The organism is Cryptosporangium minutisporangium, from assembly GCF_039536245.1.
Lineage (GTDB): Bacteria > Actinomycetota > Actinomycetes > Mycobacteriales > Cryptosporangiaceae > Cryptosporangium > Cryptosporangium minutisporangium.
Window position 1 is genome coordinate 1 of record NZ_BAAAYN010000040.1, and the last position, 113,149, is coordinate 113,149.

106 protein-coding genes and 2 pseudogenes (1 of these 108 cut by a window edge) are annotated in these 113,149 nt (G+C 72.7%); 56 read left to right on the forward strand and 52 right to left on the reverse strand.

What is annotated here, in order from left to right; genetic code table 11:
- Window positions 1–13: 13 nt before the first annotated feature.
- The 10 genes from ABEB28_RS28030 to ABEB28_RS28075 form a co-directional block, all read right to left on the reverse strand.
- The gene (locus tag ABEB28_RS28030) at window positions 14–1,000 is read right to left on the reverse strand and encodes an AraC-like ligand-binding domain-containing protein (RefSeq protein WP_345731229.1); all 987 of its coding nucleotides are present in this window, start codon (window positions 998–1,000) and stop codon (window positions 14–16) included.
- Window positions 997–2,187, reverse strand: coding sequence for a fumarylacetoacetase (fahA, locus tag ABEB28_RS28035; protein WP_345731230.1), 1,191 nt, complete (start codon window positions 2,185–2,187; stop codon window positions 997–999). Before fahA ends, ABEB28_RS28030 begins: the two co-directional genes overlap by 4 nt.
- The gene (locus ABEB28_RS28040; protein ID WP_345731231.1) at window positions 2,184–3,035 is read right to left on the reverse strand and encodes a hypothetical protein; all 852 of its coding nucleotides are present in this window, start codon (window positions 3,033–3,035) and stop codon (window positions 2,184–2,186) included. Before ABEB28_RS28040 ends, fahA begins: the two co-directional genes overlap by 4 nt.
- Entirely contained in the window at window positions 3,032–4,219 is a 1,188-nt protein-coding gene (locus tag ABEB28_RS28045) for a homogentisate 1,2-dioxygenase (RefSeq protein ID WP_345731232.1), read from the reverse strand. The genes ABEB28_RS28040 and ABEB28_RS28045 overlap by 4 nt, the downstream gene beginning before the upstream one ends.
- Window positions 4,216–5,784, reverse strand: coding sequence for an FAD-dependent monooxygenase (locus ABEB28_RS28050; protein ID WP_345731233.1), 1,569 nt, complete (start codon window positions 5,782–5,784; stop codon window positions 4,216–4,218). The genes ABEB28_RS28045 and ABEB28_RS28050 overlap by 4 nt, the downstream gene beginning before the upstream one ends.
- Window positions 5,781–6,743: an MBL fold metallo-hydrolase gene (locus ABEB28_RS28055; protein ID WP_345731234.1), complete on the reverse strand. Its 963-nt coding sequence runs from the start codon at window positions 6,741–6,743 to the stop codon at window positions 5,781–5,783. Before ABEB28_RS28055 ends, ABEB28_RS28050 begins: the two co-directional genes overlap by 4 nt.
- A gap of 132 nt (window positions 6,744–6,875) precedes the next feature.
- Window positions 6,876–7,412 (reverse strand): hypothetical protein, encoded by a 537-nt coding sequence (locus ABEB28_RS28060; protein WP_345731235.1) that lies wholly within the window; start codon window positions 7,410–7,412, stop codon window positions 6,876–6,878.
- 48 nt (window positions 7,413–7,460) lie between these two features.
- Window positions 7,461–9,026, reverse strand: coding sequence for a serine hydrolase domain-containing protein (locus tag ABEB28_RS28065; protein WP_345731236.1), 1,566 nt, complete (start codon window positions 9,024–9,026; stop codon window positions 7,461–7,463).
- Between the two features lie 26 nt (window positions 9,027–9,052).
- A complete protein-coding gene (locus ABEB28_RS28070; RefSeq protein WP_345731237.1) occupies window positions 9,053–9,343 on the reverse strand; it encodes a hypothetical protein in 291 nt (96 codons plus the stop codon).
- Entirely contained in the window at window positions 9,340–9,684 is a 345-nt protein-coding gene (locus ABEB28_RS28075) for an ArsR/SmtB family transcription factor (protein ID WP_345731238.1), read from the reverse strand. The genes ABEB28_RS28070 and ABEB28_RS28075 overlap by 4 nt, the downstream gene beginning before the upstream one ends.
- A gap of 93 nt (window positions 9,685–9,777) precedes the next feature.
- Here ABEB28_RS28075 and ABEB28_RS28080 point away from each other — a divergent pair, with 93 nt between their 5' ends.
- Window positions 9,778–9,933 (forward strand): hypothetical protein, encoded by a 156-nt coding sequence (locus tag ABEB28_RS28080; protein ID WP_345731358.1) that lies wholly within the window; start codon window positions 9,778–9,780, stop codon window positions 9,931–9,933.
- A 774-nt stretch (window positions 9,934–10,707) separates the two neighbouring features.
- On the opposite strand, the gene ABEB28_RS28085 is transcribed toward ABEB28_RS28080, so the two are convergent.
- The gene (locus ABEB28_RS28085) at window positions 10,708–11,841 is read right to left on the reverse strand and encodes an acyl-CoA dehydrogenase family protein (RefSeq protein ID WP_345731239.1); all 1,134 of its coding nucleotides are present in this window, start codon (window positions 11,839–11,841) and stop codon (window positions 10,708–10,710) included.
- Window positions 11,842–11,922: 81 nt separating this feature from the next.
- Between ABEB28_RS28085 and ABEB28_RS28090 the strand changes: the two genes are divergently transcribed.
- A complete protein-coding gene (locus ABEB28_RS28090) occupies window positions 11,923–13,461 on the forward strand; it encodes an aldehyde dehydrogenase family protein (protein WP_345731240.1) in 1,539 nt (512 codons plus the stop codon).
- Window position 13,462: 1 nt separating this feature from the next.
- Here the strand turns inward: ABEB28_RS28090 and ABEB28_RS28095 are convergent, their stop codons facing one another.
- Window positions 13,463–14,164, reverse strand: coding sequence for a GntR family transcriptional regulator (locus ABEB28_RS28095; RefSeq protein ID WP_345731241.1), 702 nt, complete (start codon window positions 14,162–14,164; stop codon window positions 13,463–13,465).
- A gap of 76 nt (window positions 14,165–14,240) precedes the next feature.
- Between ABEB28_RS28095 and ABEB28_RS28100 the strand changes: the two genes are divergently transcribed.
- Entirely contained in the window at window positions 14,241–15,155 is a 915-nt protein-coding gene (locus ABEB28_RS28100; RefSeq protein ID WP_345731351.1) for an oxygenase MpaB family protein, read from the forward strand.
- A 115-nt stretch (window positions 15,156–15,270) separates the two neighbouring features.
- Here ABEB28_RS28100 and ABEB28_RS28105 read toward each other — a convergent pair whose 3' ends face one another.
- From ABEB28_RS28105 to ABEB28_RS28115, 3 genes are all read right to left on the reverse strand, one after another.
- Entirely contained in the window at window positions 15,271–17,097 is a 1,827-nt protein-coding gene (locus ABEB28_RS28105) for an AMP-dependent synthetase/ligase (protein ID WP_345731242.1), read from the reverse strand.
- Window positions 17,098–17,281: 184 nt separating this feature from the next.
- Complete coding sequence (locus tag ABEB28_RS28110; RefSeq protein WP_345731243.1) at window positions 17,282–18,646, reverse strand: TetR/AcrR family transcriptional regulator; 1,365 nt, start codon at window positions 18,644–18,646, stop codon at window positions 17,282–17,284.
- Window positions 18,647–18,704: 58 nt separating this feature from the next.
- Window positions 18,705–19,538, reverse strand: a complete 834-nt coding sequence (locus ABEB28_RS28115; RefSeq protein ID WP_376981726.1) for an oxygenase MpaB family protein — start codon at window positions 19,536–19,538, stop codon at window positions 18,705–18,707.
- A gap of 54 nt (window positions 19,539–19,592) precedes the next feature.
- Here ABEB28_RS28115 and ABEB28_RS28120 point away from each other — a divergent pair, with 54 nt between their 5' ends.
- A complete protein-coding gene (locus ABEB28_RS28120) occupies window positions 19,593–20,240 on the forward strand; it encodes a TetR/AcrR family transcriptional regulator (protein ID WP_345731245.1) in 648 nt (215 codons plus the stop codon).
- A gap of 49 nt (window positions 20,241–20,289) precedes the next feature.
- On the opposite strand, the gene ABEB28_RS28125 is transcribed toward ABEB28_RS28120, so the two are convergent.
- A complete protein-coding gene (locus tag ABEB28_RS28125) occupies window positions 20,290–22,776 on the reverse strand; it encodes an ATP-binding protein (RefSeq protein ID WP_345731246.1) in 2,487 nt (828 codons plus the stop codon).
- Between the two features lie 173 nt (window positions 22,777–22,949).
- Between ABEB28_RS28125 and ABEB28_RS28130 the strand changes: the two genes are divergently transcribed.
- Both ABEB28_RS28130 and ABEB28_RS28135 read left to right on the forward strand, forming a co-directional pair.
- Window positions 22,950–23,603: a hypothetical protein gene (locus tag ABEB28_RS28130; protein ID WP_345731247.1), complete on the forward strand. Its 654-nt coding sequence runs from the start codon at window positions 22,950–22,952 to the stop codon at window positions 23,601–23,603.
- The gene (locus ABEB28_RS28135; protein ID WP_345731248.1) at window positions 23,600–24,538 is read left to right on the forward strand and encodes an endonuclease/exonuclease/phosphatase family protein; all 939 of its coding nucleotides are present in this window, start codon (window positions 23,600–23,602) and stop codon (window positions 24,536–24,538) included. Before ABEB28_RS28130 ends, ABEB28_RS28135 begins: the two co-directional genes overlap by 4 nt.
- Here ABEB28_RS28135 and ABEB28_RS28140 read toward each other — a convergent pair.
- The 3 genes from ABEB28_RS28140 to ABEB28_RS28150 are packed head-to-tail and all read right to left on the reverse strand — an operon-like array spanning window position 24,516 to window position 29,450.
- A complete protein-coding gene (locus ABEB28_RS28140) occupies window positions 24,516–25,373 on the reverse strand; it encodes an alpha/beta fold hydrolase (protein ID WP_345731249.1) in 858 nt (285 codons plus the stop codon). The genes ABEB28_RS28135 and ABEB28_RS28140 overlap by 23 nt on opposite strands.
- Window positions 25,374–25,392: 19 nt before the next feature.
- Window positions 25,393–26,349 carry a hypothetical protein gene (locus ABEB28_RS28145; RefSeq protein ID WP_345731250.1) on the reverse strand — a complete coding sequence of 319 codons (957 nt, stop codon included), beginning with the start codon at window positions 26,347–26,349 and terminating at the stop codon, window positions 25,393–25,395.
- A gap of 53 nt (window positions 26,350–26,402) precedes the next feature.
- Entirely contained in the window at window positions 26,403–29,450 is a 3,048-nt protein-coding gene (locus ABEB28_RS28150; RefSeq protein ID WP_345731251.1) for an AfsR/SARP family transcriptional regulator, read from the reverse strand.
- A gap of 168 nt (window positions 29,451–29,618) precedes the next feature.
- Between ABEB28_RS28150 and ABEB28_RS28155 the strand changes: the two genes are divergently transcribed.
- Window positions 29,619–29,828 (forward strand): hypothetical protein, encoded by a 210-nt coding sequence (locus tag ABEB28_RS28155; protein ID WP_345731252.1) that lies wholly within the window; start codon window positions 29,619–29,621, stop codon window positions 29,826–29,828.
- Window position 29,829: 1 nt separating this feature from the next.
- Here the strand turns inward: ABEB28_RS28155 and bla are convergent, their stop codons facing one another.
- Both bla and ABEB28_RS28165 read right to left on the reverse strand, forming a co-directional pair.
- Complete coding sequence (bla, locus tag ABEB28_RS28160; RefSeq protein WP_376981730.1) at window positions 29,830–30,678, reverse strand: class A beta-lactamase; 849 nt, start codon at window positions 30,676–30,678, stop codon at window positions 29,830–29,832.
- 360 nt (window positions 30,679–31,038) lie between these two features.
- Entirely contained in the window at window positions 31,039–31,587 is a 549-nt protein-coding gene (locus ABEB28_RS28165; protein WP_345731254.1) for a hypothetical protein, read from the reverse strand.
- Between the two features lie 270 nt (window positions 31,588–31,857).
- On the opposite strand from ABEB28_RS28165, the gene ABEB28_RS28170 reads away from it, so the two are divergent.
- On the forward strand, window positions 31,858–32,238 hold the full coding sequence (locus tag ABEB28_RS28170; RefSeq protein ID WP_345731255.1) for a DUF2255 family protein: 381 nt from the start codon (window positions 31,858–31,860) through the stop codon (window positions 32,236–32,238).
- 19 nt (window positions 32,239–32,257) lie between these two features.
- Here the strand turns inward: ABEB28_RS28170 and ABEB28_RS28175 are convergent, their stop codons facing one another.
- Complete coding sequence (locus ABEB28_RS28175; protein WP_345731352.1) at window positions 32,258–32,821, reverse strand: carboxymuconolactone decarboxylase family protein; 564 nt, start codon at window positions 32,819–32,821, stop codon at window positions 32,258–32,260.
- Between the two features lie 128 nt (window positions 32,822–32,949).
- On the opposite strand from ABEB28_RS28175, the gene ABEB28_RS28180 reads away from it, so the two are divergent.
- From ABEB28_RS28180 to ABEB28_RS28190, 3 genes are all read left to right on the forward strand, one after another.
- Complete coding sequence (locus ABEB28_RS28180; RefSeq protein ID WP_345731256.1) at window positions 32,950–34,476, forward strand: flavin-containing monooxygenase; 1,527 nt, start codon at window positions 32,950–32,952, stop codon at window positions 34,474–34,476.
- Window positions 34,473–35,324 carry an SDR family NAD(P)-dependent oxidoreductase gene (locus ABEB28_RS28185; RefSeq protein WP_345731257.1) on the forward strand — a complete coding sequence of 284 codons (852 nt, stop codon included), beginning with the start codon at window positions 34,473–34,475 and terminating at the stop codon, window positions 35,322–35,324. Before ABEB28_RS28180 ends, ABEB28_RS28185 begins: the two co-directional genes overlap by 4 nt.
- Window positions 35,325–35,392: 68 nt before the next feature.
- A complete protein-coding gene (locus ABEB28_RS28190; RefSeq protein ID WP_345731258.1) occupies window positions 35,393–36,622 on the forward strand; it encodes a PucR family transcriptional regulator in 1,230 nt (409 codons plus the stop codon).
- Window positions 36,623–36,644: 22 nt separating this feature from the next.
- On the opposite strand, the gene ABEB28_RS28195 is transcribed toward ABEB28_RS28190, so the two are convergent.
- The 3 genes from ABEB28_RS28195 to ABEB28_RS28205 all read right to left on the reverse strand — a co-directional run bounded on the left by ABEB28_RS28195 (window position 36,645) and on the right by ABEB28_RS28205 (window position 40,405).
- Window positions 36,645–37,286, reverse strand: a complete 642-nt coding sequence (locus ABEB28_RS28195) for a DUF3455 domain-containing protein (RefSeq protein ID WP_345731259.1) — start codon at window positions 37,284–37,286, stop codon at window positions 36,645–36,647.
- A gap of 98 nt (window positions 37,287–37,384) precedes the next feature.
- Complete coding sequence (locus ABEB28_RS28200; protein ID WP_345731260.1) at window positions 37,385–38,683, reverse strand: cation:proton antiporter; 1,299 nt, start codon at window positions 38,681–38,683, stop codon at window positions 37,385–37,387.
- Between the two features lie 828 nt (window positions 38,684–39,511).
- Window positions 39,512–40,405: an acyl-CoA thioesterase gene (locus ABEB28_RS28205; protein ID WP_345731261.1), complete on the reverse strand. Its 894-nt coding sequence runs from the start codon at window positions 40,403–40,405 to the stop codon at window positions 39,512–39,514.
- A gap of 90 nt (window positions 40,406–40,495) precedes the next feature.
- On the opposite strand from ABEB28_RS28205, the gene ABEB28_RS28210 reads away from it, so the two are divergent.
- Window positions 40,496–41,548, forward strand: a complete 1,053-nt coding sequence (locus ABEB28_RS28210) for a DUF2293 domain-containing protein (RefSeq protein ID WP_345731353.1) — start codon at window positions 40,496–40,498, stop codon at window positions 41,546–41,548.
- Between the two features lie 97 nt (window positions 41,549–41,645).
- Here the strand turns inward: ABEB28_RS28210 and ABEB28_RS28215 are convergent, their stop codons facing one another.
- On the reverse strand, window positions 41,646–43,865 hold the full coding sequence (locus tag ABEB28_RS28215) for an NADP-dependent isocitrate dehydrogenase (RefSeq protein WP_345731262.1): 2,220 nt from the start codon (window positions 43,863–43,865) through the stop codon (window positions 41,646–41,648).
- Between the two features lie 190 nt (window positions 43,866–44,055).
- On the opposite strand from ABEB28_RS28215, the gene ABEB28_RS28220 reads away from it, so the two are divergent.
- From ABEB28_RS28220 to ABEB28_RS28230, 3 genes are read left to right on the forward strand one after another with little or no spacing between them, the layout of a single operon-like run.
- Window positions 44,056–45,060, forward strand: coding sequence for a lactonase family protein (locus ABEB28_RS28220; protein ID WP_345731263.1), 1,005 nt, complete (start codon window positions 44,056–44,058; stop codon window positions 45,058–45,060).
- 5 nt (window positions 45,061–45,065) lie between these two features.
- On the forward strand, window positions 45,066–46,028 hold the full coding sequence (gene pip, locus ABEB28_RS28225) for a prolyl aminopeptidase (protein ID WP_345731264.1): 963 nt from the start codon (window positions 45,066–45,068) through the stop codon (window positions 46,026–46,028).
- On the forward strand, window positions 46,025–46,975 hold the full coding sequence (locus tag ABEB28_RS28230; protein WP_345731265.1) for a zinc-binding dehydrogenase: 951 nt from the start codon (window positions 46,025–46,027) through the stop codon (window positions 46,973–46,975). Before pip ends, ABEB28_RS28230 begins: the two co-directional genes overlap by 4 nt.
- Here ABEB28_RS28230 and ABEB28_RS28235 read toward each other — a convergent pair.
- On the reverse strand, window positions 46,965–49,346 hold the full coding sequence (locus ABEB28_RS28235) for a HelD family protein (protein WP_345731266.1): 2,382 nt from the start codon (window positions 49,344–49,346) through the stop codon (window positions 46,965–46,967). The genes ABEB28_RS28230 and ABEB28_RS28235 overlap by 11 nt on opposite strands.
- Before the next feature lie 253 nt (window positions 49,347–49,599).
- Here ABEB28_RS28235 and ABEB28_RS28240 point away from each other — a divergent pair, with 253 nt between their 5' ends.
- Together ABEB28_RS28240 and ABEB28_RS28245 are read left to right on the forward strand one after the other, a co-directional pair.
- Window positions 49,600–50,211, forward strand: a complete 612-nt coding sequence (locus ABEB28_RS28240; protein WP_345731267.1) for a hypothetical protein — start codon at window positions 49,600–49,602, stop codon at window positions 50,209–50,211.
- 170 nt (window positions 50,212–50,381) lie between these two features.
- The gene (locus tag ABEB28_RS28245; protein ID WP_345731268.1) at window positions 50,382–51,542 is read left to right on the forward strand and encodes a response regulator; all 1,161 of its coding nucleotides are present in this window, start codon (window positions 50,382–50,384) and stop codon (window positions 51,540–51,542) included.
- A gap of 117 nt (window positions 51,543–51,659) precedes the next feature.
- Here the strand turns inward: ABEB28_RS28245 and ABEB28_RS28250 are convergent, their stop codons facing one another.
- Complete coding sequence (locus ABEB28_RS28250; RefSeq protein ID WP_345731269.1) at window positions 51,660–52,580, reverse strand: pentapeptide repeat-containing protein; 921 nt, start codon at window positions 52,578–52,580, stop codon at window positions 51,660–51,662.
- Window positions 52,581–52,808: 228 nt separating this feature from the next.
- Between ABEB28_RS28250 and ABEB28_RS28255 the strand changes: the two genes are divergently transcribed.
- Together ABEB28_RS28255 and ABEB28_RS28260 are read left to right on the forward strand one after the other, a co-directional pair.
- Window positions 52,809–53,183: an ankyrin repeat domain-containing protein gene (locus tag ABEB28_RS28255; protein ID WP_345731354.1), complete on the forward strand. Its 375-nt coding sequence runs from the start codon at window positions 52,809–52,811 to the stop codon at window positions 53,181–53,183.
- A gap of 128 nt (window positions 53,184–53,311) precedes the next feature.
- Complete coding sequence (locus tag ABEB28_RS28260; protein ID WP_345731270.1) at window positions 53,312–54,298, forward strand: malate dehydrogenase; 987 nt, start codon at window positions 53,312–53,314, stop codon at window positions 54,296–54,298.
- 58 nt (window positions 54,299–54,356) lie between these two features.
- Here ABEB28_RS28260 and ABEB28_RS28265 read toward each other — a convergent pair whose 3' ends face one another.
- Window positions 54,357–55,487, reverse strand: coding sequence for an HD domain-containing phosphohydrolase (locus tag ABEB28_RS28265; RefSeq protein ID WP_345731271.1), 1,131 nt, complete (start codon window positions 55,485–55,487; stop codon window positions 54,357–54,359).
- 132 nt (window positions 55,488–55,619) lie between these two features.
- Here ABEB28_RS28265 and ABEB28_RS28270 point away from each other — a divergent pair, with 132 nt between their 5' ends.
- Together ABEB28_RS28270 and ABEB28_RS28275 are read left to right on the forward strand one after the other, a co-directional pair.
- Window positions 55,620–57,350, forward strand: coding sequence for a PAS domain-containing sensor histidine kinase (locus ABEB28_RS28270; RefSeq protein WP_345731272.1), 1,731 nt, complete (start codon window positions 55,620–55,622; stop codon window positions 57,348–57,350).
- A complete protein-coding gene (locus ABEB28_RS28275) occupies window positions 57,347–58,558 on the forward strand; it encodes an HDOD domain-containing protein (RefSeq protein ID WP_345731273.1) in 1,212 nt (403 codons plus the stop codon). Before ABEB28_RS28270 ends, ABEB28_RS28275 begins: the two co-directional genes overlap by 4 nt.
- 62 nt (window positions 58,559–58,620) lie before the next feature.
- Here ABEB28_RS28275 and ABEB28_RS28280 read toward each other — a convergent pair whose 3' ends face one another.
- From ABEB28_RS28280 to ABEB28_RS28300, 5 genes are all read right to left on the reverse strand, one after another.
- A complete protein-coding gene (locus ABEB28_RS28280) occupies window positions 58,621–59,271 on the reverse strand; it encodes a LysE family translocator (RefSeq protein ID WP_345731274.1) in 651 nt (216 codons plus the stop codon).
- Between the two features lie 121 nt (window positions 59,272–59,392).
- Window positions 59,393–59,974 carry a dihydrofolate reductase family protein gene (locus tag ABEB28_RS28285; protein WP_345731275.1) on the reverse strand — a complete coding sequence of 194 codons (582 nt, stop codon included), beginning with the start codon at window positions 59,972–59,974 and terminating at the stop codon, window positions 59,393–59,395.
- Window positions 59,975–60,040: 66 nt separating this feature from the next.
- Window positions 60,041–60,901 (reverse strand): helix-turn-helix domain-containing protein, encoded by an 861-nt coding sequence (locus ABEB28_RS28290; protein WP_345731276.1) that lies wholly within the window; start codon window positions 60,899–60,901, stop codon window positions 60,041–60,043.
- A gap of 23 nt (window positions 60,902–60,924) precedes the next feature.
- Window positions 60,925–62,157, reverse strand: a complete 1,233-nt coding sequence (locus tag ABEB28_RS28295) for a GNAT family N-acetyltransferase (RefSeq protein WP_345731277.1) — start codon at window positions 62,155–62,157, stop codon at window positions 60,925–60,927.
- Between the two features lie 141 nt (window positions 62,158–62,298).
- On the reverse strand, window positions 62,299–62,676 hold the full coding sequence (locus ABEB28_RS28300; RefSeq protein ID WP_345731278.1) for a hypothetical protein: 378 nt from the start codon (window positions 62,674–62,676) through the stop codon (window positions 62,299–62,301).
- Window positions 62,677–62,961: 285 nt separating this feature from the next.
- Here ABEB28_RS28300 and ABEB28_RS28305 point away from each other — a divergent pair, with 285 nt between their 5' ends.
- The gene (locus ABEB28_RS28305) at window positions 62,962–63,576 is read left to right on the forward strand and encodes a TetR/AcrR family transcriptional regulator (RefSeq protein WP_345731279.1); all 615 of its coding nucleotides are present in this window, start codon (window positions 62,962–62,964) and stop codon (window positions 63,574–63,576) included.
- 19 nt (window positions 63,577–63,595) lie between these two features.
- On the opposite strand, the gene ABEB28_RS28310 is transcribed toward ABEB28_RS28305, so the two are convergent.
- A complete protein-coding gene (locus tag ABEB28_RS28310) occupies window positions 63,596–64,432 on the reverse strand; it encodes an SRPBCC family protein (protein ID WP_345731280.1) in 837 nt (278 codons plus the stop codon).
- Between the two features lie 131 nt (window positions 64,433–64,563).
- On the opposite strand from ABEB28_RS28310, the gene ABEB28_RS28315 reads away from it, so the two are divergent.
- Complete coding sequence (locus ABEB28_RS28315; RefSeq protein WP_345731281.1) at window positions 64,564–65,160, forward strand: pyridoxamine 5'-phosphate oxidase family protein; 597 nt, start codon at window positions 64,564–64,566, stop codon at window positions 65,158–65,160.
- 113 nt (window positions 65,161–65,273) lie between these two features.
- Here ABEB28_RS28315 and ABEB28_RS28320 read toward each other — a convergent pair whose 3' ends face one another.
- Window positions 65,274–66,446 carry an MFS transporter gene (locus ABEB28_RS28320; protein ID WP_345731282.1) on the reverse strand — a complete coding sequence of 391 codons (1,173 nt, stop codon included), beginning with the start codon at window positions 66,444–66,446 and terminating at the stop codon, window positions 65,274–65,276.
- A 234-nt stretch (window positions 66,447–66,680) separates the two neighbouring features.
- On the opposite strand from ABEB28_RS28320, the gene rsgA reads away from it, so the two are divergent.
- A complete protein-coding gene (rsgA, locus tag ABEB28_RS28325; protein ID WP_345731283.1) occupies window positions 66,681–67,727 on the forward strand; it encodes a ribosome small subunit-dependent GTPase A in 1,047 nt (348 codons plus the stop codon).
- A gap of 310 nt (window positions 67,728–68,037) precedes the next feature.
- On the forward strand, window positions 68,038–69,981 hold the full coding sequence (locus ABEB28_RS28330) for an ABC transporter ATP-binding protein (RefSeq protein ID WP_345731284.1): 1,944 nt from the start codon (window positions 68,038–68,040) through the stop codon (window positions 69,979–69,981).
- Between the two features lie 52 nt (window positions 69,982–70,033).
- Here ABEB28_RS28330 and ABEB28_RS28335 read toward each other — a convergent pair whose 3' ends face one another.
- Entirely contained in the window at window positions 70,034–70,546 is a 513-nt protein-coding gene (locus ABEB28_RS28335) for a DUF6624 domain-containing protein (RefSeq protein ID WP_376981076.1), read from the reverse strand.
- Window positions 70,547–70,845: 299 nt separating this feature from the next.
- Between ABEB28_RS28335 and ABEB28_RS28340 the strand changes: the two genes are divergently transcribed.
- Window positions 70,846–71,340 carry a hypothetical protein gene (locus tag ABEB28_RS28340; protein WP_345731285.1) on the forward strand — a complete coding sequence of 165 codons (495 nt, stop codon included), beginning with the start codon at window positions 70,846–70,848 and terminating at the stop codon, window positions 71,338–71,340.
- A gap of 24 nt (window positions 71,341–71,364) precedes the next feature.
- On the opposite strand, the gene ABEB28_RS28345 is transcribed toward ABEB28_RS28340, so the two are convergent.
- Entirely contained in the window at window positions 71,365–72,405 is a 1,041-nt protein-coding gene (locus ABEB28_RS28345) for a GlxA family transcriptional regulator (protein WP_345731286.1), read from the reverse strand.
- A gap of 98 nt (window positions 72,406–72,503) precedes the next feature.
- Between ABEB28_RS28345 and ABEB28_RS28350 the strand changes: the two genes are divergently transcribed.
- The 3 genes from ABEB28_RS28350 (at window position 72,504) to ABEB28_RS28360 (ending at window position 73,720) form a co-directional block, all read left to right on the forward strand.
- Window positions 72,504–73,076 carry a dihydrofolate reductase family protein gene (locus ABEB28_RS28350; protein WP_345731287.1) on the forward strand — a complete coding sequence of 191 codons (573 nt, stop codon included), beginning with the start codon at window positions 72,504–72,506 and terminating at the stop codon, window positions 73,074–73,076.
- 78 nt (window positions 73,077–73,154) lie between these two features.
- A complete protein-coding gene (locus ABEB28_RS28355) occupies window positions 73,155–73,433 on the forward strand; it encodes a hypothetical protein (RefSeq protein WP_345731288.1) in 279 nt (92 codons plus the stop codon).
- On the forward strand, window positions 73,430–73,720 hold the full coding sequence (locus tag ABEB28_RS28360; protein WP_345731289.1) for a ribbon-helix-helix domain-containing protein: 291 nt from the start codon (window positions 73,430–73,432) through the stop codon (window positions 73,718–73,720). The genes ABEB28_RS28355 and ABEB28_RS28360 overlap by 4 nt, the downstream gene beginning before the upstream one ends.
- 13 nt (window positions 73,721–73,733) lie before the next feature.
- On the opposite strand, the gene ABEB28_RS28365 is transcribed toward ABEB28_RS28360, so the two are convergent.
- Window positions 73,734–74,228 (reverse strand): FBP domain-containing protein, encoded by a 495-nt coding sequence (locus ABEB28_RS28365; protein ID WP_345731290.1) that lies wholly within the window; start codon window positions 74,226–74,228, stop codon window positions 73,734–73,736.
- Window positions 74,229–74,291: 63 nt separating this feature from the next.
- Here ABEB28_RS28365 and ABEB28_RS28370 point away from each other — a divergent pair, with 63 nt between their 5' ends.
- From ABEB28_RS28370 to ABEB28_RS28390, 5 genes are all read left to right on the forward strand, one after another.
- Window positions 74,292–74,867, forward strand: a complete 576-nt coding sequence (locus ABEB28_RS28370) for a TetR-like C-terminal domain-containing protein (protein WP_345731291.1) — start codon at window positions 74,292–74,294, stop codon at window positions 74,865–74,867.
- A gap of 55 nt (window positions 74,868–74,922) precedes the next feature.
- Entirely contained in the window at window positions 74,923–76,056 is a 1,134-nt protein-coding gene (locus ABEB28_RS28375; RefSeq protein ID WP_345731292.1) for an FAD-dependent oxidoreductase, read from the forward strand.
- Between the two features lie 10 nt (window positions 76,057–76,066).
- Window positions 76,067–77,200, forward strand: coding sequence for an epoxide hydrolase family protein (locus ABEB28_RS28380; protein WP_345731293.1), 1,134 nt, complete (start codon window positions 76,067–76,069; stop codon window positions 77,198–77,200).
- Between the two features lie 158 nt (window positions 77,201–77,358).
- Window positions 77,359–78,333, forward strand: a complete 975-nt coding sequence (trpS, locus tag ABEB28_RS28385) for a tryptophan--tRNA ligase (RefSeq protein ID WP_345731294.1) — start codon at window positions 77,359–77,361, stop codon at window positions 78,331–78,333.
- Window positions 78,334–78,350: 17 nt separating this feature from the next.
- A complete protein-coding gene (locus tag ABEB28_RS28390) occupies window positions 78,351–79,133 on the forward strand; it encodes a thioesterase family protein (RefSeq protein WP_345731295.1) in 783 nt (260 codons plus the stop codon).
- Window positions 79,134–79,146: 13 nt separating this feature from the next.
- Here ABEB28_RS28390 and ABEB28_RS28395 read toward each other — a convergent pair whose 3' ends face one another.
- A complete protein-coding gene (locus ABEB28_RS28395) occupies window positions 79,147–79,986 on the reverse strand; it encodes an SDR family oxidoreductase (RefSeq protein WP_345731296.1) in 840 nt (279 codons plus the stop codon).
- Between the two features lie 78 nt (window positions 79,987–80,064).
- On the opposite strand from ABEB28_RS28395, the gene ABEB28_RS28400 reads away from it, so the two are divergent.
- A complete protein-coding gene (locus tag ABEB28_RS28400) occupies window positions 80,065–80,433 on the forward strand; it encodes a winged helix-turn-helix transcriptional regulator (protein WP_345731297.1) in 369 nt (122 codons plus the stop codon).
- Here the strand turns inward: ABEB28_RS28400 and ABEB28_RS28405 are convergent.
- Entirely contained in the window at window positions 80,430–81,026 is a 597-nt protein-coding gene (locus ABEB28_RS28405) for a helix-turn-helix domain-containing protein (protein ID WP_345731298.1), read from the reverse strand. The two genes, ABEB28_RS28400 and ABEB28_RS28405, sit on opposite strands and share 4 nt — an antisense overlap.
- 67 nt (window positions 81,027–81,093) lie before the next feature.
- Between ABEB28_RS28405 and ABEB28_RS28410 the strand changes: the two genes are divergently transcribed.
- Window positions 81,094–82,818, forward strand: coding sequence for an FAD-dependent oxidoreductase (locus tag ABEB28_RS28410; RefSeq protein WP_345731299.1), 1,725 nt, complete (start codon window positions 81,094–81,096; stop codon window positions 82,816–82,818).
- 1 nt (window position 82,819) lies between these two features.
- Here the strand turns inward: ABEB28_RS28410 and ABEB28_RS28415 are convergent, their stop codons facing one another.
- From ABEB28_RS28415 to ABEB28_RS28425, 3 genes are all read right to left on the reverse strand, one after another.
- Window positions 82,820–83,641, reverse strand: a complete 822-nt coding sequence (locus ABEB28_RS28415; RefSeq protein ID WP_345731300.1) for an alpha/beta hydrolase family protein — start codon at window positions 83,639–83,641, stop codon at window positions 82,820–82,822.
- A 113-nt stretch (window positions 83,642–83,754) separates the two neighbouring features.
- Window positions 83,755–86,127, reverse strand: a complete 2,373-nt coding sequence (locus tag ABEB28_RS28420; protein WP_345731301.1) for an ABC transporter permease — start codon at window positions 86,125–86,127, stop codon at window positions 83,755–83,757.
- On the reverse strand, window positions 86,124–86,816 hold the full coding sequence (locus ABEB28_RS28425; protein WP_345731302.1) for an ABC transporter ATP-binding protein: 693 nt from the start codon (window positions 86,814–86,816) through the stop codon (window positions 86,124–86,126). The genes ABEB28_RS28420 and ABEB28_RS28425 overlap by 4 nt, the downstream gene beginning before the upstream one ends.
- Window positions 86,817–87,022: 206 nt before the next feature.
- On the opposite strand from ABEB28_RS28425, the gene ABEB28_RS28430 reads away from it, so the two are divergent.
- Together ABEB28_RS28430 and ABEB28_RS28435 are read left to right on the forward strand one after the other, a co-directional pair.
- Window positions 87,023–88,384 carry a sensor histidine kinase gene (locus ABEB28_RS28430; RefSeq protein ID WP_345731303.1) on the forward strand — a complete coding sequence of 454 codons (1,362 nt, stop codon included), beginning with the start codon at window positions 87,023–87,025 and terminating at the stop codon, window positions 88,382–88,384.
- Complete coding sequence (locus ABEB28_RS28435; protein WP_345731304.1) at window positions 88,381–89,082, forward strand: response regulator; 702 nt, start codon at window positions 88,381–88,383, stop codon at window positions 89,080–89,082. The genes ABEB28_RS28430 and ABEB28_RS28435 overlap by 4 nt, the downstream gene beginning before the upstream one ends.
- A 121-nt stretch (window positions 89,083–89,203) precedes the next feature.
- On the opposite strand, the gene ABEB28_RS28440 is transcribed toward ABEB28_RS28435, so the two are convergent.
- The gene (locus ABEB28_RS28440; RefSeq protein ID WP_345731356.1) at window positions 89,204–90,367 is read right to left on the reverse strand and encodes an MFS transporter; all 1,164 of its coding nucleotides are present in this window, start codon (window positions 90,365–90,367) and stop codon (window positions 89,204–89,206) included.
- A 79-nt stretch (window positions 90,368–90,446) separates the two neighbouring features.
- On the opposite strand from ABEB28_RS28440, the gene ABEB28_RS28445 reads away from it, so the two are divergent.
- The 11 genes and pseudogenes from ABEB28_RS28445 (at window position 90,447) to ABEB28_RS28495 (ending at window position 101,521) form a co-directional block, all read left to right on the forward strand.
- Complete coding sequence (locus ABEB28_RS28445; protein ID WP_345731305.1) at window positions 90,447–91,118, forward strand: FadR/GntR family transcriptional regulator; 672 nt, start codon at window positions 90,447–90,449, stop codon at window positions 91,116–91,118.
- Window positions 91,119–91,311: 193 nt separating this feature from the next.
- Window positions 91,312–91,854, forward strand: a pseudogene (locus ABEB28_RS43355) (MCP four helix bundle domain-containing protein); the annotation flags it as partial.
- A 156-nt stretch (window positions 91,855–92,010) separates the two neighbouring features.
- Window positions 92,011–92,975: pseudogene (locus ABEB28_RS43360) on the forward strand (methyl-accepting chemotaxis protein); the annotation flags it as partial.
- Between the two features lie 171 nt (window positions 92,976–93,146).
- A complete protein-coding gene (locus tag ABEB28_RS28460; RefSeq protein WP_345731308.1) occupies window positions 93,147–94,229 on the forward strand; it encodes a site-specific integrase in 1,083 nt (360 codons plus the stop codon).
- Between the two features lie 89 nt (window positions 94,230–94,318).
- Entirely contained in the window at window positions 94,319–95,350 is a 1,032-nt protein-coding gene (locus ABEB28_RS28465) for a hypothetical protein (RefSeq protein ID WP_345731309.1), read from the forward strand.
- 61 nt (window positions 95,351–95,411) lie between these two features.
- On the forward strand, window positions 95,412–95,915 hold the full coding sequence (locus tag ABEB28_RS28470; protein ID WP_345731310.1) for an RNA polymerase sigma factor: 504 nt from the start codon (window positions 95,412–95,414) through the stop codon (window positions 95,913–95,915).
- Window positions 95,912–96,640, forward strand: coding sequence for a hypothetical protein (locus tag ABEB28_RS28475; protein WP_345731311.1), 729 nt, complete (start codon window positions 95,912–95,914; stop codon window positions 96,638–96,640). Before ABEB28_RS28470 ends, ABEB28_RS28475 begins: the two co-directional genes overlap by 4 nt.
- Window positions 96,641–96,743: 103 nt before the next feature.
- Window positions 96,744–97,826 (forward strand): homogentisate 1,2-dioxygenase, encoded by a 1,083-nt coding sequence (locus ABEB28_RS28480; protein ID WP_345731312.1) that lies wholly within the window; start codon window positions 96,744–96,746, stop codon window positions 97,824–97,826.
- Entirely contained in the window at window positions 97,823–98,977 is a 1,155-nt protein-coding gene (locus ABEB28_RS28485) for an alpha/beta hydrolase (protein ID WP_345731313.1), read from the forward strand. The genes ABEB28_RS28480 and ABEB28_RS28485 overlap by 4 nt, the downstream gene beginning before the upstream one ends.
- Entirely contained in the window at window positions 98,974–100,143 is a 1,170-nt protein-coding gene (locus tag ABEB28_RS28490; RefSeq protein WP_345731314.1) for an acyl-CoA dehydrogenase family protein, read from the forward strand. The genes ABEB28_RS28485 and ABEB28_RS28490 overlap by 4 nt, the downstream gene beginning before the upstream one ends.
- Window positions 100,136–101,521: a phosphotransferase family protein gene (locus ABEB28_RS28495; protein WP_345731315.1), complete on the forward strand. Its 1,386-nt coding sequence runs from the start codon at window positions 100,136–100,138 to the stop codon at window positions 101,519–101,521. The genes ABEB28_RS28490 and ABEB28_RS28495 overlap by 8 nt, the downstream gene beginning before the upstream one ends.
- A gap of 39 nt (window positions 101,522–101,560) precedes the next feature.
- On the opposite strand, the gene ABEB28_RS28500 is transcribed toward ABEB28_RS28495, so the two are convergent.
- Window positions 101,561–102,361, reverse strand: a complete 801-nt coding sequence (locus tag ABEB28_RS28500; RefSeq protein WP_345731316.1) for a TetR/AcrR family transcriptional regulator — start codon at window positions 102,359–102,361, stop codon at window positions 101,561–101,563.
- A 92-nt stretch (window positions 102,362–102,453) separates the two neighbouring features.
- Between ABEB28_RS28500 and ABEB28_RS28505 the strand changes: the two genes are divergently transcribed.
- Window positions 102,454–103,674, forward strand: coding sequence for a DUF418 domain-containing protein (locus ABEB28_RS28505; RefSeq protein ID WP_345731317.1), 1,221 nt, complete (start codon window positions 102,454–102,456; stop codon window positions 103,672–103,674).
- Between the two features lie 28 nt (window positions 103,675–103,702).
- Here the strand turns inward: ABEB28_RS28505 and add are convergent, their stop codons facing one another.
- The 3 genes from add to ABEB28_RS28520 are packed head-to-tail and all read right to left on the reverse strand — an operon-like array spanning window position 103,703 to window position 105,517.
- A complete protein-coding gene (gene add / locus ABEB28_RS28510; RefSeq protein WP_345731318.1) occupies window positions 103,703–104,671 on the reverse strand; it encodes an adenosine deaminase in 969 nt (322 codons plus the stop codon).
- 50 nt (window positions 104,672–104,721) lie between these two features.
- Window positions 104,722–105,093 carry a DUF4180 domain-containing protein gene (locus ABEB28_RS28515; RefSeq protein WP_345731319.1) on the reverse strand — a complete coding sequence of 124 codons (372 nt, stop codon included), beginning with the start codon at window positions 105,091–105,093 and terminating at the stop codon, window positions 104,722–104,724.
- Entirely contained in the window at window positions 105,086–105,517 is a 432-nt protein-coding gene (locus ABEB28_RS28520; RefSeq protein ID WP_345731320.1) for a helix-turn-helix domain-containing protein, read from the reverse strand. Before ABEB28_RS28520 ends, ABEB28_RS28515 begins: the two co-directional genes overlap by 8 nt.
- Before the next feature lie 122 nt (window positions 105,518–105,639).
- Here ABEB28_RS28520 and ABEB28_RS28525 point away from each other — a divergent pair, with 122 nt between their 5' ends.
- The 5 genes from ABEB28_RS28525 to ABEB28_RS28545 all read left to right on the forward strand — a co-directional run bounded on the left by ABEB28_RS28525 (window position 105,640) and on the right by ABEB28_RS28545 (window position 108,971).
- Window positions 105,640–105,900, forward strand: a complete 261-nt coding sequence (locus tag ABEB28_RS28525; RefSeq protein WP_345731321.1) for a hypothetical protein — start codon at window positions 105,640–105,642, stop codon at window positions 105,898–105,900.
- Window positions 105,897–106,337: a hypothetical protein gene (locus tag ABEB28_RS28530; protein WP_345731322.1), complete on the forward strand. Its 441-nt coding sequence runs from the start codon at window positions 105,897–105,899 to the stop codon at window positions 106,335–106,337. Before ABEB28_RS28525 ends, ABEB28_RS28530 begins: the two co-directional genes overlap by 4 nt.
- A 112-nt stretch (window positions 106,338–106,449) precedes the next feature.
- Entirely contained in the window at window positions 106,450–107,361 is a 912-nt protein-coding gene (locus ABEB28_RS28535; RefSeq protein WP_376981088.1) for a DMT family transporter, read from the forward strand.
- Between the two features lie 147 nt (window positions 107,362–107,508).
- Window positions 107,509–108,039 carry a SigE family RNA polymerase sigma factor gene (locus ABEB28_RS28540; protein WP_345731323.1) on the forward strand — a complete coding sequence of 177 codons (531 nt, stop codon included), beginning with the start codon at window positions 107,509–107,511 and terminating at the stop codon, window positions 108,037–108,039.
- Window positions 108,036–108,971, forward strand: a complete 936-nt coding sequence (locus tag ABEB28_RS28545) for a hypothetical protein (protein ID WP_345731324.1) — start codon at window positions 108,036–108,038, stop codon at window positions 108,969–108,971. Before ABEB28_RS28540 ends, ABEB28_RS28545 begins: the two co-directional genes overlap by 4 nt.
- 17 nt (window positions 108,972–108,988) lie before the next feature.
- On the opposite strand, the gene ABEB28_RS28550 is transcribed toward ABEB28_RS28545, so the two are convergent.
- On the reverse strand, window positions 108,989–110,032 hold the full coding sequence (locus tag ABEB28_RS28550) for an LCP family protein (protein WP_345731325.1): 1,044 nt from the start codon (window positions 110,030–110,032) through the stop codon (window positions 108,989–108,991).
- Window positions 110,033–110,828: 796 nt separating this feature from the next.
- On the opposite strand from ABEB28_RS28550, the gene ABEB28_RS28555 reads away from it, so the two are divergent.
- The gene (locus ABEB28_RS28555) at window positions 110,829–111,233 is read left to right on the forward strand and encodes a VOC family protein (protein ID WP_345731326.1); all 405 of its coding nucleotides are present in this window, start codon (window positions 110,829–110,831) and stop codon (window positions 111,231–111,233) included.
- 216 nt (window positions 111,234–111,449) lie between these two features.
- Here ABEB28_RS28555 and ABEB28_RS28560 read toward each other — a convergent pair whose 3' ends face one another.
- Together ABEB28_RS28560 and ABEB28_RS28565 are read right to left on the reverse strand one after the other, a co-directional pair.
- Window positions 111,450–112,274 (reverse strand): alpha/beta fold hydrolase, encoded by an 825-nt coding sequence (locus ABEB28_RS28560; protein ID WP_345731327.1) that lies wholly within the window; start codon window positions 112,272–112,274, stop codon window positions 111,450–111,452.
- Between the two features lie 52 nt (window positions 112,275–112,326).
- Window positions 112,327–113,149: the 3' end of a cytochrome c oxidase assembly protein gene (locus ABEB28_RS28565; protein ID WP_345731328.1), read on the reverse strand. It continues 1,163 nt past the right edge of the window; the window shows 823 of its 1,986 coding nt (coding positions 1,164–1,986); its start codon lies beyond the right edge, outside the window; it ends in the stop codon at window positions 112,327–112,329.

Genomic DNA, 113,149 nt, shown 5'->3' on the forward strand with positions numbered 1-113,149 from the left:
GCGACCCGCGTGCTCAGCCCGCGGCGCGGCGTAGCTCGGCCGGTGACTCGCCGAACGCGGCCCGGAACTGGCGGGCCAGGTGCGTGACGTCGAGCAACCCCCAGCGGGCCGCGATCGCCGCCGTGCTGCGCCCGGCCAGCGCCGAGTCGAGCAGGTCCCGGCGGATGCGCTCGAGACGCTGGCGGCGGATCCACGCCGCCGCGGTGAACCCCTCCTGCGCGCACGCCTTGTGGACCTGCCGCACCGAGACCGCGAGCGATGCCGCGATCGACTCCACGCAGAGCCCCGGGTCGCCGAGGTTCGCCAGCGCGTGCGCGCGGATGCGGTCGGCGAGCGTGACGCGGTGCGGACCGGCGGCGGGGGAGAGCCCGGCGTAGACCGCGAGCATCATCGACGTCAGGGCGTCGGCCAGGTGCAGCGCGGCCAGCTGCGTGGTGCCGGGGTCGGCGTCGGAGCAGCGGGTGAGCTCCTCGACCAGCAGTGCCAGCGCCCGTCCCGGTCCGGACTCCGCGGGAACCGGGATCGCGGTCCGCTCGCTGATCGGACGGGCGTGCGGCCAGAGGCGGTCCCGCGGCACGGCGACGATCACCGCGTCCCAGGCTCCGTCGGACGCGCTCTCACTGAACAGCTGATACGGACGGGTGGTCTCGTACGCGACGAGATGCCCCGCCGGGACGACGCACCGCCGCCCGTCCTGCTCCAGGCGGCTGGTGCCGCGCCGCTGCCAGGCCAGCTTCACGAACTCCGGATCGGTGGAGGTGAGGAGCCGGCCGGTGCGGGTGACCGCGGTCGGCGTCGTGCGCAACTGCGCGACGAGCAGGCCGTCGGCGCGGACGCTGCGCAGCGCGCCGGAGAACCGGGCTCCGCCGGTCGGGCGGATCTGCACCGGAGCGCAGGTGAGCGAGATCGCCTCCTCGAAGCGCGCCAGCGAGGTCTTCTCGACCGGCGGCCGATGACCCCGCTCGACCTCGGAGAAGGCCGGAGAGCGAAAGGAGTTCATCGCACCGGCTCGATTCTTCCGGTCACCTCGCCGAGGCTCAGCCGGGTGCCGTCCGGGCCGGGAGCGGTGGCGCTGATCGTCACGACGTCTCCGTCCTCGAGGAACGTGCGGGTAGTGCCGTCCGGGAGAGCCAAGGGCTCGGCGCCGTTCTCCGACAGCTCGATCAGCGAGCCCCGCTGATTCCGCTCGGGACCGCTGACCGTCCCGGAGGCGAACAGGTCACCGGTTCGCAGGCTCGCGCCGTTCACGGTGAGGTGGGCGAGCTGCTGGGCGGGCGTCCAGTAGAGCGGAGCGAACGGAGGGTTACTCACGATCGCGCCGTTCAGTCTCACCTCCAACTGGAGGTTGAGGCTCCACCGCTCCTTCCGGTCGTCCAGGTACGGCAGTAGCTCCTCGTCGCGCAGCGGCGGGTCCGTTCGAGCGGCCTCCAGCGCGGCGAGCGGCACCACCCACGGCGACACCGATGTGAGGAACGACTTGCCGAGGAACGGCCCGAGCGGCACGTACTCCCAGGCCTGCAGGTCGCGCGCGGACCAGTCGTTGACCAGGCAGACGCCGAAGACGTGCTCGGTGAAGGCGCCGACCGGCACCGGCTCGCCGAGGCGCGACGGGACGCCGACCACGAAGCCCACCTCGGCCTCGATGTCCAGCCGCCGGGACGGGCCGAACGTCGGCACCTCGTCCGCCGGTGCCTTGCGCTGGCCGGACGGCCGGACCACCGGGGTACCGGACAGCTGCACGGTGCCCGCCCGGCCGTGGTACCCGATCGGGAGGTGCTTCCAGTTCGGCGTCAGCGGCGGCGAGCCGGGGCGGAACATCCGGCCGAGGTTCTCCGCGTGGTGCTGGGAACTGTAGAAGTCGACGTAGTCCGCGACGTCGATCGGCAGGTGCAGCGTTACGGCGTCCCGGGGTACCAGGTGGGGTTCGACGGTCGCCCGGTGCCAGGCGTCGGTGAACCACTCGGTCAGCCGAGCGCGTACGGCCGCCCAGGCGGCCGGGCCCTGCGCCAGGAACGCGTTGAGGGTTCCGGTCGCGTGGACCGGGTCGCCGGTGACCGCGGCCAGGTCCAGCACCGCGTCCCCGATCGCGACGCCGGTCCGCGGCGCAGCGCCCGGCGTCGAGAACACCCCGTAGGGCAGGTTGGAGACGCCGAACCCGGTGTCGGCCGACAGGTCCAGCCACGTCATGAGGGAATCCGATCGGAGAGGGACAGCAACCCGAGGGCGACCAGGTCGTCGACCGGCTCCTGCACGCTGCAGGTACCGAACGCGGTGAAGACGCCGCGGGCGCGGGCAGCGCGCTCCGGCGTCCAGGCCCGCACCGCCGCCGCGACACCGTGGCCGTCGCTCTCCCCGAGCAGCGCGGCGACGTCGTCGGCGGACGCACCGTCGACGAGCGCGGACACCGCCAGCAGCACGTTGAGGAAGCCGTGGTGCCGGAAGCCGGTCACCGGATCGGTGTGCCGGACGGCGTGGTGCAGGCCCGCCGTGCACTTCACCGCGACGCCCCGGGTGACACAGGCGCGCAGGGCCCCGGCGAGCTCCGCCGGCGAGGGGAACGCGTCGGCGCGGAGGCCGCCGGTGCGGAGCTTGGCGCGGTAGCGGGAGACGGCGAGCACGTCGAGGACGGCGCCGCGCCCCGCGCCCCGGGGGACCCCGACGCCCGCCGGGACGGCGTCCGGAAGCAGGTCGTCGAGGGCGGTGACCGCGCGCCGGACGTCGGCCGCAATCGGAACCTCGACGGCGGCGAGGGTGAAAGCCGGGTGCGCGAGCACCCGACCGACCGCGGACGGCAGGTCGCCCGGCGCCGCGATGACCGAGACGGCGAACGGCGCGTCGCCGGACACGTGCGCGGACAGCTCATCCAGCCGGGCCGCGGGCACGACGAACGGCCCGACCAGCGCCCCGAGGCGCGCGCGCAGTTCCCGGTGCGCGGGAACTGCGCGCGCCATCGGTGCGTCGCCGGGCGGGAAGAGGGCCGCGTCGTCGAAGAAGCCGTCGAACGGGCCGCGGCGGCTCGCGGTCGGTGCGGTCATGAGGCGGGACCTCGGCCCGACCAGGTCCAGGCGTAGCGTCCGTCGTCGGCGGCGAGGCCGGCTTCGCCGAGGTCGAGCGGGCGGAACGTGTCGACCATGACGGCGGTCTCGTCGAAGAAGTCGACGCCGAGCGAGCGTTCGACGGCGCCGGGCTGCGGGCCGTGCGCGTGCCCACCCGGATGCAACGAGATCGACCCGACGCCGATCCCCGAGCCCTTACGGGCCTCGTAGTCGCCGTCGACGTAGAACATGACCTCGTCGGAGTCGACGTTGGAGTGGTAGTAGGGCACCGGCACCGCGAGCGGGTGGTAGTCGACCTTGCGGGGCACGAAGTTGCAGATGACGAAGTTCGAGCCTTCGAAGACCTGATGGACCGGCGGTGGCTGGTGGATCCGTCCGGTGATCGGCTCGAAGTCGGCGAGGTTGAACGCGTACGGGTAGAGGCACCCGTCCCAGCCGACGACGTCGAACGGGTGCTCGGGCAGCACGTGGACCGTGCCGCCGCCGCGGTGCTTGACGTACACCTCGACGTCGGTGCCCTCGGCCAGCAGCGGTTCGGTCGGCCCACGCAGGTCGCGTTCGCAGTACGGGGCGTGCTCGAGGAACTGCCCGTACCGGGACAGGTAGCGCTTCGGTGGTGCGATGTGCGAGGACGCCTCGATCGCGTAGGTGCGGAGCGGTTCGTCGCCGGTCGGGAGCCAGCGATGGGTGGTGGTGCGGGGGAGGACGACGTAGTCGCCGGTGCCGACGGTCAGCGCTCCGAAGACCGTCTCGACGGTGGCCGAGCCCCGTTCGACGTAGACGCACTCGTCGCCGATCGCGTTGCGGTAGTAGGGCGAGGGCAGCCCGGAGACCGCGTAGGAGATCCGCACGTCGGCGTTCCCGAGCACGAGGCGCCGGCCGGTGACCGCGTCGACGTTCTTGTACTCCTCGCCCGGGAACAGGTCGTGCAGCCGCAGGTGCCGGGGCACCAGCGGGGCGTTCGGCGTCAGCGTCTGGTCGGGCAGCCCCCACGGCCGGGCGTCGACGATCGCGGACGGGATGCCGCGGTGGTAGAGCAGCGCGGAGTCGGAGGAGAAGCCCTCCTCGCCGACCAGCTCCTCGGAGTAGAGGCCTCCGTCGGGGCGGCGGTGCTGGGTGTGGCGCTTCGGCGGGATGCTGCCCACCTGCCGGTAGAAGGTCACGCGAAGGCCTCCTCGTAGGTGCGTCCGAGCACGCGGCGGAGTGCGGTGGTCAGCTCGGCTGCGGTGGTGACCACGGCGGCGACGTGGGCATCGGGACGCAGCAGCCAGATCTCGTCCGGCCGGGCCGCGAGGGCCTCCCGGAGCGTCGGTCCGGCGTCCAGCTCGTCGATCCGATGCACGGTGACCGGCGGCTCGACCGCGGGCACCGGCGCCGCGGAGCCGACCAGCACGGTGAGGCCCTCCCGGGCCAGCTGACGCAGGCGGGTGACGTCCGGCCGCCCGGCGACGGTGACCGGACAGTCCGGAACGAGGATCCCCGGTGCCGGCACCGGCACGTCCCCCCGAGCCGGGCGGCCGGGGAAGGGGCGGCGCGGATCCGGTGTGGTCAGCGGCGAGTCGACGTACCAGTACGGCTCGGCGAGCCGCCCCGAGTCGACCTGCGCCCTGGCCGCGGGATCGTCCGCCGCGCGCTCCAGGACGCGGCGACGGTGCTCCGCCTCGGCGGGCGACCCCGGTACCAGGAACCGCATCGTCGCGGACGTGACGTCGAGGTTTTCGCACGCGGCCGCGTGCCGCTCGTCGTGGTAGGACTCGAGCAGTTCCTCGGGCGCCCAGCCGCGCAGGACGAACGCGAGCTTCCAGGCGGCGTTCTCGGCGTCCAGCACCCCCGAGTTGAGGCCGCGGGCGCCGAACGGCGAGACCAGGTGGGCGCCGTCGCCGGCGACCAGGACCCGCCCGACCCGCATGCGGTCGACGACGCGGGAGTGGAACCGGTAGACCGATTTCCAGACGATCTCGTACGGGCGGTCGCCGAGCACTTGCCGGATCCGCCGGTCCAGGCCGCCGGAGGCCTCCTCGGCCGCCACGTCGAACTCCGGCGGAACCTGCCAGTCGATCCGGTAGGTCGAGTCCGGGCACGGATGGATCAGCACCTGCCGGCCGGGGTTCCACTCCGGGTCGAAGTAGAACCGGCGCTCGGTCTCCCAGCCGGGCAGGTCGGTGCGGATGTCGCAGATCAAGAACGAGTCGTCGAAGCTCGCACCGTCGAACGTCAGCCCGAGCAGCGTCCGGAGCACGTCACCGCGGCCACCCGGGCAGGCCACCGCGTAGGAGCCGTGCAGCCGGGTGCCGTCGGTGACGGTGACCGTGACGCCGCCCTCGTCCTGGGTCAACCCCACCACGCGGTGCCCCCAGCGGACGTCGATGAGCGGCTGCGCGGCGATCGCGGCGTCCAGCAGCTCCTCGGTCTCGCACTGGGAGACGTTGACGAACGGCGGGAACGGGGACTTGCCCCGGTCGGCGAAGCGGACGCTGAACAGCTCGCGGTCGCGGTGGAAGGTGCGGGCCGTCGTCCAGGTGACGCCGCGCCGCGCGATCTCCGCGCCGACGCCCACCGAGTCCCAGACGTCGAGCACGTCACGCTGCTGGCAGATCGCCTTGCTGCCGATCAGGTCGCGGTGCGGACGTCCGTCGAGCAGGACGACCGGTAGGCCCCAGCGCGCCAGGAGCAGCGCGGTGGTCTGTCCGACCGGCCCGTTGCCGAGCACCAGGATCGGATAGGTCACGACTGCAGCTCGTCCCAGACCTGACGGTCGCGCTCGGCCGTCCAGATGACGGGCCGTTCGATGCCGTTGAGCTCGTCCCAGAGACGCTGGACATCGAACGGAAGGCAGTGTTCGAAGATCGGCCAGGCGCCGTACTTCGGGGCCAGCGCGGCGTGCGTCGCGGCGAACGCGTCCTTCAGCGTGCCGCCGGAGCGGTGGGCGTCGCCGACCGTGCGCTGCATCGTGAGCAGGAAGTCGCGGGTCTGCTCGATCGCGGCGTCGACCTGGTCCCGGCCGCGGGCGATCGCGCCGCGCCCCCCGATCAACTGCTGCGCTCCCAAGGCCTTGATGCGGTCGAGGGTGTCCGCGGCCCAGTCGAAATGGAACGCGTCGCCGGTGTAGAGGGCGGCTTGGGATTCGACCAGGTCGCCGGCGAAGAGAATCCGCTGCTGCGGTAACCAGGCCACGATGTCGCCCTCGGTGTGGCCGCGGCCGAGGAATTCGAGGACGAGGTCGCCGCGGTCGCCGCCGAGGTCGATCGTGAGCTTGTCGCGGAACGTGAGCGTCGGCCAGGTCAGGCCCGGGATCGACTCCGGCTCCTCGAACAGCCGGGGCATGCGTCCGTACTCGCTCTCCCAGTCCTGCTGTCCGCGTTCGGCGATCAGGTGTTTGGTCTGTTCGGAGCTGACGACGACCTCGGCGTCGAACGCGCTGGCGCCGAGCACGCGGACCGCGTGGTAGTGGGAGAGCACCAGGTAGCGAACCGGCTTGTCGGTGTGTTCGCGCAGCTTGGCCAGCCAGCGGCGGGCCGCGACCGGCGTCGCGAGCGCTTCGAAACAGACCAGGAAGTCCTCGCCCTCGATCGCGCCGAGGTTCGGGTCGCCCTTGGCCGTCAGCGCGTAGACGCCGTCGGCGAGCACCTCCAGGGTCTGTTCCTTGACGCCGAGGTCGGCGGAGGACGCGAAGGGCTTCGTCGCCATGGACAGGTCTCCCCATCGGTGCGGTGTTCGATAATCGAGCAGCATGCTCGCTTATAGATTCGGACGATACGAGCCGTGCAGGGGGCGGACAAGAGGCGTGCACGAACTGGCGACCGCGCGGGGCCGTCGTCCTCAGTCAGCGGGCTCGGTCAAAACCGGATAGTGCGTCTCGTACACGCGGCACAGCTGACGCACGGTCCGGGCGACGAACAGCACCAACACGACCATGAGCACGGCCGGAACGAGCATCAGCCCCAGCACGATCGCGCTCGTCCCGGCGGCCACGCCGATCAGCACGACGACGAGCGCGATCGCGGCGAGGACTGCCACCACGACGAAACAGCCGATCCGTACAGCGCGGTAGACGCGGTACGCCCGGGTCACCGCCCGCCGTGACACGGTGCCGCGGTGATCGAGGCTGCGGACCACCGAACCGCCCGCCCACACCAGGACGACGATCGCAACCTGCGTGTAGCCGCTGCCGACGACGAACGGCAGCGCGACCGGCTCTCCGTCGAGCACCTGGCTGAGGCCGCCGATCGTGAAGAACGACGACAGCGTCAGGAAACCGATCAGCAGCAGGAGGACGGCGCACCCGGAGGCCCGCATCCCGTCCGGATTGTGCGCGGGCAGCCGTGCGGCCTCCGGTCGCTCGGCGGCGTCGGCCATGCCCGGCAGTCTGCCGTGCGACCGACGCCGACGGCGGCGTTTCGGCTTTCAGGCCGACGCGGATCCCCGGCCGCTCAGCGAGCTCCGAGCGGCCAGGAGGGCGTGCGCGCCGATCCCCAGCCGGATCAGCGCGAGCGCGGCGGCCAAAGCGGTCACGGCGAGGATGGCGTGGCCGATGTCGGGCGCCCACAGCTGCACCTTGGCGAGTCCGGCCCCCCACAGTGCGGGTACCGCCCAGGCGGCGCTCGCCGCGGCGACGGCACACCCGCCGATCCACGCGGTGGTGGCGGCGACGGTCCGGCGGCGGGAGCGCATCGGACGGGGCGCGCCGCGCCGGCGCCGTGCCCGTGCGAGGAAAATCAGTGACCACAGCAGCAACGCGAGCAGGATCGCCGCGACGGTCAGCAGCCCGACGAGCACCCAGGTGAAGGTCGGATCGGAGACGGCGGCCGCGGGGCTGCCGCCGTGCAGGATCCGCGCGACGTTGAACGCCCCGGCATTGAGCGGTTCGTCCATCGGGAGCCCATAGATGTTCGCCAGGACGATCACGGCCAGATCGGACTCTGGCACGAGCACGACGTGGCTGAAGTAGTTCGGGGTCGCTCCGGAGTGCCAGACGATGCGGGTGCCCAGGCCCTCCAGCGTGCTGTTCTTCCACCCGAACGCGTAGCTGCCGTGCCCGGTGTCCGCCGTACCGGTGTGCATCTGCTGGACGCCGTCGGCGTCGAGGACGCGTGCGTCCCGGTAGCGGCCGTCGTTGAGCTGGGCGATCGCGTAGTGGGACAGGTCGTCGAGGCTGGCGGCGAGGAAGCCGTAGGGCACTCCGGCGGTGTCGAACGGGGCGGCGTGACGCTGCGGGCGCCCCAGGTAGTACCGATGACCGGCCGGGACACCCACGGCTCGGGCCTCGTCCGCGGTGGCCGCGGCGTTCGCCATGGACAGCGGGTTCAACACGTGGCGGCGCAGATAGGCGCCGAAGGTGTCGCCGGTGACCTCCTCGACGATGGCACCGAGGATCATGTAGTTGGCGTCGCTGTACTCGTACGCCCTCCCGGCCGTGGTGGTGGGGCGCACGGTGGCAAGGTCGCGGACGGATCGGGCCAGCCCGCCGGGGCTGTTGTCGTACCGGTCGGTGAGCGTCGTGCTCGAGACGCTCGGTAAGCCACTGGTGTGGGTGAGGAGCTGCCGGACGGTGACCCTGCCTGCGGTGTCCTCGTCGGCCAGCCGGAGCCACGGCAGGTAGGTGCGCGCCGCGGCGTCGAGATCGACCCGACCGGCTCGGACGAGTTGCATCACCGCCAGCGCGGTGAACGATTTGCTGGTCGACCCGAGCGCGAACGGCGTCTGCACGGTCATCGGCCGGCCGTCGCCGTCGACGCCCCAGGCGCCTCGCCGCAGCACCTGATCGCCGCGCACGATCGCGTACGCCACCCCGGGCGCTTTGGTTCGGGCCATGTAGCTGCGCAGATAAGCCTCGCTGGTCGTCAGCTGATCGGTCGAGGCCGACGCCGGGCGCATCGGACCGGCCGCGGCCGGCCCGGCGGCCAGGGCCACCAGCAGGCAAACCGCCAGTACGGCCAGCCGCCGCACCCGCACTCGCGTTGTGTCAGTCACCGCTGTCTCCTCGTCGAGTGTGGATCTCAGCCGATCTGGCTCAGCAGCTTCTCCAGCGCGGCCAGGCGCTGCCGGACCTCGCCGAGCTCGTCCCGGACCGCTTTCAGCTCCTCCGCGGCGGCCTGGGTGCCGTCGGCGCTGCGCTCGGCTAACGTCCGGTAGCTCTCCTCCCGGGTCGCGTCGTAGCGGGCGCGGTAGATGCTCCGCGCGATCAGACCCAGCCCGACGAAGCCGGCGACGGCGATCACCGCGACGACGATCACCGCGACCGAGATGGTGGAGATCTGCGCCATGTCCGACGCCACCTGGTGTGTCATTCCTTCTTCTCCCGTTCTGACGCCGGTGGCGAGCCGGTCAGGCTCTGCGCGGCCAGCGCGATCGCGTCCAGGTTCAAGGCCAGGGCGAACGGCACGGCCTCGACGTACTTCACCGAGCTGCCGTCGCTCGCCGTCACCAGCTCGCCGGTCACCAGGCCGGCCGCCTCCAACTTCTGCAGGTGCATGTAGAGCAGTGGCCGGTTCATCTGCAGCCGCCGCGCCAACTCGCTGACGTAGGTACGTCCCGGTTTCAGAGCGGCGAGGATCCGCAGCCGGTGAGGGCTGGCCAGGGCCGCCAGCACCGACACCAGCGCGTCGCCGGTCGGCGGCTCACCGCTCATCGAGAACGTCCTCCTCTGCGCCGGGGGCGTCAGAGTTTACTGACACCCCCATGTCAGAGAAGTCTGACGGGGGTGTGATCGTGCTGTCAACCGGTGACGCTGACCGAACGCCGATCCGGCGGGGTCGAGGACGCCGGCGCACTGCGGCCGGAGCAGGTCAGCTTCGGCAATCTGAACAACATCCGGGAGGCGATCGCGATCGCTGCGGAGCGCCGCACGATTGCCGGCCTGCCCGCGTTCCGCGGCTGACGCTGCGCTCGCCGCGGTGCGGAGGAGTGGGTCGAGGCGCTGACCGCGGCCGGGATGGCGGCCGCGCCGATCAACGACATCGCGGGCGTGTTCGCGCTGGGTTTGGCACCCGCGGTGCCGGTGCCACGGGTGCCCGCCGAGACGACATCGGCGCTGGGCCCGGACGCTGGCTCGCGCGCTGTCGGCGGGATGGTTGTCGCCGTCTCCGGGTGCCGCCGAAATGATGGTTGCGCTTCNGACAACCACTGTGGGCGTCGTCCGGCGAGTGCGACAACCACTGTGGGCGTCGTCCGGCGAGTGCGACAACCACTGTGGGCGTCGTCCGGCGAGTGCGACAACCACTGTGGGCGTCGTCCGGCGAGTGCGACAACCACTGTGGGCGTCGTCCGGCGAGTGCGACAACCACCCGACGCTCCGCGTTGGAAAAGTGCGCCAACCATCCAGCGGTGCCGTCCGATGACCACCTCTGGTGAGCTGTCGGCCACCCCAGCTGCCACGACCGCTCGACGATGGGGGCGAGAGGTCGTTTCCCGAAGGTCCGTCGTACCGGGCGCCGGGAGTCGTGGTCTTCCCGACGGCCCCTGCCGGCAGGGGCGGTCGGTGACCGCCGCCGTTGGGCTCCGGGTGAGGTGGTTCCCGAAATCCGCGGGACTGGCGTCGGGAGAGGTGGCCTTCCCGAGAACCTCGCCCCGTCGGGCGTGGTGTCGCCGAATCTTGTCCCGTCGGGCGTCGCGAGACGTGGTGTTGCCGAAACGGGCTCGCGGCGCCCGCGTGTTACAGGCCGTACGTCTTGCCGATGATGTCGCGTTGGATCTCGGACGTGCCGCCGTACACCGTCGAGATCACCGACGCCCGCAAGATGCGCTCCATCTCGTACTCGGTGGCGTACCCGTAGCCGCCCATCATCTGCATGCCTTCCAGCGCCATCGTCTTGGCGAACTCGGTGGCCTTGAGCTTGGCCATCGACGCCTCGCGCGGGAACAGCGTGCCGGGGTTGGCGTCGACCAGCTCGGCGGTCTGGTACACCAGCAGCCGGACGCAGGTCAGCTCGGTGGCCAGGTCGGCGAGCCGGTGCCGGAGAGCCTGGAACGTCCCGATCGGACGGCCGAACTGGGTGCGCTGCTGGACGTACACCAGCGTGTCGTCGAAGGCGCGCTGCGCGGTGCCGAGCATCAACGCGGCGAGCACCAGCCGCTCGAAGTTGAGGCCCGCCATCAGCTGGCGCCAGCCCTTGCCGACCTCGCCGACCACCGCGGACGCGGGTAGCACGCAGTCGGTGAAGTACAGGTCGTTGACGTCCCGCCCGCCCATCGTGTCGATGCCGCGAATCGTCAGTCCGGGGGTGCCGGTCGGCACGTTGAACATCGTCAGGCCGTCGTGGCCGGACCCGGACGTCCGCGCGACCAGCAGGATGTGGTCGGCGATGTGGGCGTTCGAGCACCACGTCTTCTGCCCGTTCACCACCCACTCGTCGCCGCGCTGCTCGGCCCGGCAGGTCAGCGCCGCGACGTCGGAGCCGGCGCCCGGCTCGGACATGGAGATCGCCTCGACCGCGCCGTTCGCGATGCCGCCGAGGATCGCCTTCTTCTGCTCCTCCGAGCCGAACCGTTCGTACGCCCCGGCGACGATGATCGAGGTGGCGAACCCGCCGATCGGCGCGAGGGCCTTCGACGTCTCCTCCAGGAAGAGACAGAGGTCGACCGCGCCGCCGCCGGCGCCACCGTAGGCCTCGGGCAGCCCGGCGCCGAGATAGCCCAGGTCGGCCAGCTTGCGGTAGAGCTCGACGCTGTGCCGCTCCCCGTCCGCCACCAGCGCGTCGCGTTGTTCCCGGGTGCCGGCTTCGCGGCGGCAGAAGTCGGCGACCGCGGCGGCGAAAGCGCGCTGCTCGTCGGTGAGGTCAGGGGTCACGGCGTCCTCCGCAGGGGTTGTCCTCGTTGACCGCAATGTAAAATACCAAATATATTCTGCGCCAGTCGGAAGGAGACTTCCATGGCGCCTTCACGCCCCGACCTCGATGACACAGGCCTCGACGACCCAGACCCTGTTCCCGACCGCTTCGCAACTCCGACGACCCTCAGTCGGCGCAGCCCCGCCACCGGCGAGATCGTCGGCGAGTACCCGATCGCCGGGGAGACGGAGGTCGGCGCCGCGGTCGAGCGAGCCCGTACCGCCGCGACCTGGTGGGCCGCGCTGCCTGCCGACCGGCGGCGGACCCACTTGCTGGCCTGGAAACGCGGGCTCGCTCGCGGCGCCGACGACCTGGCCGCGCTGATCCGAGCGGAGACCGGCAAACCGCTCACCGACGCCGGTCTGGAGGTCATGCTCGCCGTCGAGCACCTCGACTGGGCCGCGCGCAACGCCCACCGGGTGCTGCGCCCGCGCACCGTGCGCAGCGGCGTGCTCGCGGCGAACCAGCGGGGGGTGCTCGGGTACCGGCCGCTCGGCGTCGTCGGGGTCATCGGCCCGTGGAACTACCCGGTCTACACGCCGCTCGGCTCGGTGTCCTACGCGCTGGCCGCCGGGAACGCGGTGGTGTTCAAGCCGAGCGAGTACACGCCCGGCGTCGCGCAGTGGCTCGCCGAGCGCTTCGTGGCGGCGGTCGGGGAGCCGGTGCTGCAAGTGGTCACCGGCGACGGCGGGACGGGCGCCGCGCTCTGCCGGGCCGGCGTCGACAAGATCGCGTTCACCGGGTCGACGGCCACGGCCAAGACGGTGATGGCCGCGTGCGCCGAGACGCTGACGCCACTCGTCGTCGAGGCCGGCGGTAAGGACGCGATGATCGTCGCCGCCGACGCGGACGTGGACGCCGCGGCCGCGGCGGCCGTCTTCGGTGGCATGGGCAACGCCGGGCAGACCTGCGCCGGCGTCGAGCGGGTCTACGTCGAGCGTCCGGTCTACTCGGCGTTCGTCGACGCGGTGCGGGCGCGGGCGGAGGCGCTCCGGCCCGGTGCCGGGGACGAGGCGGACTACGGGCCGCTGACCATGCCCCGGCAGGCCGACGTGATCGCCGGGCACGTGGCCGACGCGCTCGCCCGGGGTGGTCGGCCGGTGGTCGGCGGCGCCGACGCGGTCCGCCCGCCGTACGTCGACCCGGTCGTGCTGACCGACGTCCCGGAGGACAGCAGCGCGGTCACCGAGGAGACGTTCGGGCCGGTGCTGGTCATCAACCCGGTCGACGACCTGGACGACGCCGTGCGCCGGGCCAACGCGAGCACGCTGGGGCTGGCCGGCTCGGTGTTCACGAAGGACACCCGGCGCGGCGCCGCGATCGCGGCTCGGCTCCGGACGGGGGCGGCGTCGGTCAACTCGGTGCTCGGGTTCGCAGCGATCCCGGCGTTGCCGTTCGGAGGGGTCGGCGACTCCGGGTTCGGCCGGATCCACGGTGCCGACGGTCTGCGGGAGTTCAGCCGGGCCGGTGCGCTCACCGTCCAGCGGTTCCCGGCACCGCTCGACCTGATGCGGTTCGACCGGTCGCCGCGCGCGGTGGCGATGGCGTGGCGGGTGTTCCGGTTACGGCATGCCCGCTGAGCTAACTCTCCGACCAGGCGTCGCGCGCGTCGAGGTGGGCGAGCAGGCGCTCGGCGCCGTCGGTGAAGTGCCGCGCCATCACCGCGGTCGCCTGCTCGCCGTCCCGGGCCTCCAGGGCGGCGAGCAGGTCGTCGTGCGCCGTGAGCATCGACGCCCGCCACCCGGCGTCCGCCGAGTAGAACCGCACCGGCGTGTAGCGGAGTGCGGTGTGCAGGAACCAGGACAGCTTGCGTGCCGCCGCGATCCGGTTGACCGCGCGGTGGAAGTCGAACTCCCGCTCCTCGATCTCGGCGGGTGTGGCGGTATCGACGGCGTCGCGCAGGCCCTGCTGCTTCTCCCGCAGGTCGTCCAGCTCGGCCGGGGTGATCCGGGCGGCCGCGCGAACGGCCAGCTCGCCCGCGATGTGCGCCTGGAGCCGGAAGACGTCGTCGACGTCCTGCCGGGACAGTGGTGCGACCCGGTAGCCGCGGCGCGGCTCGAGCTCCACCATGTCCTCGCCGCGCAGCGTCAGCAGCGCTTCCCGGACGGGCGTGATGCTCACCCCGAGTGTCGCCGCGACGTCTTCCAGCCGGATGAACGTGCCCGGGCGGAGTTCCCCGGACATGATCTGGTCGCGCAGGTACGCTACCACCTCGTCCGAGAGCTGCGGACGACGCAGCCGGCTCGTCCGTCCGACCGGGACGCCGTTCGTGCGGTGGGCCATCTGGTTCCTCTCCCGCGGACGCCCCGAGATCGCGAAGATATCAAATATAGGAGAGGACGGTGAGCACGTGGCTTCCGTGTCCCGACGGTCGCGCTGGCTGCGCCAGATCGAGGCGCTCGACCCCGTACACGACCACACCGAGATCTACCGCATCTCGGCCGGGTACGAATTTCCGTGGGACTACCAGCGCGCGCTGGAACTCGCGCTGTTCCGTACCTACTGCGTCCCGACGATCTCGGCGTTACTGGAGGCGACCGGCGAGTTCCGGGACCGTCCGCAGAAACGCTACGACGACACCGCGCTGCTGATGGCGGAACTGGCCGAGCACGGCTACGACTCGCCGCGCGGCAAGGAGGCGCTCCGGGTGATCAACCGGGCGCACGGGCAGTACGTGATCAGCAACGACGACATGCGCTACGTGCTCTCGACGTTCGTCTACGAGCCGATCGAGTGGATCAGCACGTTCGGCTGGCGCCCGCTCAGTACCCACGAGCAGCAGGCCGCGTTCCACTTCTACCGCGCGGTCGGCGTCCGGATGGGGATCCGGGAGATCCCGGCCGGCTTCGACGAGTTCTGGGCGTTCAAGCGGGAGTACGAGGCGGCGACGTTCCGCTTCTCCGCGACCAACCAGCGGGTCGGGACGTACACGCTCGACCTGCTGAAGAGCTGGTACCCGAAGCCGCTGTCCGGAGCGGTCGACGTCGCGATCCGTGGCTTGCTCGACGAACCGATGCTGACCGCGTTCGGATTCCGGCCGGCGCCGCCCTGGATCGGAACCACCGCACGGGGTGCGCTGCGGACCCGCGCCGCCGTCGTCCGCCTGCTGCCACCACGTCGCCGCAGCAAGCTCGCGCAGGCCGGCCGCAACCCCACCTACCCCGGCTACCCGGCCGGTTACCGCCCGTCCGATCTCGGCGCGGGTCCGCCGCCCCCCGACCTCGACCCCGGCTTCCTCACCCGGCCGCGCTCGTCGTCGGCCCAGGAGTACTGACGCCGTCCCGATCACCGCGTGACCGGCCCAGAAGGGCCGGTCACGCCGCCACCGCCGGACCGGGCCAGCGGGACGGCGAACCGTCCCGCTGACCCGGTCCAGGGTGGACGAGTGGTCAGCGGTACAAGTCCTCGATCGCGTCCGCGTACCGGTCGCTGATCGTGCGGCGCTTGAGCTTGAGCGTCGGTGTCAGTTCGCCCGACTCCGGGCTGAGTGCGGCCGGGAGAACCTGGAACTTCTTGACCTGCTCCGGCCGGGCCAGCCGCTCGTTCGCGGCGTCGACCGCCGCTTGTACCTCGGCGAGCACGGCCGGGTGCTCGGCCAGCGACTTCGGGTCGGACGCGTCGATGCCGTGCGCGGCCGCCCAGGCCGGTGCCGCTTCCTCGTCCAGGCTGACCAGCGCCGTGACGTACGGCCGCCGATCGCCGACCGCCACCGCGTAGCCGATCAGCGGGTGCGTGCGGAGCAGGTTCTCGATCTGCGCCGGTGCGACGTTCTTGCCGCTGGCGGTGATCAGCAGCTCCTTCTTGCGGTCGGTGATCGTGAGGAAGCCGTCCTCGTCGAGCGTGCCGATGTCCCCGGTGGCCAGCCAGCCGTCCGGGTCCGTGATCGGCGCGACCGCGCCATCCGGCTGCAGGTAGCCCTGGCAGATCAGCGGTCCCCGGACCAGGATCTCGCCGTCGTCGGCGAGCGTGAGCTCCATGCCGACGTTCGGGACACCGACCGTGCCGAGCTTGAACCGATCCGGGGTGTTGATGGTGGCCGTGCCGGTGGTCTCGGTCATGCCCCAGACCTCGAACACGTCGACGCCGATGCCGGCGAGGAACGTCAGCACGTCCACCGGGATCGGGGCCGCACCGCTGCCGGCGTAGGTCACGTTGTCCAGCCCCAGCTTCGCGCGGATCGGCTTGAGGATCATCGCGTCCATCGAGGCCAGCTGTGCGGCCGTCTCCGCCGGAATCGGCTGTCCGGCCTCCCGCAGGCGATAACACTCGAGTGCGAGCGCGCTCGCGCCGGCCACCGCGTCCCGGACGGCCGGCTCGGCCGCACCGAGGAACGCCTGCAGCGCGGCGACCATCTTCTCCCAGACCCGCGGTACCCCGAAGAACGTGGCCGGCCGCACGGCGAGCAGCGCGGCGACCGCCTGCGCGGTGTCGCTGACGATGTGGACGTGCCCGGCCCGGTACACCGGGATGTAGATGCCGAGCACGCGCTCGGCGATGTGCGCGAGCGGCAGGTAGGCGACGGTCGGCGCGTGCGCCGGCGTCTCCAGCAGCAGCTCGAGCGCGACGGCCTGGTGCAGGACGTTGCGGTGGCTCAGCACGACGCCCTTCGGGTCGCCGGTCGTCCCGGAGGTGTAGAGCAGCGTCACCGGGTGGTCGGGGGTGAGGTGCTGCCAGGGCTCCTCGAACGCGGACGGGTCGTGTGCGAACCGGTCGGCGCCGGCGGCCTCCACGGTCGCGAGGTCGGTGAGGCGGGCGTCGTCGAGGGCGACGCCGGTGGCGTCGATCAGCACGATCGCGCGGACGTCCGGCAGCTCGCCGAGCACCGGCGACCAGCGGCCGAGCTGCTCGGCGTTCTCCACGACGAGCACCGTCGCCTTGCTGTGTTCGGCGAGGTAGTGCAGCTGCGGGGTACTCAGCGTCGCGTAGGCGCTGCACGGCACCGCACCGAGGTGGACGGCGGCGAGGTCGACCAGCCAGTGCTCGATCCGGCTGGACGCCGAGATCAGCATCCGGTCGCCGGAGCGTAAGCCGAGGTCGGCCAGGCCGAGGCTGACCGCGGCGACCCGACGGCGGAGATCACCCCAGGTGAGGGTCGAGCTGTCGTCGCCCAGCATCGTCAGCGCGGGGTGGTCGGGGAACTCGCGGGCGTTCGAGGAGAGCAAGCGCGGAATCGTCAGCTCGGCGGTGGCCGCCGCGCATTCGTCGGCGAGGGACATGGGGTCTCCCTTCACCGGCCACGTCGGCCGGCGCTGGCCTGAGTGGAACGGGCTGGCAGAACTGTAAACCACCGTTAACTTATTCGGGAGACGAACGCCGGTAAGCCTGCCCGGAAAGCAGAAAAGCCCGCGCTCGGGCCGCAAGCGACGGTTAACTTCCCGGGTGAGGAGGGATCGGACGCGCTCAGGCGCGCCGCATCGGCTCCAGCGCGAGCGCGGTGACCACCGGACGGAACGCGTCCGGCGGCGCCGGGTCGGTCGAGCCACCGAGATCGGTGACGACGTTGAGCGCCGCGTGCACCAGGACGCGGGCCTCCGACGGACTGAGCTCCGGCCGGACGCCGATCAGCAGCCGCACCCACTCGTCGACCTGCAGGCGCTGGATCTTGCGGAGCTCGTGCCGGTCGCGCTCGGGCAGGTTGTTGTTCTCGGCGAGGTAGACCGCCACCAGATCGCGCTGGCTGAACGTCAGGTCGACGAAACTCTCGACGAGGCCCCGGAGGGCGTCCTGGTCGGAGGCTGCGGAGCCCAGCGATGCCGTGGTGCTGGCGGACAGCTGGTCGGCGGCCCGATGGTAGGCGGCGGCCAGCAGGTCGGCCTTGCTCGGGAAGTAGCGGTAGAGGCTCGACGCGTGCAGCCCGGCGGCCCGCCCGATGTCCTCCATCCCGACGGCGTGGTAGCCGTGCAGGTGGAACAGCCGGATCGCGGTGGCGAGCACGGCCTCGCGCCGGTTGTTCCCGTCGGCCTGGCCCGCCGCCGGGTCGGCAGGCCCCGCGAGCGGCTCGACCGGTACGGTCGGCCGAACCGAGGACAGGGACGACGGCACCGGCACGTCCGTGGTGAGCAGTGCCCACCCCGCCCGGCGCAGCAGATCCGCCGCGCGGGACCGGGAGATCGGCGCGCGATGGGTGGCGAGGCTGGCGAGCGCGCTGAAGGCCGCCCGGGTGAACAGCCGCGCTACCGGCGCAGACAGCTCGGGTCGCAGAGCGGTCACCAGCTGGGCCACCCGGCCGACCAGCGCGCCCAGCTCGTTCCGGAACTCGGCGCGGTGCGCGGCGTCGAGGTACCGGTTCTCCCACTGGTACAGCCCGCCGACCCGGCGCTGATCGACGCTGAGCGTGGCCAGTGCGTCGAGGACCGAGTCGAGCTGCGTCCGCGGATCGTCGCTGTCGGCCAGTGCCCGGTCGACCGTGGTCCGCACGGTGTCCGACAGTTCCCGGGTCGCATGCACGAGCATCGCGTACTTGTTCGGGAAGTGCCGATAGATCGCCGGGCCGGTGATCCCCACCGCGCCGGCGATCTCGTCCACCCCGACGCCGTGGTAGCCGCGTGCGCAGAACAATTCGGCCGCCGCCAGAGCGATCTGGGCCTTCCGGTTCTTCGGACGCTTGGTTGGCGTCGGCAGGGCCGCGTCCGTGTCGTCCTCCGGTGGTCGCGCTGGTCGGTGCGGCCGGTGCAGACGGGCGCACCTCCTCGGCGCGCACGACCGGCCGCACTGAAAGTACCCGGCGGCGATCGGCTCCGGCGAGCGACCGGGCAGGCCCGTCACCGACGGCGTGGTCCGGGGGCTCGTCCGCGCACGCTCGTCCGGTGGCTTCGGTGCCGCATCAAACGAGCGCCCGGCCGCGCCGGATCCGGCGCCGGACGTCCCAGAGCAGGTAGTTGTACGGGAACTCGCGCACCATCGCGGGCTGCCACTTCGACAGCGTCCCGACCGTGCGCATCAGCCGGTCGAAGCGCCGCTGGCGGCGCTCGTCCCAGGGCAGCCTCATCTGCTCGCGGAACTCCGGCGGGAGGAAGCCCGTCGTCACGAACGTGTTGTACCGGCCGAACAGCGCACGGAACGGGCGCGGCAGGTAGGTGAACTGCGTGACGGCTAAGAGGTGCTCGCGGACCGTGTCGTCGATGTGGACCTCGGCCAGCTCGGCGTCCCAGTAGCGCTGGAAGGCCTCCCGGTCGGGTGGCCACATCGACTCCTGGACCTGCAGCGTCGTGCCGAGCGCGTGCGACCGGCGGTAGATCTCCTCGGCCTCGTCCGGCTCCAGCGTGTAGCCGAGCGCGGCGTAGACGTCCTCGAAGCCCCGGTACAGGCACGCGGCCACCCACAGCTGCAGGCGCGGGTCCATCGCGTGGTAGCGGACCGGACTGTCCGGGGTGGAGCGCACCTGCCGGTGGGCGACGTTGACCGCGGCGCGGTAGGCCGCCTTGTCCTCCGGAGAGCCGAGCATCGCGACGGCGAGGTACGACAGCGTGGTGCGAGTGCGCTTGACCGGGTGGTCGAAGAGTCGTCCGCTCTCCACCCGGCTCTCGACGACGCCGTAGCCGACGCCGGGCCGGGCGAGCTGCATGATCACGTTCGCTCCCGCGGCCATCAGCCCGGCCCCGTGCACGATCCGCCGCAGGCTGCCCTCGGTGGACGTCATCGATCCTCCTCGACCCATTATCTGACAACGGCCGTTCTCAAATATCGTGACAGTCGTGTCAAGATGGGGGCCATGGACAGCGGGACGCTGCGGACGTACGGCGGCATCGCGGGGGCGGATCGGGCCGCCGAACGCCGGGTGCAGCTGCTGGAAGCCGGGCTCGACCTGCTCGGAGCGCCGGAGGGGCAAGGCGAGGTCACGGTCCGGGGAGTGTGCCGGCGAGCCGGGCTCACCGCACGGTATTTCTACGAGAGCTTCGCCGACCGGGACGCGCTGACCGTCGCCGTCTACGACTCGGTCGTCGCCGAGCTCGGCGCAGAGGTGCTCGCCGCGGTCGAGGCGACGCCGCACGCAGCGCCGGCCCGGACCCGCGCCGGCCTCGCGGTCCTGGTGCGCAGCATCGCCGAGGACCCTCGCCGAGGGCGGCTGCTGTTCTCCCGGTCGCTGGGCGTCAGCCCGGTGGTGGCGGCGCGGCGGGCTGAGTCGACGCGCTGGTTCGTCGACCTGCTCGCGTCCCAGGTGCGTGCGTTCTACCGGATCGAGCGCTCGCCGCGGGTGGACGTCGCGGCGGAGCTGCTGGTGGGCGGAGTGGCGCAGATCCTCACGTCGTGGCTCGACGGTGCCCTCGATCTGAGCGCGGACGAGCTGGTCGAGCACTGCGCCGAGTTGTTCCTGGCGGTGGCCGGCGAACGGCCGGCCCGCGGTTCCGCCGACGCGTGACCGCGGGACGTCCGGGCGCGGGACGTCCGGGCGCGGTGGCGGAGCGGCGTCACCCGTCGCGGACGGGGAGCTCGACGGTGACGACGAGGCCCGGAGCGTTGTCGGTCGCGGTGATCCGTCCGCCGTGCCGCTCGACGATCGCCCGGGTGACGACCAGGCCGAGCCCCGATCCGGGCACCTCGCCGTGCTGGACCGCCGCCGACCGGAAGAACTGTTGGAACAGCTGCGCCTGCTCGTGGGCGGGCAGCCCGGTACCGGTGTCGGCGACGGTGAGCACCGCCGTCGCGTCCCGGTCGGTGAGCCGCACGGTGACCGAGCCGCCGTCCCGGTTGTACTTCACGGCGTTGGAGAGCAGGTTGTCGAGCACCTGCCGGAGCCGCTCTTCGTCGCCGTGCAGCGGCAGCGCTTCCGGGACCTCGGTGGTCAGCGTCAGCCCGGCCCGGTCGGCGGCGGGTGCGACCGCCGCGGCGCGGTCGCGGACCAGCGCGGCGAGGTCGAGGTCGGTGGGCTCCAGCGCGGTGTGGCCCGACTCCAGTCCGGCCAGGTCCAGCAGGTCGTCGATGATCGCCATCAGGCTCTCGGTGTTGCGCTGGATCACCGCGAGCAACTGCGGGCCGTCGGCCGCCCAGGCCTCCGGGGCGTCCGCCAGCAGCTGGACGTAGGTGGCGATCGAGGTCAGCGGTGTCCGCAGCTCGTGGCCGACCAGCGCGAGGTACTCGTCCTTGGTTCGGGCCAGCTCGAGCGCGAGCTCCTCGGTGCGGCGGCGTTCCAGGTACTGACCGAGGTAGGCGGCGATACCGGCGAGGTGGGCGACGACCGCGTCCCGGTCCGGATCGCACACGTCGGTGTAGAGGGCCAGAGCCCCGACGACGTGGCCGGCCGGACCGGTGGCGCCTACCGGGACAGCCAGCCCGGTGCGGAGCCGGGGGTCCGGGACACGGAGTCCGGGAATCTCGGTCTCGGCGCTCAGGTCGTCGACCCAGACCGGTGCCGCGGCGGCCCCTGCAGCGCCCGGAAGGTCCTCGCCGGGACCCACTGGCGCGGGGGGTGGGAGCTGCGATGCGTCCGGGTCGTCGCCGACCCACGACGCGGTCGGGCGCAGCACCTCACCCACCGGGTCGGCGAGCCACAGCTCGGCCCGCCGCCACCCGAGCGCCGACCCGACGGCCTCGACGACCCGCGGTGCGACCGCCTCGATCGTGGGCGCGGCCAGCAGCGCGCGGTGGACGGCCAGGTCGCAGGCGTCGAGCCGGTTGGCCCGGCGCTGCGCGGTGACGTCGTGCAGCACGACGACGGCGCCGAGTCGCGCGCCGCCCAGCTGCATGGGTTCGGCGTTGACCATCAGGTGTCGCGCCGGTTGCCCGGGTACCCGGAGGTCGATCGCCACGTCGCGGACGTGGTGCCCGGCGCACGCGCGGACGGACGGGTACTCGGCCGGGCGGAGCCGGGTACCGTCCGGGTGCCAGAGCAGGTCGCGGCTGATCCGGCTCGGGAGGCTCTCGGGCAGCGGAGCCGCCTCCGGCCCGCCGAACATCCGCTGGAACGCGGCGTTGGCGAACAGGCTCCGCCCGTGCAGGTCGGTCGCGTACACGGGGGTGTCCATGCTGTCCAGCAGCGCCCGGAGGAGGCTCTTCTGCCTGCTGGCGTCCGCCTCGGCGATGACCTGGTCGGAGAGGTCGAGCAGCATGACGCAGAGGACCGGACCGAGGCGTCCGGGGACGACGGAGAGCGTCGCGTCGACCGGACGCTGGTCACCGGAGCGCATCGTCGCCCAGAGCATCCGATGTTCTCCCGCCAGGTGCTCGCCGGCGGACGCCCGCCGCACGGTCTCCTGGAACCACGGTGCTATCTCGGGGAACAGCACCTCGCACAGCGGCCGGCCCAGCACCTCCTCGACGGTCCAGCCGAAGAGCGTCCGGGCCGCCGCGTTCCACGCCAGCACCGCACCGTCGGCGTCGACCGCCACGAACGCCTCGGCGAGGGCGTCCAGCAGGTGCGGTGCGTCCAGCATCCCGGCGGTCAGCTCCGCACCGACCGCGGCCACCCCCGGCAGGAGGCTGACCGTCTCGGCGACCCCGGTCAGGGCCGCGACCTGCTCCGGCGTCCAGTCGCGGCGCTGCGGGGAGACCGCGCAGACCGCGCCGACCACTTGGTCGCGGTAACCACGCAGCGGCACGCCCAGGTAGGCACCGATCGACAGGTCGGTCACCGCGGCCGCGTCCCGCGAGCGGGGATCGGTCGACGTATCGCCGATGACGACCGAGGCGGAGGTCGCGACGACGTTCCGGCAGAGCGAGTCGGCGACCGCGATCCGAGGGCTATGGACTAGGTCGTCGGCCATGCCGTGCACCCCGACGAAGTCGTCCCACTCGTCGCCGACCAGCGAGACCAGCCCGCCCGGGGCGGCGGTGACCTGCGCGGCGAGGCGGGCGACCGCATCCATCGCCAGCGGACCGCCGGCCAGCGTCGGCGCGGCGCGCCGGACCGCGTCGAGGCGGTCGGGTGCCACCTCCTGCGCGCTGTGAGCCACGACCATGCCGTTCACCGCTCTTCACGACGGTGCCGCCGGTCCGCGGCCGGCAGCGAGATTCGGGGCCCACGGTATAGACCTCGCAAACAGAACAATTGACAAAATACGCCTACCCGGATAGCGGTGCGGACCTGCCCCGCCGGTGCCCGCGTGCGGACCGGATGCCGCATGCTCTGCGCATGAACGCTCGCCATCCCCTGCTCCGGTACTTCCTGGACGCGGCCGAGGGTCGGTTTCCCGCAGCGGACGGCGCGGTCACCACCGTGCTGGCCCTGGCGGACGGCCTGGAGTGCGTGGTCGCATTCACCGGCCACGCGGTCGTCGCCACCGCGCTGAGCGCCGCGCAGGTGGCGGCGGAGAAGCCGGACGGTTACGGCGGCGCGATGGCGCCGGACTTCCTGCGCGCGCTGGCCGGGCCCGGTGGCGACATCGGCGTCCTGGACGTCACGCTGGTCGGCCGGGGAACCGGGGGAGCGGTCGCGCTCGCCGCGCTGACCGGCGCCGACGACCACCCGCGGGTCGCCTACGCGCGGGCCCGCCGGGCGAACGTCCGCGTCTACGGGGACGAACGGGGCCTGGTGACGCTCGCCGAGGGCGTCGCCGGGCGTCCCGAGCTCTCGATCGAGCTGCACCCCCGGACCACGCACGGGCGCGGCAGCGGCCGGTCGCTGATCCGCGCGGCGCGGACGTTGGTTCCTCGCGGCGAACCGGTCTTCGCGGCGGTCTCGCCGGGCAACGCCCGCTCGCTGCGCGCGTTCCTCGCGGCGGAGTTCGTTCCGGTGGGCAGCGAGGTCCTGATCCGCCCCGACCGTGCGGCGGGAGTCGTCGGATGAAGGCCGTCTCGCTCAACACGCTCGACCTCTACGGTTCCGAGGAGCCGTCCGCGCAGGAGCGCTTCCGCGCGGTCGAGGCTTTCCTGCGGGTGGTGGACGCCGACGTCGTCGCAGTGCAGGAGATCATCGCGCCGGAGCGCGACTGGCAGGAGAAGGCCGAACTCGCCGAGCGGCACGTGCAGCAGCTGGCCGAGGCGACCGGACGCCGCTGCACGGTCGACGGGGTTCCCGCCTGCGGCGTCGGGGGCGGGGTCCACCACACCGCGCTGCTCTGGCGGGACGGCATCGAGGTCGTTCCCGGCACGGTCACCCGGCTGGGGCGGGCCGAGGCCGGGATGTGGCACTCGCTGGTCGCGGCGGTCTTCGACCTCGGCGGCCCGACCGTACGGATCGCCTCGGTGCACCTCTCGCCGTACTCCGCGACCTGGCGCGAGCTGGACGCCGCCCAGGTGCTGCGCGCGGTCAACTTCGGCCCGACACCGGGCCTGGTCGGTGGCGACTTCAACGGCGTCGGCGCCGACCCGGCGTACGACCCCGATCCGTACCGCCTCGGCCTCACGGCCCCCGGCCGGGACGCCGACGGCGTCGCGCCCTGGCACCCGGTCTACGCGCACGCGTGCGGGCCCGACGGCGCCGTCGACCGGCGGGCGGCGGCTCTGCTGGAGCACTCCGGCCGGCTGCAGGACTGCGCCCGGCTCGCCGGGGCACCCTGGACCGCCACCGTCGGGCACTGGCCCACCGATCCGCACCCGCCGCGCCGGATCGACCGCTGGTACGGCAGCTGGCATCTGCCCCCGGAGGCGGTGACCGGCTTCCGCGTGCTGGACGGCCGGTTCGCGCCGGGATTCCTGCCGCTGCGCGAGGTCTCCGACCACCTGCCGGTCGAGGTGACGCTGGACCCGGCGCGGCTGGTCAGCCCAGGTGGGCGCGGATAGCGGCGGCGAGCCGATCGGCGTCCTCGGTGGGCACCGTGTGGTGGGAGGCTTCCGGGGCCGTGACCGTCGTGACGTCCGGCAGGGTCTCCTGCGCAACGCGCCGGACCCGGTCGGGGTCCTGCGACCGGCTCCGCCCGCCGGCCACGACCAGCGTCGGGACGCCGAGCGTGGCCAGCCGCGAGGCCTTCGGACGACGGGGGAGCACCGGGTTCTTCCAGCGGCCACCGGTGCTCGCCAGCTGGAGCCGCAGCCACGCCGGATCGAGTGCGCGGCCGCCGGTCTCCCAGTCGTAGAGCGCCCGCAGCCGGCCCGGGGTGTTCCGCAGCAGTACCGGCAGACCGCGCAGCAGGTAGGCCGGTGCCATCGGCGCGAAGCACGACGACGGTTCGAGTAAAGCCAGCCGCTCGACGCGGTCCGGGCGGGCGAGCGCGTAGGTAAGCGCGATCCACCCGCCGTAGGAGTGGCCGCCGAGCGCGGTGCGGTCCAGGCCGAGCTCGTCGAGGACGGCGTCCAGCCAGGTCAGCAGATCGTCGGGGCGGCGGACGCCACGGCCGCTGGGCAGGCTGCGTCCCGCGTCGCCGACCAGGTCGGGCGCGTGGACCCGGTACCGGTCCGCCAGGGCGGACGCGACCGCGAACCATGCGGTCGACGTCGCTCCGCCGCCGTGCAGCAGGACAAGTGGCTTGCCGTCGGGCGGGCCGCACCGGTGCACCCGGGTCGACCCGTAGGGCGTCGGGACGTCGAGGGCTTCGGTGGCCGCGGGCCACTGGGCCAGCACCGCGTCGTACGCGGCCTGGAATGCGGTCTCCTGGCGGCTGTCGGTGAACACGCTCATGTGTCCACGGTGCACTCGTCTACGTGCTGTAGTCAACCCTTCCGGCAGCTAACGACCTCGTTGCCCTCTGCCGACGCCGCCGACGCCGGTTCCGGGCCCGGGTGGCGAGGTGCCCGAACAGGTTCATCGAGCCGAAAATCACGGCGCCAGTGGCGATCGCGTCCAGCCAATCGGGCACCGGCTCCTCGTGCTTCACTCCGAACGCCCCGGCGACCAACAGCACACGGACGGCGAGCCCGATCCGGGTGATCTCCGGTTCAGGCGTGTCGTCCGGCTGCGCCACGGCCGCGGAGCCCGACGTCGGCAACGCCGCTCCGAGCCGTTCGAGTTCGGCGGCCTTCCCGAGAGCGGCCCGGTGCTCGGGATGCGCGACGTAGTGGCTGATCGCTTGGGCGACGAAATGCGGATCGGCCCCCTCGACGGGCACCACGTCGTCCTCCACCGCCCAGCCACGACGCTGCGCCAGCTCCGGACGGGCCAGCCGGAGACGGAGCGTGAAGTCGGCGTCGGGCCGGGCCGGCTGTTCTGGGTCGAGCCCGTCCCACGGCACCCACAGGGAGCTCAGCCCTCGGTCGGCGCTGAGGCCATCGGGCGTGAGCCGCACGCCGGCCCCCACCCACATCAGCCGGGTGACGGCGCCGGCCACCGGCACCGCGACCAGCGTCGCCAGTAGCCACCACCGGTCGCCCCCGGCGGCGATGTCGATCCACGTCACGCTGACGCAGACCGCGATGAACCCCCAGCAGGAAACCCCCATCAGCACCGCGGCCCCGTGCCGCGGCGTCGCGAACGCGCCGGGATGGGCCTCCAGCGTGCGGGGCATGCGGCGGTTGAGCACGTTCAGAATGACCAGCGCGACCACGAACAGCAGCACGATCACGCCCACAGTCGGCGGGTAGATCGCAGACTGCTGGTCCGGCCGGCGAACAGCCGCGACACCCGGAAGGATCGCCGCGGCGATCCCGAGCACGGTCATTGGACGGCGCCAGCGATCCATTGCGCGGGAGAGCCGGGCAATCGACCGGCGCATCAGGCCGTCCACACCGCGGCGCGGTCGAACATCGGGTCGGGGACCGCCGTGGCCTTCTCCAGCACCGCCTCGACGACGTCCCGGCGACCGAGCATGCCGATCCGGAACTCCTCGGCGAACGCCTGCGACGACAGGCTCGCGCGCACCAGCCGCACGTTGCGCTCGGAATCCGCCGGATCCATCTGCTGCGGCTGGTACCCGATGTCGCTGCCGAGCGCGCTCACCGCGCCGAGCAGCCGGGCGCCGGCGGCGGCGTCCCCGGCCAAACCGAGCGCCCCGGCGAGCACGTGCAGCGTCGCCAGCCACGACGTGACGTCCGGCTCGCTCTCCAGGAACCGGGCGAGCGCGGCGGCGCTGCGGACCGCCTGGTCGGCCTCGCCCCGGTCGAGCCGCACCTTGGCCAGCATCCAGCCGGCGGAGCCGACCGCGAAGTTGTGCTCGGCCTTCCGCGCCACCGCGACCGACTGCTCGAATAGCGTGGCCGCGCGGTCCGGATCGCCGGAGAGGCGGGCGATCTGCCCCAGTGCGGCGAGCGCCTCCGCCTCGCCCGGCCCGTCGTTCCACAGCCGGGCTTCGTCCAGCGCCTGCTGCGCGATCGCGGAGGCGGCCGCCGGGTCGGCGGCGGAGAGGTAGGCCTGGAACGCCCGGGCCCGGACGTACTTCGTCGTCATCGCCGCGGGATTGCCCTCGGCCAAGACCGTGCGGATCGACTCGGCAGCGGCCGCGTGTGCCCCGGCGAGGTACTGGAGCGGTGCGAGCGCGAAGTACGCAGCGGCCCGCTGGGGATGCGCGTGCTCGCCGAGTGCCTGGAGCGCCGCGGTCGCCCACGCCGTGCCCTCGGTGATGAGTCCGAAGCGGTACCAGTACCAGCCCAGCGCGCCGCAGAGCCGAAGCGCCGTCGTGACGTCCCCGTCCGACAGCGCGGATTCGAACGCCGACCGGACGTTCGGCTGCTCCTGCCGCACCCGGGCGAACCAGATCGCGGCGTCCCGGCCGAGCCAGTGGCGGTCGGCCTCCTCGACGGTCTCCACGACCCAGGTCCGGTGCCGCGCCCGGACGGCTGCTCGCTCGGCGTCCGGCAGCAGGCGGTTTCCGTACTCCCGCAGGCTCTCCAGCATGCCGAACCGCCGCGGACGCGCGGCCGGGTCGGAGGTGAGCAGCGACTTGGCGAGCAACGTCTCGACGTCGTCCGCGGTGGCGGCTCGCGAGCCGTCCGTCACCGCGCGGACCGCCGCCAGGTCGAACCCGCCGGAGAAGACGCCGAGCGTCGCGAACAGCCTGCGGTGGGCGTCGGTGAGGTCGTCGACGGACAGCGAGACCGACGCCTCCAGGCTGCGCAGCCGCTCCGGTCCGGTGCGGGCGCCGCCGACCAGCAGCGCGAACCGGTCGTGCAGGGAGGCGGCGATCTCCTCCACCGACAGCGTCCGGGACCGCGCGGCGGCCAGCTCGATCGCGAGCGGCAGGCCGTCGAGTTCGGCGCAGATCGTGGCGATCAACCGCTCCTCGTCCGGCGTGGGTCGCCAACGTGGGACGAGGGCCTGCGCGCGGGTCACGAACAGCTCCACCGCCGGGGAGGTCCCGGCGAGCGGGCCCAACTCGGCGAGGCGCTCCCCGGGGACGCCGAGCGGCTCCCGGCTGGTCGCGAGCACGGTGACCCCGGGGCAGAGCGGAAGCATCTCCGCGACGAACGCCGCCACCGCGTCGAGCAGGTGCTCGCAGTTGTCCAGGACCAGTAGCGCGGTGGTGTCGCGGAGGAAGGCGGCGAGGTCGGCCGTGCGCTGCGCCCCGGCGGCGCCGACGGTCGCGGCGACGGTCACCGCGAGCAGCGACGGGGACGGCAGGTCGGCCAGTTCGACGAACCAGGGCCCGGCGGGCGGGTCCTCGTCGGCCTCCTCGCGGGCGGCGGCCAGAGCCAGGCGCGTCTTCCCGACGCCGCCGGGGCCGACGAGCGTGACGAGCCGGTTCCCGGCCAGCGCCGCACGGAGGTCGGCGAGGTCGGCGTCCCGGCCGAGCAAGGGCGTGAGCGGTGCCGGCAGGAGCGGCCGCGGCCGGAGCGGCCCGCCCGACCCGTCCGGCACGCCCGGCCCGGCGAATCCGTTGGGCTCGGCGAACCCGTTGGGCTCGGCCGGCTCCGGACCTCGGTGCGGGTCGGTGCCGCCCGACGGTGCCTCGGGAGCGCGGGGAGTGGCGCGCGGCGTCGCGTCCGGAGCACCGTCGAGGCGGCCGTCGAGCACGTCGCGTTCGAGCCGCTGGAGGCCCGGCCCCGGATCGATACCGAGCTCCTCCCGCAGCACCGACCGCGCGGTGCGCATCACCGCGAGCGCGTCGGCCTGGCGGCCGTCGCGGGCGAGCGCGCGGGCCCGCAGCTCCCAAGTCCGCTCGCGCAGCGGATACTCCCGGGTCAGCTGGTCGAGGTCGGCGTGGAGCGACGCGTCGACGCCGAGCCCCAGCGACGCCTCGGCGCGCTCCTCCCGCGCGGTGATCCACAGCTCCCGCAACCGCGCCACGTCGGCGGCGAGGAAGCCGCGTTCGGCCAGGTCCCCGTAGGGCGGTTCGCTCCACTCGGCCAGCGCGGCGTCGAGTGCGGCCAGCGCCTCGGCCGGACGGCGGTCCCGCAGCGCGCGGGTGCCGGCGCGCGCTGAGGCGGTGAACCGCCGGGCGTCCACGGCGTCGTCGGGCAGCGCCAGCGAGTACCCGGTGGGCGAGCTGATCAGCACGGTCGCGGCGGCCCGGGCGGCGCGGTCCGGCTCGAGCTCCGTGCGGAGTTTGGCGATGTAGGAGTGCAGTGCCTGGCGGGCGGCGCGCGGCGGAGCGCCGTCCCAGATGGCCTCGACCAGCTGGTCGTAGGTGACCGCCTGTCCACCCGCGAGGACGAGCGCGGCGACCAGCGCCCGCACCTGCGCGCCGCCGAGTCGCAGCGGCACGTCGTCGCGGTACGCGCGGACGCCGCCGAGGACGTCGACGCGGACCACTCCGGAGGTGTGCGGAGAACCTGGCCCCGGGTCGACCACTGCGTCCTCACTCCTCGCGATCGGCTGACCGGACATCGATCTAACGCAGAGTACGGGGAAGGGCAACAGAACCCGCTTGGCGCCACTGTGCGTGTGCGTCAGCGTCGCGACCTGATTTCGTCTTGCTCACTCCTCGGTTGCTCAGGTGTGATTCCGTGTGGTTGGGGGTAGAAGGCTCGCGTTTCGACCGACGGAGGGAGCAGGATGGCCACGGCACGCGGTCACTGGGATCTGCCTCCCGGGTGGAAAGCCGACCCGGAGGACACCGCGGACGACGACGTCCGTTTCATCGACCCGGAGGACCTCGCCGATCATCGGCTGTACGGATCGTGGTCCGACCGTGTTCCGGTGGACGCGGAGGACGCGGCGTTCGACGTCGACCGTCCGCGGGTGGAGGAGTACCTGGCGCTTTGACTCAGAGCCGGTTCAGTGCGCGGGTCAGGATCGTCGCCGCTCGGGCCAGCACCGTTTCGTCGTCCGCCGCGTCGAGCGCCGGCTTGCGCGTGTAGACCGCGTACACGACCGGGGCGCCGCTCGGTGGCCAGGCCACCGCGATGTCGTTGACCGCTCCGTAGCGCCCCGCGGTTCCGGTCTTGTCGCCCACCGTCCAGTTCGACGGCAAACCGGCCCGGATCCGCCGGGCGCCGGTCAAGCTCGCGCGCAGCCACTCGGTCACCAGCGTGCGGGCCGAGGCGTTCAGCGCGTCGCCGAGCACCATCCGGTGGAGCGTCCGGCCGACCGCCGCCGGTGACGTCGTGTCACGGGGGTCGCCCGGCGTGGCCTCGTTGAGTTCGGGCTCCCACCGGTCGAGCCGGGTGACGTCGTCGCCGAGCGTTCGGAGGAACCGGGTCAGCCCCGGCGGCCCGCCGAGCTCGGCCAGCAGCAGGTTGCCCGCAGTGTTGTCGCTCTGGGTGACGGTGGCCACGCAGAGTTCCGCCAGCGGCATGCCGTCGTCCAGGTATTGGTCGGTGACGGGCGAGTGGGGCAGCACGTCGTCGCGGCTCCAGCGGACGACCCGGTCGAGCCCGCCGCGCTGAGCGACCGCCGCCGCGGCGAGCACCTTGAACGTGGAGGCGAGCGGGAAGCGTTCGTCGGGGCGGTGGGCGACGGCGGTGCCGGTGCCGGTGTCCAGGGCCCACGCGCCGATCCGGGTGCCGGTCGACGTCTCCAGCGCCTGCAGTTCGGGCACGGCGGCCGGGGCCGGGGTCGCGGTTGGACTTCCGCCCGCCGTCGGTGTCGGGCTCGCGGTCGGCGTCGGGGACACCTCCGGGTCGGCCGACGTCGATTGGCAGGCCGCGAGCAACGAAAGAGCCGCCCCACCCACCAGAACGGATCGGCGGGTGAGGCGGCTTTGCTCAGCCGCACCGTGTCGGCTCACCAGAACGGATCGGGGGGTGGGGCGGCTTTGCTCAGCCGCACCGTGTCGGCTCACCAGAACGGATCGGGGGGTGGGGCGGCTTTGCTCAGCCGCACCGTGTCGGCTCACCAGAACGGATCGGGGGGTGGGGCGGCTTTGCTCAGCCGCACCGTGTCGGCTCACCAGAACGGATCGGGGGGTGGGGCGGCTCTGCACAGCCGCACCGTATCGGACGGCGTCGACCGTACGGTGCGCTGCGGGGACGGATCAGGCGGTGGGGCTCGCGGTAGGGGCGGCTTCGTCGGTGGGCGCGTCGGTGGGCGTGTCGGTCGGGGCCGGAGTCGGCGCGGTGCGGCCGCTGGCGTTGATCCGGACCGCGGAGCGGGTGGTCCCGGTTTGCGTTCCGCTCAGCGCGACGTGGGCACCGGTGGGAACCGCGGCCAGCGTGGCCCGCGCGTCGTTCACCGTGATCTTCGCGGTGGCCGCGACGCCGACCGTGACCGATGTGCCGCGACCGGTCTTCCCGCCCTTGACCGTGAGCGTGAGGGTGCGCGCGGTGGCGTCGACGGCGGTGACCGTACCGGTGAAGGAGAACGGAACCGGCTTCGCGATCGGCTTCTTCGCCACCGGCGCGGGGGTCGGCTTCTTGGCGACCGGCGCCGGCTTCTTCGCCACGGGGGCGGGCTTCTTGGCCGCGGGGGCGGCGACGGGCTTCTTCGCGGCGGCCGTCGTACCGGCCACCGCGGGAGCGGCGAGCCCCCCGGCGACGACGGCACCGGCGACGAGCGGCAGGACGGCGAGGGCGAGGCGGCGCATGGGGGGACTCCTGGACGGAACGCGGGGGTACGTCATCCACCATCGGGCGCGGCGGGGGCGGGTCGACTGCGCGCCGGGTGCATTTCGGGTGCGCCCTCGCCCCGCCAGCGGCAACCGGCGACGCGGGGCACGGAGTGATTCCTGAGCGGCGCGTCCGGGGTACTCGTCCGGCAGCAGACGGAATCACCGCGGGGCGCCGCCGCGTTACCTCGGTGGTTCGCCGACGAGAGCGCGGATCGACCGCGACACCGCATCGAAGGAGACGCCGCGATGACCGCATGGAACCCGGACGATCTGCACCGTGTCGGCCGCGCCATCGAACTGCAGATCACCTCGGCCCGGCCGGACGGCACCCTGCGGCCCTACGTGACGATCTGGGCGGTCCAGGTGGGTGTGGACCTCTACGTGCGGTCCGCCTACGGCGCGAACAACGGCTGGTACCGGCGTGCGAAGGCCAGCGGAACCGGCCGTATCCGCGCCGGTGGGGTGGAGCAGAACGTCACGTTCGCCGAGGCCGACGCCGACGTGCACCCCGCGATCGACGAGGCATACCACGCGAAGTACGACCAGTACGGGCCGGCGATCGTCGGCACGGTCGTCGGCCCGCAGGCTGCCGGCGTCACGCTCCGCGTCGTGCCCCGCGCGAGCTGACGGCGGGCGGGGCCCGGCGCTACTCCTCGGCGGCGAAGATGCGGAGCTGGAGCGCGAGCATCGCGTAGTACCCGACGAGCGTGGTCAGCTCGAACAGGCCCCGCGCGCCGAGCTCCTGCACCGCCGCCTCGTACCCGGCGTCGTCGAGCGTGCGATCCCGGAGCAGCGCGCGGGCGGTCCGCAGCACGACCCGCTCCACCCCCGTCAGCGACGCGGGGTCCGACCCGTCCCGCACCGCGGCGAGTTCGTCGTCGGTGAGCCCGGCCAGCCGCCCGACGGCCTCGTGGGCGAGCCGCTCGAACGCGCTGTCCTCGTACGCCGCGACCGCGAGGATCGCCAGCTCACGTGCGCGATCGGAGAGCACCGAGGAGTACCGCACCGCCTCGCCGATCGCTTGCAGCGCACCCCCGACCGGCGGGCTGAGCAGCATCGCGTTGAACGGGCCGCGCAGCGTTCCGTCGTCCTCGGTCAGCGGGAACGCCTGGGGCCCGGACGCGCGCCGGCCGCCGGTGACGGCCCGGTAGACCCGCTGCTGGTCGTCGTCCAACTCGGAGGGCGAGAAGCGCGGCAGACGGGTCACGATCCGCAGGCTAGTACGTGGTGCAGATCGCACCGTTGAGGCGGCGATTCGAGGCGTCCTGCTCTTGGTACCGGACGGTTCCACGCTCGATGATGGCGTAGCACCGTCCTGGCGACCGAGGGAGTCTCGTCATGCCCGCTGCGTCCATCTCTCCGGAGGAGCCTCCGACCGGCCTCGAACACGTCGACGTCGTGATCGTCGGCGCCGGCATCTCCGGAATCGGCGCGGCGTACTACCTGCAGAACCGCGCACCGGGAAAGACCTACACGATCCTCGAGGCGCGTGGCGCGACCGGCGGAACGTGGGACCTGTTCCGCTACCCGGGGATCCGGTCGGACTCCGACCTGCACACGTTCGGGTACGAGTTCAAGCCGTGGCGGGACGAGGAGTCGATCGCCGGCGCCGACAAGATCCTCGCGTACCTGCGGGAGACCGCCGCGGAGAACGACATCGACCGCCACGTCCGGTTCCACCACCGGGTGGTCGGCGCCGCCTGGTCGAGCGCGGACGCCCGGTGGGTCGTCGACGTCGAGCGCACCGACACCGGTGAGCGGACGCAGCTCTCCGCGAGCTGGATCTTCACCGCGACCGGCTACTACCGCTACGACGAGGGCTTCACCCCGCACTTCGAGGGCCGCGACCGGTTCGGCGGCCCGATCGTCCACCCGCAGCACTGGCCGGAGGACCTCGACTACGCGGGCAAGCGGGTCGTGGTGATCGGCAGCGGAGCCACCGCGGTGACGCTGGTGCCGGCGCTGGCCAAGACCGCGGCGCACGTGACGATGCTCCAACGCACGCCGACGTACATCATGCCGGTGCCGTCGAAGGACCCGATCGCCAACCGGCTGCGGAAGATCCTCCCGCCCGATCGCGCGTACGCGCTCACCCGCCGCAAGAACATCGCGCAGCAGGCGGCGATCTGGAAGTTCGCCCAACGGTTCCCGAACGCCGCGCGGAAGATCATCCGGTCGGTCAACGCCAAGCAGCTGCCCGCCGGCTATCCGGTCGACGAACACTTCAACCCGCCGTACGGCCCGTGGGACCAGCGGCTCTGCGCGGTGCCCGACGGTGACCTGTTCCGGGTGCTGCGCAAGGGCACGGCCTCGGTGGTGACCGACCGGATCGAGACGTTCACCGAGAACGGCGTCCGGCTGGTCTCCGGCCGGGAGCTGGAAGCCGACATCATCGTCACCGCCACCGGCCTCAACCTGCTGCCGTTCGGCGGCACCGACGTCACCGTCGACGGCGTCCCGGTGAACCTGCCGGAGACCGTCGCGTTCCGGGGCATGATGCTTTCCGGCGTTCCGAACCTCGCGTTCGCGATCGGATACACGAACTCCTCCTGGACGCTCAAGGTCGGGCTGCTCTGCGAGTACTTCTGCCGTCTGCTCAACCACATGGACGCGCACCGCTACGACTCCTGCGTACCGGTGGTGCCGGATCCGGACATGCCCACGCGTCCGTTCCTGGACTTCGACGCCGGGTACGTCAAGCGGTCGCTCGACCAGCTGCCCCGGCAGGGCGCGGCGGCTCCGTGGCTGATGTCGATGAGCTACCAGGACGACGTCAAGCTGCTGCGCAACGGCCCGGTCACCGACCCGGCACTGCGGTTCACGTCCGTCGACCGGGCGGCCACCGCGGCGGAGATGGCCCGATGAGCGACTTCGCCGGAAAGGTCGCCGTCGTCACCGGCGCGGGCTCCGGTATCGGCCGGGCCCTGGCACTCGGGCTGGCCCGCCGCGGCGCACGCCTGGCGCTCAGCGACGTCGACGGCGCCGGGCTCGCCGGAACCGCCGACGAGGTGTCCGCGCTCGGTGCGCCGGTGCACGCCGAGCGGCTCGACGTCGGCGACCGGGACGCGTTCGGGGCGTACGCCGCCGCGGTGGCCGGCCACTACGGCGTCGTCCACCAGCTCTACAACAACGCGGGGATCGCCGACTCGGCGCCGTCGATCCTGGAGTCGAATTACGACGCGTTCGAGCGGGTGCTGCGCGTCAACCTGTGGGGCGTCATCCAGGGCACGAAGGAGTTCCTGCCGCACCTGGTGGCGTCCGGCGACGGGCACGTCGTCAACATCTCCAGCCTGAACGGGTTCCTGGCGCAGGCCGGGCTCGGCCCGTACTGCACGTCGAAGTTCGCGGTGCGGGGCTTCACCGAGACGCTGCGGTCGGAGATGCTGCGCGACGGCCACCCGGTGCGCGTCACGGTCGTCCACCCCGGCGGCGTCGCGACGAACATCGCGGTGGCCGCGCTGACCGCGGCGCGGGAGCGCGGCGAGACCGTCACCGCGGAGCAGGAGAGCCGCACCCGGACCTACAGCGAGAAGCTGCTGCGGATGGACCCGCAGCGGGCGGCGACGATCATCCTCGACGGTGTCCGCGCCGACCGGCCGCGGATCCTGGTGGGCAACGACGCCAAGGCGGTGGACGTGCTGGTCCGGCTGGTGCCGCGGAACTACCCGCGGCTGGTGAACTGGTGGGGCAAGCGGCTGTTTCCGGAGCAGTGACCCGGGGCCCGGGGATCGAGCCTCGGCCCGGCGGGACCGGTCCGGTGGGGCCAGTACAGACTGGGCCGGTGGGCGGGAATTGGCCGGTGCCCTCGACGCGGGTGCGAGAGCTGATCCGGCGTGGTGCCGAGATCGCACTGCACCCGCCGGGCGCGTGGATCGAGGAGCTGTACGCCGCGGCGCTCGGCGGGGAGCGCATGCGGGCGATCGCGGAGGACCCGGTGCTCAGCGAGGGAGCCCGGCGGACGAACGTCGCGAACGTGCTGCACTGGGCCGCCGCGAACCTGCAGCGGCCGGGGGAGCGGGTTCCGGCGAACGTCAGCGCCGAGGTCCTGGAGATCGCCAGGGACCTGGTTCGCCGTGGCCTCGACGAGCGGGCGCTGGACTCGTACCGCACCGCGCAGAACGTCGCGTGGCGGCACTGGATGGAGATCTGCTTCGAGCTGACCGACGACCCGGCCGAGCTGCGGGAGCTGCTCGACGTCTCGTCCCGGTCGATCGGGACGTTCCTCGACGACACGGTCACCGCGCTCACCGTCCGCATGCAGGCCGAGCGGGAGGAACTGACCCGCGGCACCCACGCCGAGCGCCGGGCGGCGGTGACGCTGCTGCTGGAGGGCGCACCGATCAGCCGCAGCCGGGCCGAGGACCAGCTCGGTTACCGGCTCGGCGGCCCGCACGTCGCCGCGATCGTCTGGAGCAGCACCGGCACGCCGATGAGCGAGCTGGAGGACACCGCAGAGGCGGTCCGGAAAGCCGGCGGGGCGTCCCGCCGGCTCACCGTGCTGGCCGGCGCGGGCACGGTGTGGATCTGGCTGCCCACCGCGGACGCACCGCCCACCGAAGCGCTCCAGGCGCACCTGCCGGGGAGCGCGGACGTCCGGGTCGCCGTCGGACGTCCGGGACGTGACCTCGAGGGCTTCCGGCGCAGCCACCTCGACGCGCTGACCACCCAGCGCATGCTGGCCCGGCTGACCTCGCCCCGGCGGATCGCCCGGTTCGAGGACGTCCAGCTGGTCGCGGCCCTGACCGCGGACCCGACCCAGGCCGACGAGTTCGTCGCGGAGACGCTCGGCGAGTTGGCCGCGGCCGAGCCGGAGCTGCGCGACACGCTCGTGACCTACCTGCGCGAACAGTGCAACAGCTCCCGCACGGCCGAGCGGCTGTTCACCCACCGCAACACCGTGCTGCGGCGGCTGGCCCGGGCCGACGATCTGCTGCCGAGGCCGCTGGCGCAGAACACGATCGCCGTCGCGGCCGCGCTGGAGGTCCTGCACTGGCGCGGCCGCGCGGGGTGAGCGCTAGGCGGTGTTTCACCGCCTACGACCCGGGAACCCAGAACACGTAGTCGGCGCCGTAGCGGACCGAGCGCCGCTCGTCCGGCGTACACGGGCCGGTCGGCGAGAGGCCACCGCGGGTGTTGACGCGGCTGATGTGGGTCACCGCCGCCAGCTCGGTTCCGGCCGGCGCGTTCTCATACGCCTCCACCCGCAGCAGCAGCCACGGGATCGTGCCGGGCTGCGGCACCGTCGGCTGCACCAAGGCGCCGACCAGCGTCGACCCGTCGCGCTTGGAGGTCCAGCTCGGCCCGGCGTAGTGGTGGATCCGGCCGGGACGTCCGTACCGGACCAGGCGTGCCTCCGGGGTGGACCCCGCGTTCCAGGTGCCGGCCGTGCCGCAGGTGTAGGTCTGGACGCCGTGGACGACCCGGTACACCGAGAGAACGCGGTAGTTCCCGCTCGGCCTCGGCGTGCCGGGCGGCAGCGTGTAGCCGCGTTTGCCGTGCTGCATCGCAGGGTTTTGCTGCCCGGCTCGGCCGTGCTGCATGGCCGGCGTCCCTTGCGCGGCCTGGCCGTGCTGCATCGCCTGCGCTGCGGCGGGCGCGAGCCCGCCGGCGAGCGCGGCCGAAGCGGCGACTGCGAGGACGGCCCGAAGCCGGCGTGTCCCCCCGATGCCCCACATGCTGAACCTCCGATGTGTCGCGACGCTGTGACGGGTTCATCTACCCATGGTCACGGCGTTCGTGGAGGTCCTTTAGAAGGTCTTAGTTCTGGACGCGGTCAGGCCGATTTGCCGGCGGCGACCGCCGGGTTGCCTTCGCGGGTCCGGTCGAGCCACTGCATCACCGGCGTCGCGGCGACGCCGTGCACGACCACCGAGAGCAGGACGACGAAGCCGACGGTGGCCCAGAGCAGGTCGGTGCCGGGGAATTCCGCGTGGGTGACCGCGTACGCCACGTAGTAGAGCGAACCGATTCCGCGGATGCCGAAGAACGCGATGACCCACCGCTCCCGCGGTTTCGCGGTCGACCCCCGCAGCGACGCCCACGCGGCCAGCGGCCGCAGCACGAACACCAGCACGACGCCGACCAGCGCGGCCTGCCAGGTCAGCGGCGCGAGCAGGCCGTCGATCACGGCGCCGCCGAAGAGCAGCAGCAGCATCACGGTGAGCAGCCGCTCGATCTGCTCGGCGAAGTCGTGCAGCACCTGGTGGCTGCCGTGCGACCGCTCCGACGCCCGGATCGAGACCGCGCAGACGAACACCGCGAGGAACCCGTAACCCTGCACCAGTTCGGCCGCGCCGTACGCGAGGAACGTGATCGCCAGCGCCAGGAAGCCCTCCGCGTGGTCGGCCAGGCGCAGCGTGTCCGAGCGCGAACGGTAGAAGAACAGCTTGCCGAGCAGCCATCCGACCGCGAGCCCGACCGCCACGCCGATCACCACGCGCCACAGCACGTCCAGCGCGACCCAGCGCCAGAGCCAGTCGGCGAGCGCCGCCCAGCCCGAGGGCGCGTCCGCGGCGACGCCGGCGCCGGCCAGCGCGATCGCCCCGTAGACGAACGGGAACGCCAGCCCGTCGTTGAGCCCCGCCTCCGACGTCAGGCCGAACCGGACCTCGTCCTCGGAATCCTCCTCGTCGGTGGGCTCGCCGACCTGCACGTCGGCGGCGAGCACGGGGTCGGTGGGGGCCAGCGCCGCTCCGAGCAGCAACGCCGACGCGGGCACCAGGCCCGCCCACCACCAGCCCAGCAGCGCGCTGAGCGCGATCGTCAGTGGCATCGCGATCAGCAGTAGCCGCCACGTGACCGACCAGCGTCGCCAGCCGACCGGCCGGTCGAGCTTGAGCCCGGCGCCGATCAGGGCGACGATCACGCCCACCTCGGTGAGCCGGGTGGTGACCTCGGGATGCTCGGTCGGCAGCGGGGAGCCCAGGTCGAGCGGCAGGGCGAACACGAGCATGCCCAGCCCGAGGAACGCGATCGGCAGCGAGAGCGGGCGTCCTTCCAGCAGACGAGGCAGTACACCAGCGAGTAGCGCGCCGACACCAACGATGGCGTAGGCCAGGTCTGCGGATTCCATGACGCTACGTATGCCCCGTCCGTGCACGGATCACCCCTTCCGCGCGGGCGACGAAGAACACCCTCGGAGAGCACGTGGATCCGGTGCCGCGGCTGGGTACCCGCCCGGTATGTGGTTCCTCACCGCCCCGATTCGTACCCGTCTCGCTTCGCGGCCGGCCGGTGCACGGGATCGTCCCTCGGCCGTCACCGACGTCCTCGCGGCCGGTCTGGGAGCCGCGTTCGGGCTCGTGGCGCGGCTCCGCAACGCGCCCGCCCTGCATCCGCGCGGCTCGGTGGTCGCCGCCGTCATCCGGCGCGACGGATTGCCGGAGCCGATCGGGGTGCCATGGATCGACGAGCCGGGCCGGGACGACGCGCTGGTCCGGCTGTCCCGGGCCGCCGGTCTCCCCGCGCCGCTGCCGGACGTCCTCGGCCTGGCGCTCCGGGTCGACCCGGACGGGGAACCGGCCGACCTGCTGTTCTCCACCGCGGGGCGGGCGCCGGTCGCCCGGCACGTGCTGCGCCCTCGACGCGATCCGCGGCGCGCGGTCTACACCAGCCTCACGCCGTTCCGGGCTCCGGCCGGGGCGGTGGTGCTGGGTGCGCTGCCGGCACCCGCGCACCACGGCCGGCCGGCGTTCCACCTGGCGGTCGCGTCTCCCGCCGGGCCGTGGCGGCGGTTCGGCCGGCTGGAGCTGGCCGGTACCGGGTCCGGCGACGCGGACCTGCGGTTCGACCCGGTGTTGCGGCCGGTCGCCGAGCTCGAGCTGCCGGAACCCCTGGCGACGCTGCGGGCCGTGGCGTACCGCGCGTCCCGCGAGGGGCGGGCCCGCAGGCGGTTCCGTCCCTACCGGGAGACCGGTTTGACCAGCCCTTCCTGCGCGACCGTGGCGACCAGCCGACCGGCGGCGTCGAACAGCCGCCCGCGGCAGAGCCCGCGGCCGGCGCCCGCCCAGTCCGACTCCATCACGTAGAGCAGCCACTCGTCCGCCTGGACCGGGCCGTGGAACCAGACGGCGTGGTCGAGGCTGGCGACCAGCAGGCTGCGGTCGCCGATGATGGCGCGGTGCGGGTAGACGGCGGTCGAGAGCAGGAACATGTCGGAGAAGTAGGCGAGGCCGCACGCCTGCTGGATCGGGTCGTCGCCGAGCCGGTCCCGGATCCGGATCAGCACCTGTTGCCGGCGCGGCGCCTCGTCGCCCTGGAGTACGTAGTCGCGGGCCGGCCGGTCGACGAAGCGGACCTCGACCGGCTTGGGCGTGATCCGGGTCGAGAACCACTCGCCGAGGCGCGCGTCGGCGCGGGCCAGCGTCTCGGCCACCGATTCGACCGCGTCGAAGTCGGGCACCGGGGACGTCGGCACCTGGTGCTCCAGCACCGGACCGGACGGTGCCGCGGCGGCGAACGACGCGGTCAGCGCGAACACCTCAGACGAGCCCTGCCGGCCGCGGACGTACCGGACGGCCTGCGCGCGGCCGTCGCGCACCACGTCGACGGTGTACTCGGTCGGCTCCTCCGGGTCGGCCGCGTCGAGGAAGTGCCCGTGCAGGGAGTGCGGCACCCGCCCGTCCGGAACGGTCCGTCCGGCGGCGGCCAACGCCTGGGCGACCAGTTGCCCGCCGAAGACCCGAGGCCCGGACGACCGGTCCACCGCGGTGGCGAGGTACCGCCCGTCGCCGGTCTCCTTCAGGTCCACCACGTCGGCCAGGCTGAGCGGTGTCACCGGGGTTGTGCTGTGCATCCAGCGACAGTCGCACACCGGCCGCGGTGCCCGCCGGACGTGTGAACGGCGTCACCCCGCGGTGCCGGGAGGGGCGCTCGGCAGAATGGGCTGGTGTCGAAACTGGAGCGGCGGGTCGTCGAGGTCGCGGAGAGCGCGCTGGCTACCCGGAAGGTGGTGTCCGCGGTCGACGTCCTGACCGGTTTGCGGTGGGTGCGTACGGCGCAGGTCGACTCGTGGCGCCACGGCCGGGTGGACGCGCTGGAGGCGGCCACCGCGGTCGACGCCGCGAAGCTGCTCGACGCGGTGAGCATCCTGCGCGAGTGGGCGCAGCGGAAGGGTCTGGTGCCGGGGGACGCCGTCTACGTCGCGGCCAGCCGGGACCGGCGCCCGCTCCGGTTCACCCGGGCCGGCGACGACGCGGTGGAGGCGGCGTTCCGGACCGAGTGGAGCGCCGCGGATCTCAGCCCGGCGCGGCGGAAGCGGCTCGCCGAGCGGCAGCAGGCCGTCCCCGACCTGGTCGTGCACGCCGCAGCCGGAGTCTGGGCGTGCGACGGCTGCGACGGCACCGCGCCGTTCCAGGTGCCCGACGGCGACGAGCGGCTCTGCCCGGGCTGCGCCGACCTGGACCATCTGGTGTTCCTGCCGGCCGGCCACGCCGCGCTCTCCCGGCGCGCGAAGGCCGAGAGCGGCCTGTCCGCGGTCGTCGTGCTCTTCAACCGGCGGCGGAAGCGCTACGAGCGGCAGGGCGTCTTGGTGGAGGAGGACGCGCTCGCGCGCGCCGAACGATCCTGCCTGGACGACGAGGACGCGCGGGAGCGCCGGCGGCAACGGGACGAGGTGCGGCGCGCCGCCGCGGACGTGGAGTACCAGGCGGCGCTGGCGACGCGGATCGCCGAGCTGTTCCCGGGGTGCCCGCCCGCGCGGGCGCAGGCGATCGCCCGCCACGCGGGGGAGCGTCGCAGCGGCCGGGTCGGACGGTCCGCGGCGGCGAAGGTGCTCGACGAGGAGGCGGTGACGCTCGCCGTCGTCGCGGCGGTGCGGCACGACGACACCGAGTACGACGCGCTGCTGATGGCGGGGGTGCCCCGCCGCGAGGCCCGGGCCCGGATCCGCCGCCGCCTCGACGACGTGCTCACCGCCTGGCGGCGCCGCGCGCGCTGAATGACGCCATCTCCGCCTCCACGCGCGCCGTGGAGGCGGAGATGGCGTCAACGAGCGTCGGCGCGGGCTCCCATTGGGTGCCCGTGCGGGACCGGGATCAGGTCAGCGACGCGAGCGCGGAGTTCCAGGTCTGCGACGGACGCATGATCGCCGCCGCCTTACCCGGGTCGGGCTGGTAGTAGCCGCCGATCTCGGCCGGCGAGCCCTGCACGGCGAGCAGCTCGTCGACGATCGTCTGCTCGTTCGTGCTCAGCGTCTCGGCCAGCGGGCCGAACGCCTTCGCGAGCTCGGCGTCCTCGGTCTGCTTGGCCAGCTCCTGCGCCCAGTAGAGCGACAGGTAGAAGTGGCTGCCGCGGTTGTCGATGCCCCCGACGCGCCGGGTCGGCGACTTGTCCTCCTCGAGGAACGTCGCGGTGGCCCGGTCGAGCGTGTCGGCGAGCACCTGGGCGCGCTGGTTGCCGGTGGTCTGCGCGAGGTGCTCGAAGCTCGCCGCCAGCGCGAAGAACTCACCGAGGCTGTCCCAGCGCAGGTAGTTCTCCTTGACCAGCTGCTGCACGTGCTTGGGTGCGGAGCCACCGGCGCCGGTCTCGAACAGGCCGCCGCCTGCCATCAGCGGGACGACCGAGAGCATCTTCGCGCTGGTGCCCAGCTCGAGGATCGGGAACAGGTCGGTCAGGTAGTCGCGCAGCACGTTGCCGGTGACCGAGATCGTGTTCTCGCCCCGGCGGATCCGTTCCACCGAGAGCTTGATCGCCTCGACCGGGGCCAGGATCTTGATGTCCAGTCCCTCGGTGTCGTGCTCGGCCAGGTACTCCTCGACCTTCGCGATCAGGTTCGCGTCGTGGGCGCGGGTGGCGTCCAGCCAGAAGACGGCCGGGTCGCCGGTGGCGCGGGCCCGGGTGACCGCGAGCTTGACCCAGTCGCGGATCGGCGCGTCCTTGGTCTGGCAGGCGCGGAAGATGTCGCCTGCGCTCACCGCCTGCTCGAGCACGGCCGTGCCGGAAGCGTCGACGAGCCGGACCGTGCCGGTCACCGGGATCTCGAACGTCTTGTCGTGGCTGCCGTACTCCTCGGCCTTCTGCGCCATCAGGCCGACGTTGGGCACCGAGCCCATCGTCGCCGGGTCGAACGCGCCGTTGGCCCGGCAGTCGTCGAGCACGACCTGGTAGATGCCGGCGTAGCTGGAGTCCGGCAGGACGGCGAGCGTGTCGTGCTCCTGGCCGTCCGGGCCCCACATGTGGCCGGACGTGCGGATCATCGCCGGCATCGAGGCGTCGACGATGACGTCGGACGGCACGTGCAGGTTCGTGATGCCCTTGTCCGAGTCGACCATCGCCAGCGCCGGGCCGGCGGCCAGCTCGGCGTCGAACGAGGCCTTGATCTCCGCACCCTCGGGCAGCGACTCGAGCCCCTTGAAGAGGCCGCCGAGGCCGTCGTTCGGGGTGAGTCCGGCGGCCGCGAGGACGGCGCCGTACTTGGCGAACGTCTGCGGGAAGAACGCGCGGACGACGTGGCCGAAGACGATCGGGTCGGAGACCTTCATCATCGTGGCCTTGAGGTGCACGGAGAACAGGACGCCCTCGGCCTTGGCCCGGGCCACCTGGGCGGTGAGGAACTCGCGCAGGGCGGCGACCCGCATCACCGAAGCGTCGACGACCTCTCCGGCCTGCACCGGCACCGACTCGCGCAGCACGGTCGTGGTGCCGTCGTCACCGACCAGCTCGATCCGCAGCGTGTCCTCCGCCGGGACGACCACGGACTTCTCGGTGGACCGGAAGTCGTCCTGGCCCATCGTCGCGACGTTCGTCTTCGAGTCGCTGCTCCACGCGCCCATCCGGTGCGGGTGGGCCTTCGCGTAGTTCTTCACCGAGGCCGGCGCGCGGCGGTCGGAGTTGCCCTCGCGCAGCACCGGGTTGACGGCCGAGCCTTTGATCTTGTCGTAGCGGGCGCGGACGTCGCGCTCCTCGTCGGTCTTCGGCTCGTCCGGGTAGTCCGGCAGCGCGTAGCCCTTGCCCTGCAGCTCGGCGACCGCGGCCTTGAGCTGGGGGATCGACGCCGAGACGTTCGGCAGCTTGATGATGTTGGCCTCGGGGGTCTTGGCCAGCTCACCGAGCTCGCTCAGCGCGTCGGAGATGCGCTGCTCCTCGGTGAGGTACTCGGGGAAGACCGCGAGGATGCGCCCGGCCAGGGAGATGTCGCGGGTCTCGACGCCGACGCCGGCCTGCGACGCGTATGCCTGGATCACCGGCAGGAACGAGTAGGTCGCTAGCGCGGGTGCCTCGTCCGTATGGGTGTAGATGATGGTTGAGTTCGTCACCAGGGCTCCGCTCCAGATCCGCACCGCGTTGTGGTCAAGTCGATCAGTACCGTCCTCGGACGCCAGACTAAGCGCCCCGAAGCGGGCAGCTCCGGAGTGCCCCGCGAGACGCGCCTCCGAACAGTACATGCGTACTGTATCGGGTGCCCGCCACCGCCTGCCCAGCGGCCCGCCGCTACCGTGACACCCCGTGAACACGCTCGCCGTCGGCTCGTACACCTCGGACATGAACGGCAGCGGAGACGGGCTGACCGTGCTGCCCGGCGGCCACCTCGCGGTGGCCTCGCCCTCGTACGTCATCGCGGACGCCGGGACGCTGTACGCGGTGCACGAGGGGGAGGGCACGGTCGCGTCCTACACCCTCGCCGACGGCGGCGCGCTGCGGCCTCTCTCCACCCAGCCCACCGGCGGCGCCTCGCCGTGCCATCTCGCGCGCGTCGGCGCGCACACGACCGTGCCGGCCGGCCGGCACCCCGAGGGCCGCCTTCCGGTGCCCGGTGGGCATCTCGTCGTCGCGAACTACAGCTCGGGCAGCGTCTCGGTCCATCCGGTGAGCCTCGGCCGGATCGGTCCGCGCACCGACCTGGTGCAGCACGTCGGCGCCGGGCCGGACCCGGATCGGCAGGAGGGTCCGCACCCGCACCAGATCCTGGTCGGCGCCGACGGGACGATCACCGTCGTCGACCTCGGCCTCGACCGGCTGATCCACTACCGGCTGGACGACGGGGCGCTGACCCGCACCGGCGAGACCGTGCTGCCGCCCGGCTCCGGCCCGCGGCACGCGGTGGTCCACCCGTCCAGGCGCTGGTACGTCGCCGCCGAGCTCGCCGCGGCCGTGCTCACGCTGGAGAACGACGTGGTCGTGGCGACCACCCCGGCGACGACCTCCGACGAGCCCACGCTGCCGAGCGGAATCGTGCTCTCCCCGGACGGCCGGTACCTCTACCTGGCCAACCGGGGCGCCGACACGGTCGCGACGTTCCACCTCGACGACGCGGGCATCCCGGCGCTGGTGTCCGAGGTGCCGTCCGGCGGGGTGTGGCCACGGGACCTGGCGTTGACCGGCGACGGACTCGTCGTCGCCAACGAGCGCTCGCACACGCTGGTCTTCCTCGACCTCGCCGACGGCGTCCCGGTGCCAGGCGGCCGGACCGTGGAGGTCGCCTCGCCGACCTGTGTGCGGCCCGTAGCCTGAGCGCCATGCACACGCTCTACCCGCCCCTCGAGCCGTACCGCACCGGAATGCTCGACGTCGGTGACGGCCACTCGGTCTACTGGGAGGAGTGCGGAACGCCCAACGGCAAACCCGTGGTGTTCCTGCACGGGGGGCCGGGCGGCGGCTGCTCACCCGAGCACCGGCGCCTGTTCGACCCGGCGCGGTACCGGATCGTCCTGCTCGACCAGCGGGGCTGCGGGCGGAGCACCCCGCACGCCGGCCTGCCGGTGGCGGACCTGAGCGCGAACACGACCTGGCATCTCGTCGCCGACCTGGAGGCGCTCCGCGAGCACCTGGGCATCGACCGCTGGCAGGTGTTCGGCGGGTCGTGGGGGTCGACGCTGGCGCTGGTGTACGCGCAGACGCACCCCGAGCGGGTCACCGAGCTGGTGCTGCGCGGGATCTTCACGCTGCGGAAGGCCGAGATCGACTGGTTCTACGAGGGCCCGGCGGGCATGCTCGCGCCCGAGCGGTGGGAGGAGTTCACCGCGGCGGCCCCGGAGGCGGTGCCCGGCGAGTACGTCGAGGCCTACGCCCGGCGCCTGTTCGACCCCGACCCGGCGGTCCACGAGCCGGCGGCGCTGGCGTGGGCGCGGTGGGAGGCGGGGAACATCTCGCTGTTACCGCGGCCGGAGTTGCTGGCCTCCTACGGCCGGGCGCCGTTCGCGACCGCGTTCGCCCGGATCGAGAACCACTACTTCCGGCACGGCGGCTGGCTCACCGAGGGCCAGCTGATCGCCGAGGCACGCAAGCTCGCTGACATCCCGACCGTGATCGTCCAGGGCCGGTACGACCTGTGCACCCCGGCCACCACGGCCTGGGAGCTGCACCGGGCGTTACCCGAGGCCGAGTTCGTCCTCGTCGACGACGCCGGGCACGCATTCGACGAGCCCGGCACCCTCGACGCACTGATCACCGCCACCGACCGATTCGCGGGGACGGAATGAGAGCCGCCCAGATCGTCCGCTGCGGGACGCCGCCGGTCGCCGCCGACCTGCCGGAACCCGAGCCGAGCCCCACATCCGTGCTGGTCGAGGTCCTCGCGGCCCCGATCACGCCGCTGGACCTGCTGTGCGCGTCCGGAACGTCGTACTTCGGCGTGCCGCCGACCCCCTACGTCCCCGGCGTCCAGGGCGTCGGTCGGTACGACGGCCGGACGGTCTGGTTCCCCACGTCGGCCGGGATGGCGCCGGGCGACGGCAGCATGGCGCAGCGGGTCGCGGTCCTGGCGTCGGACCTGGTGGAGTTGCCGTCCGGAGCGGATCCGGTCGGTGTCGCGGCCGCGGGCCTCTCCGCGGTCGCCGCGTACGCGGCGCTGACCTGGACCGGTGCACTCACGGCCGGGGAGCGGGTCGTGGTGCTCGGCGCCGGCGTGGTCGGGCAGGCCGCGATCCAGCTGGCCCGTTCCGCGGGCGCGGAGCTCGTCGTGGCCGCCGCCCGGTCGGCCGCGGCACAGCGCCGGGCTGAGGCCGCCGGAGCGGACGTCGTCGTGCCGCTCGACAGCGACGACGTCGACGAGCTGGCCCGCCGGTTCGCCGCGGCCTGCCCGGACGGCGCCGACCTCGTCCTCGACGGCCTGTTCGGGGCACCGGCGGCGGCCGCGCTGCGCGCGCTGCGCCCGGGCGGCCGCCTGGTGAACCTCGGTAGCTCGGCGGGGGAGACCGCGCCGTTCGACTCCGCGACGCTGCGGAGCCGGTCCCTGCGGGTGCTCGGCTACACGAACAACGCGCTGACGCCCGCCGATCGCGCCGCGGCCGTGCGCACGATCGCCGAGGCCATCGACGGCGGCCGGCTCGTCGTCGCCCGGGAGGTCGTTCCGCTGGAGGAGGTCACCGCCGCCTGGGAACGGCAGGCCGCCGGCGCCGCCGAGGGACGCATCGTCCTCACGCCGTGAACGCCTCGCGCAGCACCCCGGGCAGCGGGCCCGGGTGGAGCACGCCGAGGCGCTGGGTCGCCCGGGTCAGCGCCACGTAGAGATCGTTGCCGCCGCGCGGCGAGGCGTCGATCATCCCGGCCGGGTCGACGAGCAGGACGACGTCGAACTCCAGACCCTTGGCCTGGCCGACGCCGAGCACCACCACCGGCGCCGTGAGGTCCGGGTCCGGCCCGGCGGACGCCTCCGGCAGCACCGCGGCGACCTCCGACGCGAGAGCGTCGGGGGTGATCACCGCGAGCCGGCCCTGGCCGAGCTCGGCCAGTTGGGCGCGGACGTGCTCGGCGACCTGCTCCGGAGGAACCTCCGCGTGCCACGGCGGCACCCCGGTCTCCCGCACCGACGACGGCGGCTCCGCGTCGGCGTCGAGCGTCGCGAGCAGCGGCGCGGTGAGCGCCATGATCTCGGCGGGAGTCCGGTAGTTCACCGACAGCCGGGTCAGCCGCCACCGGTCGCCGACGAACGGCTCGAGCGCCTGGTCCCAGGCGCGGAGGCCACCCGGGCTCGACGTCTGCGCGATGTCGCCGACGAGCGTCATCGAGCGGGTGGGGCAGCGGCGCATCAGCAGCCGCCACGCCATCGGCGACAGTTCCTGCGCCTCGTCGACGATCACGTGGCCGAACGTCCACGTCCGGTCCGCGGCGGCGCGCTCGGCGATCGTGCGGCGGTCGGCGACGCCGAACTGGTCGGCGAGCTGGTGGGCGTCGAGCATGTCGGTGACCGACAGCGCCTCGCCGTCCTCGGAGGCGGAGCCCGCGGCGATGTCGAGCACGCCCTGCGCGTAGGCGATCTCCTCGTCCCGGGACCGGGCGGCCCGGGACCGCGCGGCCCGGTCGTCGACGCCGAGCACCTGGAGTGCCTCGTCGAGCAGCAGCAGGTCGGCCGTGCTCCACCCTCCGGCGACGCTGCTCACCGCGGGCCGCACCAGCAGCGCCTGCTCGTCCGGCGTGAGCAGCCCACCGGCCGCCGACGCCAGCCGATCCGGCGAGGCGAACAGCTCCGCCAGCAGCCGCTGCGGGGTCAGCCGGGGCCAGAGCAGCTCACAGGCGTCCGCGACCGCCGGATCGGACTCGGCGACCGCGCGGTAGTCGACCGCGGTCTCGGCGTACGCGTCCTCGTCCCCGGGAGCGTCGGCCAGGCCGAGCCGGGCCAGGTCGCCGCGGACCGCCGCGTCCAGGTCAGCGCCCCCGAGCATCTCGGCCGCGTCGGCCACGAGGCGGTCGGCCAGCCCGCGGGCGTGCGCGATCAGCTGCCGGGCGACCTCGTCCACCACCAGCCGCACGAACGTCGGACGCGCTTGGTTGTGCGGACGCCGGGTTGCGCGGGCCCGGTCCGCGGCCGCCACCCAGAACTCCGGCTCCAGCCGCACCGGATCGTCGCCGACCTGCAGGGTCAGCGGCCGGCCCGGGGGAGCCTGCCGGTCCCGGACCGCCGCCGCCAGCACGTCGGCCAGCACCGGCCGCCCCTTGACCTCGACGGTGGCCGCCGCCTCCCGACGGTCGGCGACCACACCCGGGAACAGCTCACCCACCGTCGAGAGCAGCACGCTGGTCTCACCCAAGCCGGGCAGCACCTGCCCGATGTAGCGGAGGAACGTCGCGTTCGGGCCGACCACCAGCACGCCGCGGCTCGCGATCCGCGCCGAGTGGTACAGCAGGTACGCCGCGCGGTGCAGCGCCACCGCGGTCTTGCCGGTGCCCGGACCACCCTGCACGACCAGTACGCCGTTCTGGTCGCTGCGGATGATCGCGTCCTGCTCGGCCTGGAGCGTGGCGACGATGTCCTGCATCCGGCCGGTGCGGCCGGTGTTCACCGCCGCCAGCAGGGCGGCGGCACCCGCCAGGTTCTCCCGGCCGGCGTCCGGTGCGCCATCGAGCACCTCGTCGTCGAGCGAGACGACCCGCCGACCCCTGGTGACGATGTGCCTGCGGCGGTGGACGCCCTCCGGCGCGGCGCTGGTGGCGACGTAGAAGGCGCGGGCGGCCGGGGCGCGCCAGTCCACCAGCAGCGGGTCGGCGTCCGGGTCGTCCGCGGGCAGCCCGATCCGGCCGATGTAGTGCCGCTCGCCGCTGCGCAGGTCCAGCCGGCCGAAGCAGAGGCCGTTCTCGGCCGCTTCCAGCCGGGACAGCCGCGTGGCGTACTCGGTGAACGCGGCGTCCCGCTCCGTGCGGGCCTGCGGGGTGCCGCCGGGCCGGGCCGCGACCTCGGCGAGTCGTTGCCGGGTCGTGTCCCGCAGCGTGTCCAGCCGTGCGTAGAGCACGGTTAGCCGGTTCTGCTCGCGGTCGAGGTCGCTCGGGGCGTCGTGCGGGGTCACGGAGTCAGCGAGAGACACAGTCCACCTTTGGTGCGGTTCGTAGCTTCCTGGCGATCGCTACGGTCCGGGCCGTCGGCCGGCTCGGGCGTGCGGGAGGCCAACGTCGAGGACCGGTCCGGTTGTTCCCACCCGCGGCCCACTTTTTCTGCGATCGAGGCGACCCGGCGGGGTCCGTCGTCCCGCGGCCGATCGGCCTAATGTGGAAGCGGCCGGGCGTGCCCACTGGATCGATCAGCTCCGACCGTACGACGTAGATGGGGGAGAGGCCCGGATGACGACCGTGTTCCGAGTGGACCGCGGAACGCGTGACCGCTACGCGCAGCTCGTCCGATACCACCAGGACCTGTTCGTCGACGCCTGGGGCGACATCGCGCCGGTGGAGTTCGCGGCGGTGGCCTGGCGGATCGCCACACCACCGCTGACGACGACCCCCGCGTACGTGCGCTGGCACCGGCGGGTGCTCTCCGCCGAGGTGGTGCGCAACTTCTGGGACGGGTCGCTGCTGGCCCGCGTCCAGCTCGTCGCGCCGTCGCCGGTGAACCTGGCCACGCTGCCGCCGGTGTCGTCCGGGGCGCCGCCGACCAGCCCGTTCGGCGACGACCAGGTCCGGGAGCCGGGAGACGGCGCCTGGCGCGGATGGACGAGCTCGTTCGGCCAGTTCGTCACCCCGACCGCGCAGGACCTGGCCCGCGGGCCGTTCCTGCGGACCACGGTCCTGGTGGAGGCGCCGCTGCCGCTGGCCGGGCTGCCGGAGGCGCCGGATGGTCCGGTCGAGGGATTCGAGGACGACGCCGACCGCGCGGTGGCGGTCCTGGCGCGGGCACTGGACCGGCTGGTCGCGCCGGTGGTCACGAGCCTGGAGTCGTCCGGCCTTCCGCAGTGAGGCCGGGTACGGCCCATTAGGTAATAACAAGCCCATACGCGTCAGGGTCCTCCTCGGCGACGACCGGGGAGAGCGGCGCGGCACGCCTCGCTACCCACGGAACGCCTCTCTGGTTAAAGTATCGCTTCTAGGAACAAAACCGGGTATTCCGTTCACGATCAGGGGGCGCGGTGGCGCAGCGGATCCTGTTGGTGGACGACGAACCGGGCGTGCTCGAGGGTCTCCGCCGTACGCTGGCGACTCGCTACACCGTCGAGGCGGTGCTCTCCGGAGCCGAAGGGCTGAAGAAGCTCGAACTCAGCCGCGGGGGTTCCAACCCGTTCGCGGTCGTCGTCTCGGACATGGTGATGCCGGGGATGGACGGTGTCGAGTTCCTCGCCCAGGCTGCCGAGATCGCCCCGGACGCCGTCCTGATGGTGATCTCCGGCAAGGTCGACATGCGGTCGACGATCGCCGCGGTCAACACCGGCCGGCTGTTCCGCTTCATCGCCAAGCCCTGCAGCCCGCGGGATCTGCACGCCGCGATCGACGCCGCGCTGGTGCAGTACCAGCGGTCGAAGGCCGAGGGCGACCTGCTGGAGAAGACGCTGACCGGCGCGGTGAAGGTCCTCGCGCAGGCCCTGGCTATGGCCAGCCCGGAGACCGGGAGCCGGACCACGACGATCACCGAGCTGGTGGCGGGCGCGGCACGGCTGCTGGGCCAGAGCCACAGCTGGGAGCTGCGGATGGCGGCCCGGCTCAGCCAGCTCGGGCTGGTGTCGATCCCCTCCGACGTGCTGCAGCGCGTCGAGGGCGGCATCGAGGGCAGCGCCGGGGAGAAGACGATGTACCGCTCGCACCCGCTGGTGGCGAGGGATCTGCTGGCCGATATCCCGAAACTCGAGCGGGTCGCGGCCTGGGTCGGCGGCCAGACCGTCGATGCGACCGCTCCGCCGCCGAAGGCCGACCCCGATCCGGACCCGCGGACGGAGCTGCAGCGGCAGATCTTCACGGTCGCCACCGAGTTCCTGGCCGCGAAGGACATCGGCGAATGGCCACCGGAGTGCGCGGCCCGGCTACTCGTCGGCGGCCGGTACCGGCCCGAGGTGGTCCAGGCCGTGCTGAAGACCGCCCAGGAGCGGGACGCCGTCCCGGACGCGATCTCGGTGACGATCAACCAGCTGAAGGTGGGCGCACGGTTCGTCCGGGACGTGAAGGCCACGACCGGGGCGATCCTGGTGCGCAAGGGTGATCGGGTCACCGAGGCGATCCGGGTGCGGCTGCAGAACTTCAAGACGTACGTGGGTGTGGTCGAGCCGCTGCGGGTGACCCCGCCCAACGAAACGTTCTGAGCCCTTCCCGCCGGCGGGTTAGTTGGTTTTCGGGAAGACCACCTCTCAGCCGCCCGCAGCGGTGGCCTTCCCGAAAACCAGCCGCCACGCAGCGCGCAGCGTGGGCGGGGAGTGGGATCAGCGCCAGTGGGTGGGGCGGTCCAGGTGCGGGGGGATGCGGGTGGCCCGGTCACCGCGGGCGGCCGCGAGCTGCGCCGGGACCAGGTACAGCGCGTCGGTGAGGTCGGCGCCGGACACATCGGCGTCCCGCAGGTCCGCGCCGAGGAGATCGGCCCACCGCAGGTCCGCCCCGCGCAGCGTCGCCGCGATCAGGTAGGCCCCACGCAGATCGGCGCCGCGGAACGTGGCTCCCGGCAGGCGGGCGCCGATCAGATCGGCCCCGGCGCGGTCGGCGCCGGTCCAGTCGGCGCGCCCCGGACCGCCGGTGCGGCCGGATTTCCCGCGGGGACGGCCGGGCGGGGTCGAACCGGAAAGTGGGGGACCGGTTCGTCGGTGACCGGGCACGGCCGCGGCGCGAGCCAGCCGGCTGGCCTCCCGCAGCAGCGGCGTCACCGCGCCCCGGTGCGCGTCGACGTCGAGCGCCAGCAGCTCCTCCGGTGTGCCGTCGGCCAGCGCCCGGGTGTGCTCGGCCGCGGTGGAGAGCGCGGCGTGCACCGGGGCGGCCGCGGGCAGCGCGAGCGCTTCCTCGGCGTACCAGCGCAGCTCGTGCAGCTGCCGCTGGACCGCGAAGACCGCGAACATCGCTCCGGCGGTCTCCGGCGCGTCGCGCCACGAGCGGCCCCCGAATGTCTGCTGCGAGACGCGTTGCCCGGCGCCGAGGCAGTCGAAGACCGTGCACCCGGTGAACCCGGACGGACGGAGCCGTGCGTGGATCCCGCAGCGGTGCTCCGCGGTCAGGTTGCCGCAGGGTGTCCCGGCGGGCTTGTCGACGGCGAAGTCCGCCGAGCGGGCGAAGGGCAGCGCGACGCAGCACAGCGCGAAGCAGTTCGCGCAGTCCGGGCGCAGGTCCGCCGGGACGCTGCGGTGGGGCCCGCTCATCCGGCCAGGGTCCGCTCCGGCAGCCCGAGGTACATCGCCCGTCCCGTCGTCGAGTCTCATGGATCGGGTCCATTCTGCCAATCGGTGAGACCAAGTAGTAATAACAAGCCCATACACCTGATCACACCCCACCACTGAAGACCAACCCCACGCCGAGCAGGGGAGCCCCTCGGCACCTAGGGTGGATTCGTGGAACTGGACGAGGAGACGCTGGCGTTCGCGCACCGGATGTTCGACCTGGCGCGCGGCGGGCACACCGACGAGCTCGCGGCGAACGTCGACGCGGGTCTGCCGGTGAACCTCACCAACGACAAGGGCGACACGCTGCTGATCCTCGCGGCCTACTACGACCATCCGGAGACGGTCGGCGCGTTGCTCTCCCGCGGCGCCGATCCGAACCGGGTCAACGACCGTGGCCAATCGCCGCTCGCCGCCGCGGTGTTCCGCCGGTCCGAGCCGAGCGTCCGGACGCTGCTCGCGGCGGGTGCGGATCCGCATGCCGGCGGACCGTCCGCCCTGGACACGGCGCGGTTCTTCGACCTCCCGGAGATGCTGACCCTGTTGGAGGGTGCGGCCGGGAACGGCCAGAACCCACCTGCGTAGTAACAAGCCCATACAGACGAACGCACCCACCACAAGATGCAAACATCACACCGACGGGACCGGTGGGCCCCTCGGGCGCGGGGCAGGGGTAGCGTCGTCCCCCGACAGCAACGATGGTGGGAGGCGTGATGGTGCAGGGACCAGTGACGGTCACGGTCACCGGTGCAGCGGGACAGATCGGCTACGCGCTGCTGTTCCGGATTGCGTCCGGACATCTGCTGGGGCCGGATGTTCCGGTGAAGCTCCGGCTGCTGGAGATCACCCCGGCTCTGAAGGCGGCCGAGGGCACCGCGATGGAGCTGGCGGACTGCGCCTTCCCGCTGCTGCAGAGTGTCGACATCTCCGACGACCCGCGGGTGGCGTTCGACGGCGCGAACGTGGCGCTGCTGGTGGGTGCGCGGCCGCGGACCAAGGGCATGGAGCGTGGCGACCTGCTCGAGGCCAACGGCGGGATCTTCAAGCCGCAGGGTGAGGCGATCAACGCGGTCGCGGCGGATGACATCAAGGTGCTGGTGGTCGGTAACCCGGCGAACACCAACGCGTTGATCGCGCAGGCGCACGCGCCGGACGTGCCGGCGGAGCGGTTCACGGCGATGACGCGTCTGGACCACAACCGGGCGATCTCGCAGCTGGCGTCGAAGCTGGACGTGCCGGTGACCGCGATCAAGAAGTTGACGATCTGGGGTAACCACTCGGCGACGCAGTACCCGGACCTGTACCACGCGGAGGTCAACGGGAAGGTCGCGGCGGAGCAGGTCGACGAGGCCTGGCTGCGGGACACGTTCATTCCGACGGTGGCCAAGCGGGGTGCGGCGATCATCGAGGCGCGGGGTGCGTCGTCGGCGGCGTCGGCGGCGAACGCGGCGATCGATCACGTCTACAGCTGGGTGAACGGTACGCCGGAGGGTGACTGGACGTCGGCGGCGATCCCGTCGGACGGCTCGTACGGTGTGCCGGAGGGTCTGATCTCGTCGTTCCCGGTGACGGCGAAGGACGGGAAGTTCCAGATCGTCCAGGGCCTGGAGATCGATGCGTTCTCGCGGGAGCGGATCGACGCGTCGGTGCAGGAGCTGGCCGAGGAGCGCGACGCGGTGCGCGGGTTGGGCTTGATCTGAGTTTTCGGTGTGCCCGGCGGGGGCGGCGACCTACTGGTCGCCGCCCCCGTTCGCCGTTTCAGGCGGCACCGGCCGGGGTGCCTTCGGCGACGCGGATGGGTTCGTTGACGCCGACGGTGGCGGCGAAGTTCGCGAGCCGGATCTTGACGGCTTCGGTGACGGTGTCGCCTTTGCGTACGAGGACGACGCCGGAGGTGGCGAGGACGTCGTGCTGGAAGACCATGCCGAGGCGGAGGTCGCGGACGGTGAGTTCGCGGATCTCGTCGGAGTGGCCGGCGCTGGTGGCGGCGTGGAGCACGGTTTGGACGACGTCGGGCCGGTGGCGGCAGGTGCCGGTGAGGCGGCGCGCGGTGGCGGTGGGTTCTTCGGCTTGTTGGCGTGCGGCGACGAATTTGGTGGCGACGGCGAGGACGTCGATGCAGAAGCCTTCTTCGTCGTTCTCGGCGGGGTGGCTGCCGTCGCTGTTCTGTTGGGCGATCCAGCGGGCGACGCGTTCCATGCGTGGGATGCGGATGAGGAGGTCGTGGGCCACCTGGGGGTGGGTGGCGTACATGGCGATTTCTTCGGGGGTGGGGTTGGCGCCGGTCTCGACGCGGTCGACGACGTCGGGTGGGATGGCGACGAGGCCGATCTGGCTGAGTTTCGCGGCGGCGCGGAGTTCCCAGACGTGGCTGAGGTGGAGGGATCGGGCGGCGGTGTCGACGAGGCGGCTGGTGCGGGTGGTGCGGCTGTAGGCGTCGGGGTTGCCGAGGGAGAGCAGCTGGGAGAGGACGTCGACGGAGCCGGCGAGGGTTTTCTGCAGGAGTTCGCGTTCGGCGTGGACGAGTTGGTATTGGCGGAGGGCGTCGTCGATCGCGCTGCGGAGGCCGTGGGGGCTGCAGGGTTTGGCGATGAAGCGGAAGAGGTTGCTGTCGTTGACCGCGGCGATGGTGGAGGGCAGGTCGGCCTGGCCGGAGAGGATCATCAGGACGGCGTCAGGGGCGACCTGGTGGGCTTTGCCGAGGAATTGGGCGCCGTTCATCTGCGGCATCATCATGTCGGAGATGACGACGGCGAACGGGTCGGTGCTGTGCCGGTTGCGTTCGAGGATGGCGAGGCCTTCGGCGCCGGAGAGGGCGACTTCGATGCTGAAGTGGCTGGCGAGGTTGCGGCGGACGCCGTCGAGGACGCGCGGTTCGTCGTCGACCATCAGGATTCGTACCAACTCGACCCGCCTACAGTCTTAGGCCCGTTAATTCCCTTTGGCGCAGTTTAGCCGTATCTTTGCGAAAAGCCTCCGGCGCGCCGGGGACTGGGGGACGCCGGGTACGGGAGGCCGACGATGGGCGACGTCACGCCCCAGCCCGCTGACACGGAGCCGCTGGCGCCGTCGGACGAGGCCATGCGTCGGCTCGGGGCCAGCGCGTTGCTGTCGCCCCTCGGTCTGGCGATCACCGACGCCGTGGGGCGGGTGGAGTGGGTCAATCCGGCGTTCACCCGGCAGACCGGCCTCTCCCTGGCGAACGCGGTCGGGCGGCACCCGCTCGATCTTCTGCTGCCCGCCCGCGAGTTCACGCCGGACGAGGTCGAGCGGCTGCAGCGGGAGCTGGCGGCGGGAGGACGCCTGCACCTGGAGTTCGACACCGAGGACGGGGTGGGCACGCCCTGCCGCATCAGCCTGCGGCTGGGTCCCGGCGCCGGTGAGGACACCGTCCGGTACTTCGTCCTCCTCATCGAGGACATCACCGAGCGGCGGGACAGCGCCGAGGAGGCGCAGCGCACCGCGGCCCGCGCCGAGGCGGTTGTGCACGAACTGCACGCCGAGCGGGAGCTGCTCGCGAGCGTCCTGTCCACGATCCCGCACGTGGTGTTCTGGAAGGACACCGAGCACCGCTACCTCGGGTGCAACCAGCCGTACGCGCGGCTGCGGGGGCTGAGCAGCGACAAGGACCTGGTCGGGCGCCGGGAGGGTGATCTCAGCCAGGACGAGCTGGGGCTGCTGATCGCGCAGATCGAGGGGCACGTGCTGGACAGCGGCACGCCGGTCGTCGACCAGGCGGTGACCGTGCAGGGCCCGGACGGGCACGCGCAGATGCTGCTGCTGAGCGTCCTGCCCCGGCACGCGGACGCGAGCGCTCCGGGTGGGGTGATCGGCGTCGGCGCCGACGTCACGCGGATCACCGCGCTGGAGCGTCAGCTGGCGCAGGCCACGCGGCTGGAGTCGATCGGTCAGCTGGCCGCCGGCCTCGCGCACGAGATCAACACCCCGGTGCAGTACGTGTCGGACAACGTGCTGTTCCTGGCGGATTCGTTCACCGACGTGCTGGAGGCGCTGCGGTCGATCGCGAACGTCGCGCGCGGAGCGGAGCAGGATCCCCGCGGCGACGCGCAGGCGCCGACCGTGGCGGATCTCCGGGCTCGGTTGTCGCTGCTGGTGGATGGCCTGGACCTGGATTTCCTTGGGACGGAGATCCCGAGCGCACTGGAGCAGACGCTGGAGGGTGTCGCGCGGGTCGCGGAGATCGTGCGGGCCATGAAGGAGTTCTCCCACCCCGGTCAGGGGCGGACGGAGACCGATCTCAACCGCGCCGTGGAGACGACCGTGCAGGTGTCGCGCAACGAGTGGAAGTACGTGGCGGAGATGGAGATGGATCTGGACCCCGGCGCCGGCCTGGTGCCGTGTTACGAGGGTGAGCTCAAGCAGGTGATCTTGAACCTGCTGGTCAACGCGGCGCATGCGATCGCGGAGAAACAGCAGCGCAGCGGTGATTCGGCGCAGGGGCGGATCGGGGTCAGTACCCGCCGGGTCGGGGACACGATCCAGATCTCGGTGAGCGACACCGGCACCGGCATGGACGAGGCGACGCGGCTGCGGATCTTCGACCCGTTCTTCACCACCAAAGAGGTCGGGAAGGGCACCGGTCAGGGCTTGGCGATGGCCCACAGCTGTGTGGTGGGCAAGCACGGTGGGTCGATCGAGGTCGACTCGGTGGTGGGTGAGGGTACGACGTTCCGGCTGATCATTCCGGCGACGGTGGAGGCACCGCAGCCCGAACCGATGACGGGTTGGTGAGCAGGGTGCTGCGGGTGATGTTCATCGACGACGAGCCGAACATTCTGTCCGGGCTGCGGCGGATGCTGCGCAGCCAGCGCAACGAGTGGGACATGCAGTTCGCGAACTCCGGCGCGGAGGGTCTGGCCCTGATGGCCGAGGCGCCGGTGGACGTGCTGGTGTGCGACATGCGGATGCCGGGGATGGACGGCGTGCAGGTGATGGCGGCGGTCCGGGAGCGGTATCCGTCCACGGCGCGGATCATCCTGACCGGGCAGACCGATCGGGAGTCGGTGATCGCCGCACTCGGCCTGACTCAGCGGTTCCTGCTCAAGCCGTGCCGCCCGGAGGATCTGATCGCGGCGATCGAGCAGGTGATGGAGGTGCGCCGGGCGGTCACCGAAGGGCAGATCCAGGCGTTTCTGGGGTCGGTGCACTCGTTGCCGCGGCCGCCGGCGGTGTACACGCAGATCGTGGAGATGGCGTCCCGGCCGGACTGCAACGTGCAGGATCTGGTCGAGGTGATCGAGCACGACATCGCGACCGCCACCGAGGTGCTCAAGCTGGTGAACTCCGGGGTGTTCTGTGCGCCGCACCCGGTGGACACGCTGGCCGGTGCGGTGGTGCTGCTGGGGTTCGACGCGATTCAGGCGCTGGCGCTGGCCAGTTCGGCGCTGCGGTCGGACGTGCCGACGCCGGAGAGCTTCGATCTGGACGCGCTGGCGAACTACAGCATGGTGGTCGCGGCGATGTGCCGGAAGATCGCGGCGGCCGAGGGCGCGGACCGGAACGGCGTCAGTGCCGCCTTCCTGTCCGGTTTGCTCCATAGTGTCGGGTTGCTGGTGCAGGTCAGCGCGAGCCCGGGCGGCTGGGAGCTGGTGCGCGAGGGGTCCCGCGACCCCTGGGCGCAGGCCGAGGTGGAGGTCGGGGTGTTCGGCTGCACGTCGACGCAGGCCAGCGCGTACCTGCTGGGGCTGTGGGGGTTCGCCGAGCCGATCGTCCACGCGGTGCTGGAGCAGCCGGTGCGCCCGGAGGATCCGATGGCGACGCCGGCGGCTCACACGCTGGCGTACGCGCGGATGCGTGCGGGCTACCCGAAGGCGGAGATCGCGGGGGCGCCGGGCACGTACCTGTCGCCGGAGCGGCTGGCGCGCTGGGACGAGCTCTGTGCGGACCTGCGGGAGGACCTGGACACCGTGGTCTGGCCTCCCGCTCCACTTCCCCGATAATGTGCATTATGTAAAGTTGCGGGTTCCGGGGCCCTTGGGAGGACTCCGGTGGGCGCTCCCCCTCAAGCGGTCGCGACGGCGGCTTTCGAGCGGTCGGTGGCGAGCTTGATCGCGAGCCCGGCGAGCGCGGTGCCCATCAGGTAGCGCTGGACACGCAGCCACGTCGGGCGGGTGCCGAGGAACCCGGCGATGGCGCCGGCGGTGAGCACGATCAGCGCGTTGACGGTGAGCGCGACGGCGATCTGGACGCTGCCCAGCGTCAGGCTCTGCCACGCGACGTGGCCGCGGGCCGGGTCGACGAACTGCGGGAGCAGCGAGACGTAGAGGATCGCGATCTTGGGGTTGAGCAGGTTGGTGACCAGCCCCATCGTGAACAGGCGGCGGGCCGGGTCGGGCGGCAGCGGCGTCGGGTCGAAGACGTTCGTGCCGCCGGGGCGCAGTGCCTGCCAGGCGAGGTAGAGCAGGTAGGCGGCGCCGGCGAGCTTGATCGCGGTGTACAGGGCGGGGACGACCGTGAACACCGCGACGAGCCCGACGGTCGCGGCGGTGAGGTAGACGAGGAAGCCGACCGCGACGCCGGTGAGCGAGATCAGTCCGGCGCGGCGTCCCTGGGTGAGGGTGCGGGAGACCAGGTAGATCATGTTCGGCCCGGGGGTCAGGACGAGCCCTAGGGCGACGGCGGCGATGCCGAGTAGCGCGCCGGTGGTGATCACGGGGCCTCCTGTGCGGGTGGTGCCTCTCTCCCCCGTCACCCAACCGGAGCGCGTGCGGCGATCGCCAGTCCATTTACGCCGGTAGTGGCTGGTCGCCCTGTGGCCGGGGTCTCAGTCGCGGTCAACGGCGCACCCGATAGCGCAGGTGAAGCACCCGGTTGCTCTGAATCACCACGTCAGGATCCTCCAGCAGGTGCTGCGCGTGGACCGACCCGAAGTAGCGCTTGCCGGACCCGAACACGACGGGTACGACGTCCATGCGCACCTCGTCGACCAGACCCGCGGCAAGCGCCTGGCCACCGACGTCGCCGGCGGCGACCTCGACGATGCGGTCACCGGCGAGTTGCTGCGCCGTGGCCACGGCCGCCTCGACGCCGTCGACGAAGTGGAACGGTGCCTCGGGGTCCCAGCCCTCGGGCGCTGGCCGGTGGGTCACGACGACCACGTGGTCGATCCCGCTCGGAGGCTTCCCGTCCCAGCCGTCGGTCAGGTCGAAGACGTGGCGGCCGGCGATCGTCACCCCGATCTGGTCCCAGTACGGCCGGGTGTAGTCGTAGGACGTCTGCGACACCTTCACGAAGCCGCTGTCGTCCAACGGGACGTCACCGCTGGACAACCAGTCGAACAGCGGTCCGGGCTGGTCGTTGTCGTCGGCGATGAAACCGTCCACCGATACCGTGCTGTACAGGACCACCGTGCCCACGGGACTCTCCTCTGCTTCGGGGTGCCCCGAAGTTAGCGTGTCGTGGGCTGTCGCTCTTGTACGAAATCAATCGGCAGGCAACGGCCAGCCGTCGAACGCGTGGCCGGGGTGTTCGCGCAGGAACCGCCGCCGGGCTTCGACGTACCGGGTCGGCGTGAGCCCGGTGAACGCCCGGAACTCGTGGCCGAAGTGGGCCTGGTCGAAGTAGCCTGCGCCACCGGCGAGGTCGGCCCAGTCGATCGGTCCGGCGGGGTCGATCGCGAACACGAGGGCGGCGAAGCGGTGCGTGCGGGCCAGCCGCTTCGGCGGAACGCCGATGAGCTCCTTGAACCGCTGCGCCAGATGAGTGCTGCTGACACCGGCTGCCACGCTCAGGTCGCCGATCGTCACCGCTCCGCTGGTCGCCGCGATGACGCTGCTCAGATGGCGGACCAGCCCCAGGCCGGCGGTTTCGCGCAGCCGTCGCATCAGCTCCTCCTCGAGAAGCGTCAGCATCTCCTGCGGTGCGTCCGCCGTTGCCAGCTGGTCTCGCAGCTCCGCAACTGCCGCCCGGCCCCACACCTGCTCTATCGTCACCGGCCGGTCACACAGCTCGGCCGCGGGCATCGGCAGGAACGGCGCCAGCCCCCACGGCTTGACGTGCGCGCCGACGGACCGGGTCGGGACCGGGTAGCTGAACTCCCACGCGCGGGTGGGCATGGTGACCACGCAGCCGTCGGCGTACTCTGCCGGCTCGATCTGGGCCGTTTCGATGTCGGTGCCGGCGCGGATGCGGAACGGCGCCCCGAGGTTGACGACGAGCAACGCCGACGGCGCCGGCGGCAGGGTCAGCCGGGCGTACGGCGGCGCGCCCTCCAGGTAATAGAGGTCGTCGATCAGCCCGTCCAACGGCGGTCGCGGCGCTCTGGACACGTACTCCACGCCCACAGCATCGCCGATCCCCAGTGGGCTCAGTACACCGGGAAGGCCGCTCCCCCGGGATAGAACGGTTCCCGTTCGCCGCGGAACGCCGCCGCGCAGCGGCTCACCCCGCCGGGCCGCAGCTCCTCGACGCGACCGGCCGCGGCGAGGGTGGCGAGGCTGGTGCCGCCGAGGAACACCGCGCCGAGCTCGGCGGCGGAGAGCCGCACGTCGGCCGGGGCGCGGGTGGGTTCGCAGGTGACGCCGGTGTGGTCGGCGGCGAGGTGGTAGCGGCCGGTGTTCCACGGGCAGAACCGGTCGGTGACGTCGAGGACGACGTCGACCGGAACGACGTAGGCGCGGGCCGCCAGCGCGCGTTCGACGTCGACGAGCCGGACGTGGAGCTGGTCGTGGACGGTGGCGGTGACCGCCCGCGCTTCGAACAGCAGGTGCGGCAGCGGCTCGTCGAGCGCGGCGTTGCCTTCCACCTCCGGGTGCAGGTCCAGGTCGAGCAGGTAGCGCCAGAGCGCGGCGTGGGCGGCCGGAGCGGCGGCGGCGAGCTCGACGAGCTGGACGGCGGGGTGGCGCAGCCGGTACAGCGCATACCCGTCGGGGGTGCCGTCCGGGGCGTCGTGGACCACGAGGCGAAGGGCGGTGGCGCCGTCGCGTTCGTGTTCGGGGTCGTCCAGGCGGGTGTGCCAGAACTGCTCCGTGCGGTCGGTCCAGCCGACGGTGGTGCGGCGGACGGCGTCGTAGATCTGCGCGAGCAGCGGCCGGGCGTCGGCGGGCTGGACCCGCCGGACGGTGCCGGTGATCGGCGGGACGTCCGGTCCGAACGCGGCGCTGCGGCTGTCGACGGTCAGTCGGAGCCGGGAGCCGGCGATGCCGTAGCCGAAGCGTCCGTAGATCGCGGCTTCGGCGGCGGCGAGCACGGCGATCGGCTCGGCGCCGGTCTCGTGCAGTGTGGTGAGCTGCCGCCGGGTCAGCGCGGTGAGGATGCCGCGGCGCCGGTGGGTGGCGGCGACGCCGACCCAGTTGACGGCGGCGATCGGGGTCGGGCGGCCGCCGGGCAGCGTGAGCAGGCGGCGGTAGGAGCCCGTGCCGCCGACCGGCTGGTCGCCGTCGAACGCCCCGAGCATCCGGGGCAAGTCGGAGCCGACGACCGCGCGGACGGCCTCCACGTCACGGTCGGTGTAGTCCTGGCCCCAGGTGTCGGCGACCATGCGCAGCCAGTCGGCGAACTCGTCCGGTTGGATCGTCCTCATCGGGTACGCGTCGATCACCTGACAGTTTGTACCGTCTGCGGCGTCGTGCCCGCGCACCGGTCCGGACAGAGCACCGGCCCCATCGGACGCTGGGGGGCGTTCGATGGGGCCGGCGGGCAAGGTCGGCAGGGGTTAAGCCGACCTCGGGCTCTTCAGCGGTCAGTCACACTCGGCGCGGAGCACCCAGACACCGCGGTAGTGCCAGCCGCCGCGCTCCCACGAGCGGTGGAACGGCGAACCCCACTGGCCGCGCCAGTTGCCCCGGTAGCCGGTGCGGACGAAGTCGCAGTCGTAGTCCTCCCAGTAGCCGCGGTACTCGCCGACTCGGCCGGCCCAGTTGCACTGCCGGTAGCTGCGGAAGACTCCGACGACCTGGTCCTCGTCGCCGTTCCAGCCCCAGCCGTTCGAGCTGATCCGGCCGTCGTGGTTGGCGGGAGCCGCCGCCTGGGCGGTCCCCCCGAGACCGACGACCGCACCGCCGGTGACGGCGAGACCCGCCAGCGCCAGAGCGGCTCCGCGTGCTGTCTTAGATGCCATGTATGTCCCTCCTCAAGATGTATCGGGCAGGGAGTACGAAAGCACGCTAGATGTGAGTTTTGTGAGAAAACCTCGGGCCAACCGGCGGCGTGGCGCGCGCCACGCCCGAGTAATACCCGTACGGGGGAGGCTCGATTTCCGACGTTCAGCCAGTCACTTACCGGATCTTCGTCTCCACAGTGGGCAAATCGCCACTCCGTCACTCCTGGTGTCGAACCGAACCGGAGTGACCGGACGTACCAGTGAGAAAGGGATGGGCTGGGACCGGACGGAGGCGCGGAGCAGATGCCGAAACGGGTGGACCACCAGCAACGGCGGCGGGAGATCGCGGATGCGCTGCTCCGTGTCGTCGGCGTCCAGGGCCTGCACGGCATGAGCCTGCGGGAGGTGGCCGCCGAGGCCGGCGTCTCGCTACGCCTGGTCCAGTACTACTTCCCCAGCAAGGAGCAGCTGCTGCTGTTCACCGCCGCTTATCTCACGCGCCGGCTGTCCGAACAGGTCACCAGCCGGGTGGCGGCCGCCGGCCCGGCGCCGCCACCGCGCACGGTCATCGAGGCGACGCTGGCCGCGCTGCTCCCCACCGATCCGGACACCCGCCGGTTCCACCTCGCCCACGCGGCGTTCGCCGTGCTGGCGATGACCGACTCCACGATCGCCGCGCAGGCCGTCCTCGCCGGCCCGGACGCCCGGGAAGAGATCCTGGTCGAGGCGTTGCGGACCGTGCTGCGGCCACCGGCGGACCCGCGCGCGGAGGCCGCCGGCCTGCTGGCGCTGTCCGCCGGGCTGGCCACCAGCGTGCTCGGTGGTGCGCGCAGCGTCGACGAGGCGCTCGGCGAGTTGCCGCACCACCTCGACCGGCTGCTGCCGGCCCGTGCGCCGGTGCAGGTCGCCGGCTGGTGAGCGCGCGCGTGCCGTGCGGTCAGCCGCGCAGCTGCGCGGCGAGCGTGTCCAGCCGGTCGCGGGCGGCCCGGTAAGCCTGCTCCGCGGCCACGTCGGACGTCGTCGGCCCGGCCACCGTCAGCACGGCCCGCGCGCCGCCGGGGCCCGGTGCGAGCTCCCAGCCGACCGTCGCGTTCGGATCGTCACCCCATCCGTACCGCAGCGACGCCGGCTCGTCGGTCTCCGCATCGCGCGCCGGAGGCAACCCGTCGAGCAGCGCGCCCTCGCGGACGGCCCGGTCCGGCCCGGACAGCTGCGTCCACACGTCGGCCGGCGGCTTGGTCAGCTGGCGGACGAACCGCACCTGCCACCCGGTGCCGGTGGACTCGGTGACGCCCTCCCGCAGCCCGAACGCCTCCACGTAGCGGTCGTGGGTCGCCGCGACCCAGCCCTTGGACGGCTCGTCGGTGGGCTCCCCGGCCAGGCTCGCCGCCAGGACGTCCAGGCAGGCCACCCATCCGGTCGCGAAGCTCGCCGCGCCCGGGCCGTCGTCGAACGTGTGGGTGAGCGTGAGCAGGCAGCCGTCGCCGATCGGCGTGAGCTCCCAGCGCAGCACGTCCTCCTCCCAGCGGAACTCGAAGAGCCGTTCGGGTTCGAACGCGACGACCGTGCCGTCCGACGGCGGTGCCTCCTCCTCCCGGAAGGTGAACGTGAGCTTGCCGCCGGGCTGCAGGTCACCCGTCAGGTCGGCCGGGAACCAGCGGCTGAGCTCGGCCGGGGTGACCAGCGCGCGCCAGACCCGGGCGGGCGGATGGGCCAGCCGGCGCTCGATCCGGAGCACGTACCGACCGGCATCCTGTGTGAGCGTGCCTTCCACCGTGGGCTCCTCACTTCTCGGGGTTATCGGCCCCGAACATAACACTGTGGCTATATGCCGTGGCAAGTATGTACGACCGCTGGGTGAGAACTCGGTTCCACTCTGCGGACGTCTGGGCGGAGGATCGTGGCATGGGAAAGCAGTACGAACGGATCGACGACCGGCTGCGCAGCTTCATCGCGGAGCAGCCGGTGTTCTTCGTCGCGACCGCGCCGCTCGCCGGCGACGGCCACGTCAACCTCTCGCCCAAGGGCCGCTCCGGCTCGCTCGCCGTCCTCGACGAGTACACCGTCGCCTACCTCGACTTCGGCGGCAGCCACGCCGAGACCATCGCCCACCTGCGGGAGAACGGACGCATCACGCTGATGTGGTGCGCGTTCACCGGGCCGCCGACCGTGCTGCGCGTCCACGGCACCGGCGAACCGGTTTTCCGCGACGACCCCCGCTTCCCGGCGCTGGTGGCCACGATGCCCGACGCCGACGCCCCCGAGGTGCGGGCGGTCATCCTGGTCACCGCCGACCGGATCAGCGACAGCTGCGGCTTCGCGGTCCCGCTGATGGACTACCGCGAGGACCGGTCACTGCACGCGGAGTTCTTCGGACGCAAGGGCGAGGAGGGCTTCGCCGCGTACTGCGCGAGCAAGGAGCACAACCGGGCGAGCATCGACGGGCTGCCCGCCGTGCCGCTCCCCCTCCCACCCCGCCCCGCCGCACCCTCACCCACCTGACTCCCTCGCGCCGCCGCCTGCGGGCGGGCCGTGGCGGCTCTTCGGGAAGGCCACCTCTGCGGGCGGGGTGAGAGGTGGTCTTCCCGAAAACGACGTGGCGGCGGTGGCGCGCGTCAGACGGGGGCGGGGAGCGCCTCGGCGCGGCGGCGGCGCGCCCCGGCGGCGGCCAGGTGGATGCCGGCCGCGGGCAGCACGGCGAGCACGCACCCGACCCACAGCGGCGCTCCGCCGTACCGGTCGAGCACCACACCCCCGGCCACCGGCGCGAGCGCGAACCCGAGCCCGCCGGCCAGCCCGTACATGCCTTGGTAGCGGCCCCGGGCAGCGGCCGGCGACAGACCGGCCAGCAGCGTCGCGGTGGCCGGGACCATCGCGATCTCCGCGAGCGTCCACACCACGACCGTGCCGGCGTAGCCCAGCGTGGTGTCGGCGAACGCGGTCAGCCCGAATCCGAGACCCGCGGTCGTGGCCGTCACCGCGAGCAGCCGGGACGGGTCCCGGCCGGTCAGCAGCCGCGGCGCGAACAGCTGCCCGGCGGCGATCAGCGCCGTGTTCACGGCGATGACCAGTCCGAACGAGCGGGCCGGCAGCCCGTCGTCGGCCATCGAGAGCGGCAGCGCGGTCAGGTGCTGACCGAAGATCAGCGTGATGAGGAACCCGGTCGCGCACAGGCTGAGGAACACCGGGTCGCGGGCGGGTGTCTCGCCCCGGCCGGTGGGTGCGGGCGCGGCGGGCCGGGTCTCCGGCACGGTGAGCGCCACCAGCGCGGCCCCGGCGAGGCTGGTGGCCGCGTCGACCGCGAACACCAGCCGCAGGTCGACGCCGAGCAGCAGGCCACCGCCGAGCGCGGCCGCGCCGTTGGCCAGGTTCTGCGCCCAGTACAGCAGGCTGAACGCGCGCAGCCGCCCGGACGCGGGCACGACGTCGACGGCGACCGCGGCGAGCGCCGGCTCGTGCAGCCCGCGGGTGGCCCCGACCGCGAACGCCGCCGCGACGATCAGCGCCACCGGCCGGGACGCACCGAGCGCGGCCAGCGCCGCGGCGTTGCCCAGCAGCCCGGTGAGCAGCGTCGGACGGCGTCCCCAGCGGTCGGCGAGGTGCCCGCCGAGCAGCGCACCGGCCATCGACCCGAAGCCCGTCGCGCTCATCACCAGGCCGACCGCGGCGGGGCTGAGGTTCCGCTCGGTCGCCAGGTAGAACGCGAGCAGGAACACCACGACCGAACCGGCCCGGTTGATCACCTGGACGGTCCAGACACTCCAGTACGGCCGCGGCAGCGGTGGCATGCCCGGGAGAATCCCACCGGTTAATTCGCGTGCGGTCCGAATTTGCACCCGGTAGCGTGCTGTCGCGCAGGAAGTTCGGACCTGGACGGGATCGGAGGTGTGGGGTATGGCCGCCGCTGTGGTTGACGCTGCCCTGCGCAGCGTCCGGCCGTCCCTCGTCCTTCCGGCTGCCGACTGACGATCCCGCGTCCCCGCGGGCACCTCGGCGCCACTGTCCCGTAAAGGGTTCCTGCGTTGTCTTCTTCTCTTGAGTTTTTCGGTTGGGATTCCACCTGGGCGGACGCGTTCGCGCCGCACGCCGCTGGTGGGCTGACTCCGGGCCGGGTCGTCCGCGTCGACCGCGGCCAGTGTGATGTGGTGACCGCGGCCTCACCGGTGGGTGCCGTGGTGCGCGCGGAGTTCACCCGGATGGACGTGTGTACCGGCGACTGGGTCGCGCTCTCCGGCCAGTACGTGCACGCGGTACTGCCGCGCCGGACCGCGCTGGTCCGCGCCGCCGCGTCCGGGCTCTCCCACGGTCAGGTGCTCGCCGCCAACGTCGACGTGGTCGCGATCGTGGTGCCGTGCACGGTCGACGTCGACCTCGGCCGCGCCGAACGTCTGCTCGCGCTGGCCTGGGAGAGCGGCGCCCGGCCCGTCGTGGTGCTCACCAAGGCCGACGCCTGCCCGGACGTCGCCCGGGTGCACGAGCAGGTCGCCGGTGTCGCGGTCGGGGCCGACGTCGTCGCGGTGAGCGCCGTGCGCGGTGACGGGCTCGACGCGCTGGACGGGGAGCTGACCGGCACCGTCGTCCTGGTCGGACAATCCGGGGTCGGCAAGTCCACCCTGGCCACGGCGCTGACCGGGGTCGACTTGGCGGTCCAGGACGTCCGTCACGTCGACGGCAAGGGCCGGCACACCACGGTCCGCCGCGAGCTGATCCCGCTGCGCGGTGGGCGGGGCGTGCTGATCGACACCCCCGGCCTGCGCGGCGTCGGCCTGTTCGACGCCGAGGAAGGGCTGAGCCGGGCGTTCGCCGACATCGACGCGCTCGCCGCGGACTGCCGGTTCAGCGACTGCGCGCACGGCAGCGAGCCGGGCTGCGCGGTCCGGGCCGCGATCGACGCCGGAACGCTGCCGGCCCGGCGCCTGGACAGTTACCAGAAGCTCGTCCGGGAGAACGAGTGGGCGGCGGCCCGCACCGACGCGCGGCTGCGGGCCGAGCGCCGAGCCCGGGAGCGCACGTTCCACCGCCAGATGCGGGGCCATTTCAACCGCCCGGGCCGTGGACGGACGCGTTGACGTGCTCTGGTTCGCGATCCGCCGGGCGGTGGCCGCGGCCGGCAACGATGCCGCCGGCCATGGAGCCGCCGACCGCCGAACCGCACACCGCGGGCCCACCCGGCGGAGCGCGGGCGACTTTTTGTCGGTGGCCGGCGGTAGCGTCCGCATGCTTCCGCGAAGCGGGTGCGGTGGTGCCTTCGAGGAGGAGGCACCACCGCACCGACCTCCCGAAGGTTGACCTGCTGCGCTCCCTTGACCTGAAGGGCGCTTCAACTCCTACCGTTCCGAGCACCGGGCACGTCGGCCGCGACTTCGAGGATGACAAACCATGAGCATGGAGATGACGGCGTGGAACTCGCTGTACCACGCGATGCACGCGAGTGAAGATCGAAGGCCGTTCTCGCTGGCCACGCTGCGGCGCATCGGCGGGTTCGCCCGTCCGCACCGCCGGCTGCTCACGCTGTTCCTCGCGTTGTCGGTCGTCGGTGCGCTGCTGGCGGTCGCCACCCCGGTGCTGGCCGGGCGGGTCGTCGACGCGATCGTCAGCGGTGAGCAGACCGGTGTGGTCGGGCGGCTCGCGGCGCTGATCGCGGTGATCGCCGTCGCCGAGGCCGCGCTGAGCCTCGGCACCCGGTGGCTCTCGGCGAGCATCGGCGAGGGCCTCATCCTCCACCTGCGCACCGCCGTGTTCGACCACGTCCAGCGGATGCCGATCGCGTTCTTCACCCGCACCCGCACCGGTGCGCTGGTGAGCCGGCTCAACAACGACGTCATCGGGGCGCAGCGCGCGTTCAGCGACACGCTCTCCGGCGTTGTCGGCAACCTGGTGACGCTGGTCCTGACGCTGGTCGTGATGCTCGGCATCTCTTGGCAGATCACGCTGCTGGCGCTGGTGCTGCTGCCGGTCTTCGTGCTCCCGGCGCGCCGGATGGGCCGCCGCCTGGCGCGGATGGAGCGGGAAGCCGCGAACCACAACGCGGTGATGAGCACCCAGATGACCGAGCGGTTCTCCGCGCCCGGCGCGACGCTCGTCAAGCTCTACGGCCGGCCGCACCGGGAGTCCGCCGCGTTCGCCGACCGAGCCGGGCGAGTGCGGGACATCGGCGTACGCACCGCGATGGTGCAGTCGGTGTTCATCACCGCGCTGACGCTGGTCTCCGCGCTCGCGCTCGCGGTGGTCTACGGCCTGGGCGGGTTCTACGCGCTGCGCGGACAGCTCGACCCCGGCGCGGTGGTGGCGATGGCGCTGCTGCTCACCCGCCTGTACGCCCCGCTGACCGCGCTCGCCAGTGCCCGGGTCGAGGTGATGACCGCGCTGGTCAGCTTCGAGCGGGTCTTCGAGGTGCTCGACCTGCCGCCGCTGATCACCGAGAAGCCCGGCGCGCGGCCGGTGCCCGACGGTCCGGTGTCGGTCGAGTTCGACCAGGTGCGGTTCAGCTACCCCTCGGCCGACAAGGTGTCGCTGGCGTCGCTGGAGGAGGTCGCGACGCTCGACACCCGGGGCGGCGCCGAGGTGCTGCACGACATCTCGTTCACGGTCGACGCCGGGAAGATGGTCGCGCTGGTCGGCTCCTCCGGCGCCGGGAAGTCGACGATCGCGCAGCTGATCCCGCGGCTCTACGACGTCGACAGCGGCGCGGTGCGCTTGGCGGGCGCTGACGTGCGCGACCTGACCACTGAGTCGGTGCGCGACACGCTCGGCCTGGTCACCCAGGACGGGCACCTGTTCCACGAGTCGATCCGGGAGAACCTGCTGCTGGCCCGTCCGGACGCCACCGACGCCGAGGTGTGGGACGCACTGGAGCGTGCCCGGCTGGGTGATCTGGTGGCGGCGCTGCCGGACGGACTGGAGACCGTCGTCGGGGAACGCGGCTACCGGCTCTCCGGCGGTGAGCGTCAGCGCCTCACGATCGCCAGGCTGCTGCTCGCACGGCCGCGCGTCGTCATCCTGGACGAGGCGACCGCGCATCTGGACTCCACGTCCGAGGCGGCGGTGCAGGCGGCACTCGCGGAGGCCCTCGACGGGCGTACCGCGGTGGTGATCGCGCACCGGCTGTCCACGGTGCGGGCCGCCGACCAGATCCTCGTGGTCGAGGCGGGCCGGATCGTCGAGCGCGGCACCCACCCCGAGCTGCTGGCTCTCGATGGTCGCTACGCCGAGCTGCACCGCACCCAGTTCGCCACCCAGGACGCCACCCCGTCCGGCGAGCAGGACACGACCGACACGGACAGCGCCGACCGCACCCCGGTCACGCCCGCCCCGGTCGGCTGACCTGCCGATCGGCCGCCCCGCGACCTGACTGCCCCCGGCCGGCCGGGGGCAGTCAGGTCTGGGGCGCGTGGGCAGCGACGTGCTCGGCGAAGGACGCGAGGCCGACCTCGGCGCGGAGTTCGTCCATCCGCTCCGGGTCGGCCACCGGCCACGGCACCGGCGCCCCGTCGACCACACCGGCGATCTGCGTGCCGTAGATCTGCGGCCGGCCCTCGTTCACCCGCACCCGGTCGCGCAGCATCGCCAGGTCCCGCGGCGAGCCCTCACCCGCGGCGACCGCCTCCTCCAGCAGCGCCAGCGCCCGCCGCTGCACATCCAGCTGCCGGTCGGCGTGCATCGCGATCTTCCACGCGCAGCGTGCCGCTTCCTCCCCGACCAGCCCTGCGGTCGGCCACCCGTGCCGCGCCATGATCTCGGCGAGCCGGTCGCCGTGGGCCGCGGTCACCCGTCGCCACTCCAGCTGACGGCCGAAGCTCTCGGTGTCCAGGCCGTAGGGCGTCAGCTCCGTGTCGGCCGCGGCCATCGCGATCAACGCCGCCGCCAGTTCCCGTACCTGCTCCGCCACGCGGTTCTCCCGTCTCCCCGTCGTTTCTCTGCGCACGGACGCCGCTGGGCGGCGGCCGCGGCGTGCGACCGCCGCCCGGCGGCGCCGCGGACACCGTAGGCAGGAGTCACGGTCCCCGGCGTCCTTCCCCGGTCCGATGACGCCGGCCTCGGCGGACGCGATACTGAGAACAGTCGCCGAGCCGCTCCCCGGCCGCTGACATCGACGAGCACATCCACCCCGGCGCTGGCGAGAATCCGGCGGCGTGCGGCGTTCCTGCCACTTCTGGCGCGTCCGTCCCGTCCCTAGCGTCGGGATCCGTGAATGCCGCCTTCTTCCTCAGCCTGCACGTGCTCGCTGCGATCCTCACGATCGGACCGGTCGCCGTCGCGGCCAGCATGTTCCCCCGCTACCTCCGGTCGGCCGGGAGCGATCCGCACGCCGTGACGGTCCTGCGCACCCTGCACCGGATCTGCCGCGTCTACACGGTCATCGGGCTCACCGTTCCGGCGTTCGGGCTGGCGACGGCCGTGGCGCTCGGCGTGCTCACCGACGCGTGGCTACTCACGTCGATCGCGCTGACCGCGATCGCGGCCGGCGTACTCGCGCTGGTGGTGCTGCCCGGTCAGGCCGCAGCCCTCTCCGGTTGCACCCCCGACCACGCTGCCGCCTCACTCTCCACCGGAGGTACAGCCACCCTGGCCCCGAACAGGTCCGCGGCACGGCTCGGGGCGGCGACCGGCGTCTTCAACCTGCTGTGGGCTGTCGTGGTCGTCCTGATGATCGTCCGCCCGGGCTCGACGACCGGCGTCTGAGCGGATCGGGCGGAGCGGTGTGCGTCACGGCCGGGTATAGGTCGCCGAAACGCACAACGCTCCGGCGGCTAGGGCTCCGGCGACCGGGGCTCCGCCGCGCGGGGCGCTGGCGATTTCGGCGCCGCGGAAGGACGCGCGGTACGCCGCGGGGCTCACCCCGACGAGACGCTTGAAGCGCTCGCGGAACGTGCTCGGCGAGGTGAACCCGGTCTGCGCGGCGATCCACTCCACCGGATGCGCGGTCGTCTCCAGCAGGTGCTGCGCCCGCCGCAGCCGGACCCGGGTCAGCCACTGCTGCGGCGTCGTGCCGGTCTGCTCCCGGAAGCGGCGGTTGAGCGTCCGGGTGCTCAGCGCCGCGTGCCGCGCGATGCGGTCCAGCGTCAGCTCGTCCGCGAGGTTCTGCTCCATCCAGGTCAGCAGCGGCCGGAGCGAGACGCCGTCGGGGGCGGGTGGCTCGTGGGCGATGAACTGGGCCTGCCCGCCGTCGCGCTCCAGCGGCGTCACCGAGTGCCGGGCCGCGTCCGCGGCGACCGCCGCTCCGTAGTCCCGCCGCACCAGGTGCAGGCACAGATCGAGCCCCGCCGCGGCGCCGGCCGAGGTCAGGATCTGCCCGTTGTCGACGTAGAGAACGTGCGGGTCGACCTCGATCGCCGGGTAGCGGGCGGCCAGCTCGGCGGTGCCCAGCCAGTGGGTGGTCGCCCGCAGCCCGTTGAGCAACCCGGTGGCGGCCAGCGTGAACGCGCCCACGCACACCGATGCGATCCGGGTTCCGCGCGCGGCGGCGGCCCGGAGCGCGTCCACGACCTCGGCCGGGACCGACGCGTCGTCGTCGGCGACGCCCGGCACGATGATCGTGTCGGTCTCGGTGAGATCCGCGAGCGTCGCCAGGCCGTGCCGGACCCGGATCGTGAACGGCCCGGCGCTCACCTCGTCGGCCGGGCCGCACACCACGACGCGATAGCCGGGTGATCCGTCGGCCAGCCGGACCCAGCCGAAGACGTCGGTCGGGACGGCGAGGTCGAACGGAACGACGTGGTCCAGCGCGATCACCGCCACCGTATGCATGGCGAGAACCTACCTCACCGCCGGATTCCGGCCAGCCGAACGGGTCGGGCCTGTCCAACCGGGTTGCGCGGGCCCGCCGACCTCGCTACGCCTGAGCCATGCCGCGAAAGCTGGTACTGAAGATGTCCATTTCGCTCGACGGCTACGTAGGGAGGAACGACGGCGACGTCGAGTGGATCTTTCCGAGCATCGACGAGGAACTGCAGGATTGGATGGTCGATCTGCTCGGCCAGGCCGGTGCCCACCTGATGGGCCGGATCACCTACGGCGACATGGCCGGCTACTGGCCGGACTCCGACGAGCCCTACGCCGCCCCGATGAACGACATCCCGAAGGTGGTGTTCTCCCGGACCCTGAAGGAGGGGACGTGGCCGGAGACCACCGTGGTCCGCGGTGACCTCGCCACCGAGGTGAACCGCCTGAAGGGCGAGGACGGCGACGACCTGCTCGCGCACGGCGGCGCCGGGTTCGCCCGGGCGTTGATCCAGCGCGGTCTGGTCGACCAATACCGGCTGGTCATCCACCCGGTCGCGCTCGGCTCCGGCCTTCCGCTCTTCACCACGCCGACCGACCTCACGCTGGTCAGTTCGGAGCCGTTCCCGGGCGGGGCGATGGCCGTCACCTACGCACCGGCGAGCACGAACGTGGCCGAGGGCGGTCCCGCGCGCTAGGTCCGTCGGCATCCGGGCGCCGGCGGCGCTACTAGCCCCCGGTCAGCCCGGGTGTTTACACTCGTCTACGTTCAGTCCGTGGACGAGACCTACCGGTTCGACGAGCGTTCCTACGACGCCCTCGACGCCGCCGGAGTCGGCTGGCAGGCGGCCCTGCAGGTGCTTCGCGCACCGCGCCGGGTCCGTCAGCACGTCGGCGCGGTGCTCCGGGTAGCCGCCGCGACCCGTGACGGCCGATGGGTGGCCGTGGCGCTGGTCGAGGAGGAGCCCGACCAGTACCTAGTGGTCTCGGCCCGCGAGTTGGACGGCGACGAGGTGCGCCTGGTCGCCGGCATGCTCGGAAGGAGCGAGGAATGAGCCGGGACGACGCGATGAAGGCGCTGGCCAGCGCCGATTGGTCCGGTGCGGCGGTCGAGACGGTGGACCGCCCGTCGACCGTGGTGCACTCCACCCGGTTGCCGGCCGCGCTCTCCGAGCAGCTGGAGGCCGAGGCCGCGCGCCGCAACCTCACCCCGTCCGCGCTGATCCGTGAGTACGTCGAGGCGGGCCTGACGCAGCTCACCGCGTCCGGCGACGCGACGGTCACGGTCCGCCTGGCCGACCTGCACCGCGCGATCGACCAGATCGCCCGCAACGTGGCCTGAGCCCGGCGCGGCGTCAGGTCGCGACGCTGTCCAAGAACGCGTCGAGGTGCAGCCGGAGGCGGACGACCTGGTCCTCGACGGTCAGCGACTCCTCGATCCGCCCGCCGACCGCGGGTTTCTTGCGGCCGCGGACGTAGAGCGAGCACGCCAGGTCGCTGCAGATGTACGTGCCGACCGAGTTGCCCTGCCGGCCGGCGGCGCCGGTCTTCCGTGCGGTCATCAGCGCGACGCCGCTCCCCGGGTGCTGGGTCAGGCAGAGTGAGCAGAGGCTGCGCCGCAGGTAACCGCGCTGCCCCGCCGCCGCGCGCAGCACGATGCCGACCAGGGCGTCGCCGTGCTCGGTGACCAGGTAGCTGCGGTCGGGCGCCGACAGGTCGGTCCAGCCCAGGAAGTCCAGGTCGTCCCAGGGGCGGCTGTCCAGGTCCCGGGGCATCGACACCCGGCCGGCCTCGCCCTTGGAGCAGTTGACGAACGACCCGCGGATTTCCTTCTCCGTCAGTGCCTTCATACGGCGGACGGTACTTTCCCTAGGAACCCTAGGCAAAGCCTTAAATGATGTAGGACGGTGATCGTGGGACGGCAAGGCCTCACCCCGGAGAAGGTCGTCGCCGCGGCCGCCGACCTCGCCGACGAGATCGGGTTCGACCGGGTAACGGTCTCCGGCCTCGCGCGGCGGCTCGGCGTCCGCGACGCCAGCCTGTACTCGCACGTCCGCAACCTCGACGACCTGCGGTCCCGGATCACACTGCTGGCCGCCACCGAGCTGGCCGAGCTGCTGGGGCAGGCGGTGGCCGGCCGCGCCGGGCGGGACGCGCTGGGCGCGTTCGGCGCCGCCTACCGCGGTTATGCGCTGCGCCACCCCGGCCGGTACGCGTCGACCAACCGCCAGCTCGACGCCGACCGGTTCGCCGCGGCGCCCGGCCCGCAGCGCATCCTGGAGATCACGTCGGCGATGTTCCGCTCCTACGGTCTGACCGACCCTGACCTCACCGATGCGGTACGGCTGGTCCGCAGCACCTTCCACGGGTTCACCGGCCTGGAGGCCGCGGGCGGGTTCGGCCACCCGCGTGACCTCGGCGCGTCCTGGGACCGTGCGATCGATGCACTGGACCACCTGCTGCGGTCCTGGCCTCCGCCCCGCCGGTGACCGGACCGGCGATGCCGTATGTGAGTATTCGGGCAGAAGCGGAGGAAAGGGCATCATGTCCACGCATCAGCCGATCGCCATCATCGGTGCCGGTCTCGGCGGGCTCCTGCTCGCCCGTGTCCTGCATCGCCATGACCTGCCGGCCGTCGTCTACGACCGGGACCCCTCGCCGACCGACCGTACGCCGGGCGGCATGGTCGACCTCCACGGAGAGTCCGGCCAGGCCGCGCTCCGGGCGGCCGGCCTGTACGAGCAGTTCCGGGCGATCGTCCGCCCAGGCGGCGAGGTGGTGCGCATCCTCGACCGGCACGCCACCGTCCGGCGGGAGGAGGCCGGCCACGGTACCGGCGACCGTCCCGAGGTCAACCGGGGGGAGCTGCGGACCCTGCTGCTGCGGTCGCTGGCCGACGGAACGGTGCGGTGGGGCGCGCAGGTCACCGGCGCTCACCCGCTCGGAGACGGCAAGCACGAGGTCACGTTCGCCGACGGGACCACGATCACGACCGACGTGCTGGTCGGCGCGGACGGCGCCTGGTCGCGGATCCGTCCGCTGGTCTCCGACGCCCGGCCCGCCTACACCGGCCTGTCGTTCGTCGAGTTCAGCCTGTTCGACGCGGACACCCGCCACCCGGCCGCGGCCGCGGTCCTCGGCGGCGGCCTGATGTTCGCGCTCGGCGACGGACAAGGGCTGCTCGGCCACCGCGACGCGGACGGAAGCCTGCACGTCTACGCCGCGTTCCGGGCTCCCGAGGGATGGCAGGCCCCGGCGGCGCTCCGAGAGGACCTGCTCGACCGGTTCACCGGCTGGCACCCGAGCTTGCGCGCACTGATCGCCGAGGCCGACGGCCCGCTGACCGCACGCCCGGTGCACGCGCTGCCGGTCGGGCACCGCTGGCCGCGGACGCCTGGCGTCACCCTGCTCGGCGACGCCGCGCACCTGATGTCGCCGTTCGCCGGGGACGGCGCGAACCACGCGATGCTCGACGGCGCCGAACTCGGAGCCGCGCTGGTCGGCCACCCCGGCGACGCCGAGGCGGCGCTGACCGCCTACGAGGAGCTGCTTTTCGGCCGCAGTGAGGCCGCGGCGGCGCAGTCGGCGGCCAACCTCGCGGTGTGCTTCCGCGAGGACGCCCCGCAGGGCCTGCTCGATCTCCTCGAGTCCTACGAGGAGCTCGGCGTCCGCGCTTAACGTGAGCGGCATGACCGAGGAGCTCCGCCCGTACCGGATCGAGATTCCGCAATCCGCCCTCGACGACCTCGCCGACCGCCTCGCCCGCACCCGTTGGACCACCCCGCTGCCCGGCCCGGACTGGCAGCGCGGCGTTCCGGTCGGCTACCTCCGTGACCTCGCCGCCTACTGGGCCGACGGTTACGACTGGCGCAGGTGCGAGGCCGAGCTGAACCAGTACCCGCAGTTCGTCACCGAGATCGACGGGCAGCGCCTGCACTTCCTGCACGTGCGGTCGGAGCACGAGGACGCGCTGCCGCTGCTGCTCTCCCACGGCTGGCCCGGCTCGGTGGTGGAGTTCCTCGACGTGATCGGCCCGCTCATTGCGCCACCCGACCCGGCCGACGCGTTCCACCTGGTCATCCCGTCGCTGCCCGGGTTCGGCCCGTCCGGCCCGGTGCGGGAGCCGGGCTGGGGGGTCGAGCGGATCGCCGCCGCGTTCGCCGAGCTGATGCGACGGCTGGGCTACGACCGGTACGGGGCGCAGGGCGGTGACTTCGGCGCGGTGATCACGCCCGCGCTCGGCCGGCTCGACGCCGACCGCGTCGTCGGCGTGCACGTCAACGCCGCGACCGGCGGGTTCATGGCGCCCGGCCGGGTGCAGCCCGACGAGACGTTCACCCCGGTGGAGAAGGAACGGCTGGAGCGGGTCCGCCACTACGGTCGCGAAGGCAACGGCTACTTCAAGCAGCAGGGCACCCGGCCGCAGACGCTCGCCCACGGGCTCGCCGACTCACCCGTCGGTCAGCTCGCGTGGATCGTCGAGAAGTTCTACGAGTGGACGCACGGCGAGGGCGTGCGGGTCGACCGGGACCGGCTACTCACCAACGTGATGCTGTACTGGCTGACCGACACCGCCGGGTCGTCGGCGAACCTCTACTACGAGACGCTGCACGGGGACCGCTCGCGGCCGGTGCCCGAGCGGTCCCCGGTGCCGACCGGCGTCGCGGTGTTCGCCGAGGACATGGCGATCCGCCGCTACGCGGAGGCCGCCCACGCGATCGTCCACTGGACCGACTTCCCGACCGGCGGGCACTTCGCCGCGCTGGAAGCCCCGGACCTGCTCGTCGGCGACGTCCGGTTATTCTTTCGCGCCCTGCGTTAACCTGGAGCCATGTCACGTGCGTGTCTGTACTGGTGGCGCTCCGGATAGGAGCGGCGCCTCGTCAGCACGACCATCTCAGGGCCGTTCGGTGCGAACGGCCCTGACGTGTGTCCGGGGTGGTGTCACCGGCGGTCCCCATCCGGTGTCAGGAGACCCCCATGGACAGGATCTTGAGCGGTGACCGCCCGACCGGCCCGCTGCACCTCGGTCACTACTTCGGCACGCTGCAGAACCGGGTCCGGCTGCAACGGGCGGGCGCGCAGCTCACGCTGGTCGTCGCCGACTACCAGGTCCTCACCGACACCGACACCGCCGCGCGCCTGGGTCCCGCCGTCGACGCGCTGGTGCTGGACTACCTCGCGGCGGGCGTCGATCCGGAGACCACGACGATCTTCGCGCACAGCGCCGTGCCCGCCCTCAACCAGTTGCTGCTGCCGTTCCTGAGCCTGGTGTCGGTCGCCGAGCTGGAGCGCAATCCGACGGTCAAGGACGAGATCGCGCACGCCCGCCGCGCGTCGGTCAGCGGCCTGATGTTCACCTACCCGGCGCACCAGGCAGCCGACATCCTGTTCGGTAAGGCCACGGTGGTCCCGGTCGGGCAGGACCAGCTGCCGCACCTGGAGCTGACCCGCACGATCGCGCGCCGGTTCGCCGACCGGTACGGGCCGGTGTTCCCGGTGCCGGCGGCGCTGCTCTCGGCCGCGCCGCTGCTGCTGGGCACCGACGGGACGAAGATGAGCAAGAGCCGCGGCAACGCGATCCCGCTCGGCGCCGACGCGGACGAGACCGCCCGGCTGATCCGCTCCGCGAAGACCGACGCCGGCCGGCACATCACCTACGACCCGGTGGCCCGCCCCGAGGTGTCGAGCCTGGTGCTACTCGCGGCGCTCTGCCTCGACCGGGATCCGCACGCGGTCGCCGCGGACGTCGGGCCGGGCGGCGCGGCCGGGCTGAAGAAACTGGTGACCGATGCGGTCAACGAGTACTTCGCGCCGCTGCGGGCCCGCCGCGCCGCGTACGCCCGCGACCCCGGCGCGCTCCGGGCGCTGCTGCGGGACGGCAACGCGCGGGCCACCGCGGTGGCCGAGGCCACGCTCGCGGAAGTGAAAACCGCAATGAACATGCATTACTGACTAGTAGGGTCAGGTGCGTGGACGCGTTCTATCGGGACCTCGGAGACGGCCGGTACGAGAGCAGCGTGGCGACGGCCGGGCCGTGGAGCCCGGAGCTGCAGCACGCCGGGCCACCGTCGGGTCTGCTCGGCGCCGTGATGGAGCGGCACCAGCCCCGCGAGGGCTTCCGGATCGCCCGGATCACCCTGGAGATCCCCCGGCCGGTGCCGGTCGCCGAGCTGGAAGTGCGGGTCACCGTCCGCCACTCCACCGCGCGCACCGAGCTGCTGGACGGGGAGATCACCGCCGGCGGGCGGTCGGTGATGCTCGCCCGCGCCTGGCGGGTCGTGACCAGCCCGGACGACACCCCGACGCTGCGGCACACCCCACCGCCGCCGCCCGTGCCGGAGGCCGCGACATCGATGGTCGCGATCCCCGGCGCGCACACCGCCGGGTACCTCTCGGCGATGGAGTGGCGGTTCGTCGACAGTGCCGCGTTCATCCAGAACGGCCCCGGCACCGCGTGGGCCCGGCAGCGGATCCCGCTGATCGCCGACGCCGAGGACACGCCGCTGACCCGCGCGCTGACCCTCGCCGACAGCAACTGGGCGGTCGGCTCGGAGCTGGACGTCGTCCGGCAGCTGGTGATCAACACCGACGTCACGCTCGCGCTGCACCGCGACCCCGTCGGCGAGTGGCTGTGCCTGCGGTCGGAGACCGCGGCCAGCCCCGACGGGTCGGGGCTGGCCACCGGGCAGCTCCACGACCTGTCCGGCGACTGCGGCCGGGTGCTGCAGACGCTGCTCGTCGCCGAGCGCTGACCCCCGAGGGTTCCTAGCGGAAGGCGTCCACGTTCGCCGCGGCCCACTCGGCGTAGGAGCGCGCCGGACGGCCGAGAACGTCCGCGATGTCCGGGCTGACGCGGCGCTCGTCGTCGGTGGGTTCACCGAGGATCGAGAGCGTGCCCTCGGCGACCGGCTCGGGCATGAACCGCGTCATCGCGGCCTTGGCCTCCGCCCGGTTCAGCTCGACGAACCGCACCGGCTCGCCGAGCGCGTCGGCGAGCGCGGCAGCCTGCTCGCGCGGGCTGACCGCGGTGGGGCCGGTCAGTTCGTAGGCGCGGCCGGTGTGCCCGGGTTCGGTGAGGACGGCCGCGGCGACCGCGGTGATGTCGGCCGGGACGACGACCGGCAGCGCGACGTCGCCGAACGGCGCGGCGACCAGCCGCTCGGCGCGGACGGACGGCGCCCACGCGTAGCTGTTGGTGGCGAATCCGCCCGGGCGGAGCAGCGTCCAGTCCAGATCGGTGCGCGTCACCGCGTCCTCATAGGCCTTGAGGCGCGCGTGCGACGGCGCGTCCGGCCGGGTGCGGGCGCCCTGGGAGGAGAGCAGCACGACCCGGCGGACGCCCGCGGCCGCGACGACCTTCAGCAGCGCGTCCGGGTCACCGGCGTCGACCAGGAGGTCCCCGGCGAGCAGCAGGAACAGGGTGTCGGCGCCGTCGAGCGCCGGCCGGACGGTCTCCAGGTCGGCGAGGTCGGCGGCGAACGGCCGCACGCCGTCCGGCAGGCCCGCCGGGTGGCGGGCGACCGCGGTGAGCTTCGCGCCCTGCGCGGCGAGCGTGTGCAGTAGCGGTCGCCCGACGGTGCCGGTCGCTCCGGTGATCACGATCATCTGAAGGCTCCTTCGACGAGGTACCGGGCGACAGTAATATCCTGAAGACAGTAGGTACCTAGAAGAAAGTGACTACCCATGCGGGCGACGCCGACGACCGACCCGGAGCAGGCCTGCCCGATCGCCCCCGTGGTCGACCTGGTGTTCAGCCGGTGGACGACGCCGATCCTCTGGGCGCTGCACACGTTCGGCCGGCAGCGGTTCACTGAGCTCGCGGGCCGGCTGACGACGATCACGCCGAAGGTGCTCACGCAGCGGCTCCGGCAGTTGGAGCGCGACGGGCTGGTGACCCGCACCTACCACCCGGAGGTGCCGCCGCGGGTGGAGTACGAGATCACGCCGCTGGGGCAGAGCCTGGCGCCGCTGTTCGCCGCGCTCGCCGACTGGTCGGCGGAGCACCTCGGCGAGGTCGACCGGGCCCGCGCGGCGTTCGACGCCCAACGCTAGGCGGATCCGCTGGTCGTCCGGGCGCGGATGTGGATCCGTTCGCCCTGCGGGCCGAAGAGCGCCAGGATCTCCACCGGCTCCGCGCCGGCGTTGGCCAGCGCGTGCGGCACCCGGGTATCGAACTCGACCACTTCACCGGGGCCGATCACCAGGTCGTGCTCCCCCAGCACGAGCCGCAGCCGGCCGGAGAGCACGTACAGCCACTCGTGGCCCTCGTGGACCCGCGGCTCCAGGTCACCGAGGTCGGCGGCGGTCGCGGGCGGGAAGATGTGCTTGTACGCGCGGATCCCGCCCAGGTGCTGACTCAGCGGGATCACGGTGCGGCCGTGCGCGGTGTACGGGCGCATCACCACCCGCGGGTCGCCCGTGGTGGGTGCGCCGACCAGCTCGTCGAGCTGCACCTGGTGCGCCCGGGCGAGCGGCAGCATCAGCTCCAGCGTCGGCTTGCGCTGCCCGGACTCCAGCCGGGACAGCGTGCTCACCGAGATGCCGGTGGTCTCGGACAGCTCGGTCAGCGTCGTTCCGCGTTCGGCGCGCAGCGCCCGGAGCCGGGGCCCCACCGCGGTCAGGACCCGGTCGAAGTCGTCGGTCATGGGACCATTTTGCCACTACGGCAAGAATGTTTGTCGATTCGGCGAAGGTAGGTGCACGATCCCAGCCATGACGACACAGACGTACGACGCAGTGGTGGTGGGTGGCGGCGCGGCCGGGCTGAGCGGCGCCCTGGTGCTGGGCCGGTCCCGCCGGTCGGTGCTGGTGATCGACGCCGGGGCGCAGCGCAACCTGCCGGCGGACGGCGTCCACGCGTACCTGACGCGGGACGGGATGCCCCCGGCCGAGCTGGTGGCGGTCGGCCGTAAGGAGGTCGAGACGTACGGCGGTGCGGTGATCACCGCACGGGTGGTGGCCGCCCGGCCGGACCGGGACGGGTTCCACCTGACGCTCGACGACGGCACCGAGGTCCGCGCCCACCGGCTGCTGCTGGCCACCGGCGTGACCGACGAGCTGCCGCCGATCCCCGGCCTGGCCGAACGGTTCGGCCGCGACGTACTGCACTGCCCCTACTGCCACGGCTGGGAGGTCCGGGACACTGCGATCGGCATCATCGGCGTCGGCCCGCTCTCAGTGGAGCAGGCGCTGCTCTGGCGGCAGTGGAGCGACGACGTGACGCTGTTCCTGCACACCGCCCCGGAGCCCACCGACGGGCAGTACGAGCAGCTGGCCGCGCGCGGCGTCGCAGTGGTCGACGGCGAGGTCACCGGCGTCGTGGTCGCCGACGACCGGCTCACCGGCGCGACGCTGGCCGGCGGGCGGACCGTACCCCGGGACGCACTGGCGGTGGCCAGCATGATGCGGGCCCGCCTCGACGGGCTGGCCGGGCTCGGCCTGCCGGTGGAAGAGCTGGCCCGGGACGGACACGTCATCGGGACCTACGTGCCGGGCGACCCGATGGGCAAGACCACGGTGCCCGGCGTGTGGATCGCCGGCAACGTCAGCCTTCCGCCCGGACAGGTGATCAGCGCCGCGGCGGCCGGAACCATGGCCGGCGCCGCGATCAACATGGACCTGGTCGCTGCGGACACCCGGCGCGCGGTCGAGGCGCGGCGGGCCGGGGTGTTCTCCCCGGAGGGAGAACGTACGGTCAGCGAGCGGGTGACCGGCGATCGCCGGCACGGTCTGGAGGCCACGATTAACGACGAGCTGGCGGAGACCTGGGACGCCCGGTACTCCGAGAGCGACCGGATCTGGAGCGGCGAACCGAACGGTGCGCTCGTCAAAGAGGTCGCCGATCTGACGCCCGGCCGCGCGCTCGACCTGGGGTGCGGCGAGGGCGGGGACGCGGTGTGGCTGGCCCGGCAGGGCTGGACGGTGACCGCGGTCGACATCTCCGGGGTGGCGCTGGAGCGGGCCGCGCAGCACGCCGCCGACGCGGGTGTCGCCGGCCGGATCGACTTCCAGCGCCACGACCTGGGGGCCTCGTTCCCGGACGGCGAGTACGACCTGGTCTCCGCCCAGTTCCTGCACTCCTGGGGCGACATGCCCCGGGAGGCGATCCTGCGGCGCGCGACGGCGGCGGTGGCACCGGGCGGCGTCCTACTGATCGAAGGCCACTCGGGCGCACCGCACTGGGAGGCCGCGCCCGACACGAAACGCGGCGACGGTGGCCACGGTGAGGGCGGCCACGGTGAGGAGGGCCACGGTGAGGGCGCCCACCACCCGCCGCACGAGCTGCCGTCGCCGGACCAGGTGATCGCTTCCCTGCAGCTGCCCGAGGAGCAGTGGGAGCTGGTCGTCGTCGACGAGCACCAGCGGGTGCGGACCCTCCCCGACGGCCGGGTCATCCACCACACCGACAACACGGTCAAGTACCGCCGCCGGTCCTGAACTACAGGGCATCCTCCAGGAACGTGATCAGCGCGCGGGCCAGCGCGACCCGGTGGTCGGCGAGCGCGTGGTCGGACGGCCAGACGTGGCTGGTCAGCCGCGCCTCGGCGTACGCGTCGCACAGCGGGTCATGGTGCGCGTCGGGCGGCGACACGTCGTCGAGGGACCCGGCGCCCAGCAGCACCGGCCGCCCGGCCAGCGCGGGGCCGAGCGTGGTCAGCCGCCACTCGTCGGGCGCGGCGACCATCTCGTCGACGAGCGCCTCGCTGCTGGTGCCGGCGAGCGGCCCCAGCGCCCCGGCCCAGTCCTCGACGTACGCGGCGCGGGCCGCCGGATCGCTGCGGGCCTCCGCGGCGGCGATTCCGAAGTCGAAGCCGGCCAGCGACGCGACCGCGCCGATCCCGGGGTCGGTGGCCGCGGTGTGCAGCGCGACGAAGCCGCCCATGCTGTGGCCGGCCAGCGCGATCCGGGCCGGGTCGAGGCCGTGCTCGGCGACGACGTCCGGGTCGCGGAGCGCCGCCACCGCCGCGGCGGCGTCCTGCCGGGCGTTGCCCCAGGAGAACGCGCCGGGACTACCCCAGGCGCCGCGGTAGTGGAACACCAGCGTCGCGTACCCGGCGCGGCGGATTGCGTGCGCGAGGTCGAAGTTCCGCTCGTTGCCGGGGAAACCATGCAGCAGGACGACGACCGGGTGCGGCCCCGGACCGGCCGGGCGGTGCAGGACGCCGAGCAGCTCCAGACCCGCGCTGGGCACCGGAAACGGCACGGTGGCGGCGGGCGGGAGGGCGTCGGTCGGAGGATCGGTGATCAATGGGTCACTCACCGCCGGAGCGTAACCGGACACCCGTACCGGTCGGTCAGCGGTTTCTCTGCCACATTTCCGTTCCACACCGCCAGCCGATCGGCCAGGGCAGCCCTGGCCGATCGGTGGAGGCCTTACTCCGTCCGCAACGCGGTCGCGGTGCGGGTCTTCGCCGCCCACCCGGCGGGCAGCAGCGCGCCCGCTCCCGCCAGCACCAGCCCACCGAGCGCGAACACGGTCAGCTGCAGCGGGTGGAACACGGTCATGATCACCGGGGGCAGTTCGACGCCGGCGCCGCGGCCCATCGCCGGGACCATGATGCCGTGCAGCACCACCCCCGCGGGGACGCCGACCAGCCCGCCGACCAGCCCGATCATCGCCACCGACGAGAGGACCGCGGTCAGCGTCTGCCGGGGTGTCATGCCGAGGGCCTTGTGGATGCCGATGTCGTGGACGCGGGCCCGGACGTCGAGCACCACGGCGTTGAGGACGCCGAGCCCGGCGACGGTCACCAGCATCAGCGTGAGCAGACCGGCGAGCGCATCGATGATGATGATCAGCTCGTCGACGCCCTCGCTCTCCACGTGCACGCCGAGGCCCAGCGGTTCGAGCGCGGTGGTGAGCGTGCTGGCGTAGGCGCCGAGGTCGGTGTCGTCGCTGACCCCGATCTGCCAGGTGTCCGGCCGGAAGCCCGCACCGCCGCCCTGGGCCATGACCAGGCCGTCGTTGTCGCCCGGGTCGAACACTTCCCCGACGATCGTCAGCGTCACCGGCGTCCCGTCTTTCGGGGTGACCGTGATCGTGTCGCCGAGTTCCCGGTCGGTGTCCCGCAGTATCTCGGTGGGGACGACGGCCTCGCCGGGCCGGGTGAACCACCGCCCGGACACCAGCTCGTAGCCGGCCCAGCCGGGGTTCGCGGTGTACTCGGCGAACGTGGTCTCGCCGGACACCCCCGGGACGGCCGCCTCGGTCTGGCGGACGCCCACGTACCGGTCGGTGCCCGCCTGGTCGTCGAGGACGGCGGTGACCTTCGCCGGGTCGACGGCCTCCGGTTCGCTGCTCCCCGGCTGCGGCTGCGGGTCGCCCGGCGCGGCGTCGACGCCGAAGCTGTCGACGCCGATCTGCGCGCCGGAGTGGTCGGCGGCGACCTGGATCCGGTTGAGCGACGTGCCGAGCCCGGCCGCCAGCGTCACCGCGGCGGCGCCGAACGCGATCGCGACGATCATCGCGCCGGCGCGGATCGGCGCGCTGAACGGCCGGGCCAGGCCGAGGGTGACCGGGCGGGGTAGCGGGAGCCGCGCGGCGATCCGCGCGGCGTACTGCCCGCGGCGCGCGGCCGGGGTGCGGCCGACGGCGAGCGCGTCGACCGCGGAGAGACGCCCGGCGCGCGCCGCGGCGGCCGACGCGGTGACCGCCACGATCAGCAGCACACCGCCGAGCACGACGACGTCGACCCACGGGGCGATCGTCAGCGCGACCGTGCCGTAGAGGTCCTCGGTACGGGCGAGCAGCGGAATCGCGATCAGGTTCCCGGCGACGACGCCGATCACCGCGCCGATCACCGCGGGGATCAGGGCCTGCGCGACGTAGGCGCGGACGACCTGTGCGGGAGTGAACCCGAGCGCCTTGAGGATGCCGATGCGGCGCAGCGTCGAGCCGACCGCACCGGCGATGACCGTGCCGACGATCAGGACCGACAGCAGCAGGCTCAGCCCGCCGAAGGCCAGCAGGAACGGTACGAACAGCGCCGTCTGGACGTTCGCCGCCTTCTTGACGGTCAGCCAGGACCTGGCGGTGGTGACGGCCCCGTCGGGCAGGGCGGCGGTGACGGCTTTGCGGGCGGCGGTCACCTGCGCGTCGGTGTCGGCGTCGGTGAGCCGGTAGAGCATTTGGTAGCTGGTGGTGGGCGGCTTGAGCGCGGCCAGCCCCGCCGGGGTCATCCACGCGTCGGCGGTGTCGCTGACCGACCGCCCCAGCCCGACGACGGTGACGTCCCGGGCGTTCGTGCCCTGGCCCATCGTGATCGTCTCGCCGACCCGGACGCGGACGTTGCCGCCGTCGCGCACCACGATCTCGTCCGGTTGGTTCGCCCACCGCCCGTCGGTGAGCGTCACCTGGTCGATCGTGTCGCCCGGCCCGCTGCGTCCGGCGACGGTCAGCATCGGCCCTCGGGCCCCAGGCCCTGCGGGGGCCGACATGCCCGGCGGCGGCGGCGGGATGAACATGACCTGCCCGACCGGGAACGGGCCCGCGGCCTCGGCGACGCCCTCCGCGTCGGCGGTCGCCGCCAGCTGCGCGGTCGTCGCCTTCTTCGGATCGGTCAGGACGTTCAGGTGGGCGCCGCGCTGGTTGACGAACGCGTGGTCGAACGGCGCGTTCGACGCCACCAGCAGGCCGACGCCGAGCAGCCCCGCGGTGACCGCCGCGGCGGTGGCGAGCGTGATCACCACGGTCTGCACCCACCGGCGGTGCACCCCGGAGCGGACGACCTTGCTCAGCGCGCTCATCGCAGCGGCGCCAACGCGCTATCGGTGGCGATCCGGCCGTCGACGACCTCGATCGTGCGGGTGGCGCACTCCGTGGCGAGCGTCCGGTCGTGGGTGACCAGGACGATCGTCTGGCCGTCGGCGTGCAGCTCGGTGAGCAACCGCCGGACGTCGGCGCCGGACGCGGTGTCCAGCGCGCCGGTGGGCTCGTCGGCCAGCAGCAGCGCGGGCCGGTTCATCAGGGCGCGGGCCACCGCGACGCGCTGCCGTTCGCCGCCGGAGAGCCGCCCGGGGTAGGCGCGGGCGTGCCGGTCGATACCGAGGCCGCGCAGCAGCTCGGTGGCGCGGGCGTGGGTCTCGCGCTTCGCGCCGCCGGCCAGCTGGGCGGGGAGCACGATGTTGTCGAACACGGTCAGGTCGTCGAGCAGGTTGAAGAACTGGAAGACCAGCCCGATCGTGCTGCGCCGGTACCGGGCGGACGCGGCCTCGCTGAGCGTGTCGATGCGCTTCCCGCCGACGGTGACCGTGCCGCTGGTCGGCTTGTCGAGACCCGCGATCAGGTTGAGCAGCGTGGACTTCCCGCTGCCGGAGGGGCCGAGGATCGCCAGCGCCTCGCCGGTCGCGACGCTCAGCGACACGTCGTCGAGCGCGGGCGGGCCGCTGTCGTAGCGGCGGCTGACGTTCTGCAGCGCGATGAGCGGTTCGGTCATGACGGGGGCTCCGATTCCGGCGTCCGATGTGGTGCGGTGGACGCTAGGAGCGGCGCCGGTGTGTCCGCGTCGCCCGCGCTGCGGCTTTCCCGTCGTCCGTGGGGACCAGCCGCGCACGAGTCATCCCTGCGGCGTAGTCCGGTGAGCGCCGCGGGTGATCCCCGGGACCGACGCCGCGGCCCGTCCCGGCGGCGGAGAATGAGCCGGTGATCCGAGAGCGTCTGCGTGTGGTGTTCCGGGCGGTCCTGCGCCGCTCCGGGCCGAGCGCACCCCTGTCGCGACGCAATTGGCTGTTCGACGCCGGGCTGGCGTGCGCGATGGCGCTGCTCGCGGTCCTCACCGCCGACAACGACGTACCGGACAGACCACAGCCCCACCAGTCCGACCCGTACGCGCCGCTCCCTCCGCGGCCCGTTCCTCCGCCCGGGCCGGAGCCCTACGTTTCCGACACCTGGTCGACGTTCGGGTGGCTGGTGCTGCTGCTGGTGGTGATCGCCGCGCCGCTGGTGTTCCGGCGGCGGTATCCGTTGTCGATGCTGTGGGTGGTGCTCGGAACCGCGTCCTTCGTGGTGGACGTGGGCGACGAGGCGCCGCTGCGGTTGTCGTTCTTCGTCTGTGTGATCGCCGCGTACAGCGCGGCCGTGTACAGCCCCTACCGGATCCCGGCGTTGGCGAGCCTGCCGCTGGCGGCCTTCTTCTTCCAGCAGGTCCAGGGCGACGCGAACGAACCGGCGTTCGGCGCGGCGATCACGGCCGTTCCGCAGGACGCGGTGCCGTTCCTGATCCTGGTGCCGCTCGGGGTGGCCGCGTACGGCCTGCGTGGCTGGCGGTCCCGGGCCGACGCCGAACGGGCCAGGGTCGCCACGCTGGAGGGCGAGCGCGCCGAGGCGGTCCGCCGCGCCACCGCCCGGGAACGCGCCCGGATCGCCCGGGAACTGCACGACGTGGTGACCCACAACGTCAGCGTGATGGTGATCCAGGCGGGCGCGGCGCGGAAAGTTCTCGACAGTGCTCCGGAGCAGGCACGCGAGGCGTTGCTGGCGGTGGAGGCCGGTGGGCGGGCGGCGATGACCGAGCTGCGGCACGTGATGGGGCTGCTGACGATCGACAGCGACGAGGCCGAGCCGGAGCTGGCGCCGCAACCGGGCCTGTCGCAGGTGGAGCCGCTGATCGACCGGGTGCGGAACGCGGGCGTGCCGGTGGAGCTGGTGGTCACCGGGGTGCCGGGGCCGTTACCGGAGGGAATCGACCTGGCCGCGTACCGGGTGGTGCAGGAAGCGCTGACCAACACCGTGAAACACGCGGCAGGAGCCCCGGCGGTGGTACGCATCGACTACGGCGCCGACCGGCTGTGGATCGAGGTCACGGACGCCGGCGGAGTGGCGTCGGACCCGGAACGAGCGGAACCCGACGGCGCGGGACAGGGGCTGATCGGCCTGCGGGAGCGCCTCGCCGTGTACGGCGGGGTGTTGCAGGCCGGGCCGCGGATCCGGGGCGGGTACCGGGTGGAGGCGGTCATTCCGTTCGCCACCGCGGAGGCGCCGCGGCTGCCGGTGGAGACCCGATGAGCGACGCGGTGCGGGTGGTGGTCGCCGACGACCAGGCGCTGGTCCGGACCGGGTTCCGGATGATCCTCACCGCCGACGGCATCGACGTGGTGGCGGAGGCGACCACCGGCGTGGAGGCGATCGACGCGGTGCGCCGCACCCGCCCGGACGTGGTGCTGATGGACATCCGGATGCCGGAGCTGGACGGTTTGGAGGCGACCCGCCGGATCCTCGCCGCCGACTCCGCCGATCCGGGCTCCGCCGATTCGGGAAGGGCCGCCGGGCCGCGGGTGCTGATGCTGACCACGTTCGACCTCGACCAGTACGTGTACGCGGCGTTGTCGGCGGGGGCGAGCGGGTTCCTGCTCAAGGACGTCACGCCCGAGCAGCTGACCGCCGCGGTGCGGCTGGTGCGCGCCGGTGACGCGTTGCTGGCGCCGAGCATCACGCGCCGGCTGGTGGAGCGGTTCGCGCGGCGGGACGAGGACGCCGCGGCCGTGCACCGGGACCTCGCGGCGCTCACCCCGCGGGAGCGTGAGGTGCTGCGGCTCCTCGCCCGCGGGCTGAGCAACGCCGAGCTCGCCGGGCAGCTGCACCTGTCGGAGGCCACCGTGAAAACCCACGTGGCGCGGATCCTCGGCAAGCTCCATCTGCGGGATCGGGTCCAGGCAGTGGTGGTGGCGTACGAAACCGGCTTGGTGGCCCCAGGCGAGACCTAGGCCGGGCCGTATCGGGTCCAGGCAGTGGTGGTGGCGTACGAACCGGCTTGGTGGCCCCAGGCCGAGACCTAGGCCGGGCCGTTTTCGGGCCGCTACCGCCCTCTCAGGGCGTTTGTGCTGGTCAGAGCCGTCGGTCGCGGCCGGCGAACCAGCCGGCGACCAGTTGCGCGGCCATCAGCACCGCCAGGAACGCCAGTGGGGCCCGCCAGCCGCCGGTGTGGTCGTAGAGCGTGCCGACGATCACCGGCCCGGGGATCGACAGCAGGTACCCGGCGCTCTGGGTGAACGCCGAGAGCCGGACGACGGTCGTGGCGTCGCCGCCGCGCAGGCCGATCATCGTCAGCGCGAGCGGGAACGCGCAATTGGAGATGCCGAGCAGCACCGCCCACACCCAGGGGGCGCCGGCCGGGGCCACGAACAGGCCCGCGTACCCGGCGAGCCCGAACACCGCGAGCAGCGCCGCCAGGCCGCTCTGACTCCGCATCCGCCCGGCCGCGGCCGACAGCACGTACGAGAGCGGGACGCCGAGCAGGGAGGTGACCGCGAACAGCAACCCGGCGGTCTGCGCGGAGAGGCCGGCGTCGCGGAAGACCTGCGGCAGCCAGCCGATGATCACGTAGGCGGCGGTGGCCTGCAGGCCGAAGAACGTCGCGAGCGCCCACGCGGTTGGGCTCGCGCTCATCCGGACGCTCGGCGCACGCGGTGTGGTCGCGGTGTCGTCGGCGGCCGGCGCCGCGCGGCGCGCGGCGGCGGTGCGGCGTACCAGGGCCAGCCACGGCACCAGCGACAGCGCGGCGAGCACCGCCCAGGTGCCCAGCCCGATCCGCCAGTCGTCGCCGGGCCCGGCCGCGGTCGGCACCGTCACGGCCGCGGCCGTGGTCGCGCCGACGTTCAGCGCGGTGGAGTAGACGCCGGTCATCGCGCCGACCCGGTCGCCGAACCGTTCCTTGACCACCACCGGCAGCAACACGTTGACCAGCGCGATCCCGGCCAGGGCCAGCCCGGAGAGCAGCAGGAACAGCGGAACCCCGCCGACCAGCGGGCGCGCGGCGAGCCCGGCGGTGAGCGCGGCGATGCCGGCGAGGATCACCGGGTCCGCGCCGAAGCGGCGGGCCAGCCGGGGTGCGGTGACGCCGACGACCGCGAAACACAGGGCCGGGACGGAGGTGAGGAGACCGGCGACCGCCGCGCTCATGCCCAGGTCGGCCCGCAGCTCCTCGAGGACCGGGCCGACGCTGGTCACGGCCGGCCGGAGGTTGAACGCCACGAGCACCAGCGCGGTCATCGCCAGCCAGGGAGTGGCGGTGCTCGTCGTTTTACGCGTCAGTACCTCGGTCGTCACAATCCCATCATAGAATCATGGGATGAATCTTGGCCCCGTCGACCGTCCCCGCGGACTCTCCGACCAGGTCATCGCCACGCTCCGTGCGCAGATCACCTCCGGTGCCTGGCCGGTCGGCTCCCGCATCCCCACCGAGCCGGAGCTCGTCGCCCAGCTCGGCGTCGCCCGCAACACCGTGCGGGAAGCGATCCGGGCCCTGGCGCACAACGGGCTGCTCGACATCCGCCAGGGCTCCGGCACCTACGTCGTCGCTACCAGCGAACTGGCCGGGGTGATGCGTCGCCGGTTCGCCGCCGCCCGGAAGCAGGACGTCACCGAGTTGCGCGGTGCGCTGGAGGCCACCGCCGCCGGGCTGGCCGCGACCCGCCGCACGGCCGACGACCTGCGCCACCTCGACGCGCTGCTCGCCGAACGGGAGCGGGCCTGGGCCTCCGGCGACCGTGACTCGTTCGTCACCGCCGACACCGCGTTCCACCTCGCGGTCGTCGCCGCGGCGCACAACCAGGTCCTCGGCGAGCTCTACGCCGACCTCGGCGCGGTGATCAGCGAGTCCCTGCGCGAGCACTTCAGCCCGCAGCTGCGCCCGGACGAGTACCGCGACCACGCGCGGCTGGTGGAGGCCATCCGCGCCGGCGACCCGGGCGCGGCCGCCGCCGAGGCCGCGTCCCACACCGAGACCATCCGGTTCGCCTGACGCCCTCACACCGCCGGGCTCCTCTTCCAGGGCGGCGCTCCCGGGCCCGGGAGGGGCCTGGGAGCGCCGGATCGAGAGGGTGGGCCCGCGGCTGACGGAGTAGCGCTGCGGCGAAACGGAAGCGGTCGGATGCAGAGGGACGCTGCCGATTGGGGGGATAACGCCATCTCCAGCTAGGTAACCGGGAACAGCGATGAGACTCGCAAACCTCACCATCGGACGTCGACTCGGAGTCGGATTCCTGGTGGTCGTCCTGTGCATGGTCGGCCTGGTCGCCGTCGGCGGTGTTCAGGTCACGAAAATCAGCGACAAGCTCACCGTCATCAATGAGGTCAACGCCGTCAAACAGCAGTATGCAGTCGACTTTCGCGGCAGTGTGCACGATCGCGCGATCGCCGTACGGGACCTCGTCCTGGCCACGACCGCCGCTGACGTACAGACCGAAGTCGGGCTGATCGGCAAGCTCACCGACGACTACGACGCGGCGGCCACCAAGATGGCGGAGATCTTCGCCGACGAGTCGAAGGTGTCTTCGGCGGAGCGCGCCGCACTCGAAGACATCGAGACGGTGCAGGCCGCGACCCTGCCGATGATCGAACGGATCGTCAGCCTGCGGCAGGCGGGCGACGTCGCCGGAGCGCTCGCCGTCCTGACGGACCAGGCCAAAGCCTCTTTCGTCGAGTGGCTACGGGTGATCAACGTCTTCATCGACCTCGAAGCGTCGATGAACCAGGACGAGACCAGCGAGACCCGGAGCATCGCGGACGGGTTCGTCACCTTCATGCTGCTGCTGTGCGGGGCGGCTGTCCTCGTCGCGATCGCTGTCGGATGGTGGACGGCTCGCAGCGTCACCCGCCCGCTCGCCGAGGCCGGGACGGTCCTGCGGGCCGTGGCGGAGGGCGACCTGACCCGAAGGCTCGACGTCACGTCGAACGACGAGGTCGGTCGGCTGGGACGCTCGATGAACACGGCGCTCGCCGCGATCGGCGGAGTGCTGGCCGAATTCGATCGCAGCGCCAACCGGCTCGCGTCCGCCAGCGGTCGGATCGGCGAGTTGTCGGCGACCATCGCCAGCGGCGCGGCGGAGTCTTCGTCGCAGTCCGGCGTCGTTTCGCAGGCCGCCGACGAGGTCTCCCGCAATGTCCAGACCGTGGCCGCCGGCGCCGAGGAGATGGGCGCGTCGATCCGGGAGATCTCCCACAACGCGAACGAGGCCGCGACCGTCGCTGCGCGGGCTGTCACCGCCGTCGAGACCACCACCGGGACGATCTCCCGGCTGGGCGCGTCCAGCCGGGAGATCGGTGACGTGGTGAAGGCGATCACGTCGATCGCCGAACAGACCAACTTGCTGGCGTTGAACGCGACGATCGAAGNGTGAAGGCGATCACGTCGATCGCCGAACAGACCAACTTGCTGGCGTTGAACGCGACGATCGAAGCGGCTCGGGCCGGTGAATCCGGCAAGGGATTCGCCGTGGTCGCTAACGAGGTCAAGGAACTGGCGCAGGAAACCGCGCGGGCCACCGAGGACATCTCCCGGCGGGTCGAGGCGATCCAGACCGACACCGGAAGCGCGGTGGCCGCGATCGAAGACGTCTCCCGCGTGATCAGGCAGATCAACGACTATCAGACGACGATCGCGTCCGCCGTCGAGGAGCAGACCGCGACGACCAGCGAGATGAACCGGAGCGTGGCCGAGGCGGCGTCCGGCTCCAGCCAGATCGCCGCGAGCATCGGCGGGGTCGCCGCGGTGTCCCGCTCGACGACCACGTCGGTCGTCGAGTCGCAGGAGGCCGCGGGGGAACTCGCCGAGGTGTCCAGCCAGCTCCAGGCGCTGGTGGCCGGCTTCCGGTTCTGAGCGGTACGGCAGATCGCCGGGCCCACTCCTGTGCCATCGTTCCGTTAACGTCATTACGTTTGATCGTTAATAACGGAAGGTCCCACCGGGGTGCGCGAATGCGAAGGTTCCGATAGCGTTCATTATCGGCACCTTCGCGGCAGCCATTGGCCACTGGCACGAAAGGCGCTCATGGACCGGAGCACTAACGAAATCGCCGTCGCTTCCCACGCCGGCGGGGAGGTCGCACGAACGACCGATGTCGACCACACGATCTCGACGGAGACGGCGCGGCGGATCGCGGCCGCGATACCGCCCAACACGGTTCGCGCCTACGCCGCCGATCGCGCGGCGTTTCGCCGCTGGTGCGCCCTGGTCGGCCGTACTCCCCTCCCGGCCACCGCGGCGACCGCCGCCGAGTACGCCACGTTCCTCGTCGAAGGCGGAGCCCTGCAGGAGAACGGCGAACGCAAGGGCCCCGCGGCGCCGCGCACGGTCGAACGCGCGCTGTCGGCGATCCGCACCGAACACCGCGAGAACGGATTCCCGAATCAGCCCGACCTGATCGGTGCCCGCCATGTGATCAACGGCCACCGCTTCGACCGGACGACCAAAGGCATCCGCGACCGGCAGGCCGCGGCGCTCAGCGTCAGCGACCTGCGCGCCATGGTGGACACCTGCGACCCCGAGACCCTCGCCGGGGCTCGGGATCGCGCCCTGATCGTGCTGGGCTTCAGCATGATGGTGCGCCGCTCCGAGCTGGTGGCGCTGAACACCGTCGGCGACCTGCGGGAAACGCCCGACGGCGTCGAGGTGTTGGTGCGCTGGTCCAAGACCGACCAGGAGGCCGTCGGCGAGCTGGTCGCGGTGCACTACGGGTCGCACCCGCAGACGTGCCCGGTCCGGCTGTTGCGGGCCTGGCGCCAGCGGCTCGCCGACGTCCGGCCCGGCGAAGGCCCACTGTGGATGCCGATCGACAAGCAGGACCGGCTGCCCCACATGCCGGGCTACTCGGGGAAACGGGGCACCGGACGCCTCTCGGGCAAGGCCGTGGGGATCATCCTCCGGGACGCCGCTCGGAAAGCCGGTGTCAGCAGCGAGGCGCTCTCCGCTCACTCGCTGCGCGTCGGCGGCGCCACGGCGGCGTACGAAGCGGGCAACGACCTGCTGGCGATCTCCCGTCGTGGCCGCTGGAAGGACGGCTCGCCGGTGCTGCTCCGCTACATCCGCGAGGTGGACAAGTGGAAGGTCAATCCGATGTCCGGTGTGCTGTAAGAGAGCCGAGCCCGGCGCCGTCCTTGGTCGGGACGGCGTCGACCTAAGGCACTAGTCCGGCGGTAGCGGCAGGCCGAAGCCTCGCAGCTATGACCAACACAGTCGAGCGCCCCACCACCAAGCGTTCCCGAGGCTGGTGGCCGGCGGTTGCCCTGTTCCTGCTCTCGCCGCTGTTCGGCGAGTACCTCCTCGGCAACCTGGCCTTCTCCGACCTGCCGATGCTGCCGTTCCTCGCCCTGCTCTACGGCGCGGGCACACTGCTGATCCGGGAGACCGCCCGCCGCTTCGGACGCGGCTCGGCCACGATGCTGCTGCTCGGCGTCGCCTACGCGCTGATCGAGGAGGGCCTCGTCGATCAGATGCTGTTCAACCACGACTACTTCGCCGGGCAGGCCCAGGAGAGCGACACGATCCTCGCGGCGTTGGGCATCGACGCCTGGCTCACGCTCGTCGTCGTTGCGATGCACACGATCTGGAGCACCTACATCCCGATCACCCTTCTGGAGGCCCTCGTACCGGCCAGGGCGACCCGCCCCTGGCTGGGGCCGGTCGGTACGGCGGTGACCGCGGTCGTCTTCGTCGCCGGCTCCGTACTGCTCGGCTGGGTGGTGCACTCCGAGACCGGGTTCCTCGCCTCGGCCGGACAGCTGACCGGGACGTCGATCGTCGTGATCGTCCTGGTGGCGGCGGCGTTCCTGATCCCGCGACCCGGGGCGGGATCGGACCGGGCGGCGCCGCGGCGCTGGCTCGCCGGACTGGTCGCCTTCGCCGCGTCGAGCCTGTTCATGTTCACCGAGGTACTGCCCGGCTGGACGGAGGTCGCGGCCGCCGTCACCCTCGTCGTCGTCTTCACCGTCGTCGTCGTGCGGTGGTCCAGGAGTCGCGGATTCGGTGTCCGCGACCGGCTGGCTCTGGTCGCCGGGGGCGTCCTCACCTACGCCTGGCTGGGGATGACCATGGAGCCGGAGACCGGGCCGCGGTCGACGCTCGACCAGGTCGGTGCCGTGCTGATCGCCGGCTTCGCGATCGCTCTGGTCGTGCTCGCCTTCCGTACCACCCGCGGCGGTCGGGGTGCAGTCGAAGACCCTCCGATCGTGGCTTCGCGCCGGGTGCAACCCTGAGCGCGGCTGGTGCGTAGTAAGACGTCCGGCCGAACGGCGCCGGCCGACACGGGAGGTGCGGGTGCCCTTCTCCGGAGACCCGGGCGCGGAGCAACGCTTCGACGAGTTCTACGCCGCGAACTTCGCGGCGCTCGCGGCACAGATCACCGTCTACCTGGGCGACCGCGCCGAAGCCGAGGACATCACCCAGGAGGCGTTCTGCCGGGCGTGGCGCCACTGGCCGCAGATCTCCGGCGGCACCAACCCGGTGGGGTGGGTCCACACGGTCGCTTACCGGCTCGCGGTGAGCCGCTGGCGGCGGCTGCGGGTGGCGGTGGCCCACCGCCTCCGGCACCGTCCACAGAGCATTCCGCCGCCCGACGGCGGGCGGCTGGATCTCCAGGCCGCGCTGGCGACCCTGCCCGACGCGCAGCGCCGCGTCGTCGTCCTGCACTACCTGGCCGACCTCGGGGTCGACGAGATCGCCGCGCGCGAAGGCGTCCCGGTCGGAACCGTCAAGTCATGGCTGCACCGCGGCCGGGCCCGCCTGGCCACCGCACTCGACCGGGAAGGAGCCGCGCAGTGAGCGTCGAGGAGAGCGACACCCGGCTGGCCGCGGAACTGGCCGCCTACGAGGCGCGCCTCGTGCCCGGCGTCACCGTCCGGGGTGGTCCGGCGGCGCGGGCGACCGTGACCCGGCGGCGGCGCTGGAACACCGCGGCGCTCGCCGCCGCGGTCGTGCTGCTGGTGGTGGCGGGCGTCGGGCTGCTCCGCCCCGAACAGCAGGAGGAGGATCGGCTGGTGCCGGTCACTCCACCGTCGGCCACGGCGTCCTCCGGGGAGCCGTCACCGCCGCCGGGCCCGCTGGACAACGCGACGATCGACTTCTCCCGGCTCCCGGAGGCCGACTGCGGTGGCCCGACCGTCCAGCTGCGCGACGGCGACAACTCCAACGTCCGCCGCCTGGACACGGTCTTCAGCTACTACGTCTCGGACCACCGGCCCGTGGTCGCCGACCTCGACGGCGACGGCCGCGACGACTACGTGGCGGTCCTCGGCTGCGTCGGCGAGGGCGGCGGTGTCGGGCGGTCGTGGCTGCTGATGCTCACCGGCGACCTGCCGCGGCTGACCGTCGCCGGGCCCGGCTTCCCGCTGCAGGCGGTAGACCGGGAGCGGGACCCCGATCCCGAGCTGGTCGGGCTGCGCGTCGAGGACGGTGTGGTAGTGGCCGACCTGTCGACCGACGGCCAGGAATCGACCGTGCGGCTGCGCTGGAACGGCACGGAGCTGGCACCGGCGCGCACTAACTGAACACGGCCGTTCTCGGATCGATCCAGGTGCTCCGGGTGGGCTGAACGAGCTGACCCGGAGCACCGCCCTGTGCTTCGCTGGACGCCCCGGCCCGAGGAGTCCGATGGAGTCCTTCGTCCAGCTACGCCGCGGCACCACCCCCCGGCGCGCCCACGCCGACCTCGACGGCCTGAAGGACGACGAACTCGGCCGCGCCGGCTTCACCGGCCGCACCGCCCACCTGTATCGGCGGCACGACCCGACGGCCTACCGCGCGGTCGGCCCGCTCACCGGCACCGATGTCCTGGTCGACGCGCTGGAGCCCACCGATGCGGCCGACCCCGCTGGGACACCGCTGCTGCTGCTGAGCAACTCCGACTGCCGGATCTCGCTGTCGCGCCGCGCCGCGCCCACGCCGTTCTACGTGCGCAACGTCGACGGCGACGAGCTCTACTTCGTCCACCGGGGCACCGGCACGTTCGTCACCGAGTTCGGTGACCTGCCCTACCGGCCCGGCGACTACGTCTACCTGCCGAAGGCCACCACCTACCGGCAGGTGCCCGACGCCGGGGACACCACCGCGCTGATCGTCGAGACCACCGAGGAGCTCCGGACGCCGCCCGCCGGGGCACTCGGCCGACACTTCCCGTTCGACAGCGCGCTGGTCGTCATCCCCGAAGCACGGGTGGTCGAGGACGACGGCCGCGACGAGTACGAGGTCCGGCTCTACCACTCCGGCGAGTGCACCCAGCTGTTCTACCCCCACGACCCCTGCGACGTCGAAGGTTGGCGCGGCGACAACTTCCCGTTCACGTTCAACGTCGCCGACTACACGGTGCTGGCCAGCGAGAGCGTCCACCTCCCGCCGACCGTCCACCTGTTCCTGCAGGCGACCGGCGTCGCGGTGCTCAACTTCCTGCCCCGGCCCGCGGAGGCCGTGCCGGGCACCGAACGCTACCCGTGGTACCACCGCAACGCCGACCACGACGAGGTCGCATTCTTCCACGGCGGCAGCGTGTTCGGCGTCGACGTGCCGGCCGGCCTGCTCTCCCACACCCCGCAGGGCCTGCACCACGGCGCACCGGAGAAGGCCAGGGAACGCGCCCGCCGACGATTCGATGAGTACGACCGGGTCGAGTGGCAGATCATCGCCATCGACACCCGCCGCCGCCTGACCCCCAGCCCCGCGCTGCGGGGACCGGTATGAGCGGCTACGACCGCATCCCGTACCTCGTGGTGTTCCCGGACAGCTCACCCCACCGGGACACCTACGGCGGCGTCGGCGAGACCGTCGCGCTGGAGAGCTACCTGCTCCGCCCGCCGACGCCGAGCGACACCGTGCTGGTGTTCATGCACCCGATCGGCGGCGGCGCATACCTGCCGATGGTCACCGCGCTCGCCCGCGCCGGCCACCACGTCATCTACTGCGGCAGCCGGTACCGCGGCGTGGACTCCGCGCTGATCATGGAGAAGGTCGTCGAAGACCTCGGCGCGTGCGTCCGCGACGCCCGGGACCGCCTCGGCTACTCCTACGTGGTGCTCGCGGGCTGGTCCGGCGGCGGCGCGCTCTCGCTCTACTACCAGCAGCAGGCCCGGAAACCCACGGTCACCGCGCCACCCGGCGGCGGCCCACCCGACCTCACGCAGCTGGACCTCGTCCCGGCCGACGCGGTACTGCTGCTCGCCGCCCACGTCAGCAGGCACGGCACGCTCACCGAGTGGCTCGACGCGGCGATCCTCGACGAAACCGACCCGGACGTCCGCGACCCCGCGCTCGACCTCTACGACCCGCACGGCCCGCAGCCCCCGTACGACCCGGCGTTCCTGCACACCTACCGGGCCGCGCAGATCGCCCGTAACCGCCGCATCACCGCGTGGGCGCGCGACGAACTGGACCGGTTACCCCCGCACGAGGAACGCGGATTCGTCGTGCACGGCACGATGGCCGACCCGCGCTGGCTCGACCCGGCCGTCGACCCCAACGACCGGGCACCGGGCCGCTGCTACCTCGGGGATCCGCGGATCGTCAACAACGGCCCCGTCGGCCTGGCCCGCTTCACCACGCTGCGCAGCTGGCTGTCCCAGTGGAGCTACGACGACGCCCGCGGCGACGGCGTCCGCTGCGCCGCCGACGTCGGCGTCCCCACCCTGGTCGTCGGCAACAGCGCCGACGACGCCTGTACACCCAGCCACACCCGGCGGCTCTACGACGCGGTGGGCCACCCCGACCGCACCCTGCACGTCGTCGACGGCGCCACGCACTACTACGCCGGGCCCGACCAGCGCCCGAAACTCGCCGAAGCGGTCGGCGTCATCACCGGCTGGCTCGCCGACCGCGGTCTCGGAGGACACCGATGAGCATCCGACAGGCCGTCCGGACCTTCGTCGACGACGAGGTCATCCCCGCCGAACCGGCACTGAACGCCGCCCGCGGCGGCGAACCGCTGCAAACCCTCCGCGAAAGCGCGAAGAAACAGGGCCTCTGGGCGCTCGGCCACCCGGCCGAACTCGGCGGCGGCGGCCTGTCGTTCCGCGACTTCGTGCTGATCAACGAGATCATCGGCCGATCCCGCTGGGGCCAGCTGGCACTCGGCACCGTGTCCATGCAGGACTCGATCATGCTGCACCGGTTCGGCACCGCGCACCACCGCGCCCGCTGGCTGGAGCCGCTGGTCGCCGGGGAGATCATGCCGAGCGTCGCGATGACCGAACCGGAGGTCGCCGGCTCCGACCCGACGCTCATCCGCGCCACCGCCCGCCTGGACGGCGACGAGTGGGTCATCGACGCCCACAAGTGGTTCACCACCGGCGCGTCCGGCGCCGCGTTCACCACCGTGTTCGTCCGCACCGAACCCGACGGCACGGAGCCGCACCGGGCGCTCTCGGCGATCGTCGTCCCGGCCGGAGCCCCCGGCTTCGAGATCGTGCGGGTCGTCCCGACGATGGGCGGCACCAGCGGTGACCACTGCGAGATCCGCCTCACCGCGGTCCGCGTCCCCCGGGAGAACCTGCTCGGCGAACGCGGCGGCGGCTTCGGCGTCGCGCAGGTCCGGCTCGGCCCCGGCCGGATCTTCCACGCGATGCGCTGGCTCGGGCAGGCCCAGCGCGCGTTCGAGCTGATGCTGGAGCGGGCCCGCACCCGCTACGCCCACGGCTCGGTGCTCGCCGAGAAAGGCGAGATCCAGCGGTACATCGCCGAGTCCGCCGCCGACATCCAAGCCGCGCGGCTGCTGGTGCTCGACGCCGCCGACGCCTACGACTCCGACGGGCGGGCCCGCGACCAGATCGCGATCGCCAAGTTCTGGGTCGCGCGGATCCTGCACGACGTCGTCGACCGGGCCATCCAGGTCCACGGCGCGCTCGGCGTCACCGGCGACACCCCGCTGGAAGAGATGTACCGGGAGGCCCGCTACGCGCGGATCTACGACGGCCCCGACGAGGTGCACCGGATGACCGTGGCGCGGCGCCTGATCGCCGACCCCGGGCGCGCCCCGTGGCTCCGGGGAGATGCCTCACATGCCTGACCCCGCCTACCCGCCGGCCGACCCGGCCGCGCAGTCCGTACGCGAGGCGTTGCGGGGCCGCTTGTCGGACCTGTGGGGCACCCCGGTGCGGGTCGGGGAACCCGTGCTGCTGACCGGCGGCGCCAGCCGCGAGACCCTCCAGATCCACGTCGCCGCCACCGGAACCCACCGCGACGTCGTGCTCCGCCGCGACCTGCTGCCCGGCGCCGACCCGGCCGGGCTGGCCCGCGAAGCCGCCGCGCTGCGCGCCGCCGCCGCCGACGGCGTCCCGGTACCGGCCGTCGTCGACGACGGCCCGGCCCTCAGCGGCCACCCCTACCTGGTGATGGAGTACGTACCCGGCGAGACCGTGCCCCGCCGCCTGCTGCGCGACCCCGCCTACAGCACCATCCGGACGACGCTCGCCGGCGCGCTCGGCGCGATCGCCGCCCGCATCCACACCGTCGACCCCGACCAGGTACCCGGCCTGACCCGCCCCGACCCGCTGGGCCTGCTGCGCGATCTCGCCGATGACGACGACACCCCGCGGCCCGCCGTCGAACTCGGCCTGGCGTGGCTCGCCGCCCGCACGCCACCGCCGGCGCCGGACACCCTCGTCCACGGCGACCTGCGCAACGGCAACGTCCTCGTCGGACCGGACGGGGTCCGCGCGATCCTGGACTGGGAGCTGGTGCACCGCGGTGACCCGGTCGAGGACCTCGGCTGGCTCTGCGTCAAGGCGTGGCGGTTCGGTGCCGCGCAGCCGGTCGGCGGGTTCGGCAGCCGCGCCGAACTGCTCGACGGCTACGCCGCGGTGGCCGGATGGCGCCCCACCGACGAACAGCTGCGCTGGTGGGAGGTGTACGGGACACTGCGCTGGGTGCTGCTCTGCCGCCGGCAGGCGCTGGCGTACCTGCGCGGCGACCGCGACTCGCTGGAACACGCGGTGATCGGGCGGCGGGTCTGCGAAGCCGAGTTCGACCTGCTGCTGGCGCTCGACCTGACGTCCCCCGCCGCCCCGACACCGGTCACGCAGCCGCTGGTCACTCCCGGCGACGCGGACCGCGGCACCACCCGCCCGCCGCACGACGCCCCGGACGCCGGGCACCTGATCGCCGCCGTCACCGACGCGTTCACCAGCGGCGCGTTCGGGGACGCCTACCTCACCCGGGTCGCGGCCAACGCGCTGCGAATCGCCGGGCGGGAGCTGGCGCTCGGCCCCGACCTCGCCGACCGGCACCGCCGCCGCCTCGACGCCCTCGGAGTACCGGACGACGCCGCGGTGGCCGCCGCCCTCCGCGACGGCACGGGCGGGCCGCAGCTCACCGCCGCGGTCGTCGACGCCGTCCGCGACAAGCTGCTCGTCGCCAACCCCCGCTACCTGACCCAACCGGCCTGACCCAACCCGTGCGGGACCGGCACGGGTCGCGGCCCGGTGTCAGCCGGTCGCCGGGCTCCGCTCGCGGCTGACCAGCGCGTCGATACCGTCGAGCAGCAGGCCGAGGCCGAACGTGAAGTCGGCGTCCTCGACCCACTCGGCGGACCCGCCGAACGCGTTCTCCCGCACCGCCGCGGCCAGCGCCGGGTAGACGTCCGGGTCGAGCAGCTGGGCGAGCATCGCGCCGTATCCGGCCGGTCCGCCCACCGGGTCGCCGCCGTCGGAGCCTGCCGAACCGTCAGTGCCGGCAGTGCCGGCAGTGCTGGCAGTGCCGTCCGGCTGGTTGAGCGCGTGCGCCATCGCGGCCAGCCGGGACGCGTAGCTGGTGAGCGTCGTCGCGACGTTGAGCCGCTGGCCGTAGTCCAGCCCGGTGCCGGCCAGCGCGCCCAGCGCACGGTCGAGCCAGCGCAGCGTACGGGGCCCGGCCGGGGGTGTGGTCTGGCCGAGCGCCAGCAGCCACGGACGGCTGAGCAAGAAGTCGCGGGTGGTCCGCGTCCAGTCGGTGAGGTAGGCCCGCCAGTCGCGCCCGTCCAGCGGCGGCGGCTCCGGCACGGCGGCGTCGGCCATCAGGATCAGCAGTTCGTCCTTGCTGCCCACGTACCGGTAGAGCGACATCGTCGCCATCCCGACCGCACCGGCGACGCTGCTCATCGTCACGCCGTCCAGCCCGTCGCGGTCGGCGATGCGGATCGCTGCGTCGACGATGCTGCCCAGGTCCTGGCTGGGGCGGGGGCCGTGCCGGGACCCGGTGTCGCGGCCCCACATGCGGGCCACCACGGGGGGAAGTCCGGCCTCGGCCACGTCGGCTACCTCTCGTTCGATCTTGCGCTCACTCTAGAGGCACGGCACTCTGTATCTCATACGCTGTACCTCATACGCAGAAGCGGGGATTGATGACCACACCCACTCCGATCCGCAGGGTCCTCGACGTCGACGCGATCCGCGGCTTCGCACTGTTCGGGATCTTCGCCGTCAACGTCACGTTCATGGCCTCCGGCTACCCCGGCAACCTCGTCACCGACCCCGACTTCCGCTCCGGCCTCGACGACGCCGTCCGCGCGCTCTCCTCGGTCCTCATCGACATGAAGTTCTACGTGCTGTTCTCGTTCCTGTTCGGGTACAGCTTCACCCTCCAGATGGACTCCGCCCGCCGCGCCGACGCCGCGTTCACCCCCCGGATGCTTCGCCGCATCGGCGGCTTATTCGTCCTCGGCGCACTGCACACCGTCTTCCTCTACGGCGGGGACATCCTCACCACCTACGCCGTCGCCTGCCTCGCCCTGCTGCTCCTGCGCAACGTCAGCGACCGCACCGCGCTCCGCATCGCCGCCGGCCTCTACGCCGTCGTCCTGCTCAGCCTGGTCTCCAGCGCCCTGCTCGTGGACCGCTCCGCGTTCGTCCCCGGCGAAGCCGAAGCACTCGCCAACGGCGCCGAATCCACCCAGGCGCTGCTCGGCGGCTGGGGCGACGTCATCGGCGAACACCTCGCCGGCCTGCCGCTGCTGCTCCTGCAGGCCGCCACCTTGCAAGGCCCCACCGCGCTCGCGCTGTTCCTGCTCGGCATGGTCGCCGGACGAGGACAGTGGCTCGCCCACGTCACCGGCACCGAACCCGTACTCCGCCGGATCCAGTGGACCGGCTTCCCGATCGGCCTCCTCGGTGGCCTCGTCTACGCCGCCGCCGGCGGCAACAACAACACCTTCGCCGTCGCCGTCAGCGTCGCCACCGCACCACTGCTCGCCGCCGCGTACGTCGCCACCCTGCTGCGCGTCATGCACCGGACACCGGCCGTCCGATCCGCGCTCGCCCCCGCCGGCCGCGCATCGCTCACCAACTACCTCGCCCAAGCCGCCATCGGCCTGGTGGTCTTCACCGGCATCGGGTTCGGCCTCGCGGGCACGTTCTCACCGCTCGCGCTGTTCGGCTTCACCCTCGCGGTCTTCGCCGTGCAACTCCTGATCAGCGCCGTCTGGCTGCGCCACTTCCGGTACGGCCCCGCCGAGTGGGCGCTCCGCTGGCTCACCAACGCCCGCCGGCCCGCGTGCCGCGTCCCGGCGCCCGGAACCGTCCCCACCGACGCAGAGCCCGCCGCCGCCGCGCCGGACCGTCGCTGACCACCGGGTGAGTCGCCTGGGGGGCGGCTCACCCGGCCAGCCACTCCGCGATCCCCGCCCGCAGCCGCTCCTTCGTCGCCGCCGGCGCGAACGACGCGTCCACCCCAGCCCGCGCCAACCCCGCCAACTCCGCGTCCGACGCCCCGAACGTGTCCCGCACCGCCGAATACTCACCGGTCAGCGTCGACCCGACCACCCTGGGCACGTCCGTGTTGAGCGTCACCACCAGACCGGCCTCCACCAGCGCCGGCAACGGATGCTCCGCCCACGACGGCACGAACCCCAGCGCCACGTTCGACGACGGACACACCTCCAGCGGCACACCCGCATCCCGCACCTGGGCGACCAGCTCCGGATCCTCGAGGATCCGGATACCGTGCCCCAGCCGCTCCGCGTGCCCGACCGTCAACGCCTCCCGGATCGACGCCGGGCCGCACGCCTCCCCGGCGTGGTGCACCAAGTGCAGCCCCGCGTCCCGCGCCTCGTCGCACACCTCCGCGAACGGCGCCAGCGGATACGTCTCCTCACCCGCGACGCCCACCGCCACCACGTCCGCCGACGAGAGAGCCAGCCCCACCGTCGCGCGCAGACGCTCCACCGGGCGCCGCCGCGAATGATCCAGCAGCACCCGCACCTCGATCCCGTGGGCGTCCTGCCCGGCCTTGAGGCCGGCCAGGACCGCCTCCAGCGGCATCCGCGGATCACCCAGCCGCTCCCCATGGGCCGCCGCCGTGAACGTCACCTCCACGTACCCGACGCCCTGCGCGGCCTCGTCGGCGCAGAACTCCTCCGCCACCCGGGCGAAATCCGCCGGATCCCGCAAGCAGCTACGCACCCGCGCGCCATGATCGGCGAACGCCCGGAAACCCTCGAACCGGTCAACCTCGGGGAGCTCCACACCGTGCGCCGCGGCCAGCTCCGCCAGCGTCCCCGGACGCACCGCGCTCTCCAGGTGCACGTGCAGATGAGCCTTGGGCAAACGAGTCAGATCACGCACGTCCGCCGACGCTACGACCCACGCCCCCGCCGGCGCGAGCGGATAACGCCTCACGCCAGCCGCGCCTCCAACGCCGCCACGTCCGGAACGAACCACAACTGCCGGCCCCGGTCGCACTCCCGCACGAAGTCCCGCAGCGCGTCGCTCGCCGCCACGTACTCCGCGACGTCACCCACCACCGCCAACCCCACCCGGTAGTTCGCGAACTTCTGCGCCACCGCACCGGCCACCCCCGACCGCAGCCGGAAGAACTCCGGCCCCAGCCGCTCCACCGGCACGGCCACCCAGTCCGCGCGGCCCGCGAACGCGTCCCCGATCAGGTCCATCACCGCGTGCTCGTCCCGCAACACCGGGCCGGCCGCGTCCACCACCAGTACCCGCAGACCGTGCACCTCACGGACCGGCACCACCGCGTCAACCACCGCTCACTCCTCCTGTGTAGGCGTCCACCAACCGCAGCAGCTCCGCCGTCCGCCCGACCGAACCCAGCAGCACCAGCTTCAAACTGCCGCGCTCGGAGTCGTAGACCGTCTGCACCCGCAGCGCCCCGCCCTCCGGCGCCCCACTCGCCGCGCTCAGCACCAGCGTCGACAAGCGGTCCATCTCCGCCCGGTCGACGCCGTCGATCTGCACGATGCTCGACACCTCGACGTGACACCGCCGCGCCGCCGACTCCACCGGCCGCCCGCAGAACGCCTCCAGGTCCGCCGCCGCGATCCGGTACTGCCGCCCGATCCGAGACGCCACCAACCGACCGTCCCGCACGTAGCCGCGGACCGTTTTCCCGTGCAGACCCAGCAACGCCGCGACCTGCTCGACCGAGTACCACTCCGGCGGCACGGCCACCCCACTCCCCAGAACTCCCTGACGTTCCCTTTATAGGGGAGTGAACCCACCAAAGAAAGAACTTTACGGAGTGATCGACGTCCACCTCGCGCCGCGGAGTATGACGGGGTTACCCTGAGAGTGTGACCAAGCGGATCACGATCAGCGTCCCCGACGACGTCGCCGCCCACCTCGAAGGCGTCGGCGCCCGGCGCGTGTCCGGCTACGTCACCGACGCCATCCGCCACCTCGTCCGCCGCGAAGAACAACTCCGCCAACTCGACGAGGTCTTCGCCCGCACCGGCAACCCCCAAGCGCCCGACCGGGAACGCGCCGAACGATTCCTCGACGACGTCGCCGCCTGGCAATCCACCCGCGAGCTCAGGTCCGGCGCCCACGCGTGACCCCTACGCGCGCACCCAGCCAGGTCGGACTCGTCTTCGACCACCACCCCCTCACGGCCTACGCCTCCAGCAAAGACCTCATCGCGCCCTCCCTCGTCGCGTCCGTGCTCGAACGCCAGCAACTCATCGCCGTCTCACCACTCGTCCTCGCCGAGGCCTACTGCTCCTTAGACCACGAGGAAGCCGACGTCCTCGACCTCCTCACCGGCGGAGCACTCGCCGCCGCACTCATCGTCGAACCCTTCGACGGCGAAACCGCACGCCTCCTCGGCCGCGACTCCGCACCCACCATCGGCAGCACCGGCGGCCACCGGCCCACCCTCGCCACCCTCCACACCGCCCAACTCGCCGTCCGCCACGCCGCCGGCGTCGTCACCGGCGAACCCGCGCCGCTCCGCAAACTCCTCGGCCCCGACTGGCCCCTGCTCCGCGTCTGACCAGCCACCACAGCGCCACCCAAGCGCGCACCACCGCCAGATAGCGCGAGCCGACTGCCACCCCGGCCAAAATCCGCCAGCCCCCGGCGAGCCCCGACCCTAGGGTCGAACGGTGACCGCAACAGCCACCACCCCGGCGACCAACCCACCCCTGGCCAACCACCGGCTCCGCACCCTCGGCGCCGTCAGCTTCACCGTCCTGGCCTGGGCCTCCGCCTTCATCGGCATCCGCTGGGTCGGCGAGCACTACACCGCAGGCCCACTCGCGTTCGGCCGCCTCCTCATCGGCACCCTCGCGCTCGGCGCCGGAGTCCTCGCCAGCCGACGGACCTGGGTCCGACCCAACCGCACCGAATGGCTGCTCATCACGCTCTGCGGCGTCGCCTGGTTCGGCATCTACAACATCGCGCTCAACGCCGCCGAACGACGCGTCGACGCCGGCACCGCCGCCATGCTCGTCAACCTCGGCCCGATCCTCATCGCACTCTTCGCCGGATTCCTGCTCCGCGAAGGCTTTCCCCGCTGGCTGCTCATCGGCGCCGCCGTCGCGTTCACCGGCGTCGTCCTGATCGGCATCCCCTCCGCACGCAACAGCGACGCCGGCGACGGCATGGTGCTCGGCGTCGTCCTGCTCCTGGTCGCCGCCGTCACCTACGCGATCGGCGTCCTCGCCCAGAAACCCACCCTCCGGCGTCTACCGGCCCTCCAGGTCACCTGGCTCGCCTGCACCATCGGGACGCTCACCTGCCTGCCCTTCGCACCCGGCTTCGTCCGCGAACTCGCCGACAGCCCGGCCGGACCGACCGCAGGCCTGGTGTACCTCGGACTGGTCCCGACCGCGCTGGCGTTCGGGACCTGGGGGTACGCGCTCGCCCGCATGGACGCCGGACGACTCGGCATCACCACCTACGTCGTCCCGCCGCTCGCCGTCCTCGGCGGATGGGTCCTGCTCGGCGAGACGCCGGCCGCGCTCGTCGGCGGCGCCGTGTGCCTGGTCGGAGTGGCCCTGTCCCGTCGTCGGTGAAACCTGAGTGCCCTCGTCGGGCGCGTTTGGGCAGTTCGAGGTGTGTGTTCGAGTGTATGGGCTTGTTATTGCGGAAGGAGTGAGCGGGAGCGGAGCAACCGACGTCGCGCCGCCGTCGTCCTTGGTGGGTGACGGAAGGGACCGGTCTTGATACGACGACGACAGCAGAGCTTCGAAGAACTCGAGGCTCTCATCGCCAATCGGCGCGACGCGATGCTGGCGACCGCCACGCTGCTCGCCGGTGGGCGGCACGCCGGCGAGGACCTTCTCCAAGCGGCCATCGAGCGGATGATCCGCCGATGGCACCGGGTCGAGGGCGACCCGGAGGCGTACCTCCGCAGGATCCTCTACCACCTGGCCGTCGACAGTTGGCGGCAGCGGAGACGACGCCCCGAACTGCTCGCCGTCGTCGAGCCGGAGGGCCAGCCCGACGGCACCGACGCCGTCGACCTGAGACAGGCCCTGGTACAGGCACTCGGCCAGTTAGCTCCGCGGCAGCGCGCGGTGCTGGTGTTGCGGTACTTCGAGGAGCTCAGCGAGGCCGAGATCGCCGCGACGCTCGGCTGCTCGACAGGCACCGTCAAGTCCACCGCCGCCCGCGGCATGAAACGGCTACGCGAGCTCACCACCGCCTGGATCCCGCAGTCCGCGACCGAACCGAACGGAGCACCGCGATGACCCCGCCACTGGAGAGCGAGCTCGCCGCCGGCATGCGTGACGCCGTCGCGGGCCTACGCACCGAACGGGACCTGTTCGGGTCGGCACTGGCCGACCATCGGCGTTCCACGGTCCGCCGCCGCATATCCGCGACCGGCGGGGTCGCGTTGGTCGCGGCGGCCGTGATCGGCGTCGCGATGTTCGTCTCCGCCGACGCAACAGCACCTGACGTGGCGACCGTGTTGAACGCTGCCGCGGTCACCCAGCGGACCACCGACGCCCTCGAGACCGACCTGATCCGGCACGCCACCAAACGCATCACCGGCTGGCCCACCGAGGGCCAGATCACCGAGCAGTGGTACGACCCGCGCACCGGGGACACCCTGACACACACCAGCGGGGGCGGCGCCGACGTCGAGGACGTGCGCTGGAACCGGAACAAGCCCGGGGTCTACGTCATGGTCAACCGGACCGACCGCACCTGGTGGTCCCAGGACAAGCAGTACGACGGGCCGCCCATCCCGGAGCAGCACGCCCCACCGCCGGAGACCGCGGCCCAGATCCGCGCAGCCCTGGACGACGGGCGCAACATCCAGGTCGTCGGCAACGAGCAGGTGAACGGGCACGCCACGATCCACCTCCGCATGGTGCTGACGAGGACGGACGAGCCCTCGTCGATCATCGGTGAGCCCCGCTACGACCTCTGGGTCGACGAGAAGACGTTCCTCCCGGTCCGGAGCCTGCTGACGATCTGGGTCGAGGCCAACCCCAAGTACTTCCCCGGCGGGAAGGACGAGACCACCGAAGCGCACGACTACGAGTGGCTCCCCCGCACCGAGGAGAACCTCGCGGCGCTCACGCTGACCGTGCCGGCGGGCTACACCGAGGAGCCGCCCTTCCAGATCTACACGACCGGACCGGACGGCTCAGCGACCCCCGTCCCGAGCCGCTGACCCGGCGCCGGGGCGCGCTATCCGGCCGGGGTGACCCAGGTGGGGTTGGCTTTCACGAACGCGTCGACGGTGTCGTTCCGCATCGCCTGGAACAGCTCGAGGCTGGTGTCGCTGAGCTTCTCGTACCAGATGCCGTTGACGGTCTCGGCGTTGAACTTGCCCCCGTTGGTTTTGATCATCGTCATCTGGTCGGGCTTGAGGCCTTTGAGCGTGAACACCCAGTCGGTGATCGACACCTCGTTGTTGTAGAACGTGACGGCGTCGCCGAGGGAGTTGAGCACCGCGTTGATCTTCGTCGGATTGGTGATCACGCCGGTGGACGTGGCCTTCTGCAGGATCGCCTTGATCAGCTGCTGCTGGTGACGCTGCCGCCCGTAGTCACCGTCGTTGTTGGCGAGCAGGTCGCGCTGGCGGGCGTAGTCCAGTGCCTGCCAGTCCTTGAAGTTGTAGCAGCCGGGGTAGTAGACCTGCGGCCGCATGTTCTCCCGGAGGCCGGCCGGGGTGCCGTCGTCGTTGATGTAGTACGGCACGCCGACCTTGCCGGTCGTCTTGTCCCAGCCGATGTGGATCGACGTGACCTTCTCGTCGACGCACATCCGGACGCCGCCGAGAGCCCGGACGACGCCGCGGAGCCCGTCGAAGTTGACGATGGCGGCGCCGTCGAACTTCATGCCGCCGGCGAGGTCGCTGACGGTGTTCGCGACGAGTTCCATCGCCTTCTTCCGGCCGCCCCCGTCGCGGTAGCCGTACTGGAACGCCGCGTTGATCTTGTCCTTGCCGCCGGGGTACTCGGTGTCCGGGAACGGCGGAATGTCGACCAGGCTGTCCCGCGGTATCGACGCCAGGTAGACCTGGTCGTGGGCGGCGTTGACGTGGGCGATGATGATCGAGTCGGCGCGGGCGCCGTTGGCCGCCGCGTCGCCGCGCTCGTCGCTGCCGATCAGCAGGAGGTTGATCGGGCCGTCGATCGAGTTGCCGGTGTCGGCCGAGTCGCCGAGCCCACCGTCTTCGGTGATCTTGCCGGCGTAGTGGTCGACCGCCGTGGGGACGCCGACCAGCACCCCGGCGCTGAACAGGACGAGGATCGCGCCGAACGCGACCGCGAGCCACGCCCACCGCGGAGCGCCGCGCCAGGTGCCGGTCTGTCGCGGAGGTACCGGGCGCGGCCGGGCCGCGGAGGGTCTCTCGCCGGGGGCCTCCGCGGGCGACGCGGCTCCGGCCGAGGGGGTCGCGGCCCGCTCCGGGTCGTCGTCCTGGCCGACGCGCTCCGGCGAGCCGAGGCTGGTCAGTGCCCCACCCGATTCGTGCGGTCCGCCCGGACGTTCCGCCGCCGCATCAGCTACCTCCCGGTGCCGTCAACTCCGCCACGACCCTGATCGGGCCACACTCTACGATCGCCGTGCCATCTGACCGATAGCCCTGCAAACACTCATTCAATCCTTATCTACTCCCCTGGTGCGGGCTTGCGTGGTGGTTGTGGCGTGTTGGAGTGTATGGGCTTGTTATTTCTTCTCACTCCGACCCGTACCGCTTGACGGCGTTGCGGTGGCGCACTGTAATAGGGCGCGGTGGCGCTGGGCGCCACCCGATTCCAAGGGGCTGATCACGTGACGTCTACGTTCACAGGGCGCGTCTAACCCCTTCCGGCGCCCGCGCGTCTGCCCGCCTCGGTAGTTCCGTTCGCCGACGTTCGTCGTCGGTGTCGTGCGGTTCGCGCGCGTCTCCTCTCGCCAGCGGTCCGGTGTTCGTTGCCGCGACCGTCGTTCCGGCGCGCCCATGCGCCCCTCTCCCCCGCCGCCTGATCGCGGGCGGTTCGTCCTGCGCCCGTACTCCCGCGGGCCGTCTTCCGGAGGTTTCATGTCCCTGCACACGTCCGTCGAGTTGAATCACACGATCGTCGGAGTCAAGGACCGCGAGCAGTCCGCCGCGTTCCTGGCCCGGGTACTGGGGTTGGAGCTGGGTGCGGGGTGGGGTCCGTTCCTGCCGGTCACCACCGGTAACGGGGTGACGCTCGACTTCGTCACGCTGCCACCGCACCTCGAGGTGACCCCGCAGCACTACGCGTTCCTGGTGCCCGAGGAGGCGTTCGACGGCATCTTCGCCCGGATGCGGGAGGAGTGCGACGAGTACTGGGCGGATCCGGCGCGCACCCAGCCGGGGCAGATCAACCACAACGACGGCGGCCGCGGCGTGTACTTCCTCGACCCGTCCGGCCACTACCTCGAGGTGATCACCCGCCCGTACGGCAGCCAGGCCGACTGACCGCGGGGCGCCGGCCGTTGCCGCGACGACGGGTCCTCGTGGCAACGGCTGTGCGCGCTGGCGTTGGATGATGTTCAGCCGGATGTCCGGTTCCGGTTGGACGTGATCGGTCTCGTGTTGTTGCCCCGCGGGCCCGCCGCGCTGGTCTACGGTCTCTCCCGAGGCCGGCAACGGCGCCGGTCTCGTCAACTCTTCCGGTTCCGGCCAGCCCTCGTCTCAGGCGGTCAGCACCGAGGACGGCTCGGGCAGCAGTTCGGCGAGGAGCCCGGCGAGCTGCTCCGGGTGCGTGAGGTAGGCGTCGTTGCTGCCGGAGATCCGCAGCACGGAGAGCGGAGCCACCTCTCGTTGGAGGGTGGTCAGTGCGGCGGTCACCCAGTCGCGGTAGCTGAGCCACACGAGGCCGAGCTCGGTCGGGAGCACCTCCGCGAGGTCGGACTCCTCGCTCACCAGCGCGGCGGTCGGGCAGCGCACCGCACGGTAGACGTCCAGGACGACCAGGTCCTCCACCGCACGCAGAGCTTGCCGGAGTGTCTCCGGGAGCTCGCGGAGGGCGTCGGACAGGTAGTCGGAGAACGCGTCGATCGCCTCGGCGCCGCCGGCGAACCCCGCCCATTGCGCCGCGCGGTTCGGGTTGCCGAACCCGTCGATGCTCACGGCGAGCGGGCACTCCGGGTGCTGTCCGGCCCAGAACGTCGCCACCGCACCCCCGAGCCCGTGGCCGATCACCGCCGGACGGTCGAGCGCCAGCGCATCGGCGACCGCGGCGAGGTCGGCGACGACCGCCGGCCACGTCCACGTCCCGGTGCCGGATCGACCGTGTCCGCGCGGTTCGGTCGCGACCGGCCGGTATCCCAGGCCGCGCAGCAGCGTCGCGACGGTGTCCCAGTCGTCGACGGTGCCGCGGACGGGGGGAACGAGCAGCACGTCGCCGCGCCACCCGTGGTCGGATTCGCCGCGCGGGTGGCGGCCGTGGTCCCGGACGCCGAGCGACACCTCGCCGCGCACCAGCAGGTCGGTGCGGGGTAGCCCCAGGTCGGTCATGCTTCCACTGTCCCGGCCGTGTCGACCGGTTAACGACGGCCGTGCTGGTCGCTCAGCGTCGCCGGGCCGCCCGGGCGACCAGGGCCGCGAGCCGGTCGGCCACCACCGCGAGGAACACGACCACCGAGACCGTCCACAGCAGCGTGCCGCCGACCACTTGATCGGCTCCGGCGCTGGTGCTCCCCCACGGCCACGGCACGACGAGCACGCGCAGCAGGCCCACGTACCAGTCGGCCGCCACCAGCCGCGACCCGGAGGACAGCAGCAGGCCGGCGGCCACCCCGGCGCTGCCCGCGAGTACCGCAACCCCGAGCCGGGCGCGGTCGGTGCGGCGGCCCTGCGGCCGGGGATCCGGCCCGGCCAGCCACCAGAACAGCAGGAAACCGGTGCCGAGGAGGTACAGGGCGACGGCGAGGTCCGCGGCGTACGACCAGCGGGTCGCCTCGAACACACCGGTGAAGTAGGTGGCGTACCAGCCGGCGGCCCAGAGCACGACGACGACCACCGGGCGGGTGATCAGCCGCGCGGGTCGCGAGTGCAGGGCGGCGCTCAGCCAGTCCCGGGGCCCGGCCAGCGGGCCGGTGCCCGGCCGCAGCACGCGTAGGGCGAGCGTCAGCGGCGCCGCCCTCGCGAGCAGCAGCGGCGCGACGATGCCGAGCAACACGTGCTGGACGACCGTGACGCTGAAGAACACCGGTGCGTACCGGCCGACGCCACTGCTGGTCGCCACCGCCACGGCCGCGATCCCGGCCAGCCAGGCGGTGCTGCGCCACGCCGACCAGGCGATGCCCGCCCGGTGGGCGCGCTGCTCGAGGCGCAGGTAGCCGCCGACGGCGACCGCGCAGAGTAGAAGGAAGAGCAGGTCCGGGCGCCAG

Bases quoted from the DNA above. Each gene is read 5' to 3' on its own strand.
- ABEB28_RS28120 (WP_345731245.1), top strand. From the start codon at position 19,593: ATGGACAGCGGGACGCTGCGGACGTACGGCGGCATCGCGGGGGCGGAT.
- ABEB28_RS28150 (WP_345731251.1), bottom strand. From the start codon at position 29,450: ATGTCCGGTCAGCCGATCGCGAGGAGTGAGGACGCAGTGGTCGACCCG.
- ABEB28_RS28365 (WP_345731290.1), bottom strand. From the start codon at position 74,228: ATGAAGGCACTGACGGAGAAGGAAATCCGCGGGTCGTTCGTCAACTGC.
- ABEB28_RS28075 (WP_345731238.1), bottom strand. From the start codon at position 9,684: ATGAGCGGTGAGCCGCCGACCGGCGACGCGCTGGTGTCGGTGCTGGCG.
- ABEB28_RS28315 (WP_345731281.1), top strand. From the start codon at position 64,564: ATGGGAAAGCAGTACGAACGGATCGACGACCGGCTGCGCAGCTTCATC.
- ABEB28_RS28425 (WP_345731302.1), bottom strand. From the start codon at position 86,816: ATGACCGAACCGCTCATCGCGCTGCAGAACGTCAGCCGCCGCTACGAC.
- ABEB28_RS28445 (WP_345731305.1), top strand. From the start codon at position 90,447: ATGAATCTTGGCCCCGTCGACCGTCCCCGCGGACTCTCCGACCAGGTC.
- ABEB28_RS28410 (WP_345731299.1), top strand. From the start codon at position 81,094: ATGACGACACAGACGTACGACGCAGTGGTGGTGGGTGGCGGCGCGGCC.
- ABEB28_RS28435 (WP_345731304.1), top strand. From the start codon at position 88,381: ATGAGCGACGCGGTGCGGGTGGTGGTCGCCGACGACCAGGCGCTGGTC.
- ABEB28_RS28095 (WP_345731241.1), bottom strand. From the start codon at position 14,164: ATGGCCCACCGCACGAACGGCGTCCCGGTCGGACGGACGAGCCGGCTG.
- ABEB28_RS28400 (WP_345731297.1), top strand. From the start codon at position 80,065: ATGCGGGCGACGCCGACGACCGACCCGGAGCAGGCCTGCCCGATCGCC.
- ABEB28_RS28405 (WP_345731298.1), bottom strand. From the start codon at position 81,026: ATGACCGACGACTTCGACCGGGTCCTGACCGCGGTGGGGCCCCGGCTC.
- ABEB28_RS28030 (WP_345731229.1), bottom strand. From the start codon at position 1,000: ATGAACTCCTTTCGCTCTCCGGCCTTCTCCGAGGTCGAGCGGGGTCAT.
- ABEB28_RS28240 (WP_345731267.1), top strand. From the start codon at position 49,600: ATGACGACCGTGTTCCGAGTGGACCGCGGAACGCGTGACCGCTACGCG.
- pip (WP_345731264.1), top strand. From the start codon at position 45,066: ATGCACACGCTCTACCCGCCCCTCGAGCCGTACCGCACCGGAATGCTC.
- ABEB28_RS28155 (WP_345731252.1), top strand. From the start codon at position 29,619: ATGGCCACGGCACGCGGTCACTGGGATCTGCCTCCCGGGTGGAAAGCC.
- ABEB28_RS28135 (WP_345731248.1), top strand. From the start codon at position 23,600: ATGAAGGCCGTCTCGCTCAACACGCTCGACCTCTACGGTTCCGAGGAG.
- ABEB28_RS28495 (WP_345731315.1), top strand. From the start codon at position 100,136: ATGCCTGACCCCGCCTACCCGCCGGCCGACCCGGCCGCGCAGTCCGTA.
- ABEB28_RS28145 (WP_345731250.1), bottom strand. From the start codon at position 26,349: ATGACCGTGCTCGGGATCGCCGCGGCGATCCTTCCGGGTGTCGCGGCT.
- ABEB28_RS28270 (WP_345731272.1), top strand. From the start codon at position 55,620: ATGGGCGACGTCACGCCCCAGCCCGCTGACACGGAGCCGCTGGCGCCG.
- ABEB28_RS28490 (WP_345731314.1), top strand. From the start codon at position 98,974: ATGAGCATCCGACAGGCCGTCCGGACCTTCGTCGACGACGAGGTCATC.
- ABEB28_RS28420 (WP_345731301.1), bottom strand. From the start codon at position 86,127: ATGAGCGCGCTGAGCAAGGTCGTCCGCTCCGGGGTGCACCGCCGGTGG.
- ABEB28_RS28125 (WP_345731246.1), bottom strand. From the start codon at position 22,776: ATGGTCGTGGCTCACAGCGCGCAGGAGGTGGCACCCGACCGCCTCGAC.
- ABEB28_RS28200 (WP_345731260.1), bottom strand. From the start codon at position 38,683: ATGGAATCCGCAGACCTGGCCTACGCCATCGTTGGTGTCGGCGCGCTA.
- ABEB28_RS28375 (WP_345731292.1), top strand. From the start codon at position 74,923: ATGTCCACGCATCAGCCGATCGCCATCATCGGTGCCGGTCTCGGCGGG.
- ABEB28_RS28255 (WP_345731354.1), top strand. From the start codon at position 52,809: ATGTTCGACCTGGCGCGCGGCGGGCACACCGACGAGCTCGCGGCGAAC.
- ABEB28_RS28300 (WP_345731278.1), bottom strand. From the start codon at position 62,676: ATGGCATCTAAGACAGCACGCGGAGCCGCTCTGGCGCTGGCGGGTCTC.
- ABEB28_RS28130 (WP_345731247.1), top strand. From the start codon at position 22,950: ATGAACGCTCGCCATCCCCTGCTCCGGTACTTCCTGGACGCGGCCGAG.
- ABEB28_RS28380 (WP_345731293.1), top strand. From the start codon at position 76,067: ATGACCGAGGAGCTCCGCCCGTACCGGATCGAGATTCCGCAATCCGCC.
- ABEB28_RS28230 (WP_345731265.1), top strand. From the start codon at position 46,025: ATGAGAGCCGCCCAGATCGTCCGCTGCGGGACGCCGCCGGTCGCCGCC.
- ABEB28_RS28260 (WP_345731270.1), top strand. From the start codon at position 53,312: ATGGTGCAGGGACCAGTGACGGTCACGGTCACCGGTGCAGCGGGACAG.
- ABEB28_RS28170 (WP_345731255.1), top strand. From the start codon at position 31,858: ATGACCGCATGGAACCCGGACGATCTGCACCGTGTCGGCCGCGCCATC.
- ABEB28_RS28320 (WP_345731282.1), bottom strand. From the start codon at position 66,446: ATGCCACCGCTGCCGCGGCCGTACTGGAGTGTCTGGACCGTCCAGGTG.
- ABEB28_RS28485 (WP_345731313.1), top strand. From the start codon at position 97,823: ATGAGCGGCTACGACCGCATCCCGTACCTCGTGGTGTTCCCGGACAGC.
- ABEB28_RS28480 (WP_345731312.1), top strand. From the start codon at position 96,744: ATGGAGTCCTTCGTCCAGCTACGCCGCGGCACCACCCCCCGGCGCGCC.
- ABEB28_RS28195 (WP_345731259.1), bottom strand. From the start codon at position 37,286: ATGTGGGGCATCGGGGGGACACGCCGGCTTCGGGCCGTCCTCGCAGTC.
- ABEB28_RS28205 (WP_345731261.1), bottom strand. From the start codon at position 40,405: ATGCACAGCACAACCCCGGTGACACCGCTCAGCCTGGCCGACGTGGTG.
- ABEB28_RS28305 (WP_345731279.1), top strand. From the start codon at position 62,962: ATGCCGAAACGGGTGGACCACCAGCAACGGCGGCGGGAGATCGCGGAT.
- ABEB28_RS28250 (WP_345731269.1), bottom strand. From the start codon at position 52,580: ATGAGCGGGCCCCACCGCAGCGTCCCGGCGGACCTGCGCCCGGACTGC.
- ABEB28_RS28115 (WP_376981726.1), bottom strand. From the start codon at position 19,538: ATGGGTCGAGGAGGATCGATGACGTCCACCGAGGGCAGCCTGCGGCGG.
- fahA (WP_345731230.1), bottom strand. From the start codon at position 2,187: ATGACGTGGCTGGACCTGTCGGCCGACACCGGGTTCGGCGTCTCCAAC.
- ABEB28_RS28545 (WP_345731324.1), top strand. From the start codon at position 108,036: ATGACCCCGCCACTGGAGAGCGAGCTCGCCGCCGGCATGCGTGACGCC.
- ABEB28_RS28180 (WP_345731256.1), top strand. From the start codon at position 32,950: ATGCCCGCTGCGTCCATCTCTCCGGAGGAGCCTCCGACCGGCCTCGAA.
- ABEB28_RS28105 (WP_345731242.1), bottom strand. From the start codon at position 17,097: ATGTCCCTCGCCGACGAATGCGCGGCGGCCACCGCCGAGCTGACGATT.
- ABEB28_RS28395 (WP_345731296.1), bottom strand. From the start codon at position 79,986: ATGATCGTGATCACCGGAGCGACCGGCACCGTCGGGCGACCGCTACTG.
- ABEB28_RS28040 (WP_345731231.1), bottom strand. From the start codon at position 3,035: ATGACCGCACCGACCGCGAGCCGCCGCGGCCCGTTCGACGGCTTCTTC.
- ABEB28_RS28165 (WP_345731254.1), bottom strand. From the start codon at position 31,587: ATGCGCCGCCTCGCCCTCGCCGTCCTGCCGCTCGTCGCCGGTGCCGTC.
- ABEB28_RS28460 (WP_345731308.1), top strand. From the start codon at position 93,147: ATGGACCGGAGCACTAACGAAATCGCCGTCGCTTCCCACGCCGGCGGG.
- ABEB28_RS28330 (WP_345731284.1), top strand. From the start codon at position 68,038: ATGAGCATGGAGATGACGGCGTGGAACTCGCTGTACCACGCGATGCAC.
- ABEB28_RS28140 (WP_345731249.1), bottom strand. From the start codon at position 25,373: ATGAGCGTGTTCACCGACAGCCGCCAGGAGACCGCATTCCAGGCCGCG.
- ABEB28_RS28560 (WP_345731327.1), bottom strand. From the start codon at position 112,274: ATGACCGACCTGGGGCTACCCCGCACCGACCTGCTGGTGCGCGGCGAG.
- ABEB28_RS28465 (WP_345731309.1), top strand. From the start codon at position 94,319: ATGACCAACACAGTCGAGCGCCCCACCACCAAGCGTTCCCGAGGCTGG.
- ABEB28_RS28350 (WP_345731287.1), top strand. From the start codon at position 72,504: ATGCCGCGAAAGCTGGTACTGAAGATGTCCATTTCGCTCGACGGCTAC.
- ABEB28_RS28055 (WP_345731234.1), bottom strand. From the start codon at position 6,743: ATGGCGACGAAGCCCTTCGCGTCCTCCGCCGACCTCGGCGTCAAGGAA.
- ABEB28_RS28060 (WP_345731235.1), bottom strand. From the start codon at position 7,412: ATGGCCGACGCCGCCGAGCGACCGGAGGCCGCACGGCTGCCCGCGCAC.
- ABEB28_RS28505 (WP_345731317.1), top strand. From the start codon at position 102,454: ATGACCACACCCACTCCGATCCGCAGGGTCCTCGACGTCGACGCGATC.
- ABEB28_RS28185 (WP_345731257.1), top strand. From the start codon at position 34,473: ATGAGCGACTTCGCCGGAAAGGTCGCCGTCGTCACCGGCGCGGGCTCC.
- trpS (WP_345731294.1), top strand. From the start codon at position 77,359: ATGGACAGGATCTTGAGCGGTGACCGCCCGACCGGCCCGCTGCACCTC.
- ABEB28_RS28360 (WP_345731289.1), top strand. From the start codon at position 73,430: ATGAGCCGGGACGACGCGATGAAGGCGCTGGCCAGCGCCGATTGGTCC.
- ABEB28_RS28090 (WP_345731240.1), top strand. From the start codon at position 11,923: ATGGCGCCTTCACGCCCCGACCTCGATGACACAGGCCTCGACGACCCA.
- ABEB28_RS28265 (WP_345731271.1), bottom strand. From the start codon at position 55,487: ATGGTCGACGACGAACCGCGCGTCCTCGACGGCGTCCGCCGCAACCTC.
- ABEB28_RS28440 (WP_345731356.1), bottom strand. From the start codon at position 90,367: ATGACCGCGCTGGTGCTCGTGGCGTTCAACCTCCGGCCGGCCGTGACC.
- ABEB28_RS28555 (WP_345731326.1), top strand. From the start codon at position 110,829: ATGTCCCTGCACACGTCCGTCGAGTTGAATCACACGATCGTCGGAGTC.
- ABEB28_RS28345 (WP_345731286.1), bottom strand. From the start codon at position 72,405: ATGCATACGGTGGCGGTGATCGCGCTGGACCACGTCGTTCCGTTCGAC.
- ABEB28_RS28070 (WP_345731237.1), bottom strand. From the start codon at position 9,343: ATGACACACCAGGTGGCGTCGGACATGGCGCAGATCTCCACCATCTCG.